85 protein-coding genes are annotated in these 84,880 nt (G+C 60.9%); 53 read left to right on the top strand and 32 right to left on the bottom strand.

Annotated elements, in window-relative coordinates; translation table 11 throughout:
- Window positions 1–95: 95 nt before the first annotated feature.
- Complete coding sequence (nifS, locus tag GY33_RS0107110) at window positions 96–1,280, bottom strand: cysteine desulfurase NifS (RefSeq protein ID WP_031386672.1); 1,185 nt, start codon at window positions 1,278–1,280, stop codon at window positions 96–98.
- Window positions 1,277–2,122: a Fe-S cluster assembly protein NifU gene (gene nifU, locus GY33_RS0107105; protein ID WP_031386671.1), complete on the bottom strand. Its 846-nt coding sequence runs from the start codon at window positions 2,120–2,122 to the stop codon at window positions 1,277–1,279. The genes nifS and nifU overlap by 4 nt, the downstream gene beginning before the upstream one ends.
- Before the next feature lie 208 nt (window positions 2,123–2,330).
- Between nifU and GY33_RS0107100 the strand changes: the two genes are divergently transcribed.
- Entirely contained in the window at window positions 2,331–3,356 is a 1,026-nt protein-coding gene (locus tag GY33_RS0107100) for a serine protease (RefSeq protein WP_051822388.1), read from the top strand.
- A gap of 22 nt (window positions 3,357–3,378) precedes the next feature.
- Window positions 3,379–3,843, top strand: coding sequence for a hypothetical protein (locus GY33_RS0107095; protein ID WP_152555117.1), 465 nt, complete (start codon window positions 3,379–3,381; stop codon window positions 3,841–3,843).
- A 117-nt stretch (window positions 3,844–3,960) separates the two neighbouring features.
- Here the strand turns inward: GY33_RS0107095 and GY33_RS0107090 are convergent, their stop codons facing one another.
- The 4 genes from GY33_RS0107090 to GY33_RS0107075 form a co-directional block, all read right to left on the bottom strand.
- Window positions 3,961–4,347, bottom strand: a complete 387-nt coding sequence (locus tag GY33_RS0107090) for a type II toxin-antitoxin system VapC family toxin (protein ID WP_031386668.1) — start codon at window positions 4,345–4,347, stop codon at window positions 3,961–3,963.
- Window positions 4,344–4,598, bottom strand: coding sequence for a type II toxin-antitoxin system Phd/YefM family antitoxin (locus GY33_RS21950; RefSeq protein WP_031386667.1), 255 nt, complete (start codon window positions 4,596–4,598; stop codon window positions 4,344–4,346). The genes GY33_RS0107090 and GY33_RS21950 overlap by 4 nt, the downstream gene beginning before the upstream one ends.
- A 234-nt stretch (window positions 4,599–4,832) precedes the next feature.
- Window positions 4,833–6,446 carry a Na/Pi symporter gene (locus GY33_RS0107080; RefSeq protein WP_031386666.1) on the bottom strand — a complete coding sequence of 538 codons (1,614 nt, stop codon included), beginning with the start codon at window positions 6,444–6,446 and terminating at the stop codon, window positions 4,833–4,835.
- Between the two features lie 22 nt (window positions 6,447–6,468).
- Window positions 6,469–7,131: a GOLPH3/VPS74 family protein gene (locus GY33_RS0107075; RefSeq protein ID WP_031386665.1), complete on the bottom strand. Its 663-nt coding sequence runs from the start codon at window positions 7,129–7,131 to the stop codon at window positions 6,469–6,471.
- A gap of 243 nt (window positions 7,132–7,374) precedes the next feature.
- Here GY33_RS0107075 and GY33_RS0107070 point away from each other — a divergent pair, with 243 nt between their 5' ends.
- The 4 genes from GY33_RS0107070 (at window position 7,375) to GY33_RS0107055 (ending at window position 11,717) form a co-directional block, all read left to right on the top strand.
- A complete protein-coding gene (locus GY33_RS0107070; RefSeq protein WP_031386664.1) occupies window positions 7,375–8,745 on the top strand; it encodes a sodium:solute symporter family protein in 1,371 nt (456 codons plus the stop codon).
- A 35-nt stretch (window positions 8,746–8,780) separates the two neighbouring features.
- Window positions 8,781–9,425 (top strand): YkgJ family cysteine cluster protein, encoded by a 645-nt coding sequence (locus tag GY33_RS0107065; RefSeq protein WP_051822387.1) that lies wholly within the window; start codon window positions 8,781–8,783, stop codon window positions 9,423–9,425.
- 76 nt (window positions 9,426–9,501) lie between these two features.
- Window positions 9,502–10,587, top strand: coding sequence for a mechanosensitive ion channel family protein (locus GY33_RS0107060; RefSeq protein WP_200874847.1), 1,086 nt, complete (start codon window positions 9,502–9,504; stop codon window positions 10,585–10,587).
- Window positions 10,584–11,717, top strand: coding sequence for a hypothetical protein (locus GY33_RS0107055; RefSeq protein WP_051822386.1), 1,134 nt, complete (start codon window positions 10,584–10,586; stop codon window positions 11,715–11,717). The genes GY33_RS0107060 and GY33_RS0107055 overlap by 4 nt, the downstream gene beginning before the upstream one ends.
- Here the strand turns inward: GY33_RS0107055 and GY33_RS0107050 are convergent.
- Window positions 11,680–14,895 (bottom strand): DEAD/DEAH box helicase, encoded by a 3,216-nt coding sequence (locus GY33_RS0107050; RefSeq protein WP_031386660.1) that lies wholly within the window; start codon window positions 14,893–14,895, stop codon window positions 11,680–11,682. The genes GY33_RS0107055 and GY33_RS0107050 overlap by 38 nt on opposite strands.
- Window positions 14,896–15,159: 264 nt before the next feature.
- Here GY33_RS0107050 and GY33_RS0107045 point away from each other — a divergent pair, with 264 nt between their 5' ends.
- Entirely contained in the window at window positions 15,160–17,304 is a 2,145-nt protein-coding gene (locus GY33_RS0107045; RefSeq protein WP_031386659.1) for a RelA/SpoT family protein, read from the top strand.
- Window positions 17,305–17,318: 14 nt separating this feature from the next.
- Here the strand turns inward: GY33_RS0107045 and GY33_RS0107040 are convergent, their stop codons facing one another.
- The 9 genes from GY33_RS0107040 to GY33_RS0107000 all read right to left on the bottom strand — a co-directional run bounded on the left by GY33_RS0107040 (window position 17,319) and on the right by GY33_RS0107000 (window position 26,634).
- Window positions 17,319–20,894 (bottom strand): YhaN family protein, encoded by a 3,576-nt coding sequence (locus tag GY33_RS0107040; RefSeq protein ID WP_031386658.1) that lies wholly within the window; start codon window positions 20,892–20,894, stop codon window positions 17,319–17,321.
- Complete coding sequence (locus GY33_RS0107035) at window positions 20,884–22,170, bottom strand: metallophosphoesterase family protein (protein ID WP_035271523.1); 1,287 nt, start codon at window positions 22,168–22,170, stop codon at window positions 20,884–20,886. Before GY33_RS0107035 ends, GY33_RS0107040 begins: the two co-directional genes overlap by 11 nt.
- An 82-nt stretch (window positions 22,171–22,252) precedes the next feature.
- Window positions 22,253–22,519, bottom strand: a complete 267-nt coding sequence (locus tag GY33_RS0107030; RefSeq protein ID WP_200874846.1) for a BrnA antitoxin family protein — start codon at window positions 22,517–22,519, stop codon at window positions 22,253–22,255.
- Window positions 22,506–22,790 (bottom strand): BrnT family toxin, encoded by a 285-nt coding sequence (locus GY33_RS0107025; protein WP_031386655.1) that lies wholly within the window; start codon window positions 22,788–22,790, stop codon window positions 22,506–22,508. The genes GY33_RS0107030 and GY33_RS0107025 overlap by 14 nt, the downstream gene beginning before the upstream one ends.
- Before the next feature lie 36 nt (window positions 22,791–22,826).
- Window positions 22,827–23,438 (bottom strand): electron transport complex subunit RsxE, encoded by a 612-nt coding sequence (gene rsxE / locus GY33_RS0107020; protein ID WP_031386654.1) that lies wholly within the window; start codon window positions 23,436–23,438, stop codon window positions 22,827–22,829.
- Window positions 23,439–23,441: 3 nt separating this feature from the next.
- On the bottom strand, window positions 23,442–24,113 hold the full coding sequence (locus GY33_RS19695; RefSeq protein ID WP_051822385.1) for an FMN-binding protein: 672 nt from the start codon (window positions 24,111–24,113) through the stop codon (window positions 23,442–23,444).
- Window positions 24,110–25,180, bottom strand: a complete 1,071-nt coding sequence (locus GY33_RS0107010; RefSeq protein ID WP_035271522.1) for an RnfABCDGE type electron transport complex subunit D — start codon at window positions 25,178–25,180, stop codon at window positions 24,110–24,112. Before GY33_RS0107010 ends, GY33_RS19695 begins: the two co-directional genes overlap by 4 nt.
- Before the next feature lie 98 nt (window positions 25,181–25,278).
- Window positions 25,279–25,968, bottom strand: coding sequence for a DUF554 domain-containing protein (locus tag GY33_RS0107005; protein ID WP_031386651.1), 690 nt, complete (start codon window positions 25,966–25,968; stop codon window positions 25,279–25,281).
- Window positions 25,969–26,049: 81 nt separating this feature from the next.
- Complete coding sequence (locus tag GY33_RS0107000; RefSeq protein ID WP_031386650.1) at window positions 26,050–26,634, bottom strand: flavin reductase family protein; 585 nt, start codon at window positions 26,632–26,634, stop codon at window positions 26,050–26,052.
- 237 nt (window positions 26,635–26,871) lie between these two features.
- Between GY33_RS0107000 and GY33_RS0106995 the strand changes: the two genes are divergently transcribed.
- The 8 genes from GY33_RS0106995 to GY33_RS0106960 all read left to right on the top strand — a co-directional run bounded on the left by GY33_RS0106995 (window position 26,872) and on the right by GY33_RS0106960 (window position 36,559).
- On the top strand, window positions 26,872–27,762 hold the full coding sequence (locus GY33_RS0106995) for a universal stress protein (RefSeq protein WP_031386649.1): 891 nt from the start codon (window positions 26,872–26,874) through the stop codon (window positions 27,760–27,762).
- 87 nt (window positions 27,763–27,849) lie between these two features.
- The gene (locus tag GY33_RS0106990) at window positions 27,850–30,612 is read left to right on the top strand and encodes a cation-transporting P-type ATPase (RefSeq protein ID WP_031386648.1); all 2,763 of its coding nucleotides are present in this window, start codon (window positions 27,850–27,852) and stop codon (window positions 30,610–30,612) included.
- Window positions 30,613–30,739: 127 nt separating this feature from the next.
- Window positions 30,740–31,882 carry an ABC transporter substrate-binding protein gene (locus tag GY33_RS0106985; RefSeq protein WP_031386647.1) on the top strand — a complete coding sequence of 381 codons (1,143 nt, stop codon included), beginning with the start codon at window positions 30,740–30,742 and terminating at the stop codon, window positions 31,880–31,882.
- Window positions 31,882–32,763: a branched-chain amino acid ABC transporter permease gene (locus GY33_RS0106980; protein WP_031386646.1), complete on the top strand. Its 882-nt coding sequence runs from the start codon at window positions 31,882–31,884 to the stop codon at window positions 32,761–32,763. Before GY33_RS0106985 ends, GY33_RS0106980 begins: the two co-directional genes overlap by 1 nt.
- Window positions 32,764–32,767: 4 nt before the next feature.
- Window positions 32,768–33,736 carry a branched-chain amino acid ABC transporter permease gene (locus GY33_RS0106975; RefSeq protein ID WP_031386645.1) on the top strand — a complete coding sequence of 323 codons (969 nt, stop codon included), beginning with the start codon at window positions 32,768–32,770 and terminating at the stop codon, window positions 33,734–33,736.
- A complete protein-coding gene (locus GY33_RS0106970) occupies window positions 33,726–34,532 on the top strand; it encodes an ABC transporter ATP-binding protein (RefSeq protein WP_152555116.1) in 807 nt (268 codons plus the stop codon). Before GY33_RS0106975 ends, GY33_RS0106970 begins: the two co-directional genes overlap by 11 nt.
- A 3-nt stretch (window positions 34,533–34,535) precedes the next feature.
- Entirely contained in the window at window positions 34,536–35,267 is a 732-nt protein-coding gene (locus GY33_RS0106965; protein WP_031386643.1) for an ABC transporter ATP-binding protein, read from the top strand.
- Entirely contained in the window at window positions 35,267–36,559 is a 1,293-nt protein-coding gene (locus GY33_RS0106960; RefSeq protein WP_031386642.1) for a phenylacetate--CoA ligase family protein, read from the top strand. Before GY33_RS0106965 ends, GY33_RS0106960 begins: the two co-directional genes overlap by 1 nt.
- Before the next feature lie 172 nt (window positions 36,560–36,731).
- Here the strand turns inward: GY33_RS0106960 and hypE are convergent, their stop codons facing one another.
- The 8 genes from hypE to GY33_RS0106925 all read right to left on the bottom strand — a co-directional run bounded on the left by hypE (window position 36,732) and on the right by GY33_RS0106925 (window position 41,199).
- Window positions 36,732–37,739: a hydrogenase expression/formation protein HypE gene (gene hypE, locus GY33_RS0106955; protein WP_031386641.1), complete on the bottom strand. Its 1,008-nt coding sequence runs from the start codon at window positions 37,737–37,739 to the stop codon at window positions 36,732–36,734.
- A gap of 48 nt (window positions 37,740–37,787) precedes the next feature.
- The gene (locus GY33_RS0106950; RefSeq protein ID WP_031386640.1) at window positions 37,788–38,183 is read right to left on the bottom strand and encodes a HEPN domain-containing protein; all 396 of its coding nucleotides are present in this window, start codon (window positions 38,181–38,183) and stop codon (window positions 37,788–37,790) included.
- Window positions 38,180–38,512: a nucleotidyltransferase domain-containing protein gene (locus GY33_RS0106945; RefSeq protein WP_031386639.1), complete on the bottom strand. Its 333-nt coding sequence runs from the start codon at window positions 38,510–38,512 to the stop codon at window positions 38,180–38,182. Before GY33_RS0106945 ends, GY33_RS0106950 begins: the two co-directional genes overlap by 4 nt.
- A 22-nt stretch (window positions 38,513–38,534) precedes the next feature.
- A complete protein-coding gene (locus GY33_RS0106940) occupies window positions 38,535–39,308 on the bottom strand; it encodes an AAA family ATPase (RefSeq protein WP_051822384.1) in 774 nt (257 codons plus the stop codon).
- A 112-nt stretch (window positions 39,309–39,420) separates the two neighbouring features.
- A complete protein-coding gene (locus GY33_RS20365; RefSeq protein ID WP_084184890.1) occupies window positions 39,421–39,636 on the bottom strand; it encodes a type II toxin-antitoxin system HicB family antitoxin in 216 nt (71 codons plus the stop codon).
- The gene (locus GY33_RS20360) at window positions 39,633–39,818 is read right to left on the bottom strand and encodes a type II toxin-antitoxin system HicA family toxin (RefSeq protein WP_084184893.1); all 186 of its coding nucleotides are present in this window, start codon (window positions 39,816–39,818) and stop codon (window positions 39,633–39,635) included. Before GY33_RS20360 ends, GY33_RS20365 begins: the two co-directional genes overlap by 4 nt.
- Before the next feature lie 29 nt (window positions 39,819–39,847).
- A complete protein-coding gene (hypD, locus tag GY33_RS0106930; protein WP_051822383.1) occupies window positions 39,848–40,951 on the bottom strand; it encodes a hydrogenase formation protein HypD in 1,104 nt (367 codons plus the stop codon).
- A 14-nt stretch (window positions 40,952–40,965) separates the two neighbouring features.
- Window positions 40,966–41,199, bottom strand: coding sequence for a HypC/HybG/HupF family hydrogenase formation chaperone (locus GY33_RS0106925; protein ID WP_031386636.1), 234 nt, complete (start codon window positions 41,197–41,199; stop codon window positions 40,966–40,968).
- Window positions 41,200–41,299: 100 nt separating this feature from the next.
- On the opposite strand from GY33_RS0106925, the gene GY33_RS0106920 reads away from it, so the two are divergent.
- The 14 genes from GY33_RS0106920 to GY33_RS0106860 all read left to right on the top strand — a co-directional run bounded on the left by GY33_RS0106920 (window position 41,300) and on the right by GY33_RS0106860 (window position 54,868).
- Window positions 41,300–41,944, top strand: coding sequence for an HD domain-containing protein (locus tag GY33_RS0106920; protein WP_051822382.1), 645 nt, complete (start codon window positions 41,300–41,302; stop codon window positions 41,942–41,944).
- Window positions 41,910–42,851: a D-alanine--D-alanine ligase family protein gene (locus tag GY33_RS0106915; protein WP_031386634.1), complete on the top strand. Its 942-nt coding sequence runs from the start codon at window positions 41,910–41,912 to the stop codon at window positions 42,849–42,851. The genes GY33_RS0106920 and GY33_RS0106915 overlap by 35 nt, the downstream gene beginning before the upstream one ends.
- Before the next feature lie 32 nt (window positions 42,852–42,883).
- Window positions 42,884–44,086, top strand: coding sequence for a cofactor-independent phosphoglycerate mutase (locus GY33_RS0106910; RefSeq protein ID WP_031386633.1), 1,203 nt, complete (start codon window positions 42,884–42,886; stop codon window positions 44,084–44,086).
- A gap of 27 nt (window positions 44,087–44,113) precedes the next feature.
- The gene (locus tag GY33_RS0106905) at window positions 44,114–44,995 is read left to right on the top strand and encodes a branched-chain amino acid ABC transporter permease (protein ID WP_031386632.1); all 882 of its coding nucleotides are present in this window, start codon (window positions 44,114–44,116) and stop codon (window positions 44,993–44,995) included.
- Between the two features lie 5 nt (window positions 44,996–45,000).
- Window positions 45,001–46,044: a branched-chain amino acid ABC transporter permease gene (locus GY33_RS0106900; protein WP_084184889.1), complete on the top strand. Its 1,044-nt coding sequence runs from the start codon at window positions 45,001–45,003 to the stop codon at window positions 46,042–46,044.
- 39 nt (window positions 46,045–46,083) lie between these two features.
- Window positions 46,084–46,335: a hypothetical protein gene (locus GY33_RS20945; RefSeq protein WP_152555115.1), complete on the top strand. Its 252-nt coding sequence runs from the start codon at window positions 46,084–46,086 to the stop codon at window positions 46,333–46,335.
- Window positions 46,335–46,787, top strand: coding sequence for a type II toxin-antitoxin system VapC family toxin (locus GY33_RS0106895; RefSeq protein WP_051822380.1), 453 nt, complete (start codon window positions 46,335–46,337; stop codon window positions 46,785–46,787). Before GY33_RS20945 ends, GY33_RS0106895 begins: the two co-directional genes overlap by 1 nt.
- Window positions 46,784–47,554: an ABC transporter ATP-binding protein gene (locus GY33_RS0106890; RefSeq protein ID WP_031386629.1), complete on the top strand. Its 771-nt coding sequence runs from the start codon at window positions 46,784–46,786 to the stop codon at window positions 47,552–47,554. Before GY33_RS0106895 ends, GY33_RS0106890 begins: the two co-directional genes overlap by 4 nt.
- Window positions 47,555–47,570: 16 nt before the next feature.
- Entirely contained in the window at window positions 47,571–48,305 is a 735-nt protein-coding gene (locus GY33_RS0106885) for an ABC transporter ATP-binding protein (protein ID WP_031386628.1), read from the top strand.
- 2 nt (window positions 48,306–48,307) lie between these two features.
- Entirely contained in the window at window positions 48,308–49,654 is a 1,347-nt protein-coding gene (locus tag GY33_RS0106880; RefSeq protein WP_161788450.1) for a phenylacetate--CoA ligase family protein, read from the top strand.
- Between the two features lie 13 nt (window positions 49,655–49,667).
- Window positions 49,668–51,863 (top strand): alpha-amylase/4-alpha-glucanotransferase domain-containing protein, encoded by a 2,196-nt coding sequence (locus GY33_RS19690; RefSeq protein ID WP_051822378.1) that lies wholly within the window; start codon window positions 49,668–49,670, stop codon window positions 51,861–51,863.
- Window positions 51,864–51,917: 54 nt separating this feature from the next.
- Entirely contained in the window at window positions 51,918–52,619 is a 702-nt protein-coding gene (gene sfsA, locus GY33_RS0106870) for a DNA/RNA nuclease SfsA (RefSeq protein ID WP_031386625.1), read from the top strand.
- A gap of 19 nt (window positions 52,620–52,638) precedes the next feature.
- Complete coding sequence (locus GY33_RS0106865; RefSeq protein WP_235185486.1) at window positions 52,639–53,040, top strand: cupin domain-containing protein; 402 nt, start codon at window positions 52,639–52,641, stop codon at window positions 53,038–53,040.
- 76 nt (window positions 53,041–53,116) lie between these two features.
- The gene (locus GY33_RS0106860) at window positions 53,117–54,868 is read left to right on the top strand and encodes a DEAD/DEAH box helicase (protein ID WP_084184885.1); all 1,752 of its coding nucleotides are present in this window, start codon (window positions 53,117–53,119) and stop codon (window positions 54,866–54,868) included.
- A gap of 15 nt (window positions 54,869–54,883) precedes the next feature.
- Here GY33_RS0106860 and GY33_RS0106855 read toward each other — a convergent pair whose 3' ends face one another.
- A complete protein-coding gene (locus GY33_RS0106855) occupies window positions 54,884–55,843 on the bottom strand; it encodes a radical SAM protein (protein ID WP_031386622.1) in 960 nt (319 codons plus the stop codon).
- Window positions 55,844–56,423: 580 nt separating this feature from the next.
- Window positions 56,424–57,530, bottom strand: coding sequence for a lipid II:glycine glycyltransferase FemX (locus tag GY33_RS0106840; protein ID WP_031386620.1), 1,107 nt, complete (start codon window positions 57,528–57,530; stop codon window positions 56,424–56,426).
- A 38-nt stretch (window positions 57,531–57,568) separates the two neighbouring features.
- Between GY33_RS0106840 and GY33_RS20940 the strand changes: the two genes are divergently transcribed.
- Window positions 57,569–58,027, top strand: a complete 459-nt coding sequence (locus tag GY33_RS20940) for a hypothetical protein (RefSeq protein WP_152555114.1) — start codon at window positions 57,569–57,571, stop codon at window positions 58,025–58,027.
- 62 nt (window positions 58,028–58,089) lie between these two features.
- Here the strand turns inward: GY33_RS20940 and GY33_RS0106830 are convergent, their stop codons facing one another.
- The 4 genes from GY33_RS0106830 to GY33_RS0106815 form a co-directional block, all read right to left on the bottom strand.
- A complete protein-coding gene (locus GY33_RS0106830) occupies window positions 58,090–59,115 on the bottom strand; it encodes an ATP-grasp domain-containing protein (RefSeq protein ID WP_084184883.1) in 1,026 nt (341 codons plus the stop codon).
- An 85-nt stretch (window positions 59,116–59,200) separates the two neighbouring features.
- Window positions 59,201–59,476, bottom strand: a complete 276-nt coding sequence (gene hgcB, locus GY33_RS0106825) for a mercury methylation ferredoxin HgcB (protein ID WP_031386617.1) — start codon at window positions 59,474–59,476, stop codon at window positions 59,201–59,203.
- 11 nt (window positions 59,477–59,487) lie between these two features.
- The gene (hgcA, locus tag GY33_RS0106820; RefSeq protein WP_268746633.1) at window positions 59,488–60,666 is read right to left on the bottom strand and encodes a mercury methylation corrinoid protein HgcA; all 1,179 of its coding nucleotides are present in this window, start codon (window positions 60,664–60,666) and stop codon (window positions 59,488–59,490) included.
- On the bottom strand, window positions 60,663–60,941 hold the full coding sequence (locus tag GY33_RS0106815; protein ID WP_031386615.1) for an ArsR/SmtB family transcription factor: 279 nt from the start codon (window positions 60,939–60,941) through the stop codon (window positions 60,663–60,665). The genes hgcA and GY33_RS0106815 overlap by 4 nt, the downstream gene beginning before the upstream one ends.
- Before the next feature lie 193 nt (window positions 60,942–61,134).
- On the opposite strand from GY33_RS0106815, the gene GY33_RS0106810 reads away from it, so the two are divergent.
- Window positions 61,135–61,356, top strand: coding sequence for a NifU family protein (locus GY33_RS0106810; RefSeq protein WP_031386614.1), 222 nt, complete (start codon window positions 61,135–61,137; stop codon window positions 61,354–61,356).
- 71 nt (window positions 61,357–61,427) lie between these two features.
- Complete coding sequence (gene gltX / locus GY33_RS0106805; protein WP_031386613.1) at window positions 61,428–62,852, top strand: glutamate--tRNA ligase; 1,425 nt, start codon at window positions 61,428–61,430, stop codon at window positions 62,850–62,852.
- Between the two features lie 93 nt (window positions 62,853–62,945).
- On the opposite strand, the gene rpmB is transcribed toward gltX, so the two are convergent.
- On the bottom strand, window positions 62,946–63,161 hold the full coding sequence (gene rpmB / locus GY33_RS0106800) for a 50S ribosomal protein L28 (RefSeq protein ID WP_031386612.1): 216 nt from the start codon (window positions 63,159–63,161) through the stop codon (window positions 62,946–62,948).
- Window positions 63,162–63,447: 286 nt separating this feature from the next.
- Here rpmB and GY33_RS0106795 point away from each other — a divergent pair, with 286 nt between their 5' ends.
- From GY33_RS0106795 to lon, 21 genes are all read left to right on the top strand, one after another.
- The gene (locus GY33_RS0106795) at window positions 63,448–63,990 is read left to right on the top strand and encodes a YceD family protein (protein WP_031386611.1); all 543 of its coding nucleotides are present in this window, start codon (window positions 63,448–63,450) and stop codon (window positions 63,988–63,990) included.
- Between the two features lie 50 nt (window positions 63,991–64,040).
- Window positions 64,041–64,232 carry a 50S ribosomal protein L32 gene (gene rpmF, locus GY33_RS0106790; protein ID WP_031386610.1) on the top strand — a complete coding sequence of 64 codons (192 nt, stop codon included), beginning with the start codon at window positions 64,041–64,043 and terminating at the stop codon, window positions 64,230–64,232.
- Entirely contained in the window at window positions 64,219–65,391 is a 1,173-nt protein-coding gene (gene plsX, locus GY33_RS0106785) for a phosphate acyltransferase PlsX (RefSeq protein ID WP_084184881.1), read from the top strand. Before rpmF ends, plsX begins: the two co-directional genes overlap by 14 nt.
- A 100-nt stretch (window positions 65,392–65,491) precedes the next feature.
- Complete coding sequence (locus tag GY33_RS0106780; RefSeq protein WP_031386608.1) at window positions 65,492–66,475, top strand: beta-ketoacyl-ACP synthase III; 984 nt, start codon at window positions 65,492–65,494, stop codon at window positions 66,473–66,475.
- 30 nt (window positions 66,476–66,505) lie between these two features.
- A complete protein-coding gene (gene fabG / locus GY33_RS0106775) occupies window positions 66,506–67,249 on the top strand; it encodes a 3-oxoacyl-[acyl-carrier-protein] reductase (RefSeq protein ID WP_031386607.1) in 744 nt (247 codons plus the stop codon).
- 91 nt (window positions 67,250–67,340) lie between these two features.
- On the top strand, window positions 67,341–67,574 hold the full coding sequence (acpP, locus tag GY33_RS0106770) for an acyl carrier protein (protein ID WP_031386606.1): 234 nt from the start codon (window positions 67,341–67,343) through the stop codon (window positions 67,572–67,574).
- Between the two features lie 112 nt (window positions 67,575–67,686).
- Window positions 67,687–68,931 (top strand): beta-ketoacyl-ACP synthase II, encoded by a 1,245-nt coding sequence (fabF, locus tag GY33_RS0106765; RefSeq protein ID WP_031386605.1) that lies wholly within the window; start codon window positions 67,687–67,689, stop codon window positions 68,929–68,931.
- A 250-nt stretch (window positions 68,932–69,181) separates the two neighbouring features.
- On the top strand, window positions 69,182–70,426 hold the full coding sequence (gene glyA, locus GY33_RS0106760; protein ID WP_031386604.1) for a serine hydroxymethyltransferase: 1,245 nt from the start codon (window positions 69,182–69,184) through the stop codon (window positions 70,424–70,426).
- Window positions 70,427–70,511: 85 nt separating this feature from the next.
- Window positions 70,512–70,958: a deoxycytidylate deaminase gene (locus GY33_RS0106755; RefSeq protein ID WP_031386603.1), complete on the top strand. Its 447-nt coding sequence runs from the start codon at window positions 70,512–70,514 to the stop codon at window positions 70,956–70,958.
- Entirely contained in the window at window positions 70,936–72,159 is a 1,224-nt protein-coding gene (ribD, locus tag GY33_RS0106750; RefSeq protein ID WP_235185485.1) for a bifunctional diaminohydroxyphosphoribosylaminopyrimidine deaminase/5-amino-6-(5-phosphoribosylamino)uracil reductase RibD, read from the top strand. Before GY33_RS0106755 ends, ribD begins: the two co-directional genes overlap by 23 nt.
- Complete coding sequence (locus GY33_RS0106745) at window positions 72,144–72,836, top strand: riboflavin synthase (protein ID WP_031386601.1); 693 nt, start codon at window positions 72,144–72,146, stop codon at window positions 72,834–72,836. Before ribD ends, GY33_RS0106745 begins: the two co-directional genes overlap by 16 nt.
- 28 nt (window positions 72,837–72,864) lie before the next feature.
- Complete coding sequence (locus GY33_RS0106740; RefSeq protein WP_031386600.1) at window positions 72,865–74,103, top strand: bifunctional 3,4-dihydroxy-2-butanone-4-phosphate synthase/GTP cyclohydrolase II; 1,239 nt, start codon at window positions 72,865–72,867, stop codon at window positions 74,101–74,103.
- Complete coding sequence (gene ribH / locus GY33_RS0106735; protein ID WP_031386599.1) at window positions 74,090–74,560, top strand: 6,7-dimethyl-8-ribityllumazine synthase; 471 nt, start codon at window positions 74,090–74,092, stop codon at window positions 74,558–74,560. The genes GY33_RS0106740 and ribH overlap by 14 nt, the downstream gene beginning before the upstream one ends.
- A gap of 34 nt (window positions 74,561–74,594) precedes the next feature.
- Entirely contained in the window at window positions 74,595–75,131 is a 537-nt protein-coding gene (nusB, locus tag GY33_RS0106730) for a transcription antitermination factor NusB (RefSeq protein ID WP_031386598.1), read from the top strand.
- A complete protein-coding gene (locus GY33_RS20935; RefSeq protein ID WP_152555113.1) occupies window positions 75,100–75,585 on the top strand; it encodes a hypothetical protein in 486 nt (161 codons plus the stop codon). Before nusB ends, GY33_RS20935 begins: the two co-directional genes overlap by 32 nt.
- Window positions 75,586–75,685: 100 nt before the next feature.
- Complete coding sequence (gene leuS, locus GY33_RS0106720; protein ID WP_031386596.1) at window positions 75,686–78,205, top strand: leucine--tRNA ligase; 2,520 nt, start codon at window positions 75,686–75,688, stop codon at window positions 78,203–78,205.
- Between the two features lie 32 nt (window positions 78,206–78,237).
- Window positions 78,238–78,813, top strand: coding sequence for an endonuclease NucS domain-containing protein (locus tag GY33_RS0106715; protein ID WP_051822377.1), 576 nt, complete (start codon window positions 78,238–78,240; stop codon window positions 78,811–78,813).
- Between the two features lie 105 nt (window positions 78,814–78,918).
- Window positions 78,919–79,857, top strand: coding sequence for a DNA polymerase III subunit delta (locus GY33_RS0106710; protein ID WP_051822376.1), 939 nt, complete (start codon window positions 78,919–78,921; stop codon window positions 79,855–79,857).
- Window positions 79,858–80,096: 239 nt separating this feature from the next.
- On the top strand, window positions 80,097–80,768 hold the full coding sequence (gene radC, locus GY33_RS0106705; RefSeq protein ID WP_031386593.1) for a RadC family protein: 672 nt from the start codon (window positions 80,097–80,099) through the stop codon (window positions 80,766–80,768).
- 22 nt (window positions 80,769–80,790) lie between these two features.
- Window positions 80,791–81,072: an acylphosphatase gene (locus GY33_RS0106700; protein WP_031386592.1), complete on the top strand. Its 282-nt coding sequence runs from the start codon at window positions 80,791–80,793 to the stop codon at window positions 81,070–81,072.
- Between the two features lie 109 nt (window positions 81,073–81,181).
- A complete protein-coding gene (lon, locus tag GY33_RS0106695) occupies window positions 81,182–83,638 on the top strand; it encodes an endopeptidase La (protein ID WP_051822375.1) in 2,457 nt (818 codons plus the stop codon).
- 184 nt (window positions 83,639–83,822) lie between these two features.
- Here lon and GY33_RS0106690 read toward each other — a convergent pair whose 3' ends face one another.
- On the bottom strand, window positions 83,823–84,800 hold the full coding sequence (locus GY33_RS0106690; RefSeq protein WP_152555112.1) for a GNAT family N-acetyltransferase: 978 nt from the start codon (window positions 84,798–84,800) through the stop codon (window positions 83,823–83,825).
- Window positions 84,801–84,880 lie beyond the last annotated feature (80 nt).

Genomic DNA, 84,880 nt, shown 5'->3' with positions numbered 1-84,880 from the left:
CCGCAACCCCGAAAGTTGAGCGCATAAGCCATTATCGATCCCGATACCGATACCGAGAATTGCGATAAGGCGACAGCCGCATCCGGTTTGCCTTCTCAACAGGCGCAGCCCGGGGCGGCCTCGTCCTTTCCGGTGAACGGTGACATGGCCCGCAGCCTGGACACGATGCCGGGCAGTTCGCGCAGGACCAAATCGATTTCCTCGTCCGTGGTGTACCGGCTCAGGCTGAAGCGGATGGAGCCGTGGGCAAAGGTGAAGGGTACGCCCATGGCCCGGAGCACGTGGGACGGCTCCAGACTGCCCGAGGTGCAGGCCGATCCGGAACTGGCGCAAATGCCGTACTGGTCCAGCATCAGCAGGATGGATTCGCCCTCAATGTACTTGAAGGCCAAACTGGAGGTGTTGGGCAGGCGGTTTTCCGGGTCTCCGTTGCGGCGCACGTCCGGAATGGCGGACATGATCCCCTGTTCCAGGCGGTCGCGCAGGGCCTTGACCCGGGTGTTTTCCTCGTCAATCCCGGCCGCGGCCAATTCCATGGCTTTGCCCAGGGCTACGATCCCGGCCACGTTCTCGGTTCCGGCTCGCCGGCCTTTTTCCTGGTGCCCGCCGAGCATGAAGGGACGAAACGGCACGCCCCGGCGGACGTACAGCGCGCCCATGCCCTTGGGGCCGTGCACCTTGTGGGCGGAGAGGGCCAGGAAGTCCACGGCCAGCTTTTGCAGGTCAATTGGCAGCTTGCCCACGGTCTGAACCGCGTCGGTATGCAGGAGGATGCCTTTGCTTTTGACGATCTCGGCGATCCGTTCCAGAGGAAAGATCACTCCGTTTTCGTTGTTGGCGTGCATGATGGAAACCAGGGCCGTGTCCGGACGCAGGCTGTCCTCCAGTTCCTGCAAATCCAGTCGTCCCAGTTCGTCCACCTTCAGATGGGTGACCTCGTACCCGGCGATTTCCAAATGGCTGGCCACGTTCAGGACAGCGGGATGCTCCACCCGGGTGGTCACCACGTGCCGCTTTTCCGGTTGGGAGCGGACCGCGGAAAAGATGGCCGTGTTGTCGCTTTCCGTGCCGCAGGAGCTGAAGATGATCTCCTCTGGGGAGCAACCCAGGCCTTGGGCCGTGCGTTCGCGGGCCTCGGTGATGAACTTGCCGACCTGGCCGCCGAAGCCGTGCATGCTGGAGGCGTTGCCGTAGGATTCCCGCAAGAAAGGCAGCATAGCCTCCAGGACTTCCGGGGCGACCCTGGTCGTGGCGTTGTTGTCCAGGTAGATCACCTTCATGAGCGCACCTCCTCCACGATGATGTCCGGGTCCACGGCGTCGCGCAACCGACGTTGGACCAGTTCCTTGATGGTCAACTGGCTGGAAGGACAGCCGGAGCAGGCCCCGCGCATGGAGACCAATACCTTGGCTCCCTCGATGTCCAGCAGCTCGATGTCGCCGCGGTCCTTTTTCAGGCTGGGCCGGATTTCCTCGTCAATGACCTTGGTCACCAGCTGCATCCGCTGGAGGTTGGTCAGCTTGCGCTTGGGCGCGACGGGCTTGGGTTTGGCCGGTTCCGTGCCCCGGGTTTCGGCCAGGATGCGCTCCAGGTCCAGCACGCATTCTCCGCAACCGCCACCGGCCTTGGTGTAGTCGGTGATTTCCTCCACCGTGGTCAGATCGTTTTCGGTGATGGCCCGGCGGATCTGGACGTCCGTGACGCCGAAGCACTTGCAGACGATTTCGCCCTCGGGTTTGACCAGGGGGTCCAGCTCGCCGCGGTAGCGCTTCAGGGCCGATTCCAGGGCTTCCTGGCCCATGACGGAACAGTGCATCTTTTCCCTGGGCAGTCCGCCCAGTTCCATGGCGATCTCTTTATTGGTGATGGCCGCGGCTTCGTCCACGGTTTTGCCCTTGAGCAGCTCCGTGAGCACGGAGCTGGAGGCGATGGCGCTGGCGCAGCCGAAGGTCTGAAAGGTTGCGTCGGTTATCCGCCCCGCGTCGTCGATTTTTAAAAACAGCTTCAGTGCGTCGCCGCAGGCCAGACTGCCCACTTCGCCGACCACCGTGGGGTCGTCCATCGGACCGGCGTTGCGAGGGTTGAGAAAATGGTCGCGGACTTTGTCGGTATAATCCCACATGGCTGGAACTCCTGGAAAGAGTGTTCGTGTTCGATGCGCGACAAAGAACCTATGCTTTTTGTACGTTGGGTTCAATAGGCTTGTCACGGTCCGTTGTTCAGGCTATGTTTAGATATTCCGGCATGTAACATGCCGTTTTTTCGGACTGTGAAAAAGTCTGAGTAAATTGATCAGCAATGAAGAAGTCGATCAACCAAAAGGAGTGGTCATGAACATGCGTTTCGTCAAGGGAGTGGTACTTGGACTGCTGGGAGCCGTGATGCTCGTTTCCGGACCGGTTTGGGCCGGTCAGGATGAACGTGATCCTGCCATCGAAAAAATTCTTGGCGGTCGGGATACGGACATCAGGAATTGGCCCTGGATCGTGGGCGTGCTGCATGCCGACGTGGATGACGGGTTTCGGGCCCATTTTTGCGGCGGTACGCTGATTTCCGGCCAGTGGGTGCTCACGGCCGCGCACTGCGTGACGGACCGGAGCGGGGCCGTGAAATACAATCCCGGCGATCTGCACGTGCTCAGCGGACGAACGGACTTGCGCGGCCAAGGAGGAGATCGTATCCCCATCGCGCAGATAGTGGTGCACCCACAGTACAACGCCAATAACAATGATTCCGACCTGGCCCTGCTTCGGTTGACCAGATCCCCCACTGATGGAACAATTTGGGGAGTTTTGCCGTTGATCCCACCCGGAGATCCGGCTGGTTTGACCAATTCCGGTGCTTCGGCCTGGGTCGCGGGCTGGGGGGCACTGGGGCCGAGGGGCGGCTTTCCAACGATTCTCCAGGAGGCGCAATTTCCCATTGTCAGCCAGGCCGCGTTGATTTTGGCCTATCCGCCGCCACTGTTCAATATCACCGGCAATATGATCGGTGCCGGCCCCGGAGACGGCTCGAAGGATACCTGTCAGGGGGATTCAGGAGGGCCGATGTTGGTTCGCGACGGATCGGGGAACGCCTATCTTGCCGGGGTGACCAGTTGGGGGTTGCAGTGCGGAACTGCGGGAATTTATGGAGTCTATGTCCGGATGGCCAACTACTGCGGCTGGGTCAAGGGCGTTTCCGGGGTCGGCGACTGCGACGCGGACGACGGCGGTGGAGGTTGCACCGTTGCTCCTGGGCAAGGCCTGGGTGGGGAGTGGTTGATCCTGGCGGCTTTTTTCGTGGTCTGGATGTTTGGGCGACGCTTCATGGGAACTCGGCCCGCGGCCCTCGAATCCAAGGCGGGCTCGCGTTAATCGCATTGCGAGGGGGCGGGGAATGCAGGAGGTGGTCCGTGTAACGGTGACCCCACGCCGGGAGATGGTCGCGGTGGTCAATGCCGGGTTGGAGGCGCTGTGCCGGGTGCGGAATACGCCGCAAGACGACGCCAAGCGTTTGCAACTGGCCGTGGAGGAAGTCTTTCTCTATGCCCTGAGCACCATCAAGACCTCAAAACACAACGCGGACATCTCCGCCCGCTTCCGGGTACAGGACGATGGATTTCAAGTGGTGATCGAGTACCCGGGGATACGTGGTCCGCTGGACCACTATCTCCGGACCGATCAACTGCATCTGTTGCAGGTCAAAACCTTCGAGGCCCTGGGGCTGTGCATGGCCGGCAAACTGCTGGACTCCCTCGAAGCCCGCTACTGGCCCCAGGAAGGCATCAACAGCTATGTTCTGTCCTTGAACGCGTCAGGCAAGAAGGCCGGGCACGGCGAGACGCCGCGACAACCAGCTTGACGCGTTCCATTCCCTGCTCATCGTCGACGGGAAGCTCTCTCGCGAAAGGAACTGCCGCGCAATCCCGTCAACGCTTGCCCTCAGGCACCATGGTCTCCACAGTGTAAACGAACGTTACTACCAGGCTGTCCGAACGGGGTAGGTCGTGATCATCGGATCTGGAGTGAGCAAAATCATTCCGTCTTGGATTGCTTGGCAAATCAAGATTCGATCAAAGGGATCTTTGTGGATTTTGGGCAAACTGGGTAGATTGAAGGTTGCCTCTTCAGAAATGGGTAAGGGGAGGACGCCATGTTTGTCACGCTGCCGGGAAACAAAAAGCCGCGGCTCTTGAGGCAGTTCAAGTTTTCCCAGCGACCATTTGACGCTTATTTCCCAACAGGACGCAGCGCTGAGATACACGTCTACGTCTGGATCGACAAAAACGTCCCTGGCCTTGGAAGAGAGTTCTTTGCTGCCGGCAATGATCCATAGAAAGGTGCAGGTATCCAGAAGAATCTTCATGCGGTTTCGCCAGAAAACGCGGCTTCAAGGTCAGCGGGCAGGGGGTCGAAAAATTTCTGATCGACACGGAACCCCGGATACTCTTTTCCGGCCAGCCCAATGGGACGCTTAGCACGCGTTTGTCGCCGAATAGGGATCAATTCCGCAACGGGCAAGTTGCGCTTACAGATGATGATCCGCTCACCTTTTACGACGCGTTCAAGGCAACTTGAGAGATGAGTCTTGACTTCGTGGATGTTTATACATGTCATGACCAAGAAGTAGGCTAGGAGTCTGCCCAAGTCAAGCTGGGCTGTATATTTTTTCTTCAGTTGTTACAGGTTGTTGTATGGAGAAAGACTAGGCGGTGTCCGGCATGGTTTTTACATGAAGATAATACGGTGGGCTTGGTTGACTGTCTTGATCATTCTGTATCCTCCAGTGTGTCGCTCATGCAATGAGATACTGGGGCTGAGCATCTACGAAGGCCCAATGAAGGACCGGGCCTAATCACTTGCGAAACCGGCCAACCGCTTCTGAGCCGACTGAAGCGCGGCGAGGCGGCCCAGGGTCCAGACCATGCGTTCGTAGAGGCCGGTCAGTTCCAGGAAGGCCGTGCGGTCCTGGATGTCCATGTTCTGTTCGCCGCTCAGGTAGGCGTTGCGGATGGACTGGAAAACGTCGCCTTTGTCCTGGGTCAGGCGGACCAGTTGCTGGATGTCGGTTTCGTCATCCGAGGTTTCGGCCTCGCAGGCGGTGTGCAGGAGAAAGTCGAGTCCCTGGAGAAAGGTGCCCTGAAAGGTTGAGCGCAGGTTGCCGGTCCATTCCCGGCAGTACTGGGAGAACTGGAACAGCAGGCTTTCGAAGGCTTCCAACTGTTTTTGCTTGTTTTGCAGGACCAGCAGCAGTTCCAGACCGTTATGGGATAAGGGACGACCGAGCAGGTCGCTGCTTTGTGCGTCGATCTCCTTGGATACGGCCAGAAAGGAAGCGTGCAGGGCCTCCAGGACCTTGCCCCGGTCGTCCCGGATCTGTTCCAGGAGGATGGCCGAGTATTGGGGCAGGCGACAGATCAGGCGGGCCTGCTCCCTGGCAAGCAGTCCGAGGTGCAGTTCCGGGGCGTCCGTGAGGTCGTCGCGCAGAAAGCGGGTCCGGGACCATTCCTCTTCCTTCGTGGCCGGCCAGAAATGCTCGATGCCTCGGGCGAAAGGCGTCAGGAGCAGGGACAGAACCAGGGCTCCGCCCCAGTTGAAGAGCAGGTAGACCAGGGCCGCCTGCTGTTCCAGAGGCAGGCCCAGGCTGTTCACCAGGGCCTGGACCAGAGGGACGTCTGCCAGGAATTCCAGGTAGAACAGCGAGACGAAGACCAGTCCGGCGATGAAGTTGAAGAGAACCTGGGACATGATCAACTGCTTGGGCGTTCCGCGGATGGTCGCGGCCAGCAGCCAGCTTATGGCCCCGGACCCCACGTTGGTGCCGTAGATGATCATCATGGTCTGTTCCATGGAGAACAGGCCGACCTGGGTCATGGCGATGGCCAGGATGGATACCGCGGTGGATGACTGGCAGAGCGCCGTGAGCAGGGCTCCGGCCAGGAAGGCCAACAGGAAGGAGGAATGGCCGGCCATGAGCACGCTCTCGAACCAGGGCATTTCCGCCAGGGGTTCGGCCCCGGCCCGGAGCATGATCAGCCCGTAAAAGAGCATGGCCCCGCCGAACAGGGCCTGGGACAGGGCTTCGAAGCCGCGTGGGCGCTTGAAGGCGAAGCTGACTCCGGCCAGGCCCAGGAGCAGCAACACCATGGTCTTGATGTCCAGCACGGCCAGCAGGATCATGATCCCGATCCCGGCGTTGGCCCAAAAGATGACCAGCATGCCTCGCCGGACCGGGATCATCCCGGCCCCGGCCAGGCTGCCGACGATGAAGGACAAAGCGGACATGGACTGGGACAGGAACCCGGCCGTGAGCCCCACGAGTCCGGCCCGACCCGATGTTCCCACCCATTTCGCGAAATGCAGTCGAAACCGGCGTCCGGCCATTTGTTTCAAGGCCGTACTGAGCAGGTGCAGGCCGACGAAAAAGACGCCGATGCCTCCGATCAGGCTTCCAATCCCTTCCATGACGGCCTCGTGATCAGATTGGTTAGTAGAACCCGACCCCTCGAATATTATGCGCGGTCATGGCCATCATGATTTCCCGAATGGCCCGGTCCACTTCTCGGCCGATCAGGTCAAGCTGGGCCAGTCTGGTCAGCCGGGGCATGATCTGGGGCAGTTCCTGGTCCGTAAACAGGATATCGACCATGCCGCAGGAGTGGACCAGGCCCACGAGCACCGCGTCCCGGTATTCCGGGATGTCGTCGCCCAGGAGCAGGTCCCGCAGCCGGGCCCGGACTTCCTTGACTTCGCGGTCGTCCAGGAGCGGGTAGCGGCGCTGGGGAAAGACCCAGAGAACCTTGCGGTCCTCGATCTTGAGCACACCCTTTTCCACCAGGCCTTGGACGATGCGGTCCCGCAGGTCGTCGATCTTCCAGGCGATCTCATTCAGCCAGAAGGCCGCGGGCTGGTCGGCCTCTCCCGTGTGGATGTGGTGGAGGACCTCGTCCAGCAGGGGATCTCCTGTGGGATCAGGGGCGACCACAAGCAGGGCGTCCAGATCCGTGTCGATGCGGTTCAGCACGGCCAGCTCCATCAACAGGGCTCCGGCCAGGGCGGTGCGCAGGGCTTGGTCCGGGACAGTGGAAAGAAAAGAACCTTTTTTGTCGTCCAGGTTCAACAGCAGGATTTCTTCGGCAAATGTCAGCATTGGAGGTCTCCTTGCGCAAAAGTGGAATACTCGTCTCACGATCGTGAGTCGGGGGCGGCACCATGTACTTGATCCGCATCCGTACAGCCACAACGGCTTTGAGTGCAAGCCCTTTTTCGCGAATCGATCAAAAAACTGGGAATGACCGGCTCTCAACCTCGTGAGGGAGGTTTGCGCTACGGCGTCTCCATGGGTAAGAAGCGCGATCGGTATCCACGCATTCCATAAAAAGGGCAACACAACATGACCAACGCCATCATTTTTACGTATTTGTTCGCGGTTCTGCTCATCGGCATCCTGGCCGGGCGGGGGATTTCGAACCTTTCCCAGTATGCCGTGGCCGGGAAGTCCTTTGGTTCGATGGTGATTTTCGCCACCCTGTCCGCCTCATTCATCGGCGGCGGGTTTTCCATGGGCAACGCGGAAAAGGTGTTTTTGTTCGGCGTCGTGAACATCGTGGCCCTGTGGGGCTTCAGCCTGAAGGAAATCCTGGTGGCCGCCTTCATCGCCCCGCGCATGGGCCGCTATCCGGACGCCATTTCCGTGGGCGACATCATGGAGGTCCATTACGGCAAGGCGGCCAAGGTGTTTTCGGGATTGTTCGGCTTCATCCTCTGCGCCGGGATCCTGGGCGCGCAAATCGGGGCCATCGGCTACGTGACCAATCTTTTTCTGGGCATTGAGCGGATATGGGGCATTTTGCTGGGCTGCGGCATCGTGATCACCTACGCCACCGTGGGCGGGATGCGAGCCGTGGTCTGGACGGACATCGTCCAGTTCGTGATCCTGGCCGTGGGGCTGCCTCTGACCCTGTATTTCGGCGTGCAGTATGCCGGCGGGTGGGGCCATGTCCTGAACACCGTGCCCGCGAACCATCTGACCCTGCCCACCGAGCCCCTGGCGTTGGTGGCCCTGGCATCGCTCTTCCTGACTTTCGTGTTCGGCGAAACCCTGGTTCCGCCGTATCTGCAACGGCTGCTCATTGGCCGGAGCACCCGGGACGTGGCCAGGGGCACCTTGTACAGCGGGTTGTTTTCCATTCCGTTCTTCGCGGTCACCGGGCTGATCGGCCTCGTGGCCCTGGTCCTCGATCCCACGATCAACCCGAATCTGGCCTTGCCCTTCGTCATTCAGCAGGCCCTTTCCCCGCTGTTGCAGGGAATCGTCATCGCCGCGGTGATCGCCATCATTATGTCCTCGGCGGACTCCTTCCTCAACGCCGCGGCCATCTGCTGCATCAACGACGTCATCAAACCCCTGCGCAAGATCCCCATCCCCGAGAATCGGGAAGTCGCCCTGGCCCGTGCCCTCACCCTGATCGTGGGGATTCTGGCCGTGATTTTCGCCGTGTCCATTGAAAGCGTTCTGGACATCCTGATCTACTCCTACAACTTCTGGGCCCCGATCATTCTCGTGCCCCTGGTCATGGCCGTAACCGGGCGAAAGGTCAGCCAAACCCGCTTTCTGAGCGGTGCCGCGGCCGGCATCCTGGCCCTGCTGATCTGGAACTACGTCCTGGGCGCTCCCTGGGGCATCCATGGCCTGGTGGTGGGCGTGCTGGCCAACCTGACGGTTTTTGTCCTGGTGGATTGGAACGGCCGGGAAGGGGTATGAGGCAGCAATTGAAACCAAAAACTGGAGAGTGAGTAATGGACGTGCAACCTGTTTATCCCGAAAAACGGCTCAGCTTTCCCGAAGCCGAAGCCAAACTGACCTGGCTGGCCCTGCTTTTGGACGCCCATTCCATCGTGGATCAGGGAGTGGAACGGGAGCTTGTCGGGCAGGCCAAGGCCGAAGGACGTAAATTGGCCTGCCGCAAGGGCTGCGCCAACTGTTGCCGGATTCATGCCGCGGTCCCGGTCTATCCATTGGAAATGGCCGGCATGGCCTGGTACTGTACTGAGGAAACGACGGGCGAGGTCCGTGAGGCGCTGATCAGCCGGTTGGAGAGCTTTCAGGAAGGGCAACCGTGTCCGTTCCTGGTCGACGACGCCTGCGCCGTTCACGCCCTGCGCCCCATGGCCTGCAGGCAGTTCAACGTGTTTGACACGCCCTGCGCCGAGGACGAAGACCCGTTCTACAACCGCCGCCAGGACGTGCTCACCCCATCGGATGCCTTCAAGAACAAGGCATTCTGGGTGACGCTGCCGTTTTACGGCATTGTGGATGAAAGGGACAAGGAAATCGCGATCAAGGAAAACCATATCCATCGTCAGGTCCGGGTGCTTCAACAGTGCAACTGGAAGGAGCTGGCCAAAAAAATGCGCCAGTTCGACGAGCAGCGGCAAGGTTGAAGAATGGAGTTGGCTTGCATTTGTTGATAATCCACGCTTTACAGGCCGGAATGGGGAGATGAGAACGGGAGAAGGCATGCAGGAACTTCACGAACTGGTGAACGATTTTTTGGAAATCGACTGGTGGGGACTGGGGACGTCTCTGACGGTGATCGTGGTGGCCCTGGCGTTCGGTTTGATGCTGCACGCAGTGCTGTTTCACCTCTTGCGTAAGGCTGCTCCGGATCATTCAGACAAAATGCTGGCCCTGATTCCCCGGCACATGGCCGCGCCCTCCCGGCTGCTTTTCCCGCTGCTGGTCCTGACAGTGGTCGCGCCGACCCTGGTCATGCCCGGGGAACTGCTGGAGACCTTTCGGCACTTTCTGAGCATGGCCTTCATCATGGCCGTGGCCTGGTCCCTGATCCGTTTCACGGCCTTGCTGCAAGACCTGGTGCTGCGCCGGTTTCAGATCAACATCCGGGACAATCTAAAAGCCCGCAAGATGCACACGCAGCTGGGGATTTTGCGGCGGATTTTGATTTTCGTCATTTCCGTGATCGCCGTCTCCTCCATGCTGATGACCCTGGAAAACGTTCGCCAGATCGGGGTCAGTCTGCTGGCCTCGGCCGGGGTGATCGGCATCATTGCCGGTTTCGCGGCCCAACGCAGCATCGCCACCCTGTTTGCCGGAATCCAGGTGGCCCTGACCCAGCCCATCAGACTGGACGACGTGGTCATCGTGGAAGGGGAGTGGGGGCGAATCGAGGAGATCACCCTGACCTACGTGGTGATTCGGATCTGGGATCAGCGCCGACTGATCGTGCCCATCACCTATTTCATGGAGCGGCCCTTCCAGAACTGGACACGGGTTTCAGCGGACATCCTGGGCACGGTGTTCCTTTACGTGGATTACACCGTGCCGGTGCAGGAGGTGCGCCGGGAGCTGCAACGGATTCTGGAGGACAGCCCGGGCTGGGACGGACGGGTGGCCGGACTGCAAGTCACCGACGCAAAGGAGAGCACCGTGGAACTGCGCGCCCTGATGAGCGCCGAGGACGCCGGCGCGGCCTGGGATCTGCGCTGCCATGTCCGCGAGAAACTGCTGGAGTTCATTCAGCGCGATTATCCCCAGGCCTTGCCCAGGGTCCGGGCCGAAGTGGAAACAGGGGGCAAAGCATGAGCGTTTTGGACTTGCCGGGAATCACCTGCCTCGTGGCCTCCCCGGGAAGCGACCTGCCCGTGACCTTGAATATGATGGGCGTAGGCCTGGATGGGTGCGACCAGGGCACGACCTACGGCGACTATTTCGCGGCCATCGCCCGGATGCTTGCCCGCGACGACCAAGCCGTGCCGCGGATGTTGGCAAGGAGCCTGGATCGCTCGGCCCCACCGGACGAAATCGTGATCCGTGCGGAAAAGCATGGCGCGTTGTACCATCCCGCGAGTCTGGAACTGGTTTGGAGGCAAGGGGCGGAGAACAGGGCCGAGGACGACTTCAGGTTCAGGTTCGCCGCGTTGACCGCGATTTCCCCGCGAGGACGAGACGCCCTGCGCCGGGAAGCCCTGGTTATGGAAAGCCTGGAACGGACTCCTGGCGGGGCGTTCCTGCCCCGGCCCCTGGCCTTCCGGGGTGACGAGACGGTGACCTTTCTGATTGTTCCCTGGTTTTCGGGGTTTCACGAGTTTCATGTCGCCGAGGATGGCGGTTTTTCGCTCTGGGATCACGATCAGGGCATCCGGCGGCTGGGCGCCGAGCAGGTCCGGGAGGTGTTTTTCCAGGTCGGCCGGATTCTAACCCTGTGCCTTGATTCGGTCACCGGGGCCTGCGTTCATCCCTGGAGCCACGCCGCTGGCGACTTCATCGTCCGTTGGGACGAAAAGGGCGTGGCGGTCCGACTGACCACGGTCCGCAATCACGGTCCGTTGATCGAGACGGACAACCCGCTTTCTGCCATGCTGGCCTTTGTCCTGGATCTGGCTCTACGGATGCGCCTGGACCGAGTGGAGGGCGTCGGGGAGTGGGCCTGGTTGGATCAGGAATTGATGCTGGCCGCGCTGTACGGTTTTTACGTCGGCGTAGAGGAGCATGGAAAGGACGCGGGGGTGTTGGGAGGCTTGGCCGAACTGCTGCCTTCCTTTTCCGCCGAGGAACTTCTTGAGGGATATGAATCGATTTTGAGCCTGTTCTCCCGCGCCGAACTGGAGGTCATTTTGCCTCGACTGGAGGTGCATTGCCGCGAGCTGGCCACGGCAATGCACCTTGCCGCAAATCCTACACGTCCAGCAGCATCTCCAGATCATTGCGGGTGATGTTCTTCCAGACGTCCTGGCCGGGGATGATGGATTCGGCCACGTTGCGTTTCTGGTCCTGCAATTTGAGGATTTTTTCCTCCACCGTGTTCTCGCAGATCATCTTGTAAGCAAAGACCTGCTTGGTCTGGCCGATGCGGTGGGTGCGGTCGATGGCCTGGCTTTCCACGGCCGGGTTCCACCAGGGGTCGTAGTGGATGACGTAGTCCGCGGAGGTCAGGTTCAGGCCCGTGCCGCCGGCCTTGAGGGAGATCAGGAACAGGCGGATGGATTCGTCGTTGTTGAACTTGTCCACCTGCTCGAAGCGGTCCTTACTGGAGCCGTCCAGATAGGTGAACGGGATGTCCGTGGTCTGTAGCCAGCCGCGAATGATGTGCAGCATTTGCACGAACTGGGAAAAGACCAGCACCTTGTGGCCGTCCTCCACGATGCCCGTAGTCAGGTCTTTGAAGGCTTCGAACTTGCCGGAGCTGATGTTCGTGCTCACCCCGGGCATGTCCAGACGCAACAGCCGCGGGTGGCAGCAGATCTGGCGCAGTTTGAGCAGAGCGTCAAGGATGGACATCTGGCTCTTGGCCATGCCCTGTTCGTCGATGTTCTTGAGCACCTGATCCTTGAGCTTCCTGGCCACGGCCGAGTACAGTTCCATTTGTTCGTCTTCCAGGGCGCAGTAGTAGACGTTCTCCACCTTGGGCGGCAGATCCTTGGCCACATCGGCCTTCTTGCGGCGCAGGATGAACGGTTTGACCCGCATTCTGAGCTGTTCCAGGGACTCTTCGTCCCCGTCCTTGATCGGCCGGACGAATCCGCTGTGGAAGGCGTGCTGGGAGCCGAGAAATCCGGGCATCAGGAATTCAAACAGGGACCACAGCTCCAGCAGGTTGTTCTCGATGGGCGTGCCCGAGAGACAGAGCCGGAACCGGGCGTTGAGCCGGCGCACGGACCGGGCGGTGATCGTGTTCGGATTCTTGATGTTCTGGGCTTCGTCCAGAATGACGCTGTTGAACTCGTGCTTCATCAGCTCGTCCATGTCCCGGCGCAGCAGGGCGTAGGTAGTGATGACCAGGTCGGATTCCGGGATCTGCTTGAACAGCGGTTCCCGATTGATGCCGTAGATCAACAGCCGCCGCAGATTGGGCAGAAACTTTTTGGCTTCTCGATCCCAGTTGGGCAGCACCGAGGTGGGGACGACGATCAGGTTCGGGCCTTCATGCTTGTTGGAGATCATGTGCTGGATGAAGGCCAGGGTCTGCACGGTCTTGCCCAGTCCCATCTCGTCGGCCAGAATTCCGCCGAAGCCGTACTTGCGCAGAAAGTTCAGGTAGCTCAGCCCTTGGAGCTGATAAGGCCGTAAGTCGGCCTGCAGCTCCTTGGGGGCCTCGATCTGTTCCACGGATTCGAAATCGTGGATTTTCATCCGCAGATCTTGCCAGAAATCGTCCGTGGACGCGCCCGGGATGTCCTCCAGAATTTTGTCCAGAACCGGAGCCTCAAACTGCTTGAACTTGCGTTTGAGCGGCTTGTCCGGATCAATGCCCAGGGTTTCCAGGCGATGCCCCAGGCTCTTCAGCCAGGACTCGGGCAGGCGGGTGTAGGAGCCGTCCTTGAGCTGGACATAGCGCTTGCCCTGGGTCCAGGCCTTCCAGATCTTCTCGATGGGCACTCGTTCGCCGTCGTAATCCACGGAGATGTCCAGGTTGAACCACTTGTCCTCGGCCTTGTCGTCCTGGGTTTCCAGAATGGCGACCACCTCGGGATCGGCCAGCCGGACCTTGTAGCGGTTCAGGCTCTGCTCTCCGAACATCCGGTATTCCTGGACCATCCCGGGATAGGCGTCCAGGAGAAAGGTGATGGCCTCTTCCGGCTCCAGAAACCAGATATCCGGACTGCGGGTCTGAAAATTCATGGAGACCAGCTTGCTGATCAGCGCGGCTTCCTTTTCCTGGTCCCGGCGCATGAGGTAGGCTTTGCCTCCGTGCTGGTAGCTTCCGGTCTGCAGGTCCGGATTCGGAGCGTCCAGAGTGATCTCGCCGTGCTCCGTCATGTAGGTGTTCTGGATTTGCAAGGTCAGGAAGCTGCCCTCTTCGTCCAGGAAGAGCTTCGGGTCGTGGGTGGCCGGGACGAAGATCGGCTGCATCCGTTCCAGGAAATCTTCCTGACCGATAAGGTCCGAGGAGGGGATCTTGGTCCAGACCCGGTCCAGGAATTCGGCGATGTCCCCATGCGGGACAATGGGCTGCTCTTCCACGAGATCCTGAACCAGCCGCGGGTCAAGACCGGTCTGGACGGGCAAGAACTGCTGCCGCCAGCAGACCCAGAGGGGAAACTGACCGTAGAAGTAGAGCTCCTGGCCCGTGATGGAGAACGGAATTTTTCCTTCCCGGCCCAGCAGCAGGTCGAAGTTCAGGCCGTCCTCGGAAAGATGGGGACGGACTTGCAGGCGCAGGGTTTTGCTTTCCACGCGCACCGGCTGGTCCGTGTCCTCCCAGCGCAGATAGTATTCGTTTTTGATCCCCCAGAGAAACCAGGTCAGCAGGCCTTGGGGAATATCCACCCGATGGCCGAAGTATTCCAGATGCTGCCCGATGCGTTCCGCGATTTGAGGCAGTTCCGGAGAGAGTTCGGACCATTCCGGGTTGCGGATCAGCTGTTCCAGGGTGACAGGGACCGTGACCTGGGAGATGCCGGATTTGTTTTGTCTGGCCCGGAAAAAGGCCACCTGCAGGCGCTTGGGTTCAGGATAGAAGCGCATGATGAAGTACTGCTTGCCCGGTTCGGGCTCCACCTCCATGGCGAAAAACTGGCGAAACGTCTTGCGCCACTCGGTCCGGGGCTTGGGCATGTCCTCTTGATTGTCGCTTTGCAAAGAGGCTACAAGATGCAAGGCCGTGGCGGCCACATGCCGACAAACGCCGGAAAACGAATCCGGGCAGTTGCAGAAAAAACTGGCGTTGGGGTCGTTGAGGTTGATGCCCAGTTCCGCGTTGTAGACCTGGAAGTCGTCCGTCTGGAACTGACCGGAGACGTCCCAGTGGTCGTCGATTTTTTTCAAGGAAACCTTGTAGTCCCCTTCCACCGCGATCAACGCCTGTGCGCCGGATGCAATGTACTCAGGGACGTTTTCCTGGATAAACCGTTTCGCGGCTTGCAGCACCTCTGCTTCTTCACCTTTAACCATATCAGATCCAAGCTCCTTCATGATCTTACTTGAATAATTGATCAAGATCCTCGCCATTGAACGATGATCTGATCAGGGTTGGTCCATTTAATCAAAATGAGGGAATGTCGCAAGAGCGGCGAGAGAATTCCCTCCCAATGTGCATGGAGATACAGCGTCGCGACGCTGAACGAGCAGGAGGCTGCTCGGCTATTTTAACGAATCATCCATTCGGAACAAGGCAGAAGAATATTCTGCTTCGTTTTCTGGGGCAGGCAATCCATAATGATCCGTATTCACGAAATTCTGGACAAAGTCTCCGGGTACATGTCTCCGGAAGACATGAACCTGATCCAAAAAGCCTATGTCTTTTCCGCCGCGGCCCATGCCGGGCAGACCCGGCTCTCCGGTGAGCCGTATCTTTTCCATCCCCTGGAGGTGGCCAATTCCCTGGCCGAAATGAAGCTGGACAAGGCGTCCATCGCCGCCGGTCTGCTCCACGACACCGTGGAGGACACCAAGGTCACCATCAAGGAGGTCGCCGCGGAATTTGGCAACGACGTGGCCAAAATCGTCGCCGGGACCACCAAGATCAGCAAGATGAGCTTTCATTCCAAGGAGGAGGCCCAGGCCGAAAATATCCGCAAGATGATCCTGGCCATGGCCGACGACATCCGGGTGCTGATGGTCAAGCTGGCGGATCGCTTGCACAACATGCGCACCCTGGAGTTTCAGAAAAACATCAAGCAGCGCCTGATTGCCAAGGAGACGCTGGATATTTACGCCCCGCTGGCCAACCGGCTCGGGCTGTACCGGGTCAAGGTCCAGTTGGAGGATTTGAGCCTGCGTTATCTTAAGCCGGACATATACCAACAAATCGCCAGCGGCGTCCAGCAGCATCAAAGCGTCGGTCAGGAGTACATCGGCAAGGTCATTTCCATGATCGACGAGTTGCTTGCGGCCAACAAGATTTCCGGGCGGGTCAGAGGGCGGATCAAGCACATCTACAGCATCTATCATAAGATGCTGCAACAAGGGCTGAATCTGGATCAGGTTTACGACCTGATCGCCTTTCGGACCATCGTCGGTTCCATCAAGGACTGCTACGCCGTGCTGGGGCTGGTTCACTCCTTGTGGAAGCCCGTGCCCGGACGGTTCAAAGACTATATCTCCATGCCCAAGAAGAACATGTATCAGAGCCTGCACACTACGGTGTTCGGGCCGGATGGAGAGCGCATCGAGATCCAGATCCGCACCGAGGACATGAACCGGCTGGCTGAATACGGGGTGGCCGCGCATTGGCAGTACAAGGAGGGGGGGAAAGGCAAGGACAAGGACGCGGACCGCTTTTCCTGGCTGCGCCAGATTCTGGATTGGCAGCAGGACCTGGAAAACCCGCGTGAGTTCATGGCTTCCTTGCGTATCGACCTGTTCCAGGACGAGGTCTACGTGTTTACGCCCCGGGGCGACGTCAAGGAACTTCCGGAAGGCGCGACACCGGTGGATTTTGCCTATCTGGTGCATACCGAGGTGGGCAATCACTGTACCGGAGCCCGGGTCAACGGGCGGCTGGTCCCTTTGTCCACCCCGCTGCATAACGGCGACACCGTGGAGATCATTACCGATTCCGGCCGCCATCCCAGCAAGGACTGGCTGAAATTCGTCAAGACCGCCAAGGCCAAGGCCCGGATCAAGCATTGGGTGCGCACCGAGGAACGGGACCGCAGCATCGCCTTTGCCCGCGAAATACTGGAGAAGGAAGGCCGCAAGGTGGGCGTGAACATGGCCAAGGCCATGAAGGACGGCCGGTTCGACAAGGTCGTGGAGGAGCTGTCCTTTAAGACTCCGGAAGACCTCTTGACAGCGGTGGGGTATGCCCGGCTTACCCCCAGACAGGTCCTTAACCGGATGCTGCCTACGGAGCAGAAAACGCCCGAAACAGAGGAGCGTCCCGCTCAGCGGGCGGAACCGGCTAAGTCGACGAAGTCCAAGGGCATCAGCATCAAGGGCGTGGACGACATCCTGGTCCAGTTCGCCAAGTGCTGCAACCCGCTGCCCGGCGACCCCATCGTGGGCTTCATCAGTCGAGGCCGAGGGGCCATCGTGCATACGATGGATTGTCCCAACGTGGGCCACCTGGAGCCGGAGCGGATGCTGGACGTGTACTGGGAAGGGGATCAGAGCAAGCCGTTCCCGGCCAAGATCCGGATCATCTGCAAGAACATTCCAGGCGTCTTGGGCGAAATCAGCACACTTATGGCCGGGGAGGGCGTGAACATCGATTCCGGCTCCTTCCATTCCAGGCCGGACGGTAAGACGGAAATGCTGTTCCAGGTTGAAGTGCGTGATTCTGCGCAACTTTACGGGGTCATCGAGACGATCAGCAAGCTGGATTCGGTGGTCGAGGTGATTCGGCTCACGGAAAAGTGAGCCTGCTTGCGCCCTTACCCTTCCAGTTGATGGACGGCCACCCGCCCCTTCGGCAGATTTTCTTGGGCGATGTCCACCAAGTGTCCGTGATGCGTGAAGAAGATCACCTGGGTGGATGCGGCGAGGTCGGAGAGGAGGTTGAGGGTGGCGGCGCAGCGGTGGTCGTCGAAGTTGACCAGGATGTCATCGGCGATCAGGGGCAGGGGCGGGTTGGTTTGTAGGTAGCGGGTCAGGGCACCCAGGCGCAGGGCCAGAAAAAGCTGGTCCCGCGTGCCTTCGCTGAGTTGGATCATTTCCAGAAGTTGCTCTTCGCCGGAACCTGAAGCGCGGGCGGCCTTGACCACCGGTTCGCCTTTTTCGTCGTAATCGGCCAACAAGCCGCTGAAGGACCCCAGGGTCATGTTCCGGAAAAAACGGGCCGCGGCTTCCAGCACCGGCCCCTGGTTGGCCTCCCGGTAGCGTTCGATTTCCGTGGACAGTACACGTGAAGCCAGACGCAGTCGGACGTACTCCTGAACATCGCCTTGGAGCCGGGCCTTTACGTAACACATCTGCTGATGCACGTCCGCGGCCTGAGAGGAGCCGTCCAGTCCGCGCAACTCCGCGCCGACCCGGCCGATCTCGGCCAGACATGTATCCCGCCGGGCGCCGAGCTCCTCTTTGCGGGTTCGGATGCCTTCCAGTTCAGCGCTCAGTTCGTCGAATCGGTGCTCCCTGGCCGCTGCGATGAATTCGTCCAGCGAATCGCCTCCGGCCAATTCCGACAACCGCTCCTCGATTTTTCGCTCCTCGTCGATCATCCGGGCCTTGGTTCGAGAGGCGCTTTCCCGGGCTTGCAGGTCTTGGGGCGAAGTGATGCCGGCCTCGGCGCAGAGGGCGTCGAGTTCTCGTTCGCTCTCCTGAATGGTCCCGGCAGCGTCGTGCAGTTCCTGCTCCAGGCGACGTTCCTCGTCCCGCAGGGCCTTTTGACGGCGGGCCCGCTCCTGCTCCTGTTCCAGCCGCGCATGCAGTTGGCCGATGATTTCCAGGGCCGACGGCTGATCGTCGTCGGGCGAAGCCGTGGCGAAACTCTCGTCGCCGACGCGTTCCGACAAGGGCGAGAGGGGCGCAACATGGCGCAGAGCCAGGACCTGCTCCGCGAACAGGCAGTGTTCGTCGCGGATGTTTTGAATGCGTTGGCGGGTGTCCGCGAGTCTGATTTGGGCCTGGGCGATTTCTTCCAGGGTCAGGGTCAGGGCAGTTGCCGCTTCCGGGTCGATCCCCTCCGGCAGGCCGGTTGCGAGAATTGTCTTCGTCCATTGCGCGGTCCACGCCTCCATGGCCAGGCCCGCCTTTTCCCGAAGGCGGGCCGCCGTATCCAAGGAGCGATTCAGCTCCTGGAGGCGGTCCTCCATCTCAGCGTGTTCAACGATCTGTTGTTGCAGGTTTTTCAGCGTGTTTCGGGCTCTGGCCAGGACGGCGGCATAGTCCGTTTCAGCCGAGGTCGGATGGCCGAGATGTTGGAGAGCGTGGACCAGTCCAGCGGTCACGGAGTTCCTTTCCGCTTCCATGGCCGCATGGGCGGCCCGGCGCTCCCCAAGTTCCTCAAGCAGTCGGCGCAAACCGAGGACCCTGGTCGACCAAGCCTGCATCTCCCGGGGGGAGAGAGGGGCGATGTTCAGAGGACGCCACAGCTCGACCCACTGTTCCTGAAGATGCGCCCAGTCTTTTTGGAAATCTTCCAGCCGTTCGGCATTGACGCGCAGTTCCTCGTCCAAGCGAGCGGTTTCCCGGCGCAGTTCCATGGCCTGAGCCACGCCGGAGGCGTTGGCGTACAGTTTGTCCGCCAAGTCGTCGGCCATGTCCATGGCGGTTTCAAAACCTTGGGCCAGCGAGGCAGCCGAAGGAACCTGGTCGATGAACGCGGCTTCCCGGTCCGGGTCAACGTTGCCCTGAAGCCAGGCGTTTTGGATCAGTTTCCAGCCAAAATCACGCGTTGTCCTGGCCTGGGTCAGGGCCGCGGGGTCCGGCAGCTCTCCGTGCAGCTCCAGACGCTCCAGCGCGGCGGTCTTTTCCTGGCGGGCCTTTTCCCGGCGGGAGCGGTCCTGTTGAAAAGTTTCGATCCGTTCACGCAGGGATTGGAACTGGTCCGCGAAGCGCTCCGAGGTTTCCGGCATGGGCAGGGCCAAATGTTCCAGATCGGTCAAAGAGCCTTGCCACGGTCCCAGGGACTTCGCTTCCTGGTCCACGCGGCGGGCCAGCTTTTCGACCTCGGACCAGGCTTCGCGCAGACGTATGGTCGGGTTGCCCACTTCCGCGGCCCGATCCAGGGCCGCTTCCAGGGCGAAAAGGTCGGGTCGGGGCGGCAGGTTTTCCAGCCGTTGCCGCAGGTCGGCCGCCGCGGCCTGGGCGTCCAGCTCAACCCGGGCCGTGGAGGCCATGTCCGCCCGCAGGGCCCCGTGCTCCCGGCTCAGAGCATCCATCCGGACCTTAAGTTGTCTGGAAATCGGGGCCGTCCGCTCCCCAGTCGTTGCCTCCGGCCCCAGGGAGCGAATTTTTTCCTGGGTCTGGGCGTGCAGGACGGCATGGTCGGCTTCCAGTTGGCGGGCCTCTTTCAAGGCTTTGCGCAGAGCCGCGGTTTCGCCGTACAGTCGCCGTACGTCCCCGGCCGCGTCCAGCAGTTCCCGGTTGACGTTCCGTTCTCCCAATTCTCGTCGCGCTTGCTGAAGACGAAAGTCCAGGGCATCCCGGTCATGGCGGGCCTTGGCCAGGGTTTGCCGGACCCGGGTTCGGCGCTCGGTGAAGTCCTCGGGCAGCAGAGGCACGTCCGCGATCTCTCCCAGGCGGCGGATCAGGACTTCACGGGGATCAATATGGCGCAGGGCCTCCCGGTATCGTTCCAGGCGAGCCTTGGTCGTGTCCAGGCCAAAGAGTTCGGCTTGCAGTTCCCGCTGCCCGGCCTGGAGCTTTTTGAACTCGCTTTGGAGTTTTTTCCACTGCGTCGGACGAACGGAGAGTTCCCGGAGGCGCTTGGTCAAAGCGGACAGTTCCCCGACATGCTGGTGAATGGCGGAGGTCGGGGCGCGGGGCCGAAACAGCTTGTCGCGGCGGGCCTCCAATTCGGCCAGGATTCCGCGCAGGTCGGCGATGCCCGAGGCCGCGGCGAACAGGGCCTGGCCCAGGTTGCCCTCGGCCCGCAGCAGACCTTCGGCGCCGAGGCGCAGTTTATCCTGATCCAGCCCAAACATCCGGCCGAACATGTCCTGGGAGACTCCGCCCAGCAGCTGGGTCAGCCGGGCCTGATCCACCGCCTGCCCCGCGGCGTCCAGCAGGTCGTTCTTGCGGCGTTTGAAGCGTGTCAGGTCCAGAATTTCGCCGTTGTCCAGCCTCAGGGTCGCGCCCACGCACAGGTTTTTGTTCGGATGCAGATGCGCGTCCGGACTCTGATGCGGAAAACCGAACAGCAGGCAGGTGATGGCCCGCAGGATGGTGCTCTTGCCCGCCTCGTTGGGACCATGGACCAGGTGCAGTCGGTGCTCCGGCCCGCCGAAGCGCAGCTCCTTGTCCGTGAACCCGCCAAAAGCCTTCAGTTTCAAGGTTTCAATGCGCATGGGGAACATCCGGTCGGGATGGGGAGGCGGAAATCGTCGTGAGCATGGGCAGGAGCAGATCCCGGGCATCCCGGATCAGGGCCGCGCGGACCCGAGGGTCGTCCAGATCTGGCGGCTCCACGTCCGTGGTGACGAGTTTGGCCGTCAGATCGCGCAGATCGGCCTTGAAGTCGTCCAGCCCGGCGGGGTCCTCTTCCAGGTCTTTCAGGGCTTGAAGCAGGGCGGCTTGAGGAGTGTCGCCCTCGGCGATGTCCTCGATGTTCACGTCCGGAGTCGTGTCCAGAATCACCTTTTCAACCCAGACTCCGCGGCGGGAGACGTCGGTGGCGGTCAGTCGGATCTGGGCGACGAGCCGGTCCGGGTCGCGCACGGCCTGGGCGTGCAGCGGGGTTTGGCCGTAAAGGCGCAACCGGACGGCGGTCAGGCGGTCGTCCTGTCGGGCCGCGAGCGCGTCGCGCAGCCCGCTGGTCACGGCCAGGCGGAGGTCGTCCAGGTCGCGGGCCCCGGTCAGGTTCAAGTCCAGAAGCATCCAGCGCAGCACGTCCAGGATCACCCGTTCGGTCCGGACCGTGCCGTCCGGATGGACGTCCACCCGGACGCAGCCCTTGGCCCCGGCTTCCCGAATGTGCCGGCCCTGGATGCAGCCGCTGTAGACCACGTGCGGATCGCGGTGGACGATCTCGTGGTCGTGGACGTGGCCCAGTGCCCAGTACTGGTAGCCCTTGGCCGTCAGGTCGTTCAGGGAGCAGGGGGCGTACCTGGCGTGACCGGCTCGTCCGGTCATGGCCGTGTGCAAGAGCCCGATATTGAACAGGTCGGGCAAGGGGGCGGGGTAGGTCGCGGCGAGGTTGTCCAGGATTTCCCGTCCGGCGTAGGAGCGGCCGTGCACGGCCACGGGCAGGTCCGGAGAACGCCAGGTGTCGGCTTTGGTCGAGGACAGAACGTGGACGTTTTCGGGCAGGCGCAAGGAAGCCGTCATGGGGTTGTCCGCGTCGTGGTTGCCCCGGATCATGACCACCTGAATGCCGTGCCCTCCCAGCCGGGACATCTGCTCGGCGAAATGGAGCAGGGTCTGGTAGTCCGGGCAATCGGCGTCGTACACGTCTCCGGCCAGGACGACCAAGGGAACCGCGTTGTCCACGGCGTAGTCCACCAGATTGGCAAGGGCCTGACGGGTCGCTCCCCGGATTTCGTCCACGGGCGCGCCTTCATACCTGGACAATCCATGCAATGGGCTGTCCAGGTGGATGTCGGCGACGTGGAGGAAGGAAAACATGCGAAGGGGTTATGGTTGAAACTGAGCGTATCAGGTCTTCAGGGGGGCTTGTCGGTGTGGAATTGGTTGGGCTGACGCAAATCTATCGCAACGATGCTGGATTGTGGTGACGCAGCCAGTCGCGGAGGGCGCTGTTGATCCGTTGTTGCCAGCCGTCGCCGGTGGCCTGAAAGCACTCGACAATATCCCGGGAAAGGAGGAGGTTGACGACACGGGGAGAGGTGTCAGCCGGGCGTTGATAGTTTGTCAGCGTTTCACGCAATTCCTGAGGCAAAACATTTTCCGGCGAACCGAAGGACTGAAAGTCTTCAGCCGTAAGTTCCCGGACTTCACCTTCATGATCGGTCATTGGCAATGGCTTTTCCATATGCTTTTGCCTCTCTTTCATTTGCCTTACGCATGCTGATTATCCTGATTCCCCCAATTATTGGAGTAAAGCAGACCACGTGCAATCGACCGCCCAGGTAGCCCACGGCGATGAATCGGCGCTCAGGATATTGATTTCGAACGTCTTCGGCAAACACCGCGTCGGCCCACTCGAACTTGGCGGCGAGATCGAAGGGAATATCTCGCTCTTGGGCATTTTTAGCGGACTTCGCGGGGTCAAAGTCAATTCGCATTCGTCTGCTTCGTCAATTCGAATAAAGTATCGAAAATCATCCCTTGACGCTGGGATCCGTCTTGGCTCTGGCCCACCAGGTGAGCAGGCCCAGGGTGAAAAAGGCGCCGGGGGGCATGATCATGATGGTCCAGGAGTGCCACCAGAGATCCCTGGCCGGGAGGGGGAAGCCGAGGATGGTTCCGAAGCCCAGGGGTTCGCGGATCAGGGCGATGGCGATGAGCACGAAGGAGTAGCCCAGGCCGGTGGCCAGACCGTCCAGGAGCGAGGGCCAGGGACGGTTCTGGCTGGCAAAGGCCTCGGCCCGGCCCATGATGATGCAGTTGGTGATGATCAGACCCACGTAGGGGCCGATGAAGCGGTGAATGTCCGGGGCTCCGGCCCGGATCATGATGTCCACCATCATCACGAAGCTCGCGATGATCAACACCTGGACCATCATCCGGATGCGCTTGGGAATGTAGTTGCGCAGGATGGAGACGGTCAGGTTGGACATGGCGGTGGTGAAGATCACCCCGGCGCACATCAGCAGGGTGTTGGTCAGCAGGTTGGTCACGGCCAGGGCCGAGCAGATGCCCAGGACTTGGCGGTAGACCGGATTTTCCGACCAGATGCCTTTCTCGAAAATGGTTTTGGATGTCTCGGCCATGGCTTAGCCCTCGGAGTCGTCGGCGTGCAAGGCGTCCTGCGAGGCTTCCAGGTAGGCCTCTCGAAACCGGTGCAATTCGTTGTTCAGCATGTCCATCAGCGCCTGGGAAGTCCCCGTGGCACCGGTGATGGCGTCGACACGGTTGGGAGCGTTGGGGTCCAGGGCCTGGCCGATGATCACCCGTCGGTCCCGAGGACGATCCCAGGCGATGCTCAGGCCCTGAAACTGTTCGAGAAACCAGTCCTCTTCGATCCGTCCTCCCAGGCCCGGAGTTTCCGCGTGCTGGAGAAAACGGATGTTGCGCACGGTGGTCAGATCCGGGCTGAGCACGATAATGCCGCGAATCAGATCCCAGACCCCCTGACCCTGGAAGATGAAGCCCACGTCCGCCTGGTCCTCGGCGTCCGTTATCCGCTCGAAGACCGTCCAGGTACGCTGGTCCGAGGGCAAGGCCTTTTCCCGGATATGTTCCTGGACAGCAGCTGCAAAGGCTTCCGCGTCCCGACCTTCGACGCTCAGTTCAAAGGCCTGGGCGATGGTCCGGTTGCGGTGGAGTTGTTCGTTGCGGGCCAGCATGTCTTTGGTGCCGTGATGGACCAGGGAGACGCCGGCACCGAAAAAAACACTGATGGCCAGCATGAACCCGAGAACATAGGGCAGGGAGTCTTTTTTCATGCCTTCGCCTCTCCTGCCGGCGTGGCTTTCGGCTTGGGAGCGGGCGCTGTAAAACGCTTGATCCACAGATCCAGCGACGGAGCGATCATGTTCCCAAGGAGGATGGAAAAAGCGACGGCCCCGTAAAAAATGCCGTAGGAGCGGAAAAAGACGATCATCATCCCGATGAACAGGCCGTAGATCCACTGCGACTTGGGCAGCTTCGGGGCGCTGACCGGCTCGGTGACCATGAACACGGCGGCGTAGAGCAGGGCCCCGGAGAACAGCGTGAAATGCAGGGGAGGTACAGCCTCCACGTCCAGACCGTAGCGGAGGAAAAGGCACAACGCGCTCGCGCCAAGGATCGGCGGAATCATCAACCGCCATTGGGCCGTCCTGGTGTACAGCAGATAGGCCGCGCCGAGCAAAATGGCCGCGGCGCTGGCCTCACCCATGGAGCCGGCTCCCATAAGCAAGGTCTGCTCTCCGGCATCAAAAAAAACGCCGATGGCACCGGTGAACAGGTCCAGGAAGCCGATTTCGTAATCAAAGTTCTTGTGCGCGACCATGGGCGTGGCTGAGGTCATGGCGTCCACGATATTTTGTCCGCTTTGGCGCAGATACTCCGGCAACTCACCCGCCGCGGCCATGCTCCAGTGAGCGAACCCACCGGGAAAATCCCGGAACACGGGAACGAACTGGTTGGTCATCTGCAGGGGGAAGCTCAGCCAGATAAAGGCCCGGCCGACAATGGCCGGATTGAAGACGTTCTTTCCGAAACCGCCGAACAGCTCCTTGCCGAAAAGGATGCCCACGACAATGCCCACGGCAGTGATCCAAAACGGGATGCTCGGCGGCAGGGACAGGGCGTAGAGCGCCCCGGTGACGAAACAGGCCTGGGTGACCTTGCCGCCTCGGCGCGAGGCCATGAACCACTCGGTGAGAAAGGCGAAAAGCATGGACACGGCCAACACGGCCAGTACACGCAGACCGAAGAAATAGGTCGCGGTCACAATCACGGGCAAGAGCGCGTACAGCACTTTGACCATGATTTTTTGTTTTTGGATTTCAGGAAGTTTGATGGGCATTGGAGCAGCGGTTGGGGATCAAGGCAAGGGGCCGGGGCGGAAGGAAACTTCGGAGTTGCCCGGAATCACGTGTTGCTTCCCATTGAGAGATTTGCCTATCAAATCCACCCGGAAAAGAAAACCGTGAATAGCACGGCGAAGACCAGGGAGGGCAGCATGTTGGTGACGTTGATGGTCTTCAGTTCCAGCAGGTTGATGCCGATGCCCATGATCAGCAGGCCTCCGGTGGAGGTGAGCTGGGCGATGATCGGCTCGGTGAACAGGCTCTGGGCCTGCCCGGCCAAAAGGGTGATGCCGCCTTGGTAGAGCAGGATGGCCAGAAAGGAGAACAGAACGCCGATGCCGTAGGTGGAGGCCAGGGGGATGCAGATGAAGCCGTCCAGAATGGACTTGGTCAGCAGGATGGTCCGGTCGCCGCGGATGCCTTCGTCGATGGAGCCGAGAATGGCCATGGACCCGATGCAGAAAAGCAGGGAGGCGGTGACGAAGCCGTCCGTGAACCGGGCGTCCTTGGAGCCGAGGCGATGCTTAAGGGCGTTGCCCGCCGCGGTCAGCCGGTCGTCCAGGCGGATGAGCTGGCCGCAGAGCGCGCCGCAGAGCATGGAAAAGACCAGGATCAGGATATTGGTGAAGCTCAGGGCCATGTGCAGGCCGATAACCAATACGCAGAGCCCGATGGAATGGTAGACCAGGGTCCGGTAGCGGTCCGAAAACCGTCCTCCGAGCATCAGGCCGAGAAGGCTGCCGAGGATGATGGCCCCGGCGTTGATCAGGGTTCCGATGGGCATGGCCGCGTTGTCTACCGCGAAGGGCCGCGGAAAACAATCGAGAACTCTCCCGGGTTGCGAGAGGGCTGCTTCGGGTGAAAGCTATTTGTCGCCGGATTGTTCAATGCGTTGACCGATGGAGAATGCCGGGCCAAGGTACTCACCGAGCCCGTGATAAGTGCGGATCACGGGGCCGAAGGCCACGGGGCGGAGTTTGTCCAGGTCCGGCAGGCCGTCCGGACCGAGCACGGCTTGGTCGGCCTTGATGTCCAGAATTTCACCGATGAACATGGTATGCAGTCCCAGTTCCACAGTCTGGAGCAGTCTGCACTCCGCGGCCAGGGCGAACTCCTGAATGTAGGGCGCGTCCACCAGGGTGCTCTTGACCGGGGTCAGGCCGGTGGCGGCGAACTTGTCCGCGGTTTTGCCCGAAGCGATGCCGCAATAGTCGGCGAGCATGATGTCCTGTTCCGTGGAGACGTTGACCGTGAAGGCCTTGCGGCTGGAGATGCAGTCGTAGGTATAGGTGGCCTTGCGTAGCGAGATGGTCAGGCACGGGGGCTTGGAGCAGCAAACGCCCCCCCAGGCGATGGTCATGATGTTCGGTTTGTCCTGCTGATCATAGGACCCGACGACCCATACCGGAGTCGGGAAAACCAAGGGCTTTGCCCCAAGGGATTGTTTCATGAGGACCTCCTGGATGCGAATGTTTGCGGACGTTTCAGGTAACATGCCTTCAAGAACATGCTTACGCGCGTGATCGGCTTGATTAACGCATTCCGGCTGATCTGGAAAGTGTTCAAGGATTGACCCTTTGTGCGTATTTGTGGGAACATCCTGCTTTTGTTTAACTGAGGGCCTTGGGAGGGACTTTGGCTGACCCCAAAGGGGCCGAGATTAACGTTCTCATCACACGGGTGGACCATGGAAAAGCATCTGCTTTTGGCTGTTGGCGACGATCAAAGTTCTTTACAGGCGGTTCGGTTCGTGAGTCATTTTTTTGTCCAAAAGCATGCGGTCCGATTGACCTTGTTGTATGTCGCGCCTCAACCGCCAGCGGTCTATCTGGACGATCGGGACGTCTACCACCGCAAGCGTTGGACCGAGGACTGGAAAAGAGGACAGGAGCATCGCGCCCAGGAATTACTGGATCAGGGTAAGGCCGCGCTGGTGGATTCCGGTTTTTCCGCGAAGCTCCTTTCGACCAAGTTCATTTTCAGCCAGTACGGTTCGGCCAAGGACTTGATCCAGGAATGCGCCAAGGGCAGCTTCGATGCACTGGTGCTGGGGCGTCGCGGGCTTTCCCGGTTCGAGGAGCTGTTCGTGGACAGCGTCACCAAGCGGATCATGAACGAGGAATTGTCCTTTCCGATCTGGGTCTGCCAGCGTCCGGAACGCGGCCGGAAGAACATTCTTGTGGCCGTGGACGGCTCCGAGCCTTGCGTGCAGATTGCCGACCACGTCGGCTTCATCGTTGCTGATCAACCCGAGCAGAGCGTCGTTCTCGTCCATATCCCAAACAGCCAGGTTCCGGAATCCGAGTACCAGGGCTTTTTTGAGCACGCCCTTGCTTCTCTCCTTGAAAACGGGGTTTCCAGGGAAAGAATTCAGACCAAGGTGCTGAGTGGGTCAAGCCCTGCTCTTGCCTTGCAGCAGGAAGCCGATACAGGACGATACGCGGTTGTCGCCTTGGGCCGCACGGGTGCTTCGGGACCGGGCTTTTTTTCCATGGGTTCGGTCAGCAGGACGCTTTTGGCCAAGCTTGAAGGGGCAGCCTTGTGGGTCAGCCCCTCGGTTTGTCGACTCAAAAGCTGATTCGGTTGATTCCTTTGACCCGATGGGCATGGCTCGTTTCATTCTTTTCCGCTCAACCAACACATCCAAAATATTTACCAACACGTCATGACATCTGAAAAAGATACCGCCAAAAAGAATTGGCACTCCTTGGACGCAAAAGAAGTGTTTCGTCTTCTGGAAAGCGAAGAAAACGGACTGAAAGGCTCTGAAGCAACCCATCGTCTGGATCGGTACGGACCGAATGAATTGGCTGTGGCCAAAGGGCGCGGGGCGTTGATGCGGTTTTTGGCCCAGTTCAACAACGTGCTGATCTATCTCCTGCTTGCCGCCGCCGTGATCACCGGTCTGCTGGGTGAGTGGCTGGACATGGGCGTAATTCTCGGCGTCGTCCTGATCAACGCCTTGATCGGATTCGTTCAGGAGGGCAAGGCGGAAAAGTCCCTGGACAGCATTCGCAACATGCTCGCCCCGTCCGCGGTGGTCCTACGCGACGGCAAGAAGCAGGACATCCCGGCCACGAAATTGGTCCCTGGGGACGTGATTTTGCTCAAGCCCGGGGACAAGTTGCCGGCCGACGTTCGGCTTTTCAAGGTCCGTGATCTGCAAATCGAAGAAGCGGCCTTGACCGGTGAGTCGGTTCCCGTGGACAAGGCCGCGGACCCCGTGGAAGAGGACAGCTCCCTGGGAGACCGTTCCGGGATGGGGTTTTCCGGAACCATGGTCACCTACGGCCAGGGCCGAGGCGTTGTCGTGGGTACGGGCAAGGACACGGAGATCGGCCGGATCAGTGAAATGCTCTCGGACGTCCAGTCCCTGACCACTCCGCTGATCAAGCAATTGGGGCGCTTCGGCAACCTGCTCAGCGTAGCCATCATCGGCATGGCCGCGGTGACCTTCGCGTTCGGTTATCTGTTTCAGGGGTTCGCTCCGGGCGAGATGTTCATGGCCGCCGTAGGCTTGGCCGTGGCGGCCATCCCCGAAGGACTGCCGGCCATCGTGACCATCACCCTGGCCATAGGGGTGCAGCGTATGGCCCGGCGCAACGCGATCATTCGCAGTTTGCCCGCGGTGGAGACCCTGGGCTCGGTGACCGTGATCTGCACGGACAAAACCGGCACCCTGACCCGCAATGAAATGACCGTTCAGACCATGCGCACGGCGGACCGCTCCTTGACGGTCTCCGGGGTGGGGTATGCTCCGAAAGGCCATTTTCAGCAGGACGACGCCGAATTCGATCCGCATACGGACGATCAGAACGTGGTGGCACTGCTGCGCTATGGACTGCTCTGCAATGAGGCCGAGGTGGCGGAGGCCGAAGGGCAGTGGAAGGCCCAGGGCGCTCCCACCGAGGCGGCCTTGGTGACAGCGGCGATGAAGGCCGGGCTTGTTCAGAAGGAGGAAAACGAACGTTATCCTCGCGTGGACGTGGTCCCCTTCAGCTCGGAGCACAAGTTCATGGCCACCCTGCATCGTGATCCGGAGGGCGGGGGGCTGATCATTCTCAAGGGCGCACCGGAAAAAGTCCTGGAAGTTTGCGAAAGCCAGCGGACCGGAGAGGATCAGTCCAAACTGGACCCCGATTTTTGGGCTCAGGAAGAGGAACGGATCGCGTCCCGGGGGCAACGCCTGTTGGCCCTGGCGGTGCGTCGGGTGGACGGCAAGGACCGTCTGGCCATGGACGACGTCCGGGACGGGTTCACCATGCTTGGGGTCTTCGGCATAATCGACCCGCCGCGGGACGAAGCCGTGGAGGCCGCGGGCAAGCTGATCGGCGACCGCGAACCCATGCAGGAATGCGACAGTGCCGGGATCAACGTGAAGATGATCACCGGCGACCACGTGGCCACGGCCAAGGCCATCGGCCTCAAATTGGGCATCGGAGACGGCGAAAACGCGCTTTCCGGCAAGGATATTGACGCGATGAGCGACGAAGAGCTTCGAGATCGCGCTCCCGACGTGGACGTGTTCGCCCGGGTCACACCGGAGCACAAGCTGCGTATTGTCACCGCGCTGCAGGCCAGGAACAAGATCGTGGCCATGACCGGCGACGGGGTCAACGACGCCCCGGCCCTGAAACGGGCCGACGTGGGCGTGGCCATGGGCCGGAGCGGCACGGAGGCGGCCAAGGAGGCCTCGGACATGGTCCTGGCGGACGACAATTTCGCCTCCATCGCCAATGCCGTGGAAGAGGGCCGCACGGTCTACGACAATATCAAGAAGGCGATTCTGTTCATCCTGCCCACCAACGGCGGCCAGGCCCTGGTGGTCATAGCCGCGATTTTTCTGGGCCTGGGCATGGCCGACGCGGTGAACGGGTTCAGCCTGCCCATTTCGCCGCCGCAGATCCTCTGGATCAACATGGTCACCGCCGTTTCCCTGGCCCTGGCCCTGGCTTTCGAACCGGCGGAGCGCAACGTGATGCGCCGACCACCTCGCCAGCCGGATGAACCTCTGGTCTCCAGGTTTTTGCTGTGGCGAATTTCCTTTGTTTCCGTGATGCTGACCACCGGCGCCCTGGGCCACTACCTGTATATGCTGGACAGCGGTTCCACCCAGGAACTCGCCGCCACGACGGCTATCAACACCCTTGTGTTCGGGCAGATCTGCTACCTCTTCAACAGTCGCTTCATCCATGAAAGTTCGCTGAACCGGACTGCGTTTTTGGGCAGCTCCGCGGTGTTGTGGTCCATCCTGGTGCTGGTAGTGTTGCAACTGGCCTTCACCTACGCACCTCCGATGCAGTTTCTCTTTCGTACCGAGGGATTGGGTTTAGGAACATGGCTGCGAATTTTCGTTTTCGGCATCGTCCTCTTTTTGCTGGTCGAGGGAGAGAAATTCTTGTGGCGACGTTCCGGGGCCGTCCACTGACCCCGTCAATTGGAACAGTCGTCCGGCTTTTTGAAGACATTTTTCGCTTCAAAGCGGAAGCTGCGCGTGAACGGTCCTCAGGCGCGTCTTTCTTCCGCGCACCATATCAACCCAAGGAGTATGCATCATGACTCGCTACCTGCTCACGTTGGCAACGGCCCTCGTTCTCGGCACGGCCTCTCTCGCCTGGGCCGCCGATCCCATCAAGATCGGCGCGATCCTTTCCGCCACTGGCCCGGCTTCGTTTCTGGGCGAGCCGGAGCGCAACACCCTGCATATGCTCCAGGATCAGATCAACGCCCAGGGTGGGCTGCTGGGCCGCCCTCTGGAAGTGATCATTTATGACGACGAAACCGAGGTGAACAAGGCCGTGTCCGCGGCCAACAGGCTGCTCAGCCGGGATCGGGTGGTTGCGGCCATCGGCGCGACCACCTCCGGCAACACCCTGGCCATCATGCCCAGGTTTTCCTCGGCCCAAATCCCGCTGGTCTCCATGGCCGCGGCGGAGCGGATCGTCAAACCCATCAACCCTTGGGTCTTCAAAACACCCCAGTCCGACCGTCATGCCGTGATCAAAATTCTGGAGCACGCCAAGCTCGAAGAGTTCAGCAATATCGCCATCCTCACGGTCTCGGACGGCTTTGGCCAGGCCGGGCGGGAGGTCTTGCAGGAACTGCTGCCCGCGTACGGAATGAGCCTGGTCGCTGATGAGATCTACGGCCCCCGGGATACGGACATGACCCCGCAATTGACCAAAATCCGTGGGCTGAACCCGGACGCGATCATCGTCTGGGGCACGAACCCCGGTCCGGCGGTCATCGCCCGCAATCGCGTTCAACTGGGCATGCAAACACCCATGTACATGAGCCACGGCGTGGCATCCAAGCGGTTCATCGAGTTGGCCGGAGAGGCGGCCGAGGGGTTGATCCTGCCGGCCGGCCGGCTGGCCGTGGCGGACCAACTGCCCGAGGACCATCCGCAGAAGGCCTTGCTCTTGGAGTACATTCAGGCCTATGAAGCCCGGTTCAACGCCGAGGTGTCCACTTTCGGAGGCTACGCCTACGACGCCTTGATGCTCATCGCCGAGGCCATTACCCAGGCTGGCGAGGCCACGCCCCAGGCCATTCGGGATAACCTGGAAAAAATCAACGGGTTCATCGGCACAGGCGGCATTTTTGAAATGTCCCCCGGAGATCATAACGGGCTGGACGAACGAGCCTTCGTGATGGTCCGGATCACGGACGGTGACTGGGAGCTGCTGGTCGAATAATGGATCTGGGAACTTTCCTGCAATTCCTGGCGGCGGGCCTGACCGTGGGCAGCACCTACGGTCTGGCCGCCTTGGGATTCACGATCATCTTCAACACCACGGGCATCATCAACTTCGCCCAGGGCGAGTTCGTGATGCTGGGCGGCCTGCTGGCCGTGGTCTTCATGCACTGGTTGGCCCCAGGCCTTCCCGCCGCGGTAGTTCTGGCCGTGCTGGCCACCACCCTGGTGGGGCTGGTCATGGAGCGCCTGACCATCAGACCGGTCCAGCACACCTCGGTGATCAACCTGATCATCGTGACCATCGGCGTGTCCATCACCATCCGCGGGCTGATGATGCTGCTCTGGGGCAAGGACACCTACGTGCTCCCGGCCTTTTCCGGCACCACGCCCATTCCGCTCCTTGGCGCGACCATTGCCCCGCAAAGTCTGTGGATTCTGGGCATCACCCTGCTGGTGCTGGCGGCGATGCGCTACTTCTTCAGCCGAACCATCTTCGGCCGGGCCATGCTGGCCTGCTCCTTCGAGCCCAAGGCTGCCCGGCTGATGGGCATCAGCGTGGAACGGATGGTCATGGCCTCGTTCATGCTTTCGGCCTTCGTGGGCGCGGTGGGCGGGGTCATCCTCACCCCCCTGACCATGACCTCCTACGACGTGGGCGTGCTTTTGGGCCTGAAGGGGTTCGCCGCCTGCATCCTGGGAGGTCTGGGCAACCCCTTCGGCGCGGCGGCCGGGGGGCTTCTCCTGGGTGTTCTGGAAGCCTTCGGCGCAGGCCTGATCTCCTCGGCCTACAAGGACGCCATCGCCTTCGTGGTCATCCTGGCCATCCTGCTCTGGCGGCCTTCCGGGCTGTTCGGGGCCCCGGACACGGAGCGGGTGTAGGGCCATGAAGTCTTCAACCCTTCGCCAACTGGCCCCGGTGGCCGCGTTCTACATCCTGGTCCTGGCCACGCCGACCCTTCTGTCCCATGATTATTACTATCTGAGCATCCTGAACATGGCCGGGATCATCGCGATCATCGTCATGGGGCTGAACCTGCTGTTGGGCTTTGCCGGGCAGATTTCCCTGGGCCATGCGGCCTTGTTCGGAATTTCCGCCTATACCTCGGCTGTTATGACCGCCACCTACGGATTGCCCCTGGCCGTGGGCATGCTTTCCGGAGTGGGGCTGACCGCCGTGGTGGCCCTGGTGGTGGGCATGCCCGTGCTCAAGCTCAAGGGCTACTATCTGGCCATGGCCACTCTGGGCTTCGGCCTGATCGTCTACATCTTTTTCAACGAGGCCATCTCCCTGACCGGCGGGCCGTCGGGGTTCGTGGGCATCCCCCAGCTCCAGGTCGGCTCGTTCGTCTTCGATTCGGACCTGTCCTACTTCTTCCTGGTCTGGACCACTGTCACCGTGGTGCTGCTGATCTCCCTGAACCTGATCAACTCCCGGATCGGCCGGGCTCTGATGGCCCTGCACGCCAGCGACAAGGCGGCTCAGTCCATGGGCATCAACGTGGCCCGCTACAAGCTGTTCATCTTCGTGCTCTCCGCGGTGTTCGCCGGGATCGCCGGGGTGCTTTACGCGCATTACCTCAGCTTCGTGGCCCCGTCCTCCTTCGGGTTCCATTTTTCCGTGCAGCTGATCACCATGGTCGTGCTGGGCGGCATGGCCAGCCTGTGGGGCGGCATCGCCGGGACGGTTTTTCTGACCGCCATGCCGGAATTCCTGCGGGCCTACGAAAACATGGAAGTGATCATCTACGGGCTGATCCTGATCCTGTGCATGATGTACCTGCCCCAGGGCATGGCCGGCGGCGTCTCCAAGCTGATTGCCCTGATTCGCGGGAGGTTCGGACATGCCCGGTAGGAGCGATGGGGAGCGAACGTCCGCGGACGACGTGATTCTGAACTGCCGGGAGGTCCATGTCCGTTTCGGCGGGGTGATGGCCCTGACCGACGTGGATTTTCAGGTCCGCGAAGGGACCATCACCGCCCTGATCGGTCCCAACGGCGCGGGTAAGACGACATTACTCAACGTTGTCAGCGGGATGGTTCCCAGTTCGGAAGGCGCCGTGGAACTCCTGGGCCGTGACATGACCCGGAGCCCGGCCTGGGAGCGGGCCAAGGCCGGGGCGGTGCGCACCTTTCAGAACCTGGAAGTCTTCACCACCATGAACGTCCTGGAGAACGTGATGACCGGGGCGCACCGGGTGGTCCGCTACGGGGCGATCAGCGCCCTGTTCAAGACGCCCGTTTTTTTTCGCGGGGAGCGCCGCTGCCGGGAACTGGCCGAGGAAAAATTGGCCTTCGTCGGCCTGGAGGATGACTGGAACCTGCCCGCCGGGGATTTGCCATACGGTCGGCAACGCCTCCTGGAACTGGCCCGGGCCCTGGCCGCCCAGCCGCGCATCCTGCTCCTGGACGAACCCGCCGCCGGGCTGAACACCACCGAAACCCGCGCCCTGGCCAAGTTGATCCAGCGTGTCCGCGACGAACTGGGCGTCACCGTGGCTATCGTGGAGCACGATATGGACCTGATCATGGGCATCAGCGACGCCATCACCGTCCTCCACTTCGGCCGGGTCATCGCCTCCGGAACTCCGGGGGAAATCCAGAAAAATCCCGAGGTAGTCGCGGCGTATCTGGGCGAGGAGGCGGAGTAATCCATGCTCGTTCTGAAAAACGTCGACGTCTTTTACGGCCGGGTGCATGCCATCCGGCGGGTTTCCCTGCATGTGAATCAGGGTGAGATCGTGGCCTTGATCGGGGGCAACGGGGCTGGGAAGACCACTTTGTTGACCACCATATCCGGTTTGATGCGGGCCAGGGAGGGCAGTCTGGCCTTCGAGGGCCGGGAGATTGCCCGGGAGCGCCCGGAACGGATCGTGGCCGCGGGGATTTCCCAGGTTCCGGAGCGGCGCCTGGTGTTCAAGCCCATGAGCGTGGAGGACAATCTGCTTTTGGGCGCGTACCATCGGTACAGCCTGAAAAACAAGGCTGAAATCCGCAAGGACATCCAGGACATCTACGAGATGTTTCCTGTCCTGGGGCAGCGCAAGGATCAACCCTCCGGGAATCTTTCCGGTGGAGAGCAGCAGATGCTGGCCATTGGCCGGGCCCTGATGGCCAAGCCCCGGATGCTGCTTCTGGACGAGCCCGGCATGGGGTTGGCTCCGGCCCTTTCCCAGATGATCTTTCGGCATGTGGCCGAGCTGCGTGACGCCTTCGGCCTGACCGTGCTGTTGGTGGAACAAAACGCCAAGAGCGCCCTGAAGATCGCGGATCGGGGCTATGTGTTGGAAACCGGGCGGATCATTCTGCAGGGTCCGTCCGAGGAGCTGCTGCTGAACCGGGACGTGCAACGCGCCTATCTGGGGCGGGATGTGGAGGTAGAGTGATGTTTGAGCCGGAACTGGAGGGCATGGGGCGGGAGGAACTGGAGCAGCTTCAGTTGGAGCGGTTGCAGTCCACGTTGACCAGGGTTTCGCGCAACGTGCCGTTCTATCGCAAGAAGTTCGAGGATTTGGGCCTGGACCCGTATGATTTCACCTCCCTGGACGATGTCCGCGAACTGCCCCTGACCACGCGCCAGGATCTGCGGGACAACGCTCCGTACGGCCTGTTCGCCGTGCCCTTGCGCGAGGTCGTCCGCTTGCAGACGTCCTCCGGTTTTTCCGGAGGGACCACGGTCTTCGGCTACACCTTAAGCGACATCCGGAAATGGTCGCGGCTAACGGCCCGGGTCCTGGCCGCCGGCGGGGCGAACAAGGAGGACGTGGTTCATGTGGCCCATACCTATGGTCTGTCCACCATGGCCTTTGGCATGCATTACGGCGCGGAGACCCTGGGGGCCACCGTGGTTCCGGTCTCCAGCGGCAACGCTCGCCGACAGGTGGGGATCATTCTTGACTACCGGGCCACGGCTCTGGCCTGCATCCCCAGCTATGCCCTGTTTCTGGCCGACCTGATGGACGAGATGGGCGTGAACCGCAACGCCCTGCCCCTGCGCTGGGGCATGTTCAGCGGGGAGGTGTGGTCCGAGGCCACCCGACAAGCCATCCAGGAGCGTCTGAACATCACGGCCACTGACAACTACGGCGTCAGCGAGGTCATGGGGCCGGGCGTGGCCGGGGAGTGCCTGGAGCGCCGGGGCATGCACATTCAGGAAGATCATTTCCTGGCCGAAATCATTGACCCGCACACCCTCCAGCCGGTCCCGGCGGGGCAGGTGGGCGAGCTGGTACTGACCACCCTGACCAAGGAAGCCCTGCCCATGATCCGCTTCCGCACCGGGGACCTGACCCGGCTGATCCCGGACCCGTGTCCCTGCGGTCGGACTTTCCTGCGCATGGAGCGCATCCAGGGCCGCAGCGACGACATGCTGATCATTCAGGGGATCAACGTCTATCCGGAGCGGATCAAGGCCATCCTGGCGGAAACGCACCAAGTCCAGCCGAACCATTTGATCGTGGTGGACCGCCACGGCGGACTGGACACGGCCAAGCTGCTGGTGGAGGCGGACATGGTCGAGCCGGACCAGATCAAGACCCAGCAACGCTTCATCGACCTGACCCGGCAGCAGTTGGCCATGGAACTGGGGCTGGTCTTCGAGGTGCAGTTGGTCGAACGCAAAACCATCGCCGAACTGGAAACCGGCACGGGGCGGGTGGTGGATCGGCGACACCCGTAGTTGAGTGTTGAAAAAGTCCTAATTCGGCAGGTCGTTCAAAAATCCCAAGTGCAAGGAGCAAAAAAGTTCAAGGTTGAAGCGTATTTATTGATACGTGAGGGTTTGAACTTTTTGCAGTGACGCAGCAATTGGGAGTTTTTCAACGGCCTGGTAGGCAATTATCCGAAGGCAATTAACAGATACGCGGCAACTGTTCGCCTTCGAGCATGTCCAGCAGGCGGTGGCCGCCCAGCGGGGTTTGCAGGACCACCCGGCCGGGATGGTCGGGCTGGATGTCGCCGATGTGGGCGGCGTTAACGCCGAACTCGTCCCGGCGCATGATCTCCAGGGCCTGTTCGGCGTATTGGGCCGGAAGGATGCAGATCAGTTTGCCCTCGTTGGCCAGGTAGAGCGGGTCCAGGCCGAGGAAGGAGCAGCCTGCTGCTACCACTGGGTTCACGGGCACGGCCTCCTCGCGGATCAGGCACTGGACTCCGGACTGCCCGGCGATTTCATTGAGCGTGGTGGCAAGGCCGCCCCGGGTGGGGTCGCGCAGGACGTGGATGTCCGGGATGGCGGTCAGCAGCTTGGCGATGAGGTGGTTCAACCCGGCGCAGTCGCTCTGGATCGGGGCCTCGAAGCTCAGGCCTTCCCGGGTGGCCAGAATGGTCAGGCCGTGGTCGCCCATGGTCCCGCTGACCAGGATCGCGTCGCCCGGCGCGGCCCGGTGGCCCTGGGGGCAGGGCTGGACCAGAATTTCACCGATTCCCGTGGTGTTGATGAACATCCTGTCCACCGCGCCCTTGGGCACCACCTTGGTGTCCCCGGTGACGATCTTCACCCCGGCCCTGTTCGCGGCCTCGGCCGTGGACCGGACCACCTGCTCCAGCACGTCCATCTCCAATCCTTCCTCCAGAATAAACGCGCAACTTAAATAGAGCGGACGCGCCCCGAGCATGGCCACGTCGTTGACCGTGCCGTTCACGGCCAGGGAACCGATGTCCCCGCCGGGAAAAATCAACGGGGTGACGGTGAAGCTGTCCGTGCTCATGGCCAAGGGGCCGGAGGCATGAATCAAGGCCGCGTCGTCCAGCCGGTCCAGGACGTCGTTGCTGAAATGCTTCAGAAATACGTCCTTGATCAAACGATGCGAAGCCTTGCCGCCGCTGCCGGTGTCGAGGAGGAGTCGTGGTGTGGTCATGATTTAATGAGAAGAGTTACGTTGTTGTTTCGAGTGTCGGGAGGTGATTTACGCACCGATATGCTTGCGGATTGATTCAAAGACCTCTTGCGCGAACATCATGAACTCTCGTGCTTCCCCGCATGTCGGCTTGCCGTGGGGCAGCAAACCGAAATCACCGGGATATCGAGCATCGATGTAGAGATCGTCTAAATCAGTCAGGATATCCATATCCAGGTCCATCTGGATTTCTGGTTGGATCATGCCGTAGAGCTTGAGAGTCGAGTGCTCCTTGGGAATTCTTTTTTGCGAGTTTTCAAGGACCGCCTTGAAACACTTTTCCACGCATTGCTGGGCATGAAAGGCGACAATGTGCGACAAAAATTCGTCATGAATGAGATACTCGATGCTTTTCAAGTCCGCGGATGCGGAAACGAGCCAAGCCTTGGCCAATTCCTTGCTCATAATAAAGAAATCCCATTTGTTTGGATTTCTCTGGCAAACGAGCTGTTTTGCGAGAAAAAAAGTTTACTCATGGGCTCGGTGTGGACCAGCAGGTCAATGCTGATTTTTTGACGAATATCCTGAATCGGCTTGGAAACTTTCCTGACTAATTGTCTCTTTTCTTGGTAATTTTTAGGAATAAACTGGTCCTTGGTCACGACATAGACATCAAAGTCGCTGTCCTGGCCGGGAGTTCCATGGGCATGGCTTCCGAAAAGGACAACCATCTTGGGGTCGATGGTGCGGAGCCTTTCGGCAAGTATTTCTTGAATTGTTTGAGTTTCTTTCATTTTGCGGCGTTAACATGAAGGATTATTTGTTCTCACCTTCATCTTCGGCGAAAAGATGTCTGAAGAACCGGTCCGGTGCATTGAGAAAATCCCTGGTCACAAGGTAATGCTCTGTCTCGCTATATGCAATTTCCGAGATTCCATCCGTCGAGAATGAGTACAGGGTCGCGCCCGGATAGGCCAGCAGGATGGGGGAATGGGAGGCGATGATGAATTGGGCGTGGCCGGGCACTTCCAGGTCAGGGATGATCTTCAGGAAGGACAACTGCCGTTGGGGCGAAAGCGCGGCTTCCGGTTCATCAAGGATGTAAAGGCCTTGCTCGAAACGATTGTCGAACAGCGACAAGAAGGATTCGCCATGGGACTGGGCATGGAGCGACTTGCCGCCGTATGCCCTGAGGTCGGAGACGCTGTCCAAATAGGTGGCGAAGTTAAAAAAACTTTCGGCTCGCATGAAGAAACCGTCGCTCGTCTTCGGAAACCAGGCCAGGCGCAGCGCCTGGGCCAGTTCCGAGCGGTCGGCGAAGGCCTCTCGATAGTGATCCCGGTTACCGCCCTCGGGGTTGAACCCGCAAATCTCGGCCACTGCCTCGAGCAGTGTGGATTTCCCGCTTCCGTTGTCGCCCACGAAGAATGTGACGTTCGTATTGAGTGCAATGTCGATTCCGTGGCGAAACGCTGGTACGGAGAACGGATACAGGTCTTCGCCCATTCGCTCGGGCAGGCTCGATATGCGGTGGAGATAGGGGGCACCAGTTTTTAAGCGGCCAAGTGATTTACGGCGAACAGAGGACATGATCTGTAGGCTTTACCGCTTCAATGTAATCTGACTTCTCGTTGAATCATGTTTCCAAAGCTGAACGATGTACTGACGTTCCGGAGATTATCAGAAAATTTCCAGCAACTGGTTATGCAAATATTTCACAATACGCAGGATAAGAACGAGGAGGAGGAGCAAGGAAGCCATCCTCCTTCAATCCTTCAATGTGAAATTGTATTGCATCTTTCATAGTTGTCTCAACATCTTCCCGCGTTTTACCTGTTGCAATACAACCGTCCAAATCCGGAGAAAAAGCAGAGAAACCAGTTTCTGTTTCCTCAACAACTATTAGATATTTTTTCATTTTAACCTCGATTGCTTGTAGATACTGCCGAGAGTTCCTACTGCCACATCATCACCTGGTTTTCCTGAAATTGTCACTCTTCCAGGTTTAACAGGGTGCTTGAATTGACGATGGCTTCCTTTGGTCGCAACGAGAAACCAGCCATCATCTTCTATCAATTTGATTACATCCCTGACTTTCATTAAAAATTTACAGCCGTTAAGACTCACCTTCACAGCGCATACTTATAATACGCCGCGCAGCTTCCTTCCGTGGACACCATACAGGGGCCGACAGGGGTGGCGGGGGTGCAGGTTTTGTTGAAGAGGGGGCAGTGGTTGGGTTGCATTTTGCCTTTGAGCACGTCGCCGCAACGGCAGCCGGGCAGGGGGGGGAGGTCGTGGACTTGTACGCCCAGGGTCGTGAGGGCGTCGAAGCGTTGATATTCGTCGGCCAGGGCCAGGCCGCTGTCCGGGATGCGGCCCAGGCCGCGCCAGAGGGCGTCGGAAACCGTGAACACCTCGGCCATGACCTCTCTGGCCTTGGGGTTGCCGTTGTCGGCCACGGCTCGGGAGTACTGGTTGACCACCTGGGGCCGGCCGGTCTTGCGTTGGTCGATGATCAGCAGCAGGGCCTGGAGGATGTCCAGGGGCTCGAAGCCGGTAATTACCGACGGAACGCCGTGCTGTTCAGCCAGGAAGCGGTAGGGCTCGACGCCGATGATCGTGGAGACGTGGCCGGGGAGGATCAGGGCGTCCACGTTGACCTCGGGGTCCTGGAGCAGGGCTGCCAGGGCCGGAGGGACGAGTTTGTGCATGGCGAAGACGAGGAAATTGTCCAGGCCTTGCTCCTTGGCGACCTTGATGGTGGCGGCGACAGTGGGGGCGGTGGTTTCGAAGCCGACTCCCAGGAAGACAATCCGGGACTCGGGGTGCTTGCGGGCCAGGGCCAGGGCGTCGAAGGCGGAGTAGACGATTTCGATCCGGCAGCCTTCGGCCTGAGCCTGCTTCAGGCTGGTTCCCTTGGGGCCGGGCACGCGAATCAGGTCGCCAAAGGTGGCGATGATCACGTTGTCCTTGCGGGCCAGTTCCAGAAAGGCCGCAACTTCGCCTTCATGGGTCACGCAGACCGGACAGCCGGGGCCGGAAAGGTGCCGGATCCCCTCCGGGAGCAGGGAGCGCAGGCCGCTTTGAAAAATGGCCACGGTGTGCGTGCCGCAGACTTCCATGAAGGCCAGGGGACCGGGCAGCTCGGCCCGGATTTTGTCCAGGAGGTTGCGGCACAGGGCCGGGTCCTTGAATTTGGCCAGCATGTCCGATGCGTTGTTCGGGGCCATTGTTTCGTCACTCCTCAGTGGACTTGAAGGTTCAATCCTTCCTGGAACAGCTTCAGGGTCTCCAGGGCGTCCTCCCGGTCCAGACGGCGCAGGGCGAAGCCGGCGTGGACGATCACGTAGTCGCCGACCGAAGCCGGGTAGTCGATGATGTCCAGGCGCACTTGGCGCTTCACTCCGGCGATCTCCACATCCGCGACGTTAAGTTCAGCATTGATGCTTTTTACTTCCATGGGTACGGCTAGACACATGAGGGGGTCTCCTTTTGCATTTTCATTGCGCTGTTGATAAGCTCGATAACTTGGCCTGTCAAACCGACAGCGGGCTGGTAAAGGCCCGTAAGGAAGCGTCATGAGCCTGGATGTCGCCAACCAAACCGAGAGTGCCCGTGCTTCGTTTCCGGTTCCGTTTCCGGACGGCCCTGAATGGGCGGAGCGGGTTCGGACGCCTTCCTCCGAACGGTGCCGGGAAATGTGGGCGCTTTGGGAGATGCCGGAACACATCCAGATGCACAGTTTGCTGGTGACCCGGGTCGCTCTGGGCATCGCCGAGATGGTCAGGGAAAAAATACTTCCGGGATTGGATATCGATCAGGTCCTGGCCGCGGCCATGCTTCATGACGTGGCGAAGATCTACACCATCCGCCACGGCGGCAGCCACAGCCAGATCGGGGCCGCATGGGTCCAGGAGCGGACCGGAAACGCGGTGGTGGCCCGGGCGGTGCTGCATCACGTGGACTGGCCCTTTGCCATGGACCTGCAACGCTATCCGGTTTCGCTGATCGTCTGTTACAGCGACAAGCGGGTCCGGCACACGGAAATCGTCACTCTGGACGAGCGGTTCGCCGATCTCCAGGAGCGCTACGGCGTGAACGCCACGGCGCGACATCATATTCAACAGTCCCTGGAGCAGGGGCGGGCCATTGAGCGTCTGCTCAGCGGGGGATTGAAGGTGGAACTCGATGCGTATTCTTTTGATTGCCGGCGGATGGTCTGACGAACGCGAGGTTTCCCTGAGCGGGGCTGTGGGGATAGAGGCCTCGTTGCGCCGCCAGGGCCATGCGGTGACGCTCTTCGATCCGCGTGACGGCCTGACCAGGCTGCCACAGCTGGTGGAAGATTTCGACTTCGCTTTTTTGAATCTGCACGGAGCCCCCGGAGAAGACGGTCTGGTGCAGGCCATGCTGGACCGCCTGGGCAAGCCTTACCAGGGCAGCGGGCCGGCCGGCTCGATCCTGGCCCTGGACAAGGCGGCCTCCAAGGCTTTGTTCGTCCAGAACAATCTGGCCACTCCTCCGTGGTTATTCGTGCCCGTGCGCTTTGGATCGAACCATGGCGATCGCCCGGGTTCCGACCTGCTTGCCGATATGCCGTGTCCGTTCGGTCCGCCTTACGTGGTCAAGCCCAATCTTGGCGGATCCAGCCTGGGGATCGAGGTGGTGCGCGAGCATGGCGTTTTGGCGCCTGCCGTGGAAAAGATTTTGAGGGAGGGGCGCGACGTGCTGGTGGAGCAATACCAGCCCGGAGTGGAGGTCACCTGTTCGGTCCTGGGGGGCGAGGCCTTGCCGCTGATTCTGATCCGCCCCGGCGAGGGGGCGACGTTTTTCGACTACGACAGCAAGTACGTTCCCGGCCGGGCCGAGGAGATCTGCCCGGCTCCCTTGCCCGGAGACGTCAGCCGGGCCATTCAGGCCGTGGCCCTGCACGCGCACCGCGTTCTCGGCCTGCGCGGGTACAGCCGGGCGGATTTCATTTTGCACGAGGGCCAGGCCCATCTCCTGGAAGTGAACACCCTGCCCGGAATGACCGCCACCAGCCTGCTGCCCCAGGCCGCGGCGGTGCACGGCCTGGACTTCGACCACCTGCTGGCCCGGTTGATCGAGCTGGGGATGCGGGGGTGCTGAGCGCTGGAAACGACAAGGAAAGAGAAGAACGCATGAACGCGAGAAAAACCGTTTTTTTGATCGCCGACGGCATGGGCGACTGGCCCGTGGACGAACTGGGCGGCAAGACGCCCATGGAGGCCGCGGACACCCCGCACATGGATGCCCTGGCCCGGGAAGGCGTGGTCGGCTTGTGCCGGACCATTCCTGAAGGCATGCCGCCGGGATCGGACATCGCGAACATGGCCCTGTTGGGCTGCGATCCGGCCATGCACCATACCGGGAGAGGACCCATTGAGGCCGCGGCTCAAGGCTTGGTGCTGGGGGCGGACGATCTGGTCTGGCGCTGCAATCTGGTCCGGGTCAGCTCCCTGGAGCCGGACGGCGTCATGCGGGACTACTCCGCCGGGCACATCGACACGGCCACGGCCACGGCCCTGGTCGAAATGCTGCAACGGGAGCTGGGCGGACCGGACGCGGTTTTTCATCCAGGGGTCCAGTACCGCCATCTGGTGGTCCAACCGGGCCGGGTCACGGCCGCGGAAGCCGGCCTAGCCATCCGTCCGCCTCACGACATCCTGGACCAGACCCTGGGGCCGGACCTGGCCGCGTACCAGCAGTGCCCGGAACTCTGGCGCGTGGTGCGCGAGGCGGCCGTACTCCTGGACAATGCCGAGCGCAACGCCTCCCAGGCCAATGCCGTCTGGCTGTGGGGCCAGGGACGTCCGCTGCATCTGCCGGGCTTTCAGGAGCGGTTCGGCCAGGCTGGGGCGGTGATTTCCGCCGTGGATCTGGTCAAGGGCTTGGGTCGGGCCATGGGCATGGCGGTCCTGGACGTGCCCGGCGCCACAGGGTACCTGGACACGAACTATGCCGGGAAAGTGGCCGCGGCCCTGGATTTTTTGGAGCAGGGCGATTTCGTCTTCCTGCATGTGGAGGCCCCGGACGAGTGCGGGCATCAGGGCGGCCTGGAGAACAAGGTTCGGGCCATCGCGGACTTCGACGCCCAGGTGGTCGGGCCGATCCGGGACGGTCTGCGAGGCATGGACGCCGCGATCCTTGTGGCCTGCGACCACTTCACCCCGCTGATCAAGCGGACCCATGTTTCCGATCCCGTGCCCTTCCTGTTCTGGCACCTGGACGCCACGGCCTCCGGCATCCCGAACTTCAGCGAAACCCAGGCCGCTTCCACCGGCTTGATGCTGGAACGGGGCGAGGCTCTGCTGCCCTGGGCGCTGCAACGATCCGCACCCTAATCCGACCATTTTGCGCCTTTTCTTGCGATGCTCCTTGACCAACTTCCGCAATTTCTGCTGTCCGGCCTGACATCCGGCAGTATTTACGCCCTGGTGGCCGTGGGTTTCTGCATCATCTACAACGCCACCGGCCTGGTGAATTTCGCCCAGGGCGAGTTCGTGATGCTCGGGGGCATGCTGATGATCGGGCTGACCCAGGACATGGGCTTGGCCATGCCGACGGCCTTCGTGACGAGCATCGCGGCGGCCATGCTGCTGGGCGTCTTTCTGGAGCGCGTCCCGTTAGGCTTGGCCAGATCCCGGCACGTCCTGATCCTGGTGCTGGTCACCGTGGGTTTTTCCATTGCCGCACGCGGCGCGGCTTCGTTGATTTGGGGCAAGACCGCACGGGCCTTGCCGGCGTTTTCCACCGAGGCCCCGCTCTTGCTGGCCGGTGCGGTGATCTCCCGTCAGGCCCTCTGGATATTGGTCGTGACCATGATCTGCGTGGCTTTGCTGCACCTCTTTTTTCAACGCACCTCCGTGGGGCAGGCCATCCGGGCCGTTTCCGACAACCGCCACGGCGCGATCCTGGTGGGCATTCCCGTGGCCCGGATGGTGATGGTTTCCTTCGCCTTGAGCGCCGGACTGGGGGCCACGGCCGGGATACTCATCGCTCCGATCACGGGCATGCACTACAGCGCCGGGGTGATGCTGGGGCTGAAGGGCTTCGCCGCGGCCATTCTTGGGGGATACGGCCATGTTTGGGGCGCGGTGGCCGGAGGGCTGCTGCTGGGCGTCCTGGAGTCGTTGGCGGCCGGATTCATTTCCTCGGCCTACAAGGACGCCTTGGCGTTTTTGATCCTGCTTTGCGTCTTGTGGGTTCGTCCGGCGGGGCTGTTCGGGCAGGCCAGGACGAGACGAGTGTGAGGGGGATGGATGAGCGAAGCGAAACCAGGATATTGCGGATGAACATGAACGAGGGGGGGCGAGGAAAAGGTGACGGGGCGCGATTGGCGTCCTGGACGCCGTACGCGGCCCTGGCTCTGGCGGTGCTGGTTGCGCCCTGGGTGGTCACGGACACCTATTTGCTCTCGTTGGGCAGCCTGATCGGGATTTTCGCCCTGGCCGTGACCGGCTTGAACCTGCTCATCGGCATGGCCGGACAGGTTTCCCTGGGGCAGGCCGCTTTTTTCGGCCTGGGGGCCTACGGCTCGGGTATTTTCAGCGTCCATTTCGGGCTCCCGGTGGGAGCGGCCATGCTCGTCGCCGTGGCCGTCGCCTGCCTCGTGGCTCTGGTTTTGGCCGTGCCCACGCTCAAACTGGAAGGCCATTATCTGGTCATGGCCACCCTGGGCTTCAACATCATTTTCACCATCGTCTGCATCCAGTGGGAGGTCGTGACCGGAGGAACTTCCGGACTGTTCGGCATTCCAGGCATGGAGCTGGCCGGGCTGAACCTCAGCGACGACCGCAATTTCTTTTATCTGGTCTGGACCGTCATGGTGCTGGTGCTCTGGCTGTGCGCCAATTTCCTGCGCACCCGTCCGGGCCGGGCCTTGCGCAGCCTGCACCAGGGCGATCTGTTGCCGGCCTCCCTGGGCGTCCCGGTAATTCGCTACAAGGTCGGCCTGTTTGTGGCCGCGGCCCTGCTCACCGCCCTTGCCGGAGCCCTGTACGCCCACTATTTCCAGTTCATTAGTCCGCACAGCTTTGACATGTTCGTCTCTCTCCAACTGGTGACCATGACCGCCCTGGGCGGCTTGGGCAACCTCTGGGGCGGCATCTTCGGCGCGGCCTTCCTGCTCCTGCTCCCGGAGTGGCTCCACGCCTGGCCTGACCTGATGATCCTGCTCCACGGCCTGATTTTGATGCTGGTCCTGATGTTTTTTCCCAAGGGGCTCTTGCCTGCGGTCGGGGAGGGTGGAAAGCGGATGATGGGAACTCTTCGAGGTAACTGGGGCAAGAAGGGGATTTGATGGTTCGCTGCCCGCAAAATTTAACGGAGAGGTGTCGAAATGGAAGCACATAGGGAAGTCATTGTTCCAGGTGGCCCATCTCATTGCATCAAAATTCCAGATTGGGCGATAGGACGCAATGTTGAAGTCATTGTGATACCGGTTGCTGATGGCAAGGAACCGCAAATTCAAGATGCAAGAAAAGACCATGTCAAAGGCCCCCTCGCCGCACTAGGATTTGCCAAGCGCTTTCGAGAGACCAGATCAACGGACGAATGGATGCGTGACCTCAGAGAAGGAGAGCTTTCCTGATGGGTTGGGTCGTTGATACATGTGTTTTGATCGATGTGCTCGATGAGGACGCACGCTACGGAAAGGCTTCCGCCGTGACTTTGCAAGAGTTATTGCCTCAAGGGCTGGTTATTTCTCCAATCTCTTTTATCGAATTGTCTCCTGCTTTTATGGGGGATCTGCATGCACAATGGCTTTTTTTAGACGAATTGTCCGCCGAGTATCATTGCTCTTGGACTTGGGAAGACTCCATGGCCGCACATGCAGCCTGGGCAAGATACGTTCATCTTAAGAAATCAAAAGCCGTACTCAAACGACCCATCGCAGATATTCTCATCGGAGCTTTTGCTTCGAGGTTTAATGGGCTGGTTACACGCAATACCGCGGACTTCAGGGCGGTCTTTCCCGGTTTGATCATTGTCGATCCAGGGAAAGAGGTTGATTCAGAACAGTCGGGAACGAATCATTCATGAGCGCCAACGTGTCCCCCCTCCTTTCTCTGCGCGATATCTCCCTGCGTTTCGGTGGGTTGCAGGCGCTTTCGGACATTACCGTGGGCGTGTCCTCGGGGTTGTGGACGGCGCTGATCGGACCCAATGGGGCTGGGAAGACGTCGCTTTTGAACGTGATCTGCGGGCTGTACGCGGCTCAGCGAGGGGAGGTGGTTCTGGGCGGGCGGCCTTTGGACGGGCTGGGCGTGCATCAGCGGGCCGCGCTGGGTTTGGCCCGGACGTTTCAGGCCGTGCAACTCGTGCTGGAGATGCACGTTCTGGACAACCTGCTCCTGGGGCTGCATTGTCGCGGTCAGGTTGGATTGTTGGGCCATTTGCTGGGCAGCCCTGGCAGTCGGCGGGAGGAGCGGGCCTTGCGGGATACGGGCCTGGCCGTGCTGGAACGCTACGATTTGGCCGAAGTCTGGGACCGGCCTGTGAGCGAGCTGTCTCTGTGGCAGCGCAAGCTCCTGGAACTGGCTCGGGCCGTGGTCGGCGAGCCCCGGCTGCTGCTTCTGGACGAGCCCATGGGCGGGCTGACCATGGCCGAGCGGGAGGCCATGGCCGAACTGCTGCACGATCTGCGCGGCGGCGGCCTGAGCATGATCATGGTGGAGCACGACATGGACATGGTCATGACCCATACGGATCACGTCATGGTGCTGCATCACGGCCGGTTGCTGGCTCAGGGGCCGCCGCGGGAGATTCAAGCCGACCCGGACGTGATCGCGGCCTACCTTGGGGAGTAGGGGGGAATAGGGGAACATGCTGCGCATTCGCAATGTGAGCGCCGGATATGCCGGGATCGCCGTGCTGCACGGGGTCAGTCTGCACGTGGGTCAGGGCGAGACGGTCTGTCTTGTGGGGGCCAACGGAGCGGGGAAAAGCACGCTGTTGCAGGTGGTCAGCGGTTTGATCCGTCCTTTTTCCGGCGAACTTCGGTTCGAGGACGCGGACCTGACGACCCTGCCGCCTCACCGGATCGTGGCCGCGGGACTGGTTCAGGTTCCGGAAGCCCGGGAGCTGTTTCCGTCCATGACCGTGCGGGAGAACCTGGACCTGGGGGCCTTCGCCCTGCGCCGGGCGGCTCAGGCGGAGATTCGGGCCAATCGTGCCAGGTTGCTGGAGCTGTTTCCGGTTCTGGGGCAGCGTTTGGAGCAGAAGGCCGGCACCCTGAGCGGCGGTGAGCAGCAGATGCTGGCCATTGCCCGAGCCCTGATGGCCAAGCCCCGGTTGCTGATCCTGGACGAACCGTCCCTGGGGTTGGCGCCCCTGGTGATCAAGGAGATTTTCCGGACTTTGCGGGATCTGCGGGCCGAAGGCCTGACCATCCTGCTGGTGGAGCAGAACGCCCTGGCGGCCATGCGCATCAGCGACCGGGCCTACGTCCTGCAGGCCGGAAGGATGCTGCTCAGCGGCACGGCCGAGGAACTGCAAAGCAACGACGATTTTCGCCGGGCGTACCTGGGCCGGGACTACAAGGCAAAATGGGAGCGCTGAACATGGAGCACGCCATCTGGAATCCGCAAGCGGAATGCATGGATCGGGAGAACCTGGGGCAGGTCCAGTTGGAACGCTTGCAGATGACCCTCAATCTGGTTGCCCGCAACGTGGATTTTTACGCCAAAAGATTTCGGAAGATCGGGCTGCTGCCCGAGGATGTCCGAGACGTGAGCGACCTGGCCGGGCTTCCGTTCACGACCCGGGACGACCTGATCCGGGCCTATCCCTATGGCCTGTTTGCCGTGCCGCTGCGCAACGTGGTCCAGTTACGGCTGGCCGCTTCCAGCGTCGAACCCATCGTGGTGGGCTATACGCGGCAGGACTTGCGGATGTGGACCGAGCTGATGTGCCGGGCCATGACCGCGGCCGGAGCGGGCCGCACGGACATCATCCAGGTGGCCTTTCACTACAGCCAGTTTCCCGGGGCCTTCACCTTCAATCAGGGCGCGGAATCCCTGGGCGCGGTGCTCACCCCGGCGGCCACGGTGTCCGGGGCCCTGCAGATCAAGATGATGCGGGACTTCCGCTCCACCGTGCTGGCCGGCACCCCGGCCTTTGCCCTGAGCCTGATCAAGACGCTTCAGGACGCGGAAAGCCGGACACACTCCGAAGGCTTAGGCCAAGGGGAAAGCGGCTCCGGGCTGCATCTGCGGGTGGGGCTGTTCGGCCCGGAGGCCCTGCAACCCCAGGTGCGCGGGCTGCTGGAGCGCGGCCTGGGGCTCCGGGCGTATTCGGTCTATGGCGTGGCGGAAATGATCGAGCCGGCCCTGGCCGCGGAATGCGTCCAGCAAAGCGGCATGCATCTGGCCGAGGACCATTTTTACGTGGAGATCGTGGACCCGGAAACCGGCCAGCCACGCGCCCCCGGCGAGGAAGGCGAGGTGGTGGTGACCAGCCTGACCACCCAGGGCTATCCGCTGATCCGTTTCCGGACCGGGGACATCAGTCGGCTGCACTTGGCGGCCTGTCCCTGCGGCAGAACCTCGGCCCGGCTGTCTCCGGTTTTCCGGCGCAGCGACGACGCGGTTTCGGTTCGCGGCATCCGGGTCCATCCCGGACTGGTGGAACAGGTGATCCGGGATGTGGCCCCGGAGTCCTCGGATTTTCGGTTGGTGATTCAAACGGTGCACGGGTTGGGCGACCAGGTGGAACTGGTCCTGGCCCATCCCAAGGACGGCCCGCTGCCCGGGGCGACCCTGGAGGCCCTGCGCGCTCAACTTCGCCGCGTCCTGGGCCTCGGCCTGCGCCTGCGTCAAGTTCCGGCCAATCGCCTGCCTCTGGCCGGATTGACCTACAAAACCACGTTTCAGGAGCGGGAAACCCCGGCTTCCGAGCTACCTTTTTAGAGGAATGCGTTTCATGGCCAAATCCCCCGTGTATTTCTCCCTGGTGCTGCATTTTCATCAGCCCGTGGGCAATTTCGATCATGTTTTCGCCAATGCCTACGATTTGGCCTACAATCCGCTGTTGGAGCACCTGTGGAACTATCCGGATATCCGGGTCGGGCTGCATTTTTCCGGTTGTTTGCTGGACTGGCTGCTGGAGCACCGGCCCGCGGTGCATGAACAGGTGGGGCGACTGGTCAAGCGGGGCCAGGTGGAAATTCTGGCCGGCGGGTATTACGAGCCCGTGCTGCCCATGCTCCGGCCCGAGGACGCCCAGGGTCAGGTGCGGATGCACATCCGGGCCATGGAGGACCTTTGGTCCGTCACGCCCACCGGGCTTTGGCTGACCGAGCGGGTCTGGGAGCCGCACTTGCCGTCCTGGCTGGCGCCCCTGGGCCTGCGCTACAGTCTGGTGGACGACAACCATCTGCATCGGGCCGGAGTGCGATGCCTGCTCGGAACCTGGCTGACCGAGGACTGCGGTCATCCCTTGCGCCTCCTGGTCAACCTCAAGCCGTTGCGCAGGTTGATTCCCTGGCAGCCTCTGGACGCGGTCTGGGCCATGCTGGGCGATTTGGCCGAGCTGGGTCGGGACCAGGGTATCGCGCCTTTGGCCTGTCTGGGGGACGACGCCGAGCGATTCGGACTGTGGCCCAGGACCCACGAGCATTGCTGGGAACAGGGCTACATGCGCCGCTTTTTCGACGGGTTGCTGGAGCGGCGGGACTGGATCAAAACGGTCACTCCGGCCGAGTACATGGAGCGTCACGCGGACCAGGGCCGGGTCTACCTGCCCACGGCCTCTTATCTGGAAATGATGGACTGGGCCATGCCCACCAAGGAGGCCGCGACCCTGGGAACCTATCGCCGGGCCTGCGAGACCCAGGATATTTCCCGGTTTCTGTCCGGCGGGTTCTGGCGCAACTTCCTGGTCAAATATCCGGAAGTGAACTGGCTGCAGAAGCGGGGGCTTGACCTTTCCAGGGCGCTGGACGGTTTGGCTACGGAGCGGGGCGAGGACGCGGCCGTGGAGGCGGGTCGCAAGCGGGTCTGGGCCAGCCAGTGCAACTGCGCCTACTGGCACGGGGTTTTTGGCGGGGTCTACCTGACCCATCTGCGTCAAACCAATGCCGCCAATCTCCTGGCGGCCCAGGAAGACTCCGGCCTGTGGCCCTCTCCCCACTGGTCCGTCCGGGACGTGGACGTGGACGGACGCGAGGAAGTGCATGCGCGCTTCGGTCCCTGGCAGCTCTTTCTGAGCCCGGCCAACGGGGCCGCGGCCAAGGAGCTGGACTACCTGCCCAAGCGCCTGAATCTGGCCACGGCCTTTGCCCGGCATCCCGAACCGTATCATCAGGCCCTGCGGGAAGCCGCGGAAAAAGGCGAGGTGATCACGCCGGACCATCCGCAATGGAAGGAGTTCTTCCATATCCACTCCGCGGAAGTGCGGGCCAAGGAGCCGGGGCTGGAACGATTTTTGGATTATGACCGGTTCGACCATATGCCCTTCGCGGACTATCTCCTGCCCGACGAGACCAGCCTTGATGATCTGACCCACGGACGCTTCCAGCCCTTGGCCAGCTCCTGGCAAACGGCCATGACCTGGGAGGTTCGGGAACTGAAGGAGGGGATGGAGGCGGCGTTTGCGGGCCGGATGGCTTTTACTGAAAAGTCTTCCGAAGAGTCTTCCGAACAGTTTTTTGGGGCGCTTTCCGAGAAGCCTTTGGGAGAACCTTCGCGATGGCTGGATGTGGAGAAGTCCTTTCGGTTGTTCACGGATCGGGTAGAGGTGGATTACCGGATCACGGCATTCGGGGGGGATGTCCGAAACGCGATCTGGGCCACGGAACTGGCCTTGGGTCTGACTTCGCGGTGTACCGGCCGATCCCATGGCAATGGCGGCGAGGAAGAGGAGAAAGACCTCGAACAGTCCTGGAGTTTCGTTGCTCTCGCGGACGTGACCTTTGCCTGTCCCTACTCCCAGGGCCGGTTTCTGGTGGAGGTCAGCCCGGAGGCCACGTTGCGCCATGTTCCGCTGTGGGCCGTGACCAAGTCCGAAAGTGGCTTCGAGCGCACCCCCCAGGGCTCGGCGTTTTACTTCTGTCGTCCGTTGCGGCTGGCTTCCGGCGGGGAAGAGCGCTTCCGGCTGACGTTGCGGTTCGTCGCGTAGGGGCTTGTCCTCCTTGCCTGTCTCCATGCGTCACGACGTGCCGAGGTTGCCGGAATGCTGCTCCCCCAGCCTTTGATCACCGGTGTTTTGATCCGGCGTTACAAGCGCTTCCTGGCGGACGTCCGGCTGGAGAACGGCGAGGTGGTCACGGCGCACACCCCAAATACCGGGTCCATGCTTGGGTGTTCGAGTCCGGGAAGCTTGGTCTGGCTGAGCAGGGCGGACAACCCCAAACGCAAGTATCCCTGGACCTGGGAGTTGACCGAGACCGAGGCCGGCGTGCTGGTGGGCATCCATACCGGAAGGAGCAACGGTCTGGTCTGGGAGGCCCTGGCCGAGGGCAAGGCCGCTGAACTGGCCGGTTACCGACCAGTGCGCCGGGAGGTCGTGGTGGAGAATGGACGGCTCGACATGCTGCTGGAAAACGCCGAAGGTCGGGCTTGCTATGTGGAGGTCAAGAACGTCACCGCGGTGGATGAGCAGGGCACCGCGATCTTTCCGGACGCCGTGAGCGTCAGGGCCTCCCGGCATCTGGAAACCCTGGCCGAACTGGTCGGCAAGGGACACCGGGCCGTGATCTTTTTCTGCGTCCAGCGCGGTGATGCTCGCCGACTGTCCCCGGCGGACGTCATTGATCCCGTCTACGGCCAAACCCATCGCCGAGTGTCCGCCCTGGGCGTGGAGGCGTTGGCTTGGCGGGCGGACGTTTCACAGCGGGCCATCGCCCTGGAAACGCCTTTGCCCGTGGTTTGTTGAATACGATGACGGAGGACGGATGACGACGATAACGCCCTTGACGTACAAGGGCTCCATGATGGACGAATACTTTTTCGAGGAACGCTGTTTTATTAGTGAATGGTGGAACTCCGACCGGGACGAGGACGTGTCCGTGGCCCGAGCCCGTGTCCTGCCCGGCGTCACGACCCGCTTGCACCGTCTGCGCGGCATCATGGAGCGGTACATCATTCTCGAAGGCCAGGGCTTGGTGGAAATCGACGGGCGGCCTGCCGACACCGTGAAGCCCGGAGACGTGGTCCTGATTCCCCCCGGCGTTTCTCAACGCATCAGTAATCCCGGCATTTCTGACCTGCTTTTTCTGGTCGTGTGCACGCCTCGATTCGTCCCCGAGGCTTACGAGGATATGGAAAGCCTGGACGGCGTCGAAGCGGATCAATGATCCCTCGACCATTTTTAATATCTCAAGCAATAGCGACCACGGCTCCCAAGCCAAGAACCCAAAAGGAATACTGACCATGACAATCGAACGTTTTGAAGAACTGAATCTCTCCGAGGAAACACTGAAGGCCATTCAGGACATGGGGTTTGAGGAGCCGTCGCCCATTCAGGCCTTGGCCATCCCCATGCTGATGCAGGGCCGGGACGTCATCGGCCAGGCCCAGACCGGAACGGGGAAAACCGTGGCCTTCGGCATCCCGGTTTTGGAAAAGGTTGACCCCACGAGTCGGGACATCCAGGGCATCGTGCTCTGTCCGACCCGGGAACTGGCCATCCAGGTGGCCGAGGAGCTGAACACCCTGGCCAAATACCGCAAAGGGATCACCGTGCTTCCGGTCTACGGAGGGCAGCCTATTGATCGGCAGATCCGGGTGCTGCGCCAGGGGGCGCAAGTGATCATCGGCACCCCGGGCCGGGTCATGGACCATATGGACCGGGGGACCATCAAGCTGGACAAGGTCCGAATCGCGGTCCTGGACGAGGCGGACGAGATGCTGGACATGGGTTTCCGGGAAGACATCGAGCTGATCCTTCAGACCGTGCCCGCCAATCGGCAGACCGTGCTCTTTTCCGCGACCATGCCGTCGGAGATTTTGCGCCTGGCGGACACGTACCAGACTGACCGGCTGCTGGCCAAGGTATCCCAAAAAGTGCTCACCGTGCCGAACGTTGAGCAGTTTTTCTACGAGGTGCCCCGGGGCTCGCGGCTGGAGGCCATGTGTCGGATCATCGACGTGTTCAACCCCAAGCTGAGCATCGTCTTTTCCAACACCAAGCGGGGCGTGGACCAGATTGTGGAGCACCTTCAGGCCCGGGGGTACATGTCCGAGGGGCTGCACGGGGACATGAACCAGGTGCAGCGCGACCGGGTGATGGGCAAGTTCCGGTCGGGCAACGTGGAGATCCTGGTCGCCACGGACGTGGCCGCCAGGGGCATCGACGTGGACGATGTTGAAGCTGTCTTCAATTTCGATATTCCAAGCGACGTGGAGTACTACGTCCACCGCATCGGGCGAACGGGCCGGGCCGGACGGACCGGAAGGGCCTTCACCTTTGCCTCGGGCCGGGAGTTCTACAAGTTGCGGGACATCCAGCGGTTTACCAAGGCCAAGATGGTTCAGCGCAGCGTACCCAGCGTGGGCGACGTGGAGCAGGCCAAAACCGATAAGTTCCTGAGCGGGATACGAGAGAGCATGGCTCAGGGAGGGCTTGAAAATCAAGTGAGGGTTGTGGAGCACTTTTTGGAGAATGAACAGGTCTCTTCCCTGGACATGGCCGCGGCGATGCTGAAAATACTCATGGGACCGCCCAGGGAAGAACAAGACGATGCGCTGCTGTTCAACGAGCCGTCGCGCGGTCGGCCCGGAGAACGGGATCGGGATCGGGACCGGAATCGCCCTGGGCCCGGTTTTCGGGAGAGCGGACCGCAACAGGGCATGACCCGGCTGATGCTCAACGTCGGTCGCAATCAACAGGTGGAAGTGCGGGACGTGGTCGGGGCCATTGCCGGCGAAACCGGTCTTTCAGGACGGCAGATCGGCAAGATCGTGATGCAGGACAGCCGCTGCTTCGTGGAAGTCCCCACGGAATTCGCCAGGGACGTGGTGCGGGTGATGGACGGCAACCAGATTCGGGGGCTGCGAATCGAGGTCAAGGAAGTTTCGGAGGGTGGACGCGCGGACGACGACCAGCGCTCCATGCGCAAGCGGCCGGCCACGGTCCGTCCGTTCCGGGCCAAGCGGCCGAACTCGCAAAACTGGGACAGGTAAGCGCGGCTGGCGCGTTTACAGCAGTGCCCGCCAAAGGCGCTCGGCCAGGTTCGTCCGACGCTGGTCCAGGCGGGTGATCCCGGCTAGGGCTGCGGCTTTCAGGGCTTGGTCGAACTCCTCGGCCATGAGCGGGCGGCGCAGCTCCGGGAACGCGCTTGCATCGCCGCACGGCCGGTACTGGTCCATGATGTTCATGTAGGTGTTCGGTGAGATTTCCGCGGCCAGAAAATCCATCCACTTGGCCGTCCCGGCCAGATTTCCGGGCATGACCAGGTGCCTGACCAGCAGGCCTCGGACGGCGACGCCCCGGTCGTCCAGTTCCATATCTCCCACTTGGCGGTGCATTTCCTTGAGGGCCGCTTTGGCCCGCTCCGGATAATCCTCGGCATGGCAGTATGTTTTGGCCGCATCCGGGGCAAAGAATTTGGCATCGGGCATATAGATGTCCATCACGCCGTCGAGCCGACGCAGCGTCTCCAGGCTGTCGTATCCGCTGGAATTGTAGACCAGGGGCAAACGCAGCCCTTGGTCCGCGGCGATGACCAGGGCTTCGAGGATCTGGGGCACGACGTGGGACGGGGTGACGAAATTGATGTTGTGGACGCCTTGGCCCTGCAATTCCATCATGACGGCGGCCAACTGTTCCGGGCTTGCCTCTGGAGCGTCATCTCCGTGGTGGCTGATGTCGTGGTTCTGGCAAAATACGCAGGCCAGGTTGCACTGAGCGAAAAAGATCGTTCCGGACCCACCGTTGCCCACCAGCGGTTCCTCCTCCCCAAAGTGCGGGCTGTAGCTGGCGACCTTGGCCCAGCGACCGACCCGGCAAAAGCCCAATTTCCCATCGAGTCGATTCACCCTGCACCGTCTGGGGCATGCAGTGCAGGAGCAAAGCGTCTTCAGCGCCTCGGCGGCACGGCGCCGCAGTTCTCCATCGGCGTTGAGTCGGAGATATCCGGCTTCCGGCTTTCTGGTCATACCGTCCTCCTTGGGTTGCTGTCACGCTACACGTTTAAAAAGCTACCCAGGGATGGCGCGGATGTCACGAACTTGGCCTTGATTTCGCCCTGAACCCACATAAAACTGAAGAAAGCGCCGTGGAACAGGGACTTGACGACGAGGCCAAAGGCGGGGAAAAGACAAGGAAACATGAGGCTTGATTTCAGCGGCTTTTTCCCGGGATGCTTTGTCCCGAGCCGATGTCCGACAACCTTCCGTTCACTGGCCGTCGCATCCGTGAATCAATTCAAAAGAGGTTTTTCAGTCATGTTCATCTTCAGAAAAATCGCTCTCTCCCTCGAAGCGTGGATCATCGGTCTCAGCCTATTCGCCTTGTTCGGGTTGATGGATATTTACGCTATGCTGATATTTTGATGGAGATTGGTCTTCACGAAACGTTTGCGACGATCAATCCCATCGGCTGATTTTTTTCCGGAAACATCGCAAAGCTTGTCGTGGATGATGCGTTAAAAAAGCCCGCGCTCTGGAACGGATACCGTCTCAGGGCGCGGGCTTTTTTTCGTGATGGCGGGAAGAGCGAGTGAATGGAGCCACGCGGTTACAGGCCGTTGTCTCGGGAAAGCGTGTCCGCGTTGCGATACGCGTTATAAACGTCTTCGTTCAGCGGATAGTCCCAAGAGCCGCTGCGCAGTTCGATGGTCCCGCCAAATCCGGTCTTGAAGCGGTACAATCCGTAAAAGGGATGGTCCGGCGCGGCCCCGGGCGAGACCGCCCCCATGTCGTAGCGGGTGCAGCCTCGGCTCCTGGCCAGCCGCATGGCGGACCAGTGCAGGGCGTACGAGCCCATGAACGTCCTGTTGGGCGTGGCGGAGGCGCCGTGCAGGAAAACCGCGTTGTTCCCGGAAACGGCGACGATCGCTCCGGCCAGCAGGTCGTTTCCATGTCCGGCCAGCAGGAAATGCAGTTCCGAAGTGTCGGATTTTTGGGCGTGGGCCTGGAACAGCGCCGCGAAGTGGCGATAATCGCAGGAGGGGAATCCGTTGCGCTTGGCGGTCTGGCGGTACAGGTCGTAAAACGTGGGCAGCTTGTCCATGGAGGCCGGGGTCACGGTGACGCCCTTGCGCCGGGCCAAACCGATATTGTAGCGGGTCTTCGCCTTCATCCCGGCCAGAATTTCCTCTTCCGCTCGACCGATATCCACGACCAGTGAACTGGCCACGGTCATGTCCATTTCCGCTTTGCGCAGGTTCCAGTGCTTGGTGCCGATGTTCATGCGCATTTCCCGGATGCGCGGCTCTGGAAAGGCGGTCCAACTCTTGGCGTGCATTTCCGGCGCGTATCGGGACTCCCAGGGCAGATCGTAGCGGATGAAGGCCACGGAAGGGTCCAGATGGCGGATCAGCGCTTCGGAAAGCTCTTCAAGGTACTGGCCGCGATGATCTCCGGACGGAGCGTGTTCCGGTCCCTGGGGCACGAAGGCCCCCAGATTGTTGCGACCCACGGGCTGGAGCAGGACGAGGACGTCGCCGCGATTGTCCCGGCCAATGTCCCGAGCCGGGTTGAAGGTCGGCTCCGGGGAAAGGATGTCGAAGGCCACGGGCCTGCATCCCAGACGGGATTTGACATGGGCCCAGTAGTCGGACTGGAACAGGATGTCCGTGGGCAATAGGGACTGGATTTTTTTGGGAGCGAGGCGAACGGACATGGCGGTTCCGGGTTCCATATGGACGGTTGAATGGTTGAATGAAAGCGGCCCAGGGCCGCGAGAACAAAGAAAAAGGGTTTCGGCCTTTCGGTCGAAACCCTTTGCTTTTGCCTTGTTGGGAGGGGCCTGGCGGCCTTGCGAGGCAAGGCTTTCCAAGGATGCCTCAAGGGGCAAACGAGGCGCTGATATCTGATTTCAAAGCCATTGGCAAATGTGGTTCATTTATTGAGTCTCTTCGCCAAAAAAACGCGCAAGGGACAGCGACAGAAGTAGTCATGTCCGAAGGACAGGGCGAATGCGCAATCCAAGGGGGCGTCCTCGCGGCATTTGAGGTAGCCGTCCAACCCGAAATCTTTTGCCTTGCAGATATCCTGAAAGTCTTGTTTCTTGCACCGGAAATCTTTCGGGCATTGTATTTCGGACATGATCCGGTCGATGGTCTCGTGGTCTTCTTCATGCATACGGCTGGGCTCTCGCGTTGGTTGCCAGTCAGTTGAAAAACTCCCAATTGCTGCGTCGCTGCAAAAAGTTCAAACTCTCACGTATGAAGAAATACTTTTCAACCTTGAACTTTTTTTGCTTCTTGCACTTGGGGTTTTTGAACGGACTGTCGAAATAGGACTTTTTCAACACTCAGTAATGGTGTGTTTTCGGGGACGGGCCGAGTGGCGACCCCAGCGATGGCTCGGGCGAATTCCTCGGCGGCCGGAGGGTATTCGCGCAGCCAGAGTTCGGGTTCGATGAGTTCCAGTTCCATGACAACCAGCTTTCCGTTGTCGTCGCGGACCATGTCCACCCGCCCGTAACTCGGGGCCGGTTCGCAGGCGGCCATGGCGCGTTGGGCCAATTCCACGTGCTCTTGTGTCGGGTCGAGGGGGTGGACCGTGCCGCCGTGATCGTCCTGGACCCGGAAGTCGCCCGCCTTGGGGATCTTGCGCACGGCATGGGTGACGCGGCCGTTGACGACCATCACCGTGTCCTCGCCGGTTCGGACCACGTCACGGATGAACGGTTGGAGCAGGAAGGATTCGGCGGCGAGGAGCGGACGGACCCGTTCCTGAATCGCGTCGGCGGTGTCGCGCTGAATCCGGTAGGTGTGGCGCGCTCCACCGGAAACACAGGGTTTGAGCACGGCCTCTTCCCATCCGACCGCTTCGAGCAGGCCGTGCAGGCTTTGGGGGGCGTCGGGTTCGAGAAGTCGGAACGGAACTACTGGAACGTCTCGTGTCTCCAAATCGGCGAGATAGTGTTTGTCCAGGTTCCACCAGATGGTTTCCGGAGCGTTGCACAGGCGGGTCTGGGTTTGGGCGAGGTGTAACCATGCGCTGAATTCCGCTATCCGGTCGAAGTAGTCCCATGTCGTCCGAAAGACGATGCAGCGAAACGTTGACCAATCCACGTCCGGGGCGGACCAGTCCAGTCGGACCGAGGAGAGTCCGAGTTTCGTGAGGGCGTTTTGCAGCAGCTCGTCGTCGCGCAGAATGTTGCGCAGATACCAGTCGTCCGGGGTCGCGTCATCGCAGGCGTAGCGGCTCTCAGTCAGGAGGGCCACGTCGGCCATGGGGTGGTGGGGTGCGGGGGGCATTTTTCGTCTTGAGGGATAGAGGGTTGTGGCTTCAGAGGGTTGGATCACGGTTGTTTCTGAAGCTCCGGCGGCGGGCCGCGGCGTTTCAACAGCATTGGGGAGCGCTGCTTTTCGGGAGCCAGGTTTGAATGATGTACGAGGCGCAGCCGACGCCGGGCGTCACGATCACGGCCTGGGTGGGGCAGTTCAGGGCGCAGGCTCCGCATTCCATGCAGGCTTCGCGGTCCTGGACGTGGGCTTTGTCGTTTTGCAGCGTAAAGACGCGGTGCGGGCAGACCGTGACGCAGAGGCCGCAGCCCACGCACTTATCACGGTCATACGTCAATGTGGCCACGTTTTGAAGATGATGGAATCGCTTCATGGCATGCGTCCTCACTGAAGGTTTCCCCAGATAAAGCAGATCACGGACAACACCGTGGAGCCGGCGAGGATGGGGATGGCCGCCCGCATTTCCTTTTCCACGCCGGAAGGCGACGTGAAGGGCGTGGAGCCGGTAAAGTTCAGCGCCGTCCAAGCGGACAGGGTCATGGTCCACAACCCAGCTCCCACCAGGACGGGCCAAGCCGGAGCCGGGAAGAGCAACGGCAGGGCCAGGGCCGGGATAAGTCCCAGGCCGGCTCCGGCCAGGGAAAAGAGGCGGGTGGGCAGCCGGGGCAGCAGCAACGGAAAGGCCACCGTTCCGCCCAGCAGGCCGAAAAGGGTGGCCGTCGCGGCTACGGCCCAGCGCTGGAAAACGGCCTCAGGGGCAAACTCCGTCCCAATAAGACCCAGCACCGCCGCCGCGGCCAGGACCGCGAGAATCATCTTCCAGCCCAGGACCAGCTCAACGGGCACCACGGCAAGCCGTTCCCTAAAGGTAAAGGTGACTTCCCGCATGGCCTCGTCGGGACCTTGATCCAGAAAACGCGGCAGATCTTCGGCTCGGATCGGTCCCAGGACGGCTTCGAATCCCGTGGCCTTGCGCACGTCCCGGAGCCGGACGCCGTTGGCGGCCAGTTGGGGCAGGATCAGGCGGCGATGGGACACCACGCGGTCCAGGCCGGCCTTGCGTACCTGGAGGGCGACGGCTTCGGCGTTGAAGGACCCTTTGCCGCCGGCGCACCAGACGTTGATGCCCCGGGTGTCCGTCACCAGCAACCAGGCGTTCCGACCGCGCAAGGCGAAACGGACCGTGTCGAAGGTCAGCTTGTAGTTGGCCGTGACAATGACCGGGGCATCGGGGGACGGGTCGCCGACGGCGTAGAGCCCCGGATTGACGGTATAGTTGTTGCGATCCAGTCCCAGCCGGGCCCTACAGTCGCCAAGGCGGTCCCAAATCGTGGGGCGGACCCTGACGCGAGGAACGCGTCCCGGCGGGACGGCGATGAACCCGTCCACATAGGGCTCGATGCGATAGCCCGGCAGATCGTCGACCCCTGCACCAGGAGCCGGTGGCGGGCCTCAGCAAGCGGCGGCGCCTGAATCAGTTCTTGGCACGGCGAAGCCAGAAAGGCCCGGAGTCGGCATATCAGGCATGGGCGGGGCCATGGGCAGGGGCTGCAGTGGTTTCATGAGGCTTCCAGCTTGGCGATGAGGTTCTTGAACAGCGTCAGGCGTGATTTGTCCACGCAGTAACAGATACGTGGTCCGTCGATTTCACCCTGGATCAACCCGGCGTCCTTGAGCAGCTTCAGGTGCTGGCTGACCGTGGATTGAGCCAAGGGCAGGATGTTCACGAGTTCGCCGCAAACGCATCGGTCTGCTTGCAACAGGTGGCGCAGGATGGTCACCCGGGCCGGGTGGCCCAGGGCCTTGCAACATTGGGCAATGATCTGAACATCGGTCATGGGGACTCCCCGAATCGTTTTATCGTTAATATACGATAGGACGGGGGAACGTCAATTCATCATCGCGAAGTGATCCGTTGCATAGCTTCGAGAATCGTTTTCCCTTGCAGGTTTGACGGGTTGGGGTTCACCCGTTATATTTATTGGTTTGTTGGCGGCTTGCCCGCCCTTGGGGGGAGAAAAGGAGAACATGATGCGAGAAAAGGTCCTGGCGGTGCTGGAGACGATCAGACCGCATTTGCAACGAGACGGCGGGGATGTGGAACTGGTGGACGTCTCGGCGGACGCTGTGGTCACTGTGCGTTTGACGGGGGCCTGCAAAGAATGCCCCATGTCGCAAGTAACTCTTAAAAACGCCGTGGAAAAGACCATCTTGAAGGAACTGCCCGAGATCCGGTCGGTTCAGGCGGCTTAACGGGCTATCGGAATAAAATAACAGATTTTCGGCGGGCTTCGACCCGCACTTACTTGCATAAGGAGCAGGCAATGACCCAGGTTATTACGCGATTTCCGCCCAGTCCCACCGGGCATCTCCATGTGGGCGGGGCGCGAACGGCTTTGTTCAATTGGCTTTGGGCGCGCAAGAACGGCGGGAAGTTCATTTTGCGTATCGAAGACACGGACGTGGCCAGGTCCACCGAGGAGATGACTCAAGGCATTCTGGACGGGATGCGCTGGCTGGGGCTGGATTGGGATGAAGGGCCGTACTTTCAGAGCCAACGGGTGGATTTGTACAATCAGCATATTGATCAGTTGCTGGAGGCCGGACACGCTTATTTTTGTTCCTGCACTCCGGAAGAGGTGGAGGCCATGCGCGTCGCGGCCCGGGCCGTTGGAGCCGTACCCAAATACGACGGTCGGTGCCGCGACAAGGGGTTGGAGGCCGGGCCGGGGCGGGTGGTCCGGTTCAAGACCCCCGTGGACGGGGAAACTCAATTCCGGGACTTGGTCAAGGGGCCGGTGGCGGTGCCCAACACCCAGTTGGACGACATGATCCTGCGTCGGGTGGACGGCATGCCGACCTACAACTTGGCCGTGGTGGTGGACGACGTGACCATGGGCATGACCCATATCATCCGCGGCGACGATCACTTAAGCAATACGCCCAAGCAGGTCCTCCTGTACGAGGCCCTGGGACGCGACTTGCCGCTGTTCGCCCACGTGCCCATGATCCTGGGGCCGGACAAGAAAAAATTGAGCAAGCGCCACGGAGCCACGTCGGTGACGGTCTACCGGGACATGGGCTATCTGCCCGAGGCCATGGTCAACTACCTGGTTCGGCTGGGCTGGTCCCACGGGGATCAGGAAATTTTCAGCCTGGAAGAGTTGCTGGAGAAGTTCAGCCTGGATCACCTGGGCTCCGCGGCCTGTGTTTTTGATCAGAGCAAACTGCTCTGGCTGAACAACCACTACATTAAAAGCGAGCCTGAGGACCGGGTGGCGGCTCTTTTGGCCGACCATCTGGCGCGGCGCGGACTGGACGGGCCGGACGGGCCGGACAGGTGGGACGAGGCCTATTTGCGAACCATTGTTCCTTTGCTGCGGCCTCGGGCCGGGACTATGGTCGAAATGGCGGAGATGGCGGAATTTTTCGTGGTGGAGGACGAGGCCTTGCCCATGGATCAGGCCGCTGTGAGCAAGTTTTTGACGCCCGAGGCCAGGGAGCATTTCGGTCGATTGCGTGACCTTTTATCCGGGACGTCGAGCTTTGGGCAGCAGGAGTTGGAGGCGCTGTTCCACAAATATCTTGAAGACCGGGGTGTGGCGTTCAAGGTGCTGGCTCAGCCCTTGCGGGTGGCGTTGACCGGAAAGACGAAAAGTCCGGGGATTTATGAAATTATGGAAGTCCTGGGGAAGGACCGCGTGCTTCGGAGACTGGCCAGGGCGGAGCGAGAGGGAGCTGTTTCATAATCAGGCCGGAGACGTGGCCTTGAAAAAATGACACGCGACAAAAAAGGGCGACCTGCGGGTCGCCCTTTTTCAGCACGGTATTCATCGATAAAACTAGGCTTCGGCTGCTTGCCGCGCAACGGGCTTAACCACGGCATCCGAGCGGATGCAGCGGGTGCAAACCTTCAGGCGCCGGGTTTCGCCGCTAGGCATTTGCGCCCGGACCTGCTGCAGGTTGGGCATGAAACGCCTTTTGGTTTTGTTGTTGGCGTGGCTGACACTGTTTCCGGTGTGGGGGCGTTTCCCGCAGATGTCGCATACTTGGGACATGTTCGTACTCCTCAAAAAGGTTGACATGTGCTCGTCTCCATGTGCCTTGGGGTGGAGCTGAAGCGCATGATGGACGGTGAATCAGAAGAAGCGTGGGCTGCCGCGTCCCGCCTGCCGCCCCGGAATATCTTCTCAGATTACTTGGGGGCGGAGTGGAGCAAGCCGCGGACATCGCGCATTCGCAAAAACGGAATCGACCGTATTAGCCGGACTTGGTTTCTTTGGCAAGAGATTTCTTGACATACGGACCAGGGAAGAGATACGAGGTCCCTTTTGGGAGAGAGAGATGATTGAACTGCTTGTCGAGACCACAAATCTCCCGGTCGACGGCCGGGAGTTTTCTTTTGATGAACAGCGTATTTGGGCCGACCCCATCGCGGAGTTTCATCTGCCGTATCGGATTTCCGAACCGTTTTCAGCGGTGATCCACGTCGTCCCGCACGCGGACGGCTGCACGGTGGAGGGAACGCTGCGCGGTTCACTGGTTCTGTCTTGTGATCGATGCGTTGAGGAATTCACCTATCCCGTGACGGCCGAGTTTCACGAGTTCGAGGCTTATCCCGGCGGCGACTCCCAGGACGATGCCTCAAGCGATGGGCCTGCCGATGTATGGTGGGTGGTGGTCAAAGATGGCCTGCACTACCTGGACGTGGCCGGGTTCCTTTGGGAACAGTTCCAGTTGGCCCTGCCGGAGAAGCCGTTGTGTAAGGTTTTGTGTCGCGGGATCTGCGCCGGATGCGGGGCGAACAAGAACCTCGACGAATGTCGGTGCGCCGCCTCCGGGAGCGACCCACGCTTGGCCGCCTTTCGCTCCATGAAACTTTCCTAAACCCCTAATTCATAAACTATAACCCCCTAATTCATTTAAGGATACCATCCATGGCACTTCCCAAGAAGAAAACTTCTCGTTCCAAGCGAGGCATGCGTCGGTCCCACGACGCCGTCGCCATCCCTAACCCCATTTACTGCGAGTGCGGCGAATTGACGCGGTCCCACCGGATCTGTTCCGCTTGCGGAACTTACAAGGGTGTGAAACGTATCGCCGTCCAGGAGCCGGATGCCGGGAAATAAACCCTGCATCGCCGTGGATGCCATGGGGGGCGATTTCGGTCCCTCGGTCGTGATCCGCGGCGCGCTGGACGCGTTGGCCACGCAAGACATCAGGGTGATCCTGGTGGGGCGCGAGCCGGAAATTCGCGCGGAACTCGCCGCCGCGAAGGCGACGGATGCCGACGTGGAAGTGGTGCACGCCGAGCAGGTCATTGAGATGCAGGACAAGCCTTCGGACGCCCTGCGTCGGAAGAAGGACAGCTCGGTGCAGGTGGCCTTCCGACTGGTCAAGGAAGGGCGGGCCGACGGGGTGGTCAGCGCGGGCAATTCCGGGGCGACCCTGGCTTGCGGCATGTTCATTCTGGGCAGAATCGACGGCATTGATCGTCCAGCCCTGGCCGGAATCCTGCCTACGGAAAAAAAGCCCATGGTGCTCATCGACGTGGGCGCCAACGTGGACTGCAAGCCGCACAACCTCTTGCAGTTCGCCTTGATGGCCGATGTTCTGGCCAGGTCCGTGCTGGGAGTCCCCAAGCCCCGGGTCGGGTTGATGAGCATCGGCGAGGAAGAGGGCAAGGGCAATTCCCAGGTCAAGCTGGCTTTTGATCTGTTGCGCAAATCCTCCCTGAACTTCAAGGGGAACGTCGAAGGCCGGGACGTGTTCACCGGAGACGTGGACGTGGTGGTCTGCGACGGGTTCGTGGGCAACGTGGTTCTAAAATTGAGTGAAGGCTTGGCCGTTTCTTTGGGCCGGTTGCTGAAGCGGGAACTCTTGGCCGGTTTTTGGTCCAAATGCGGGTGCCTGTTCGCCAAGGGTGCCTTGCGGCGTTTTTCCCGGCGCATCGACTACGCCGAGTACGGTGGTGCGCCTCTGCTGGGTCTGAAGGGTATAGGTATCGTCTGTCACGGCGCCTCCAACGCCAAGGCCCTGGCCAGCGCGATACACATGGCCGCGACCTTTGTGCGGAATCGTTCCAACGACCATTTGTCGCAAGAGCTTGCCGTGAATCGGGATCTGGTCCATTTCAGCCGGGCTGGTTCAGCCTCATCGAGCAACGGGAAAGGCCTTTTGAGTCGGGTCGCCGATCAGGCCTCGGAACAGCCGTCGGCCAAGGGTTTACCTGTGCGTCAAGGCTCGGAACGTGAGTTCGGGCAAGAAGCTCCCGGCGTGGTCAATTGATGCCCTCTGTATATCCTTTCGAAAAGCTTCAGCCTGCTGTCACTCTCCTCGTGTCTTCTTTTCTTTCACTTTTTTCACGTATCAGCGCGCGGTCGTGACTATGTCGGCACATATTATCGGAACCGGAGCCTTTGTTCCTGAGCAGGTGGTGACCAACATCGACCTGCAACGGTTGGTGGACACCAACGATGAATGGATCGTCAGCCGGACGGGAATCAGGGAGCGGCGCATTGCTGAGCCCGGACAATCCTGTTCCATGCTGGGCGTCGAAGCCGCTAAACGAGCGCTGGAGGACGCCAAAGTTGCCGCGACTGACGTGACCCACGTCCTGGTGGCCACCTTTTCTCCAGACGCCTACATTCCCTCCACGGCGTACATTCTACGTGAAAAGCTGGGCATTCCCCGGGGTATGGCCATGGACGTATCCGCGGCCTGCACCGGTTTTCTGTTCGCCTTGGAAACCGCGCGAGCCTTTGTCGCTCTGCATCCCGAAGCCGTGGTCCTCGTGGTCGGCAGCGAAGTGGTTTCTTCCCGACTGAACTGGGAGGATCGCGGAACCTGCGTCCTTTTCGGTGATGGAGCCGGGGCCGTGGTGGTCACGGGCAAGCCGTCCCATGGCAGTGCGGAGGTGATGGACGTGCTTCTGGACGGCGATGGGTCGCTCAGTGATTTGCTAGTGGTTCGCGGTGGCGGATCGGCAACCCCGATGAAGCTCGGCCAGGCCGTGGCCGAGGATTTTTTTGTTCAGATGCAAGGCCGGGAGATCTTCAAGCACGCCGTGCGTTCCATGGCTGCCATCTGTCAACGGATACTGGAAAAGAACGGGTTGACCTCTTCGGACATTGATCTGGTCGTTCCGCACCAAGCCAACATCCGGATCATCGAATCCCTGGCCGGTCGACTGGACCTTCCCATGGACAAGGTGTTCGTGAACATCGAAAAATACGGCAACACCTCCGCGGCCTCCATTCCCCTCGCCCTGGCCGAAGCCCGGGAAAAGGCATTGATTCCCCCGGGAAGCAAAGTTATGTTGACGGCCTTCGGCGGCGGACTGAACTGGGCCGCGGCGTTGTTGCAATACTGATTCGATTATCAAGACGACGGGACTGACGACATGAGCGAATTGATCAAGACCGCCCTGGTCACCGGGGCCTCCAGGGGGATTGGCCGGGCCGCGGCACTGCGGCTGGCCCAGGACGGCTATCAGGTCTACCTGACCTATGTCAGCAAGCCGGAATTGGCCGAGGCCGTCCAGGCGGCCATCGAATCCCACGGCGGCAAGGCCGAGGCGTTTCGGTTGGACGTGGGGGACGCCCAGGCGGTTTCCGCTTTTTTTCAGGACCACGTCAAGGACAAGGTTCGCCTGGAAGTACTGGTGAACAACGCCGGGATGACCAAGGACAACCTGATCATCCGGATGAAACCGGCGGACTGGGAAGCTGTTCTGCGCGTCAACCTGACAGGAAGTTTCATCTGCCTCCAGGAGGCGGCCAAGCTTATGATTCGTCAGCGTTATGGGCGGATCATCAACATCTCTTCGGTGGTCGGTCAGATGGGCAACGCCGGGCAGGCCAACTACGCGGCGTCTAAGGCCGGGCTGATCGGACTGACCAAGTCCGCGGCTCAGGAGTTGGCCTCGCGAGGGATCACGGTCAACGCCGTTGCTCCCGGATTCATCGACACGGACATGACCTCGGGCCTGTCCGAAGAGATACAAAACGTCTACATGGAACGGATCCCCATGCGCCGCTTCGGCCAAGTCGAGGAAATCGCCGACACCGTCGCGTTTTTGGCATCCGAGAGCGCCGGGTACATCACCGGACAGGTGATCGGCGTGACGGGCGGCATGTACATGTAGAGGACGACGTTCGTCATGGACCGTATTCCGCGGTACGTTGCGGAAGAAGCAAACAAACCACTTACTTTTTTCAGCTGGGAGGAGAACAATCATGTCAATGGAAGAAAAGGTCAAAAAAATTATCGTCGATCAGCTCGGTGTTGCCGCCGACCAAGTCACTCCGGACGCGGCCTTTGTCGACGACCTGGGTGCCGACTCCTTGGATCTGACTGAATTGATCATGGCCATGGAAGAGGAGTTCGGCGTTGAAATCGATGATGAAGACGCTCAGAAAATGACCAAGGTCAAGGACGCGTTGGCCTATATTCAGTCCAAGGTCGCCTGATCCGGTTCTCCGAGGCAGCCTGCTAGGTGTTTCGGGCGTCTTGTGATCCGCTTCGGCACGATCACGGGGCGCTCGTTTTTTTCCCGTCAGCCGGACAAGTCAAGGTGGAAGCATGTCCAGAAAGAGAGTAGTCGTTACCGGTATTTCGGCGGTCACGCCTTTAGGCGTGGACGCACGGACCAGTTGGGAACGGTTGATCAAGGGGGAGTCGGGCATCGCCCCGTTGACCCGCTTCGACGCCAAGGATCACGCATCCAAGATAGCTGGAGAGGTCAAGGGATTTGATCCGGAGAAATTCATGCCGGCCAAACAGACCCGACGGATGGAACTGTTCGCGCAGTTTGCCGTGGCCGCCGCCAAGATGCTCCTGGAGGACGCCGATTGGACGATCCCCGCTGAGCGAGCGCATCGCACCGCCGCGATCATCGGATGCGGCATCGGTGGGCTGGACGCTCTGGAGCGTTCCCAGACCACCATGCTTAAAAGCGGGCCGCGAAAAATTTCTCCGTTTTTCATACCGTCCCTGATCGCCAACATGGCTGCCGGTCAGGTGTCCATCTTTACCGGAGCCAAAGGCAACAATCTGGTCACCACTTCAGCCTGCGCCTCGGGGCTGCATTCTATCGGCACGGCCTTTTCCGAACTGTTGCTGGGCCGGGCGGATACGGCGATCTGCGGGGGAACCGAAGCCAGTCTGACGCCCTTGGCCATGGCCGGTTTCAATGCCCTCAAGGCTCTGTCCACCCGCAACGACGAACCGCAACTGGCCTCGAGGCCTTTTGAGAACAGTCGTGACGGATTCGTCATGGGCGAGGGCTGCGGCTTGCTGCTCCTGGAGACCCTGGAACACGCCCAAGCCCGAGGGGCGAATATCCTGGCCGAGGTGGTGGGCTACGGCGCTTCGGGCGACGCCTTTCATATCACCGCCCCTGACGAGGACGGCGCGGGCATGTCCCTGGCCATGCGGGCCGCCCTGGACGAAGCCGGTATCGCTCCGGAAGAAGTGGACCACATCAACGCCCACGGCACCTCCACCAAGCTCAACGACATCACGGAGACCCGGGCCATCAAGAAAGTTTTCGGCAAGCATGCCGCCTCCATAGCCATCACCGGCAACAAATCCATGATCGGACACCTCCTCGGCGCGGCCGGCGGGGTGGAGAGCGTTTTTTCGGTCCTGAGCCTGCATCACGGCATGATTCCCGGGACCATCAACATGGTCGAGCCGGATCCCGAATGCGATCTGGACTACGTTACCGACGGTTCCAGAAAGGCCGACATTCGGTACGTACTCTGCAATTCCTTCGGCTTCGGCGGGACCAACGCCACTATTCTGTACAAGCGCTGGGACGGTTAGCAGTCCGTTGAAAAACTCCCAATTGCCGCGTCGCTGCAAAAAGTTCAAACNNTTGCTCCTTGCACTTGGGGCTTTTGAACGGACTGCCGACAAATGTTTATTGCAACACTCATGTAGTCGAAGCGGCGGGTTGGGCGGATTCGACTCGTATTCCCGCCCGCCGCCGTCCGGCCTCTTCGTTCGCGCATCCTCCCGGCTTTTCGTGAAGTCTGGAGGACGCCATCGTCAATTCAATCCTCGGAGAACTCCCATGAACCTTGACGAACTTCGCCGCCACGATCCGGAAATCGCCGAAGCCGTGCGCCTGGAAGAACTGCGGCAACTGCACAAGCTGGAACTGATCGCCTCGGAAAATTTCACCTCGCCGGCCGTGCGTATGACCATGGGCAGCGTGCTGACCCACAAGTACGCCGAAGGCTATCCGGGCAAGCGCTATTATGGCGGCTGCGAATACGTAGACATGGCCGAGACCTTGGCCCTGGAGCGGGCCAAGCAATTGTTCAAGGCTGAATACGCTAATGTTCAGCCCCATTCCGGATCTCAGGCCAACATGGCGGTCTACTTTGGGGCGTTGCAGCCCGGAGACGTGATTCTGGGCATGGACCTGTCCCATGGCGGGCACCTGACCCACGGCAGCCCGGTGAATTTTTCCGGCAAGTTGTACAAGGTGGTTTTCTACGGCGTGGGCAAGGAAACCGGGACTATTGATTACGACCAGGTCCGGAGCATGGCTCGGGAGCACCGGCCCAAGATTATCGTGGCCGGGGCCAGCGCTTATTCCCGGGTGATCGATTTCCCGAAGTTTCGGGAAATCGCCGACGAGGTCGGAGCCAAGCTGATGGTGGACATGGCGCATATCGCCGGACTGATCGCCGCTGACCTGCACCCTTCGCCCGTGGGCAGCGCGCATTTCATCACCACCACCACCCACAAGACCTTGCGCGGGCCACGCGGCGGGATGATTTTGTCCTCGGACGAGTTCGGCAAGCTTCTGAACTCCCAGATTTTCCCCGGCATCCAGGGCGGTCCGCTGATGCACGTGATCGCCTCCAAGGCCGTGGCCTTTGGCGAAGCCCTGCGTCCAGAGTTCGCCACGTATCAGCAACAGGTGGTCAAAAACGCCCAGGCCATGGCCAAGGCTCTGACCGACGCCGGCTTCGCCCTGGTTTCCGGAGGGACGGACAACCATCTGATGCTCGTGGACCTGACCAACACGGACATTACGGGCAAGGATGCCGAGATCGCTCTGGACAAGGCCGGGATCACGGTGAACAAGAACACGGTTCCCTTTGAGACCCGCTCTCCGTTCGTGACCTCCGGAATTCGCCTGGGCACCCCGGCCCTGACCACACGAGGCATGACCGAAGAGCACATGGTCCGTGTCGTGGAGTGGATCGTGGAGGCCCTGGATCAGCGGGACAACGATACCGAACTGCAGCGGATCGAGGCCGAGGTGCAAACCTTCGCGTCCCAGTTTCCGTTGTTCGCGGGGTAAGTCTCACCGTGGCAAGGTACATTCACGGCTCCGGCTTCGCATCTGGGCCCTTCTTGTTGACGAAATCCCAGGATATCCGAAGCTGATGCGACTGCCATGGCCGGAATACTTCATGGGCATCGCCAAACTGGTGGCCGAACGGTCCACCTGTTTGCGGCGCAGGGTCGGGGCTTTGGCCGTACAGGGCAAACGGATCCTGGCCACGGGCTACAACGGTGCTCCGGCCGGGCTGGAGCACTGCCTGGATATCGGCTGCCTGCGGGAGCAGATGGGAATCCCATCGGGCCAGCGGCATGAGCTGTGCCGGGGCCTGCACGCCGAGCAGAACGTGATCATCCAGGCCGCCACCCACGGGGTCCGGCTGGAGGGGGCGCAGATCTACTGCACCACTCAGCCGTGTCTGATCTGTACCAAAATGTTGATAAACTGCGGGGTCGAGGCGATCTTCTTCGAACAGGGGTACCCCGACGATCTGGCCGTGAACATGCTGCGCGAGGCAGGAGTGCGCTTTGAACAGCTTTGCTCTTCCTGACGACGCCGGGAAGATCATGCTCCAGGCCGTGGCCCTGGCCGAGCAGGGCAAAGGCCAAACCGCGCCTAATCCGTGCGTCGGCGCGGTGCTGACCCAAGACGGGCGGATCGTGGCCCGGGGGCATCACCGCGGGCCGGGCCTGCCCCATGCCGAGGTGGAGGTCTTGCAAGACGCCGCACACCAAGGGATCGATCCGAAAGAGTGCATCCTGTGGGTGACTTTGGAGCCCTGCAATCATACCGGGCGCACTCCTCCATGTACCCAGGCCGTTGTCCAAGCCGGCATCAGGCGGGTCGTGGTGGGCACGGCTGACCCGAATCCAAGGGTGATCGGGGGCGGCATCGACCATTTGCGGAACAACGGCGTCCAGGTGGTCGTCGGCGTGGCCGAACAGGCCTGCCGGGATCTGATCGCGGACTTCCGGACCTGGATCGACTCTCCGCTGCCCTATCTGTATCTCAAGTTGGCTTGCACCCTGGACGGTCGGATCGCCACCCGTTCCGGCGACTCCCAGTGGATCAGCAACGCCCGGTCCCGACAAATGGTCCACACCCTGCGGAGCCGGGTCGGGGCCGTGATGGTCGGAGCGGGCACTTTTCGAGCGGATGATCCCCGGCTGACCTGCCGACTCTCCGAAGCCGACCGGCCGCCGGACCAGCTGACGGACCAGTCGGCGAACCCGCAAACCCAACCCTTGGCCATCGTAGTGGGCTCCAAGTTGCCTGATTCTGTCTCAAATTTTTATCTGTTGCGTGAGCGACCGGAAGAAACCATTTTCTGGACCACCGAGACCGCGGCGCAAAACACGACGGCTGAACGGCTGCGCGCCCTTGGGGCTCGTGTATGGGGGGCCGGAAGCGGCGGCCAAGTCGACCTGAAGGCCTGCCTGACGCGGTTGCGTTCCGAGTTGGGCGTGATGGACGTGTTGTGCGAGGGCGGTGGCAGACTGGCCCAGCATGTGATCACCGCCGGTCTCGTGGGAGAATGGTGGCTGTTTCTCGCAACCAAGACCCTGGGCGACGCCAGGGCCGTGCCCTTGCTGTCCGGGGCCGAGGTTCCGAGCATGGCCGATGCTTGGTCCTGGCGAACCTGTAGGGTCCGGGAACTTGATGGGGACCTTATGCTGGTGTTGCGTCCGGAGTCGACGCCGCCTCATGACAATGACGCTTCGGGAGGCAAAGACGGATGTTCACCGGCCTGATTCAGGGACCAGGCAAAGTCCTCAGCGTCACGGGTCGCCAAGGCGAAGGAAGCGGCAACCGGGAAACCCGCCTGGAGATTGGGCCGGAAACCCCGATCCGGGACTACGTTCGCGGAGAGAGCATCGCGGTCAACGGCGTCTGCCTGACCGTGGAGACCTTCGCCCCGGACCGGTTTTCCGTGTTCGCCTCGGCCGAGACCCTGCGGCTGACGAACCTGGGCGGCCTAAGGACCGGGATGCGGGTCAACCTGGAACGGGCCCTGGCCCTGGGGGACCGGCTGGGCGGACACCTGGTCAGCGGCCACGTGGACTGTCTGGCACGGGTCGGGGAAACGCGCCAAGCAGGCCAGTCCCGTTGGTTTCGGCTGCTGTATCCCGAGGAATTTTCTCCTTTGGTGGTGACCAAGGGCTCAGTGACCCTGGACGGGATCAGCCTGACGGTGAACCAGTGCGGCGAAGGTTTTTTGGAAGTGAACATCATCCCGGAAACTTGGCAAAACACGACCATTTCCGAATGGCGGCTAGGCCGGGACGTGAATATGGAAACCGACCTGATCGGTAAATACGTGCAGCGCATGCTGGGCCCTTGGGCCGGAAGGTCGTCGCGTCCCTCAGGGGCGTCCATGACTGGAGGCGGCGGGATCAGCGAGGCGTTTTTACGCGAACACGGCTTTTAACGACCGGCGAAGAAAAGAGGAACTGAATATGGCACTGTGCAGCATCGAAGAGGCCATCGAGGACATCCGTCAGGGGCGGATGATCATTCTTGTGGACGACGAGAACAGGGAGAACGAAGGCGATCTGACCATCGCGGCCCAGAGCGTGACTCCGGAGATCATCAATTTCATGGCCATTCACGGCCGGGGCTTGATCTGTCTGGCCATGGAGCAAGAGTTGGTGGAAACGCTGGATCTGCCCATGATGGCCACCCGGAACGAGTCGCGGTTCGGCACGGCCTTCACCGTGTCCATCGAGGCCCGTTCCGGCGTGTCCACGGGGATTTCGGCCTATGACCGGGCCACCACGATTCTGACCGCCGTGGCCGACGACGCCAAGGCCGAGGACATTGTCTCTCCGGGACACGTTTTCCCGTTGCGGGCCAAAAAGGGCGGGGTGCTTGTCCGGGCCGGGCAGACCGAAGGCAGCGTGGATTTGGCCCGTCTGGCCGGTATGAAATCCGCTGCGGTGATCTGCGAGATCATGCGCGACGACGGCAACATGGCCCGGATGCCCGACTTGGAGGAATTCGCGGCCAAGCACAACATGAAGATCGCGTCCATCGCCGATCTAATCCGCTACCGGATGAAGCACGACGCCCTTTCCGTGCGCCGGGTAGGCGAGGCCAATTTGCCCACCTGCAATGGAGGAGACTTTCGGGTTTTCGCCTATGAAAGCGACTTGGACAACAGTGTCCACTTGGCCTTGGTCAAGGGCGAAATTAATTCGGAAGAACCGGTCCTGGTCCGGGTGCACAGCCAGTGCCTGACCGGGGACGTTTTCGGCTCCCTGCGCTGTGACTGCGGACCCCAGCTCCAGGCGGCAATGCGGATTATCGCCGAGGAAGGCAACGGTGTGATCCTGTACATGCGCCAGGAGGGCCGCGGGATCGGTCTGGCCAACAAAATCAAGGCCTATTGTCTGCAGGACAGCGGCCGGGACACCGTGGAGGCCAACGTGGACCTGGGCTTTGCCCCGGACCTGCGGGATTACGGGGTCGGCGCGCAGATTCTCGTGGACCTGGGCGTGAGCAAGATGCGGCTGATGACCAACAATCCCAAAAAGATCGTCGGCCTGGAGGGCTACGGCCTGGAAGTGGCTGGACGGGTTCCGGTGGAAGTCCAGGCCTGCGAGCAGAACCTGCAATATCTGCTGACCAAGAAGGAAAAAATGGGACACATGCTGGATTTCAAAGCTGACAAGGAGAAGGCCAATGCATCATCTTGAAACCATTGAAGGCCGTCTGGACGCTACCGGGCTGCGTTTCGCGATTCTGGCCAGCCGGTTCAACGACTTCATCGTGGACCGCCTCGTGGGAGGTGCCGTGGACTACCTGGTTCGGCACGGCGCGGCCAGGGCGGATTTGACGCTGGTCCGGATTCCAGGGGCCTACGAAATGCCTCTGGCAGCCAAACGGCTGGCGGAGACGAAGCGCTTTCACGGCGTCGTCTGCCTGGGTGCTGTGATTCGCGGCTCCACCCCGCATTTCGACTACGTCTCGGCCGAGGTCTCCAAGGGGCTGGCCCAGGTGATGATGGACACCGGGGTTCCCGTGGGCTTCGGCGTCCTGACCACGGACACCCTGGAACAGGCCGTGGAGCGGGCCGGGAGCAAGGCCGGGAACAAGGGCGTGGACGCCGCGGCCGCGACCCTGGAAATGATTCGCGTCCTGGAACAGGTCTGATTTTTCCGGCCCCACAAAGGACCCACGAAAAACAATGGAAACCCCGAAGGTACACCGACGAGCGGCTCGCAGGCGGGCTTTGCAGTGCGTCTTTGCCCTGAGCTTTCAGAAATCTGAAAATACGGAACAGGTCAGGCGGACGTTTTCGACCCTGCCAGTGGACGATGACGCTCCAGACGAAGGAAACGAATCAGGCAAGGCTGGAAAGTGCGAGGTCGGATCGCCCAAGGAGACAACCCCGCAAACGCCGCTCCCGGAGGATCAGGAATTCGGCTTGGGCTTGGTGACCGGCGTTTTTGGTCGGCTGGACGAGATCGACGCTGTGATCCGGCGTTTTTCCAAGCACTGGAAGATCGAACGGATCGCCAAGGCCGAACTGAGCATTCTCCGGTTGGGCGTCTACGAATTGCTGTACGAGCCGGATATTCCATTACGGGTGAGCATCAACGAGGCCGTGGAGTTGAGCAAGGAGTTCGCGGATGATAATTCCTTTCCCTTCGTGAACGGCATTCTCGACGCCGTGGCCAGGGCGGTGAGCCATGGTGAGTTTGGGATTCGTAAGCAGTTCTGATCGCTGCCCCGACCATGTTCGCCATGTCCGCGTCCTGCCCGGCGATGCATCCTCTGCCTCGTTCACGCCGGCCGGCGTCGAAATCGCTCCTGACCATCTCGGGCGGACGCGTTGGCTCCTGTCCTGGTACGCTCCGGACCGAAGAAACGTTGAAAACTGGTCCGGACGCATGGCTTCACAATTGCTCGTCCTGGCTTGGAATCCCTGGTGTCTGGACGTGGAGTCCTTGGAACGAACCCTGGACCTGTCGGCGGATCGCGCCTTGCTGCTTTGGGGCGAATCGTTTTGGAGCGTCTACCCGGCGGACTTTCAAGACGACGTCGTGGTTTATCTGATCGTGGGGAAACAGCGTCGGTTGATTTACCAGGCGGTACGCCACTGGGAAGCCCGATTTCCGCACCTCCGATTCGCCACCGAGCACGATCTGGACGGGGATGCGTCCGGCTGGCGGTAAATATTTGTGAAACCGATTTGAGATTTACCCAAAGATTTTTGCGAATTATTTCGAGAACCAAATTGCCCCGGTGCGATGGGAGATGGATATGGACAAGGTGATGGAGCGGTACGATCCGCAAACGGTGGAAGTCAAATGGCAGCGCATTTGGGAAGAACAGGGCGCGTTTCATTCGGAACGCGACGCCTCTCGTCCCAAGTACTACGTGCTGGAGATGTTTCCCTATCCTTCGGGGCGAATCCACATCGGTCATGCCCGGGTCTATTCCATCGGCGACGCCGTGGCCCGCTTGAAGCGAATGCAGGGGTTCAACGTTCTGCATCCCATGGGTTGGGACGCCTTCGGTCTGCCCGCGGAGAACGCAGCCATCAAGCACGGAGTGCATCCGGCCAAGTGGACCATGGAAAACATCGACACCATGCGCGTCCAGCTGCAACGCATGGGCTATTCCCTGGACTGGCGGCGGGAGGTGACCACCTGCCTGCCGGATTACTATCGCTGGGAACAGCTGTTTTTTCTCAAATTTCTGGAAAAAGGACTGGCTTACCGGCACAAGGCGCCTCAGAACTGGTGCGACTCCTGTAACACGGTGCTGGCCAACGAGCAGGTGGAGGACGGCCTGTGCTGGCGCTGCGACACCCAGGTGGTCCAGAAGGAACTGACCCAGTGGTTCTTGCGGATTACGGATTATGCCGAGGAATTGCTGCAAGACCTGGACGAGCTGGAGGGCGGATGGCCGGAGCGCGTGGTGAGCATGCAGCGCAACTGGATCGGCAAGTCCATCGGCGCGGAGATCGTTTTTCCTCTTGAACAGCCCGCTTCGGACGGGACGGCCTCGGTCCGGGTATTCACCACCCGGCAGGACACGGTGTTCGGAGCCACGTTCATGAGCCTGGCCGCGGAGCATCCGCTGGTGGAAGAGCTGATTGCCGGGACGCCGCAAGAGGCCGAGGTTCGCGCGTTTTGCGACCGGGTCCGAAACTTGGACAAGGTGGTCCGAGGGGCCGAGGACTTGGAAAAGGAAGGCGTGTTCACCGGGCGGTACTGTCTGAACCCCTTCACCGGGCAACGCATGCCCATCTGGGTGGCCAACTTCGTGCTCATGGGCTACGGCACCGGCGCGGTGATGGCCGTCCCGGCCCATGACCAGCGCGACTTCGAATTTGCCCGCAAGTACGGCCTGGATGTCCTTCCGGTGATCCTGCCCCATGGCGAGTCGTCCCTGGACGGCGCGGCCATGGATGCGGCCCGGCCCGAGCCCGGGACGCTGATCAACTCCGGGGACTTTACCGGCCTGGACAACGAGCAGGCCAAGATCGCCGTCGCCGACCGTCTGGAGCGCGATAAGATGGGCAAGCGGGCCGTGAACTACCGCCTGCGGGATTGGAACATCAGCCGGCAGCGCTATTGGGGTGCGCCAATTCCGGTGATGTACTGCGACGCCTGCGGCGTGGTTCCGGAACGGGAAGAGAATCTGCCCGTGGTCCTGCCCCTGGATTTGCAGGTTCGCGCGGACGGCCGCTCTCCCCTGCCCGACGCAACGGACTTCGTGAACACGGTCTGCCCGCGGTGCGGCGGTCCGGCCCGGCGGGAAACGGACACCATGGACACCTTTGTCGAGAGTTCCTGGTACTTTCTGCGTTACACCGCCCCCTGGGAGCACGGTCAGGCTTTTCACGCCGAGGATCTGGCCTACTGGTGCCCGGTGGACCAGTACATCGGCGGAGTGGAGCACGCCATCCTGCACCTGCTCTACGCCCGGTTCTGGGTCAAGGCCCTGCGCGACCTTGGCTATATCCGGATGGACGAGCCGTTCAAGGCCCTCCTGGCCCAGGGCATGGTGCTCAAGGACGGGGCCAAAATGAGCAAGAGCAAGGGCAACGTGGTTTCCCCGGATGAAATGACCGCGCGCTACGGCGCGGACGCGGTGCGTCTGTTTTTGCTCTTCGCCGCTCCGGCGGAACGCGATCTGGACTGGAGCGACTCCGGGATCGAGGGCGCACAGCGATTCACCCATCGGCTGTGGCGACTGGTGATGGACCTGGAGGGGGACCTCCAGGCCGCAATGCCTTGCTCGGCCACCGACGAGGACGTCCAGGCCGCGGGAGCTCCCGAGGCCGCGACCTTGCGCCGCAAGGAGCACGCCACCGTGGTCAAGGTGGCCGGGGACATCGCGGATCGGTTCCAGTTCAATACGGCTATCGCCGCGGTCATGGAACTGGTGAACACCCTGTACCAGACCAAGGACGCGCTGCGGAAAACAGAGCCGGGACGGCGTTTGCTGTCCTCGGCCGTGGCTTCCACCCTGGCCGTGCTCTCGCCGGTTACGCCGCATTTGTGCGAGGAACTCTGGCAGCGTATCGGGCACGCGGACCTGCTCTCCGGCCAACCCTGGCCGACCCACGACCCCCAGGCCCTGGTCCGGGACGAGGTGACCATCGTGGTCCAGGTGGACGGCAAGGTCCGCTCCAAGCTCACCGTGCCCGCCGACGCCGCGGCCGAGGACGTCCAACCCCAAGCCCTGGCCAACGAGAACATCCAGAAACACCTGGCCGGCCGCGAAGTGGCCAAAATGGTCTTCGTTCCCGGCAAACTGCTGAGCATCGTCACGAAGAAGTAATTGACGACGCGGCTTGCGGGGAGGCGGAAGGTATGTCGTCCATAACCGAAGATCAAAAGTCGGCGATCATCTCCCTGCTTCGCGAAGGAGTTTTTGAACGAGAGCAGATAGCGTCTCAATTGGGAGTTCCTCCGAACGTCGTCAGGTCGATTAAAGCCCATTATACCATGGGGACGTACGACAAGATGGCTTCTTCCGTTTCAGAATCGGAAACGGAAGAAATCATCGACGCGGTTGAGGCGTCCTTCGGGTTAGAGCGGGATCTGCAGATCGCTTTGAGAGCGAATATCCAGCAGTTGGAACGCGGACTGGAAATCGCGGATGACGGGAAAGAACACCAGACGGACGCTGGTCGCATAGATATTCTCGCGAAAGACAAGTCCGGAACAGTCGTCGTTATCGAATTGAAAGCCGGAACCGCCAAGCCCGAGGCCTTGACGCAGCTGTTGTCGTACATGGGAACGGTGGATTCGGGAGGACAACCCGTTCGAGGCATATTGATCGCCGGGGAGTTCCACCCACGGGTCGTTTATGCCGCGCGAGCAATCGGCAATGTCCAATTGATCCGCTATCGATTCAATTTTGCTTTTGAAGCCGTCGCGGCGTGACCAAAACGACCGGCGATTCCAACAATCCGAATTACCATCCTGTTTTTATTTCACGTCATGCCGTCCAATTCCCCTTTTTTCTTTTGCGTCTGCCCGGATCCCTGGATGATTCAGAGGGAGATCCAGCGGAGAGTGCGGGCCGCCGGGTGCGAAGGGTGGAGTCGGACCACGTATTGGGCGGACGAGCCCTTGGAGTCCGGGTTTTGGACTTCCCTGGCCATGCCGGGGCTGATGAGCTTGTTGGGGCAGGGCAGAATAGTGGTGCTGCGGCGGGCCAACGCTTTGACGGTCAAGGTCTGGGCCGATCTGGAGCCGCTTTTGCGCAAGAGCAAGCCGGACTTGTGGATATTTTTCTGCCTGGAAGGGGAGTGGAAGGGCAAGGCTCCTGCCGTGCCGGCGGTTCTGGCCAAGCAGCCCTTTTTTAAAGCGGCTCAAAAAAGGCAGTGGGTTTGGGAGTCTCCGGGCATGACGCCCCAGAGCCTGCGCGCCGAGCTGAAGGCCTGGGCCAAACGGCGGGGTGTTGAGTTCGCGCCGTCCGTGGAGGAAAAACTGGCCGGGCTGCTGCCGCTGGACGGAGCCCGATTCGGCAACGAACTGCAAAAGTTGGAATTGGCCCTGGGCGAGCGGCAACGGATGGAAACCTCTGACCTGGGGCTGTTTGGCGAACCGGCCTCCCTGGACAACTTCGCCTTTCTGCGCGGGATGCTTCAATCCTCGGCCAGCTTGGACGTCTGGCAAACCGTGATGCTGGACCGGGAAGCCGGTAACTCGGGAATGCTGATGCCCGTGCTGGGCCTGCTCCAACGGGAGATGCGCATTCTCTGGATGCTCAACGCCGGAGAGGACGGCGCCGTCTCCCTGCCCCCCTTTATCAAGGGCGAAAAGAAGCGTCTGGCCGCACAGTTGGGCGAGCAGGGCATCGCCCGGGTCATCGACTTGGTATTTCAAGCTGAATCCGATCTGAAATCCGGCCGCAAACAAGCTGATCAAATCCTCGAATTTCTCGTCTCCAATCTCGCTTTGCGTCCCGGCCTTCGCCAGTGAGACAATCCTTCTGATTTCTTCGCGCGACCTCCCTCTCTTTTTCGGTCATGCCATCGTGTTGGGAGTCTTCTCGACCAACCGTGGGGCGCAATCCGTGAATTCCGCTCTGAGTTCAGTTTGCTTTCTCGAACTTTGCTGATACGAGTCGGCTTGTTGCCGCCTTTTTTGCTTTTTTAGGCGGTTTTTCGTGAACCGGGCCGCTTTTTTGTTGCCACACCCTTCATTCATGCCTATATGCCATGGACAAACACTACCTTGGACACCGAAAACGGCTCAAAGAGCGTCTTACGCGGAGTTCTCAGGGCCTGGCGGACTATGAAGTCCTGGAATTGCTGCTCGGCTATGCCTTGCCCCGGCGGGACACCAAGGAGCTGGCCAAGGCGCTGTTGGCCCGGTGTGGTTCGCTGCGCGGGTTGTTTCACGCCTCCGCCGCAGACTTGGCGGACGTCCCGGGGATGAGCCCCAGCGTCAACGTGCTGCTGAACGTCTGGCGCGAATTCTGGAGCCGGGTGCAGGAGGGGTTGATCCAGGAGCGGGAAGTGTTCAGCCATCCCCGCATCGTGGCGGACTTCGCCATCGCCCGGCTTGGCCGGGAGCGAACCGAACAGTTTTGGGTGGCTCTGGTGGACAACAAAAATCGGCTGATTCACTGGCAACGGGTCAGCCAGGGCACCGTGGATCAGACGCCGGTCTATCCCCGGGAAATCCTGCGCTTGGTCCTGCATCACCAAGCAAGCGGGCTGATTCTGGTTCACAACCATCCCGGCGGGGACCCCAAGCCCTCGGTTCAGGATCAGGAATTGACCAAAAAGATGCAGCGAGCGGCCCAGGAGATGGACATTCGCGTTTTAGATCATATTGTGGTCACGGACCACGACTATTTCAGCTTTCAAGCCCAGGGGCTGCTGTAAGTCGCCCGGTGAGGTCGAACTGATGAATATCTTGCATGCCCATGTACGTGGACGAGTCCAGGGAGTGTATTTTCGAGGCTGGACCCGGGGCCAAGCCCAGCGTTTGGGACTCAGCGGCTGGGTGCGCAATCTCCGGGACGGACGGGTGGAGGTCCTGGCCCAGGGCGACGAAGCGGCGTTGCGGGAGTTGGAGAAGCTGCTCCGGCAGGGACCGTCCTTCAGCCGGGTGGATGACGTCGCGGTCTTGGCCGTCACGGAGGAAGGGGCAACCCCGGAGGGCTTTCATATTGCTCCGACGGTGTAACGAGCACGGCATCCGCCTGTGCCTGGACGGTGCCCAGGGTGATGGCCGTAAAGCTGCGCCGGATTGAAGTATAACGATACGATTTTTTTATAAGGAGTATATTGCGAATATGAGTACGAAAAACGAAAACCAACAAGTGGACGTCATCGCCGATTCCGAAGAGCAGGAAGCACATGTGAAGCGAGGGTCCGAAGTGGAGCCCGTTTCCGAATCCGAGGATCGGGACGGCGGCAACGCGGGGCAGGAGATGCCCAAGCATGTTCCGCTTTTGCCGGTGCGGGACGTGGTCGTTTTCAATTACATGATCCTGCCGCTTTTCGTGGGTCGGGAGCGGTCCATCAACGCGGTGGACGCGGCCCTGAACAGCAATCGGCACATCCTGATCTCCACCCAGAAAGAGGAAAAGACCGACGATCCCGGGCCGGAGGAAGTTCATTCCGTGGGCACCCTGGCCACGATCATGCGCATGCTCAAGATGCCCGACGGACGCCTGAAAGTGCTGGTCCAGGGCGTGACCCGGGCCCGGATCACAGGTTACGTGCAGAACGATCCGTTCCATATGGTGGAGATCGAGCCCATTGAAGAGGATGAGGTCCGCGAGCCCTCGCCGCAACTGGAGGCCATGGTCCGCACGGCCAGGGAGCAGAGCGAGAAGATTCTCTCCCTGCGCGGCATCGCCTCTCCGGACGTGTTGGCCGTGCTGAACAGCGTGGAGGAGCCGGGCCGATTGGCGGACCTGATCGCCTCCAATCTGCGGATGAAGGTCGAAGACGCCCAGGAAATCCTGGCCTGCGAGGACTCGGTTCAACGCCTGGCCCTGGTCAACAAGCAGTTGATCAAGGAGGCCGAGGTCGCGGAGATGCAGGCCAAGATCCAGAGCATGGCCAAGGAGGGCATGGACAAGGCCCAGCGGGAATTTTTCCTGCGCGAACAGCTCAAGGCCATTCGCAAAGAGTTGGGCGACTCCGGGGAAGGGGAGGAGGATCTGGAGGAACTGCGCGCGGCCTTGAAAAAGGCCGGATTGCCCAAGGAGGTGCGCAAGGAGGCGGACAAACAGCTCAAGCGGCTGGAGTCCATGCATCCGGAGTCCTCGGAAGCCACGGTCATCCGGACCTATCTGGATTGGCTCGTGGAACTGCCCTGGAAAAAAATGTCCAAGGACCAGTTGATCATCCAGAAGGCCAAGACCGTCCTGGACGACGATCACTACGGCCTGGACAAGGTCAAGGACCGCATTCTGGAATACCTGAGCGTGCGCAAGCTCAACCCGGACATGAAGGGGCCGATTTTGTGCTTTGTCGGGCCTCCCGGCGTGGGCAAGACTTCCCTTGGGCGGTCTATCGCCAGTTCCCTGGGCCGCAAGTTCGTGCGCATGTCCCTGGGCGGCATCCGGGATGAGGCCGAGATTCGGGGGCACCGCCGGACCTACATCGGTTCCATGCCCGGACGGATCATCCAGAGCATCAAGCAGGCCGGGACGCGTAACCCGGTGATCATGCTGGACGAGGTGGACAAAGTTGGCACGGATTTTCGCGGCGATCCGTCGTCGGCGTTGCTGGAAGTCCTGGACCCGGAACAGAACTCCACCTTCAGCGACCACTACCTGAACGTGCCCTTCGACCTGTCCAAGGTCATGTTCATCTGCACGGCCAACGTCCTGGACACCATCCCCTCTGCTCTTCTGGACCGGATGGAAGTGATCCGCATCCCCGGATACACCGAGGCCGAGAAGATCAAGATTGCCCGGCGCTACCTGCTGCCCCGGCAGATCAAGGAAAACGGGCTGAAACCCGAGGATGTGGCCATCTCCGACCAGATCATCAGCAGGATGATCCGCGAATACACCCGGGAGGCCGGATTGCGGAATCTGGAGCGGGAACTGGGCTCGGTGTGCCGCAAGCTGGCCCGCAAGGTGGCCGAGGACGAAGCCGGACCCTTCACGGTCACGGCCAGGATGCTGAACAAGCTCTTGGGAGTCGCCCGGTTTTTGGAGAATGAAAAGGACAAGGAACTTTATCCCGGCGTGGCCCTGGGGCTGGCCTGGACCCCGGTGGGCGGCGAGGTGCTGCACGTGGAGGTATCCACCATGCCTGGCAAGGGCAAGCTGATTCTGACCGGGCAGCTGGGCGACGTGATGAAGGAGAGCGCTCAGGCCGCGTTGAGCATTGCCCGCAACCGGGCCGGAACCCTGGGGCTGGATCCGGATTTCGCCGAAAAGAACGACATCCACATTCACGTCCCGGCCGGAGCCACGCCCAAGGACGGTCCGTCCGCCGGAGTGACGCTGGTCACGGCTCTGTTTTCGGCCCTGACCAATACCCCGGCCAGGAACGATCTGGCCATGACCGGCGAGATCACCCTGCGCGGGCGGGTGATGCCCGTGGGCGGGATCAAGGAAAAGATTCTCGCCGCCGTGGCCCACGGTCTGAAAACCGTGCTGATTCCGGCTCAGAACAAGAAAGACCTGCAGGAAGTCCCCGCCGACCTGCTGCGCAAGATCAAGGTCCGATATGTGGAACACGTGGACGAGATCTGGCCGCTGGTGGTTTCGAAAGAGAAGAAGTAGCCCGAAACGATGCTTCACACGTCAAAAGGCCGCCCCTGGGCGGCCTTTTGACGTTGGCTTCACTTCAGCCACGGTTCCGCAATGGCGACTTCACCCAAGTCAGTCCGGCCCGGGGCCATGTCTGGCGATGTAGGTTTCATTGAGTGATCAGGTTGTCCGTGCTGAGAGAAAATTCCGATATCCGCTACCCTCCGACCCGTCTTTGCTCCTGCCTCAGATATTCCAGAATCTCCTTGCCCATGGGGGTAGCCACCCGCAGACAAGAAAGGTCCAGCTTTGTGTTCAGGTACTGCAAAATCAGCGTTTCGCCCTCAGCGGTGGAGCTGGGGCCAAGACCGGCAAAGAAAAAACCGACCTTTTCCGCTTCCTGGCATATGGTCTCCCCGCCCGCCTGGACCGGGGGAATCTCCAGATAAACCACTTCCGCGATATCCCTTGCCAACAGATCGCGCAGGTGGGCCCGCAGTTCCTGGGCGGTATGTTTCCCGATGCGACGTATAAGGATATCTGCGGTTTCCCAGATTTGGCTTTCACGAACGATGATTTCTCCCAGGCCGGATATTGGTGAGGTGGGCTGGAACACAACGGTTTTTTCCAGTCCGGCAAATATTCTGGCAATCATGTCCTGATGATGGGCAGGGACATGGACCGCGGTCGGCTGAGGAGGATAGAGGTACTTGATGCTGGTCATGCAGCTTTCGCGCTGGGAGACAGCTCCGGTCATGTTCCGAAAAACTAAGGTGGCTGGCATGGCTCCGAGGAGCAGGCCGCAGGGTCGAAACCTGGCTCGTTGCGCGATCAGCTGTGTGGCCTGATGGCTGGTGACTTCGTAGGCCACCAGGCAGCGCAGTCCGATGCCAAGGGTCTCCTGTTCCAGAAAATGGCCCATGCGTACTGCCAGGGAACGGCCCTGGTGGCCGCGCTTGACCATGATCTGGCCGCATTCTCCCACAGGCCATGGATAGCGGCATTGTACGGAGCAGTGTCCCACGACTTCTCCTGTCCGGTCCGCCACGGCCACCGCCGCAAGGTGCCTCCCGGTCCTGTTTTGCTCAATGATCCTCCGTGGCTCGTAACAGGCTGCCAATGGATAGCTTTCCCCGTAAGTCTCGCGAAAGCAGGCTGCCACTCCAGCTGCGTCCTCCGGGCGAAACCGGCGCACCGTATAGTCTCGGGCCGGTTTGTTGGGTTGATCGTCGAGGGGGCCGTTCTTTAGCTCACGGACTCAACTTTCGGGGTTGC

This window comes from Desulfonatronum thiodismutans (genome assembly GCF_000717475.1).
GTDB classification, from domain to species: domain Bacteria; phylum Desulfobacterota; class Desulfovibrionia; order Desulfovibrionales; family Desulfonatronaceae; genus Desulfonatronum; species Desulfonatronum thiodismutans.
Note: the sequence above shows the minus strand (reverse complement) of the source record. Positions and strands in the feature narration are given on the sequence as shown.

What these genes read in the sequence shown, in the direction of transcription:
- GY33_RS0106960 (WP_031386642.1), top strand. Translation starts at nt 35,267, where the DNA reads ATGTTTGAGCCGGAACTGGAGGGCATGGGGCGGGAGGAACTGGAGCAG.
- GY33_RS0106710 (WP_051822376.1), top strand. Translation starts at nt 78,919, where the DNA reads ATGATTCAGAGGGAGATCCAGCGGAGAGTGCGGGCCGCCGGGTGCGAA.
- GY33_RS0106915 (WP_031386634.1), top strand. Translation starts at nt 41,910, where the DNA reads ATGCGTATTCTTTTGATTGCCGGCGGATGGTCTGACGAACGCGAGGTT.
- fabF (WP_031386605.1), top strand. Translation starts at nt 67,687, where the DNA reads ATGTCCAGAAAGAGAGTAGTCGTTACCGGTATTTCGGCGGTCACGCCT.
- GY33_RS0106975 (WP_031386645.1), top strand. Translation starts at nt 32,768, where the DNA reads ATGAAGTCTTCAACCCTTCGCCAACTGGCCCCGGTGGCCGCGTTCTAC.
- GY33_RS0106885 (WP_031386628.1), top strand. Translation starts at nt 47,571, where the DNA reads ATGCTGCGCATTCGCAATGTGAGCGCCGGATATGCCGGGATCGCCGTG.
- glyA (WP_031386604.1), top strand. Translation starts at nt 69,182, where the DNA reads ATGAACCTTGACGAACTTCGCCGCCACGATCCGGAAATCGCCGAAGCC.
- GY33_RS0107035 (WP_035271523.1), bottom strand. Translation starts at nt 22,170, where the DNA reads ATGTTTTCCTTCCTCCACGTCGCCGACATCCACCTGGACAGCCCATTG.
- GY33_RS0106880 (WP_161788450.1), top strand. Translation starts at nt 48,308, where the DNA reads ATGGAGCACGCCATCTGGAATCCGCAAGCGGAATGCATGGATCGGGAG.
- GY33_RS0107050 (WP_031386660.1), bottom strand. Translation starts at nt 14,895, where the DNA reads ATGGTTAAAGGTGAAGAAGCAGAGGTGCTGCAAGCCGCGAAACGGTTT.
- GY33_RS0106860 (WP_084184885.1), top strand. Translation starts at nt 53,117, where the DNA reads ATGACAATCGAACGTTTTGAAGAACTGAATCTCTCCGAGGAAACACTG.
- GY33_RS0106890 (WP_031386629.1), top strand. Translation starts at nt 46,784, where the DNA reads ATGAGCGCCAACGTGTCCCCCCTCCTTTCTCTGCGCGATATCTCCCTG.
- GY33_RS0107040 (WP_031386658.1), bottom strand. Translation starts at nt 20,894, where the DNA reads ATGCGCATTGAAACCTTGAAACTGAAGGCTTTTGGCGGGTTCACGGAC.
- radC (WP_031386593.1), top strand. Translation starts at nt 80,097, where the DNA reads ATGGACAAACACTACCTTGGACACCGAAAACGGCTCAAAGAGCGTCTT.
- GY33_RS0106865 (WP_235185486.1), top strand. Translation starts at nt 52,639, where the DNA reads ATGACGACGATAACGCCCTTGACGTACAAGGGCTCCATGATGGACGAA.
- ribH (WP_031386599.1), top strand. Translation starts at nt 74,090, where the DNA reads ATGCATCATCTTGAAACCATTGAAGGCCGTCTGGACGCTACCGGGCTG.
- GY33_RS0107055 (WP_051822386.1), top strand. Translation starts at nt 10,584, where the DNA reads ATGAGCGTTTTGGACTTGCCGGGAATCACCTGCCTCGTGGCCTCCCCG.
- GY33_RS0107070 (WP_031386664.1), top strand. Translation starts at nt 7,375, where the DNA reads ATGACCAACGCCATCATTTTTACGTATTTGTTCGCGGTTCTGCTCATC.
- fabG (WP_031386607.1), top strand. Translation starts at nt 66,506, where the DNA reads ATGAGCGAATTGATCAAGACCGCCCTGGTCACCGGGGCCTCCAGGGGG.
- GY33_RS0106925 (WP_031386636.1), bottom strand. Translation starts at nt 41,199, where the DNA reads ATGTGTCTAGCCGTACCCATGGAAGTAAAAAGCATCAATGCTGAACTT.
- nusB (WP_031386598.1), top strand. Translation starts at nt 74,595, where the DNA reads ATGGAAACCCCGAAGGTACACCGACGAGCGGCTCGCAGGCGGGCTTTG.
- GY33_RS0106855 (WP_031386622.1), bottom strand. Translation starts at nt 55,843, where the DNA reads ATGACCAGAAAGCCGGAAGCCGGATATCTCCGACTCAACGCCGATGGA.
- GY33_RS0106950 (WP_031386640.1), bottom strand. Translation starts at nt 38,183, where the DNA reads ATGAGCAAGGAATTGGCCAAGGCTTGGCTCGTTTCCGCATCCGCGGAC.
- GY33_RS0107065 (WP_051822387.1), top strand. Translation starts at nt 8,781, where the DNA reads ATGGACGTGCAACCTGTTTATCCCGAAAAACGGCTCAGCTTTCCCGAA.
- GY33_RS0107075 (WP_031386665.1), bottom strand. Translation starts at nt 7,131, where the DNA reads ATGCTGACATTTGCCGAAGAAATCCTGCTGTTGAACCTGGACGACAAA.
- nifU (WP_031386671.1), bottom strand. Translation starts at nt 2,122, where the DNA reads ATGTGGGATTATACCGACAAAGTCCGCGACCATTTTCTCAACCCTCGC.
- GY33_RS0107005 (WP_031386651.1), bottom strand. Translation starts at nt 25,968, where the DNA reads ATGCCCATCGGAACCCTGATCAACGCCGGGGCCATCATCCTCGGCAGC.
- GY33_RS0106905 (WP_031386632.1), top strand. Translation starts at nt 44,114, where the DNA reads ATGCTCCTTGACCAACTTCCGCAATTTCTGCTGTCCGGCCTGACATCC.
- GY33_RS0106755 (WP_031386603.1), top strand. Translation starts at nt 70,512, where the DNA reads ATGCGACTGCCATGGCCGGAATACTTCATGGGCATCGCCAAACTGGTG.
- rpmF (WP_031386610.1), top strand. Translation starts at nt 64,041, where the DNA reads ATGGCACTTCCCAAGAAGAAAACTTCTCGTTCCAAGCGAGGCATGCGT.
- GY33_RS0106810 (WP_031386614.1), top strand. Translation starts at nt 61,135, where the DNA reads ATGCGAGAAAAGGTCCTGGCGGTGCTGGAGACGATCAGACCGCATTTG.
- plsX (WP_084184881.1), top strand. Translation starts at nt 64,219, where the DNA reads ATGCCGGGAAATAAACCCTGCATCGCCGTGGATGCCATGGGGGGCGAT.
- GY33_RS0106900 (WP_084184889.1), top strand. Translation starts at nt 45,001, where the DNA reads ATGGATGAGCGAAGCGAAACCAGGATATTGCGGATGAACATGAACGAG.
- GY33_RS0106715 (WP_051822377.1), top strand. Translation starts at nt 78,238, where the DNA reads ATGTCGTCCATAACCGAAGATCAAAAGTCGGCGATCATCTCCCTGCTT.
- lon (WP_051822375.1), top strand. Translation starts at nt 81,182, where the DNA reads ATGAGTACGAAAAACGAAAACCAACAAGTGGACGTCATCGCCGATTCC.
- GY33_RS0106995 (WP_031386649.1), top strand. Translation starts at nt 26,872, where the DNA reads ATGGAAAAGCATCTGCTTTTGGCTGTTGGCGACGATCAAAGTTCTTTA.
- GY33_RS0106795 (WP_031386611.1), top strand. Translation starts at nt 63,448, where the DNA reads ATGATTGAACTGCTTGTCGAGACCACAAATCTCCCGGTCGACGGCCGG.
- gltX (WP_031386613.1), top strand. Translation starts at nt 61,428, where the DNA reads ATGACCCAGGTTATTACGCGATTTCCGCCCAGTCCCACCGGGCATCTC.
- hypE (WP_031386641.1), bottom strand. Translation starts at nt 37,739, where the DNA reads ATGACCACACCACGACTCCTCCTCGACACCGGCAGCGGCGGCAAGGCT.
- GY33_RS20360 (WP_084184893.1), bottom strand. Translation starts at nt 39,818, where the DNA reads ATGAAAGTCAGGGATGTAATCAAATTGATAGAAGATGATGGCTGGTTT.
- GY33_RS0106940 (WP_051822384.1), bottom strand. Translation starts at nt 39,308, where the DNA reads ATGTCCTCTGTTCGCCGTAAATCACTTGGCCGCTTAAAAACTGGTGCC.
- nifS (WP_031386672.1), bottom strand. Translation starts at nt 1,280, where the DNA reads ATGAAGGTGATCTACCTGGACAACAACGCCACGACCAGGGTCGCCCCG.
- GY33_RS20365 (WP_084184890.1), bottom strand. Translation starts at nt 39,636, where the DNA reads ATGAAAAAATATCTAATAGTTGTTGAGGAAACAGAAACTGGTTTCTCT.
- GY33_RS0106840 (WP_031386620.1), bottom strand. Translation starts at nt 57,530, where the DNA reads ATGTCCGTTCGCCTCGCTCCCAAAAAAATCCAGTCCCTATTGCCCACG.
- GY33_RS0106965 (WP_031386643.1), top strand. Translation starts at nt 34,536, where the DNA reads ATGCTCGTTCTGAAAAACGTCGACGTCTTTTACGGCCGGGTGCATGCC.
- GY33_RS19690 (WP_051822378.1), top strand. Translation starts at nt 49,668, where the DNA reads ATGGCCAAATCCCCCGTGTATTTCTCCCTGGTGCTGCATTTTCATCAG.
- GY33_RS0106745 (WP_031386601.1), top strand. Translation starts at nt 72,144, where the DNA reads ATGTTCACCGGCCTGATTCAGGGACCAGGCAAAGTCCTCAGCGTCACG.
- GY33_RS0106920 (WP_051822382.1), top strand. Translation starts at nt 41,300, where the DNA reads ATGAGCCTGGATGTCGCCAACCAAACCGAGAGTGCCCGTGCTTCGTTT.
- GY33_RS0106910 (WP_031386633.1), top strand. Translation starts at nt 42,884, where the DNA reads ATGAACGCGAGAAAAACCGTTTTTTTGATCGCCGACGGCATGGGCGAC.
- GY33_RS0106970 (WP_152555116.1), top strand. Translation starts at nt 33,726, where the DNA reads ATGCCCGGTAGGAGCGATGGGGAGCGAACGTCCGCGGACGACGTGATT.
- hypD (WP_051822383.1), bottom strand. Translation starts at nt 40,951, where the DNA reads ATGGCCCCGAACAACGCATCGGACATGCTGGCCAAATTCAAGGACCCG.
- acpP (WP_031386606.1), top strand. Translation starts at nt 67,341, where the DNA reads ATGTCAATGGAAGAAAAGGTCAAAAAAATTATCGTCGATCAGCTCGGT.
- GY33_RS0106700 (WP_031386592.1), top strand. Translation starts at nt 80,791, where the DNA reads ATGAATATCTTGCATGCCCATGTACGTGGACGAGTCCAGGGAGTGTAT.
- GY33_RS0106895 (WP_051822380.1), top strand. Translation starts at nt 46,335, where the DNA reads ATGGGTTGGGTCGTTGATACATGTGTTTTGATCGATGTGCTCGATGAG.
- GY33_RS20940 (WP_152555114.1), top strand. Translation starts at nt 57,569, where the DNA reads ATGAAAGCGGCCCAGGGCCGCGAGAACAAAGAAAAAGGGTTTCGGCCT.
- GY33_RS0107090 (WP_031386668.1), bottom strand. Translation starts at nt 4,347, where the DNA reads ATGAAGATTCTTCTGGATACCTGCACCTTTCTATGGATCATTGCCGGC.
- GY33_RS0106815 (WP_031386615.1), bottom strand. Translation starts at nt 60,941, where the DNA reads ATGACCGATGTTCAGATCATTGCCCAATGTTGCAAGGCCCTGGGCCAC.
- GY33_RS0106980 (WP_031386646.1), top strand. Translation starts at nt 31,882, where the DNA reads ATGGATCTGGGAACTTTCCTGCAATTCCTGGCGGCGGGCCTGACCGTG.
- GY33_RS0106945 (WP_031386639.1), bottom strand. Translation starts at nt 38,512, where the DNA reads ATGAAAGAAACTCAAACAATTCAAGAAATACTTGCCGAAAGGCTCCGC.
- GY33_RS21950 (WP_031386667.1), bottom strand. Translation starts at nt 4,598, where the DNA reads ATGACATGTATAAACATCCACGAAGTCAAGACTCATCTCTCAAGTTGC.
- GY33_RS0107060 (WP_200874847.1), top strand. Translation starts at nt 9,502, where the DNA reads ATGCAGGAACTTCACGAACTGGTGAACGATTTTTTGGAAATCGACTGG.
- GY33_RS0107100 (WP_051822388.1), top strand. Translation starts at nt 2,331, where the DNA reads ATGAACATGCGTTTCGTCAAGGGAGTGGTACTTGGACTGCTGGGAGCC.
- GY33_RS0107045 (WP_031386659.1), top strand. Translation starts at nt 15,160, where the DNA reads ATGATCCGTATTCACGAAATTCTGGACAAAGTCTCCGGGTACATGTCT.
- GY33_RS0107010 (WP_035271522.1), bottom strand. Translation starts at nt 25,180, where the DNA reads ATGCCCATCAAACTTCCTGAAATCCAAAAACAAAAAATCATGGTCAAA.
- GY33_RS0107025 (WP_031386655.1), bottom strand. Translation starts at nt 22,790, where the DNA reads ATGCGAATTGACTTTGACCCCGCGAAGTCCGCTAAAAATGCCCAAGAG.
- GY33_RS0106990 (WP_031386648.1), top strand. Translation starts at nt 27,850, where the DNA reads ATGACATCTGAAAAAGATACCGCCAAAAAGAATTGGCACTCCTTGGAC.
- sfsA (WP_031386625.1), top strand. Translation starts at nt 51,918, where the DNA reads ATGCTGCTCCCCCAGCCTTTGATCACCGGTGTTTTGATCCGGCGTTAC.
- leuS (WP_031386596.1), top strand. Translation starts at nt 75,686, where the DNA reads ATGGAGCGGTACGATCCGCAAACGGTGGAAGTCAAATGGCAGCGCATT.
- rsxE (WP_031386654.1), bottom strand. Translation starts at nt 23,438, where the DNA reads ATGGCCGAGACATCCAAAACCATTTTCGAGAAAGGCATCTGGTCGGAA.
- GY33_RS0107030 (WP_200874846.1), bottom strand. Translation starts at nt 22,519, where the DNA reads ATGACCGATCATGAAGGTGAAGTCCGGGAACTTACGGCTGAAGACTTT.
- rpmB (WP_031386612.1), bottom strand. Translation starts at nt 63,161, where the DNA reads ATGTCCCAAGTATGCGACATCTGCGGGAAACGCCCCCACACCGGAAAC.
- GY33_RS0107000 (WP_031386650.1), bottom strand. Translation starts at nt 26,634, where the DNA reads ATGAAACAATCCCTTGGGGCAAAGCCCTTGGTTTTCCCGACTCCGGTA.
- GY33_RS0106740 (WP_031386600.1), top strand. Translation starts at nt 72,865, where the DNA reads ATGGCACTGTGCAGCATCGAAGAGGCCATCGAGGACATCCGTCAGGGG.
- GY33_RS0106830 (WP_084184883.1), bottom strand. Translation starts at nt 59,115, where the DNA reads ATGCCCCCCGCACCCCACCACCCCATGGCCGACGTGGCCCTCCTGACT.
- hgcB (WP_031386617.1), bottom strand. Translation starts at nt 59,476, where the DNA reads ATGAAGCGATTCCATCATCTTCAAAACGTGGCCACATTGACGTATGAC.
- GY33_RS20935 (WP_152555113.1), top strand. Translation starts at nt 75,100, where the DNA reads ATGGTGAGTTTGGGATTCGTAAGCAGTTCTGATCGCTGCCCCGACCAT.
- GY33_RS0106985 (WP_031386647.1), top strand. Translation starts at nt 30,740, where the DNA reads ATGACTCGCTACCTGCTCACGTTGGCAACGGCCCTCGTTCTCGGCACG.
- GY33_RS19695 (WP_051822385.1), bottom strand. Translation starts at nt 24,113, where the DNA reads ATGAAAAAAGACTCCCTGCCCTATGTTCTCGGGTTCATGCTGGCCATC.
- GY33_RS0107080 (WP_031386666.1), bottom strand. Translation starts at nt 6,446, where the DNA reads ATGGAAGGGATTGGAAGCCTGATCGGAGGCATCGGCGTCTTTTTCGTC.
- GY33_RS20945 (WP_152555115.1), top strand. Translation starts at nt 46,084, where the DNA reads ATGGAAGCACATAGGGAAGTCATTGTTCCAGGTGGCCCATCTCATTGC.
- GY33_RS0107095 (WP_152555117.1), top strand. Translation starts at nt 3,379, where the DNA reads ATGCAGGAGGTGGTCCGTGTAACGGTGACCCCACGCCGGGAGATGGTC.
- GY33_RS0106780 (WP_031386608.1), top strand. Translation starts at nt 65,492, where the DNA reads ATGTCGGCACATATTATCGGAACCGGAGCCTTTGTTCCTGAGCAGGTG.